Origin of the sequence: Bacillus manliponensis, from assembly GCF_000712595.1 — a bacterium.
GTDB classification, from domain to species: domain Bacteria; phylum Bacillota; class Bacilli; order Bacillales; family Bacillaceae_G; genus Bacillus_A; species Bacillus_A manliponensis.
In genome coordinates this window covers 57,503-172,845 of record NZ_JOTN01000009.1, presented here as the reverse complement: position 1 = coordinate 172,845, position 115,343 = coordinate 57,503, and the positions used below count along the sequence as shown (strand labels likewise).

Here is a 115,343-nt window from a genome sequence, read left to right as displayed (position 1 = left end):
CAGCAAGTCTTCCTGTAACACTTCTGGATTTTTACGTATCCACTCTTCAATATGTTGGCGTTCTTTTAAATCATTTTCAAAGAATGTTGTTTCTTGCACTTCTTCAAGTTCGTTGTTTGCTATGTTCAATTTGTACATGTTAATCTCCTTTATCAAAGTTGATTTCTAATCTTTTAACATCTCTCTCAGCTCACTCACAGTCTCAGCAAACTCATCAATCCTTACCGCATGCATCTCAATCGTTTTCTCTGTATCTACAACTTCCCATACAGGATGCTTTGCTTCACCTTCTTGCTTCGGATACAGTAAAAGACAGCGCTCAGCTTCTTTATATGCCGTCACATATGCGTACATTTGATAAATATCACTTTGCTGATAACGACTTTTCTCGTTAACTGTCGCACTTTTCCATTTCGTATCAACAATCACCTTATTATCAATCACAAAATCAGGCTTCAACAAAATGTTCTGCTGATTACTTTTTTTATTTCGTAACAACCTCTTCTCTGCATGCTGACTCATTACTTCCTTATGACCAACAGCTTCTCTTAGCGCTACTTCAATGTATTGTTCAAACAACATGTTCATCTTAAATAAGAAAGAAAATGAAGATGCATCACTTCCCTTACTATAGATTGCTGCTCGTTCAACAATTAACTTGGCAAATAGGACAACATCACGGAACCGTTCATTTTGACGATTCAGTGTAACGTTTTGCAAGTTCAACCTAGAGCAGTGAACAGAATCCACCCTATCTAAATATCCTAAGCAACGCTCAAGATAAAGCTTTAATGCATGTGTTTTCGTATAAGCCTTTACGATACATAGTGCACATTTTAATAATTGATTTAAAGAATTATTTTCTGTGTGCTCATCAAATGCACAATACGCTCTCGTTTGATGAAATGCATTTTCACGAATATGCTTACTAAACTCAAGCTTCCCTCTCATCACATATAAATTTCCCTCGTTGCGTTCATATGTCTTATAAAGTCCTCTTTGAAGTTCATACAATAAACGCTCAAGAAACGCAGCAACAAATGCCGTAAGTAGATCGCCTTTTTCTTTTCCATTTTGTACTTGATTATAAAATGAAACTGGAAGAAACCCTGTAATAGCAAGCATCTCTAATAAAGACTTTCGATCATCAACAGGGGAAAGTGTAATCTTCGGAACAATTTCATAACGCACGCCCGAACATTGAATCACACCAACGTAATTAATAAATCGAAGCCGCTTATACCGTAAATCTAATACTTGTTGGTTAGGATATTTCTCTTCAACATACCGCATAAGTTCTTCAAATTGTGCCGCTGTTACAGCATCTTCTGTAATCCAATCATACGATTCACGAATTGTGATAACTTTACTCATAAATCGCCATTAACTCCTGTGACGATAGTTTACGCTTCACGCGGTACAACGGCGGAATATGAAGAGATGGCTTTTGCTTAAACAGCTCACTCACATTCACTTCTTCTTTATAGACGATATACGAATCATCCTTTGACTTCCCAATACCACCTAAAACAAGTCCGATTTTCTCCCAATCATCATAAAAGTACTCTTGCAGAAGCGGAACTACTTTCGTTTGGAATATAGAAACAATTTCCTCATCCGTTTTTGCATTTATAAAATATGCATGTCCAATCGTATGATCTCTGTCATATAGCACTTCAATCCGTTTATTCATAACCGTTAGCATTTCACTAAGATCAATTTCTTCACCGACTGACTCAAGAAGATCTTCATTCGGCATCATCTCTTCAAACACAAAACGGCGGCGTAACGCTGTATCTAACAATGCAATCGAACGGTCTGCCGTATTCATCGTTCCAATTACATATACATTCGGAGGCAATGCAAACTTCTCTTTTGAATATGGCAGCTCAACAATTAATTCATTGTCATTTGTTAAACGCTTATCTTCTTCTAATAGCGTTAAAAGTTCACCGAAAACCTTAGATGTATTACCACGGTTCATTTCATCAATAATAACAACGTGTTTCTTTGCAGTTGTAAAATCAAACGAATCGTTTTCCATCAATACTTTTTGCACAACCGCTCTTCTCTCGTCTCCCGTCATTTCAATATTATCTTCTTCTGCTTCCTCTTCCATTTTCTCTAAAATCCAACTTAATACTGACCAATATCTCGTTTGATTGCACCCACCAATTGCTTCACGAACAAACGCTACGTTATGCTTCCAATCAATATCATTCTCTTGAACATAACGATACAAATTGAGTAAACGCTCCTTCGAAACAATAGAACTTGTTTTTACATCTTCACTTGTTACAACGATATTTCCTTGCGGTGAAACGTACGAAATAAAACTTTTCGTTCCTGTTTTGGACTCAAATTCAATATTGGACTTCAAACCATTTTCAACTAAGTAATCATACAGCTGCTCGAAGCGTACTTCACCAGAATAATTATGAGAAACATTTTGAATTCCTTCATACATCGCTTCAAGCGCTACCTTTTTTAAAATACCATCCGTTGGAACAAAGTTTCCTTTCCCATCAGATTTTAACCCTTCGATAAAATCTTCATAAGCATACGATTGATGAAACGTTACAAAATGAATGTTCCCTTCCCTCGTTAAACGTGAAAACTCCTGTTGTAGTGCTTCTCTTCCATCTGCTTTTAATTCTTCATATACTTTCTTATCGATAATCTCAAGAGCACGTTCCACAACATGATACGTTTTCCCTGTACCTGGTGGACCATAAAACACATAGTTTTTCGCCATTGTATCCAGCACTTCCTCATCTTTGGCGGAAATGTTCTTCATCTCTGCCTCCTGCATAAACACTAAGTTAATCGTACTCTTATTTTTCACTTCGTTCAGTGTACTGCGATAACCACCGTATCCAACAAATTCTCTCTCTCTAATATGAGTCCACTCAACTGGAAGAAGGTGTCCGTACTCTTCAGAAAATTGATAACCGTCCGATGCATCAGCGGTAACTCTCCCAACTGCACTCACTCGTAATACAGACCTTGTCTTTCCCTCAATTTTACGAGTAAACGTTGTCTTTAACGCGACAAGATCTCCTTCCTTCATCGAAAAGAATTGTTTCAATGCCTTTTGTCCCGCTGTTGAGTCTTCTTTTTCTTCGATGATATCGTCAATATTGTCTTCACCTAAGTAAGACGATAAATCCTTACATAAAAAACCAACGGCAATACAATTTTTTTGCAACAAATAATCTTGAATGGTCCCTTGATCTCCATATGTATGACCAACTAGCCAATAACTAATATTCTTATCAACCGCTTGTTCTCTCTCAGAAAACACATCCCAAATAAACCTTCCAATTTCTAGATTAGACCAATTCGGAAAACCATCTTGCTTCTTCAGCCTTTGCAGCACTTGGTGACTCAATTCGATTGCACGTTGCGGAACAAGTAGCTCATCTTTTACATGTAATTCCTTTCCAAGCTCAATCAAAATTTGCGGTGAATAAATATTAAAAAACTGCTCCGGCACATAAATATTTAAAATTTTTAACAACACCGTTTTAAACATAGGTAAATTTAACCCATCTATTTCAGAAATACGTCCCTCTTTTGCAAACCGAATCGCTTGAATAATCCCGTTCTTTAAACTCTCAAACTCCTCCTGCAACTGTTCACCCTTTAATACAACCTTTTGTTTCCCATAACCTTTACAATACTCACCTGTCTTCGCAAGATAAATTCCAAACTTAGCAGCATTTCCTCCGCCAATCCCTCCTAAAATCTTTTTCCTTTCCAGCCAGTAATTAAAACAATCTTTTGACCTCGTATTTGCATACTCTTCTATCGTTAAATCTTGTAAAGAATCAAATGGAAAGCGATCGAGAAATGCTTGCCTTCCTAATTCTTTCTCCTCAATTAATTGATCATCCATTCTATATTGAGAAGCTTTTTGAAGTAATGTTTGGAGTTTCATTGATTAAATCCCCCTTATTTATTTTTATAAGTTAATTATAAAATATGAAGAAAGAGAAAGTAGTAGAGAAGAGAGATTCTATTCGTTTCTTCTTACTTTTTATGATAGCAGGTAAATAGGTAATATTTGTGTAAGTTTTGGGAATTTGGTTGTTTTTTAAAATTAAAAACAAAAAATCACAGGTAGTTGGTACCTGTGATCGTGTTTTTAATATACGCCCCTTCCTTTTACACCATATTGTAAATTACCTAAAAAATAACTCTTATTCTACTTAATTGTATAAGAGTTATTCACCACACAATCACTTCCTGCTCAATCCGTTTTTTATGTGTAAGCATTTCTTGGATTAGTTCGTGCCATGAAGCATAGTCCTCTTTATCCAATAACTTTTTTAACTTTTCCTCATACTCTTTACCAAATTCTATCCCATATTGTACATACTTGCTGTAAGTTTTTACATCCATTATGAATGGCTATAACTGCGAAAAACAGCACCTACCAACTTGAAAATTTCCATCCTATGACTCAAGGAAAATGCTGAAGAAATTTAATATATTCTTCTACTATAGCTTTATTATTCATGATAAGATTTATAATCATCTATAACACTTTTCACTAACCTATCCATAGCAATAAATATTGTTAAGAAAATGAATACTACATAATCACTAAACAAATTTTGTACACCAAGTTCCATTAAAACTTTAAAATCATTAAAACTTTTCCATAAAGCTACCATTAGTAGTAAAAAATAAACAAGTATTCTTCTCATACTCTGTGATTGCTCGTCAAAATCTGTTAAATATACAAAGGTAACTAAAGAAACTGGTAAAATGATAAGAATCATGTAGTAAACCTGATATGGCATACTTTGAAAGGTAACTACCCCCACTAAAAGAGCATAAATTATCAATATATGAGTAAGCAAACTAATTGCAGTTCTACCAAATATAATTCCTAATCTATTTATAACATAGCTATCCTTATTAATTTTTACTGCCAACTTTTCTAGAACACTTTCATAATCCTCTATGCTATCTTTTAAATCCAATATAACTCTTGAAATTATCAAAATAAATATAGAATAAATAACAAATATACTAAAAATCAAACCTTGCTTTTGAGCAAAATCTAATAAAAAAAATACTATAAAGTTAGAACTGATGAATACTATTGTAATAATGCTAAATAAAATTTCACTTATAGTTAGTATTTTTTGCGCATTTCTTTTGGTTTTCTTAATTAATTTTCCCGAAATCCATTTTCCTATTTTTTCAAAAAAAGGATCAATAATTTTACTTATAAAAAGAACAGATAAAATAGATCCTAATATCAATATAAAAATATAAATAAAAAACAATTTCATATCTTGCATATTTTTTATTCCTTTCTATGTTCATTAAATATACCTAAATAAAATAGTATTAATATAAATAGAAGTTATAAATATTTGTAACAATACTCAACTAGTCAAAATCGCCTTCTAATTTTTTTAAATACGGTACCTAAATAACAAACAAAAAGCCCATCTCACTTCATATAAAAGCTAATTCACAACATTTACATGAAAATCAAGTATGAACTAATGTCATTTTAACATGGTTACATAATAGACAACTATTACCTGCTACCCAACTCCCCCAAAACCCCCTTAAACAACACCGAGGAATTCCGCATCACTAAGTCCAACGGCAACTTTTTCTCCGCTCCAATCACTACATTCCGCTCTTCATAATCAATTCGAACCGGAACATCTTGAATGTAATAGCTACTAATAGTTGAAGCTTCGTCTAAGTGTTCGTGATCGAGCTCGATTTTCACTTGTTTCGCGAATCTGCGCAGCGTTTTCCATAGTGTTCGTTCTTCTTTTGACTTCATAAATAGTTCTGGGAGCTCTTGTACTTCTTTTAGTAAAGACATGCTTGTCATTGTGTATGTTTGAATGCCATATCCTATTGGACGAATGATGTTGTTTCGTTTTTTCCACGATGATAGTTTGAAGTAAACCTGGTCATCGGTTTCACTATGTTTTTTGATCTCAACGTTGTTAATTTTTGCAACGTACTGAATCCCACCATTTTCACCGCGCCATTTTTTTGGTTCATATAATGCAATGTATTTTGCTTCTTGCCAGCCTTGCTTTAATGCTGCGACAGGAAGAGAATACGTTCTTTCATTTATATATGTTTTATATTCTTCTTCCGTTTTTGCTACACCAATGAGTACTTTTTCATCTAAGGACGATTCCCACTCTTCCTTTACACCCCGTGGAAGGATTCCTTCTTTTATAATTTCTTCTGGACTTTTCTCAATGAGATTTTCAAGAAATTGTTCGACTAATCTAGTTGCATTTGGCAAAAACGGAAAACCACCAATATTTACTTTTTCGATACTTTTATAGAACGGGTGATGTTCGTATTCTTCCTCTTGATTCCATGGGAATAATATGTATGCACCGTAAGCAGTTCGTTCGTATGGTCCATCTTGATTCACAACTAATGCATCTCGATAACGATGCATTGTGTTAATATCTTCTTCCATCGGTCCAGGTGTTTTGTACCTTCTATTATAAGAGGAGCCATCTTTCGCGAAATCGATCCGATATTTTGCATCGAAAATGTATTGGTACTTATAATCCGTACCCTTCTTTTCAATCGCAAGCATCGTATCTGGTTTTTGTGTAACTGTCGGTAAACTACCGCTTCGCTTTTGAAAGTATAGTTCAATGATTTCATCTGTTTCCGGATGTTTAAATGTTCGTTTTGCTGTTTTACTTTCATCAAGTGTGACATATAGTCCATCTTGGCGCACTTTTATAATATCTTGCTTCACCGTTACATACTTTTTCGATAAAATTTGACCAAGCTTTAAATACGTCCAATATTCATATAATCTTGCGACGTCTTTGACAGACATTTTGAAAACTTGTCCTCTGAGCGTAAGTCCCCTCGATAACATTAAAAAGATTTGATAGGCATCCCGATAACCTGTCGCCATTTGAATAACAAGAGAAAAGACAGCGCGATCTAATTTTCCAATCTCACTCCAAAATGGATCCCTCAGTTCATTTTTTATACTGTCTTTCATATTTTTCACATTGTGAACAAGCTCTTCTTCAGCTGAACCTTTTTGCATGGAGCAATGTAAATCATCAACTTTGTGTAATACCCGCTGCAACATCCATTTTACGAAACGATTTTCTAGCGTATTATAAGAGACTTCTTTATACGCTGTCATTCCTTTAGATGGAACCATGCCTTTTCCTGATTGCTGGAATAAATGAGGTCTTTTCCGTAAGTAGTTCATCCCAACAGAATCAAGGCGGCGAATTTTTTCGCCTTGTACAATCCGATGTTGTGTTATAAGCGCATGATGAGGCTGTCTTTTAATATGAGAAATAGCCTTCATAAACTTATTAAAAGAATCACTTAGTATACGATACAATTCACTTTTTGATGGATTAGAAGCATACATTGTTGATGCTCCTAAATACGTTCGTTTTAACATATGGAATGCTAGATTATAGATTTCATCGTTCACTTCTTCTAATAACGCACGATAATCATCTTTATAATCGAGCTTTGATGGAAAAATTTCTAGTGTAACTGTTACTAATGTTTCTTCCCCGTCACGAATCTCAAATGTTGTATACCCAACCTCATTTGGAAAAGAAAGATTCCCCATTACAATATTGAGGTGCCCCATGCTTACAGAGCCAACTGCCTTTCGAAGCAACGGATGTTCATGATAGAAATCTAGTTCTTTATTTGCTTTCGGAATAACAACGAGCTGATAGTTTCTATTCTCAAAGAAAATAGGAGGGTGTTCAGCCAGCTCATTTAGCTCTCCTGACCGGACATCATATATATGAATTGAATCTGTTCCTCCTGCAACGTGAAAGTACATCATTTCATCCGTAGGAATGGGTCGTTTTGCTTTCATACTTTCATATTTTGCATGATACGGATTTCCTTTTATAATAAGTGACAAATCCGCTGTCTCAATTTTAACGAGCTCTATCTCACCGTTAGATCCAGAAAGAGGTGAAACCATCGTATTCTAACCTCCTTAACATGTGAGACAACTTCTTCGTAGAACGTGCATACTTTGCGTCAAACACTTCTTCACCATCATACTCTCGTCCAGAGCATAACTCATACAACCCTTTCAATACCGCTTCCGTTCGTCCGTCACTTCCTGCGATTCGAGGTAAAACCTTTTGGTAAATTTGATAATCTAGCGCCTCTTCTGATTCTAGTAAACTGCCTTCTGTGCTATAAGCCATATAGAAACAAATTTCATCACGCACACGATATCCAACTTGCGCTCCAATTTGTTCAAGGATGTTATTAACTTTCGTTAAAATGTTAGAGACTTCTTTTACAAGTTCTTCATGCTCTTTAAAACATTCTTTTAAATGAAGAAACTTTGTCGTTAAAGAAGAATTAGAAGCATGTTTCGCCAGCTTCTCTTCTGATTCCATTAAGAAATCGAAAGAATTTAACTCCACTTGATTAAATTCAATCGTATTAGCACGATCTAATACTTTTTTACTTAACGGGTGCGTTGTTTCATCCATATTGATTGTTCCTACGATATATACATTATCCGGAATGGTAATGTGTTCTCCAACGATATCTTTTGGAAGAACCGCTAACGTTATAATCTTTCCGTCCTGCCATCTACGACTTTCAATCACACTTAAAAAATCACTGAAATAATACTCAACGCGTGCTAAATTCATTTCATCGAGCACAACAAAATAAGGCTTATTCGGTTCTACTTCCGCGGCCTTTAGCACATTTAATAATGATCGTTTTTGAAACTCACCTTGAATATTCACATAACCAAGTAAATCAGAGCTATCACTCCAATCAGGACGCACCGGAATTAGTGTAAATTGACCATTCTCTTCTGTTGCTCCTAAACTTTCTGCAAACCACTGCACAATCTTCGTTTTCCCTGTACCAGAAATACCTGATAGAATGACAAACGGCTTTGTTTTTAAAGATAGGAAGAAGTTAATTAAATCTTTTTTATCATAGTAAAACCCTTTACTTCGAATATAAGAAGACACATGCTTTACAATTTCTTGCTGCGTTATGTATACGTTCTCTTCCTCACGAACCACGTCAACATCAGTCCCTTTCTCTCTAAAGGCAATGTACTCTTCATAGTAACCTAGCATTTCTTTTAAATCGGCTACTAACTCGTCCTCACTTGGCATGTTATCAGCTTCGTATAAAATGTAAGCAGCCGTAGAGGTTGCATAATCCTTAGCATATTTATTTGTTCCTAAATAAATATCATCATCTGTTTTCACTTTGCTAGACATAGGAATACGCTCACGAATTTCCTCTTTTATCTTGTCCATCTCTTCTTTAGAAGTTTCGGTTACACCTTGTGCAAACGTTAAATATAACCGTTTCATATCCTCACTAAATAAATAAACGATATAATATCCCCTTTGCGTTGATATCGTAATATTCCTATTCATAATAGCGAGCCACGGTATCGCTGCCCAATTCCCTTTTCCAGCTGATCCTATTACAGCATATTGTTCTTCTTGTATGAAAGGTAAACGAAAAATCTCTTCTTTCATATCATTTCTAACAAATGTACTAATCTTATGTTTAGCAAACATTTCTTTTCTTGCGTTTAAATATTCCTTCATCACTACTAAAAAATTCTCACGTAAATTACTATGCATAAGTTCTCCTTTTCTCCCACCTGTTCTTACATTTCTTGCTTACCATTATTTCTTTATAACAAATACATCTATATAATCCAAACAGACTAATTTGTATCTATATCAATTATTCATTTCATTATCTTGCACAACTCGATGAACAAATTCTTAAGTATCTACTTTTGCAAGCAAAACCAATTACAATTACTGTTATTTTAACAAATTATTAATAGGAAAACATTGTTTACCTTCCATACAAAACACAACCACACCCTTAAAAAAGACAAAGTGAAACTTCACTCAGCAGGGGGGCTTCATCCCCACTGAGTGTTAGCCCGGCCAATCGGGCTTTTACATTCAAAAACGAAGACGGCTGTTCAAGCACTCGAGCCACAAGCTAATCCTTTCTGTAGCTCGAGTGCTTTAGGAGTCATAGCTAGATACGGACTGTAAATAGCGGGATAAACTAGACATACAAATAAGCCATCACTCCATAAAATGATGGCTTATACACTCTTATACAATAGAAAACATCAAATACACACCAACAACAAAGAAAACAGCAGCGGTCTTAATTAAAGTAATACCAAAAATCTCTTTATACGCTTCCCGATGCGTTAATCCTGTCACTGCAAGCAAAGTGATAACTGCCCCGTTATGTGGAAGAGTATCCATACCTCCTGCTGCCATTGCAATTACGCGATGCAGCACATCTAATGGAATATCAAAGTTCGCTGCTGCTTCAATATATTTGTCTGCCATTAAACCTAATGTAATACTCATTCCGCCCGATCCTGATCCCGTTAGCCCGCATAATATATTCGTCATGACCGCTCCGTTGATTAAAGGGTTTGAAAATGTCCCAGTCAAATAATTTTGGATCATAACAAAGCCAGGTAAAGCAGCGATAACGGCACCGAATCCATACTCAGCTGCAGTGTTCATCGCAGCTAAGATTGAACCACTTACACCCACGCTTGTAATAGATTGAAAATGGTCTTTTACCGCTTGGAAGTTTAATAATATAGCGGACAGTATACCGATAAGAAGTGCGATTTCCACTGACCAAATACCCACAACTTGTGCCATATCAATTGTTCCGTACTCCTTCAAACCGATGGACGCAAAATCAAATCCCTTTGTATACCAAACGGGGATAAATTCTGTAAAGACTTTATTCATCACCCCAACTAGTACGAGCGGTAGGAAAGCTATCCAGTAACTAGCTGGAATAGCATCACCTGAAATAATCGGCGTTGGTGCTGCTTGTGCACTAGTTGTAGCAGCCAGTTCAGACGCCGCATCACCTTTTCCGAAATACCCCTCCCCTTTAGCTGCCGCTTTCTTCCTACACCTTTCCAAATACAGCATACCGAATGTAAAAATAAATAACGCTCCAATAACCCCTAATGTGGGAGCTGCGTAAATATCTGTTTTAAAAAATGTAGTTGGAATAACATTTTGAATTTGAGGCGATCCAGGAAGCGCATCCATTGAAAACGTAAATGCACTGAATGCGATTGTCGCTGGAATGAGACGCTTCGGAATATTCGCTTCGCGAAATAATTGCGCTGCAAATGGATAAATCGCAAATACCGCAACAAATAAACTGACGCCACTGTATGTAAGAATCGCACCCATTAACACGATAGAAAGAATGGCTCTTTTCACACCTATGAAATGGATAATGATTTTCGCAATTTTTTCTGCGATTCCAGTGATTTCAACCACCTTACCAAATATCGCTCCAAGCAAAAACACAGGAAAATATAATTTTATAAATCCGACCATCTTCGCCATGAAAACATTAGAAAAGAAAGGTAAAACGTGCACTGGATCAGTCAAAAACACAGCCAGTAAAGCACATAATGGAGCGAATAAAATGACTGAGAATCCCCGGTAAGCTACAAATATAAGCAAGCCAAGCGACAACAACACAATCAATAAATCCATAACTGTAATCCCCCCTCAATTCTCTCAAATTTGTTTTAAGCTTATATATGTTGTTACGATGCCTACCAAAGGCAGACATCGTATTCTTTTTATTTATGCTGAAAAAGCGGTACTCTCTTTTCTATAAAAGCTTCCACTCCCTCTTTTACATCACTTGTTTGAAAGACATGCCCAAAATTTTCAGCCTCTATTTTTAGCCCTTCCTCAAGAGAATAAGATAATCCTTTATTGATAGATTGCTTCATCAACGATAAAGCAGGAAGGGAGAATCGAGCCATCTTCCCAGCTAGCTCCTTCGCTTTGTTCAGCGCTTCACCACGCGGAACAACATGATTTACCAAACCAACTCCTAGGGCTTCTTCAGCAGTGAGCGGTTCACCAGTAAACATCATTTCTTTTGCCCTCGCAGTTCCGATTAAGCGAGGCAAACGCTGCGTTCCTCCCGCACCTGGAAACAAACCTAGCGTCACTTCCGGAAGCCCGATTTTGGCATGGTCTTCTATAATCCGCAAATCACATGATAAAGCTAACTCACACCCGCCCCCAAGTGCTAATCCGTTAATTACAGCGATTACAGGCTTTGATAGTCTTTCTATTTTATTTAATGGGTTCTGAAGCCACAGTGATTTTTCTTCTGCATATTCACTCCCTTTCCCAATCCATTCCGGAAATGACTTGATGTCCCCTCCGGCAACGAAAGCTTTTTCCCCAGCGCCAGTTAGAAGTACAACAATGACTTCATTATCCCGTTCAATTTCATCAACCGCCGTCGTCAATTGTTCAATCACTGCATAGCTCAATACATTCACAGGAGGATTATCAATGATAATCGTCGCGATTCCTTTTTCTTTGGACCATGAAACAACTCGCTTATTTTCCAATACAATCCCTTCTTCCCAATATGTAATGAGGTGCTTTAACTCGTTCTTTTAATGACGTATCCGGCCTGCTCGCGATCCCAAGCAGTACCGATCCCTTCTTCCTGTAGCTTGAACTTCTGAATCCGTTCCGTCGCTGTTTTTGGGAAAGATTCACGAAACTGAACGTATCGCGGCACCATAAAGTAAGCCATGCGTTCTTGACACCAATCTATAATCTCTTCATGAGACAGCGTTTCCCCTTGCTTCAAAATCACATATAATTTAACATCCTCTTCCCCCACTTCTGACGGGACACCGATAGCTGCTGATTCAAGCACCTTCGGATGATTGTTCACGACCTTTTCAATTTCCCAAGAAGAGATGTTTTCCCCCCGTCTTCTAATACACTGTTTGATTCGATCGCAAAAATATAAGTAGCCTTCCTCGTCCTGATAACCGCGATCTCCTGTATGGAACCATCCTCCTTCCATCGCTTCCTCTGTTTTATCTGGCATTTTATAGTAACCTTCCATGAATGTTTGTCCTTGTAAAGCACGGATGAAAATCTCTCCGATTTCACCAGCCCGTACTTCAGTTCCTTCCTCATTCACAATCTTCGTTTCTACGTAGGAATAAGGTTTTCCGATAGAAGGTGGCTTATTAGCGTTCAATGGATTCGTTACACAAAACCCTGTCGTTTCCGTTAATCCGTAGCCTTCTACAATTCGGACGCCAAATCTCTCCTCAAACGGCTTCCAAAATTCCTTAGGCGTAGCGGCACAAGCTGTCACCCTTGCTGGATTTTCATAATCATTTTCCTTTTCCGGTTGCTTACAGAGAATCGGAATCATAGACCCTAAAGAATTGAAAATGGTTGCGCCATGACCTCGAATCTCATCCCAAAAACGCGAAGCACTAAACCGCTTTCCAAGAGCAATCGTCGCATTGGAAGAAATAGCACCGAGCACTGTATGAGCTTGAGCGTTAATATGAAATAACGGCAACGCTGTAAATAAAATATCTTGCGAATTCGCGCCAACTATATAAATGGCGAATGACTTTGCAGAATTGACATAAGCAGAATGACTTAACATGACCCCTTTCGGTAATCCAGTCGTTCCAGAGGTGTAAAGGATACTGTTGATAGAAGAGGAGGAAACAGATTCATTTGGAAGATAGTGATGATTTGTATTCAATACGTCTTTCAATCCAATTACCGGTCGTTCTTTGCCATCATCCATAATGATTACGCTTTCATTATTACTGTGGACAACAATTTTGATTTCCCTTTTTATAAACGGTAAACAAGAAGCAACTTGAGGAACAAATTCCTTATCAACAATCATCAACTTACAATCGGAGTGGGATAAAATATACTGCAGACCTTCTCCTTTTAAATGCACATTAAGAGGCACTGCGATTACTCCCATAAAAGATAAAGCAAACCATACATCCAGATATTCAGGGTTGTTATGAAGCATAATACAAACCTTGTCACCTTTTTGAATACCGAGTTCACAAAGTCCCGCTGCGGCCCTTGTAATCCGATGATAAAGCTCCTCATACGTAACTCTTTGTTCTTCAAATTGTAAATACACCTTATTAGGCGACTTTTCAATACTCTGCATAAGAAAATGTGGCAAACTCTGATTCTCAAGCACTAGATTCCATCCCCTTCCTATTACAATTCTTTTTATTTATATAGCAAGAACCGTGCCAAAAATCGACTCACTCTCCATTCCCTTATTCCTTCAGGGGCAAGCACCACTCTCCCTTACATAGCCACCTTCACATGTCGCATATATGCTACAAACGATAACAACCATGTCGCATATATAAGAAAACGTCGCAAAAACGCGACAAATAAAAAAGGGCCTATTCGCCCTTTATCCAATTCCGTACTTTTCTATTTTTCGATATAAGCTAGCCCGATGAATCCCCAAAAGTTCAGCTGCCTCTTTTATATTTCTAGCTGTTTTCTCCAAAGCTCTCGTAATCACCCGTTTCTCAGCGGATTCCACTTCCACCTGCAGTGAATAACTTATCTCGTTCTCCCCTTGATATCTCTCATGATATAACTCTTCTTCCAAATCTTTTTGCCGTAAATAAACAGGAAGGTGTTGCACGTGAATAACCGTTCCTTCCACAACATTCATCGCTCTCTCCAGCACATTCTCTAGCTCCCGAATATTCCCTGGCCAATCATGCTCCATAAATATGTCCCTCACTCGCTTATCCAATGAAAGAACGCTACTATCAAGCTCCTTATTCAATTTCCGAATTAAAAATTCCGTTAAATGTACGATATCTTCCTTACGTTCTCGCAGTGGAGGAATATCAATCCCAAACACATGTAGCCTATAATATAAATCCTCTCTAAATTCCCCTCTTTGCACCATTTCACGAAGGTTTCGATGCGTTGCCGCAATAAAACGGACATCAATCTTATGAGTTTTTGTGCCGCCGATTCTTTCAATTTCTTTCTCTTGCAGCACCCGAAGCAACTTCACCTGCATGTCCAAAGACATATCGCCGATCTCATCTAAAAACAACGTCCCATTATGAGCTAGCTCAATCTTTCCAGGCTTACCACCTTTTTTCGCTCCGGTAAAAGCACCCTCTTCATACCCGAACAATTCAGCTTCTAAAAGATCCCTCGGAATCGCAGCACAATTCAACCGAATAAACGCACCATCAGCACGCGGACTCGCATGATGAACCGCATTGGCAAAAAGCTCCTTCCCCGTTCCACTTTCTCCTCTTATCAAAACCGTAGACCGACTTTTTGAAACCTTCAAAGCCATCATTTTCACTTCTTCCATTTTCGCACTCTCACCTACAATACTTTGAAACGAAAATCTCCCTTCTTGCAGTCGCTTTAACTCAGTTTGATAGTATGATAACTTCGATTCCATTGTGCTAATCTGATCTGCTAAAACTTTAAACTGCTGGATATCATGAAACATGATTTTACCAATCGCACCAATAACCTTCCCTTTCTTCATAATAGGGATACGATTTGCAATAACATTCTGACTATTCACGCGCTGAATATGCCCAATTTCCACCTGTCCCGTCTTCACAACAATATGCATCCGCGTATTCTCAACAACCTCCGTACAATGCTTCCCAATCGCTTCTTTCGGATCATTAATCCCCAAAAATTGTGCATAAGCACCACTAAAAAAATTGATGATTCCTTGCTCATTCACCCCTATAATACATTCAGACAGTAAATTCAAAGCATTTTCATATCGGCTAATAGCACTTTCCAAAGACGATATGCTCTTCCCCTTATTTTCTAGAATGACAATCGATCCGTATTCTTTCCCACCTTGATATATAGGAGATTCATTCACAACGAATACTTGGTTACCAAATTTACACTCATACTTGTACAAATTATCATTTTGATTGACTACTAGCTGTTTACGATTAGGGATAATCGCCGATATGTGTTTACCCTTTATTTCATTTTCGTTTTTGTTTAGCATGCTATAAAATGATGGATTACTGAATGTAATGATTCCATCATGACTTGTAACCGCGATTCCATTATTCATTACCTGAAGAGCATGACTCGTTAACTGCAAAGTTCCTCCTTCATCCATATGCATTTGGAAGCCTCCTATCAAATCTTGCTCTTTCTCGCATGTCATATATATACCTTGTGAAGTACTTGAAACTTCTAAACTGTTAAAAGCGAATATAGAATTTTAAAGTTTAACTAGAACATTAAAAAGGTAGTGAATGAAAATATCCAATTTATAAAGGGGATTGTAACTACCCAGCCACTCTATAAAACAACACAAAAAAGTATTCTTTAAAGTGAGCGAGAGGGACTGGCGATGCATAGAAGCGGTCAGGGCTTTTTTTGCTTTTTGTTTACGTACTTTTTTCCACATCTTCAAGCATTATCCCTTCACACTGTGACTAGTAGGTTTATGTTTTCTAATAAGTCTGCTAGTTCTTCTACCTTATGCTCCTTACTTCTCCCTTCCAAATCTACACATTTGAGATAGACTACACTGAACTAGACAAAAAAATTAAGATCGTACCATTTTTGCTTTCACCACCAATTACAGATAATAAGTGGCCGATCTCCTCTTGATCCATCTCACCGTCCGCACCCATCATGTATAAAGTGAAACTTCACTCAGTGGGAGTTTTCTTCATCCCCCACTGAGTGTTAGTTGAACGAATCGGGCTTTTACGGGCTGTTAATGCGGGATAGTAAAGATGTAGCAAATGCAAAGTGAGGTGTCATATCTTTTCCTTTATCACCTTTAAACATATCAAACAAACCCATGGTGTTCTCCTCCTATATGTAAAATACAAAGTTTACTATCACACAAAATGACTGTTTGGAGTTAGTATAGTCATATAGATACAACTGAGTTAAACCCTTACAATGTTACCAATTCAAAAATGATATAATTAATAAACCCCAATATCCCAATCCAAAAAGGAGAAACAAAACCATGCCAACCCAAAACAAAACCCTACGAACATGCAGCAAAGGCCACGACTATTATAAAAGCAGCGATTGTCCAACCTGCCCTATATGTGAGAAAGAACGTAAACCGGAGAGCGGATTTCCTTCAAAACTTTCAGCACCCGCTAGAAGAGCTTTAGAACACGAAGGAATTACTACCTTGCAGCAACTATCAACATTTAGTGAAAAAGAGATTTTGAAGCTTCATGGAATTGGACCAGCTTCCCTTCCTGTGCTTAGAGCTTCTTTACATGAAAGTGGGTTATCGTTTAAAAGCTAAATAAAAAGTACTTCGTTACCAGCTAAGGTAATGAAGTACTTTCGTTCTCTAAATAATTAAAATTCATACGCCACACTACCCACAAACCGAAAGGCACAATCACGGTGAACAATCTCTTCTACCCGTCCATCATATCGGAGGTTATATACCAATATCACAGCATTTGTTTTTTCATCTAAAGTAGTTTCAAACAGCTTCTCAAATTGTGGAATGATATCCTCATCGTATGAGCAACCTTCTATTAAGTTTCGCAAACAACTCTGCTCCCTATCATGAGCAATTGCTTCTAAAAAATCTTCGTCGTAATCATACATAGCAATATGGAAGTCAGCTAAAAAAGGAGCAGGCAGACAATCTTCATCTGTGTAAATAAGTTCGGTGTACCGCTGCATCTTCATCTCATCTCGTATATGACCAATCCATAGTGAAACATAACCTTGTTTCTCCATGTTGCCCCTCCTACGTTTTATATGCTCGGAATATCAAATACAGTTCCTGGTGATTTATTTATTAAGATTGGCGGAACATTATTATACTTCTGTAATTTATATCGCTGTGTTTTTGTTAATGGTGGATCAAATGATATACACTGTGACTGAAATTGTAGATTCGTAATTTTATTGTACAATTGTAGTAAAAAGTCTCTCCATTCATGGCATGTAGAGTTTAAAACATCCTCTTCGTTTTGCAGCATGCTATATCCATCTCCATCATGAAACAGAAGCAACCCTGTCCCGAAGTCACATACTTTGTTTTCCATAATTACTGTTGGAATAGAAAGACCGTCATCCCAGTTATAGTTTGCGGCGAAAATATGAAGGGTTAATGGATTCGTAATAATACTTAATGTCCGAATGATTTCGTCCCGTTCCTCGTTGTAAAGTAAGCTTTCCAACAATTCCATATCTACACTTCTCATACAATATCACCCCTATATTTATCATTCCTTCATAGAAGCCTTAAATCATTTTTGATATATTGAAAGTATAACTAAAAAAGGAGAATTTTGGTGTGGATAAGAGAATAAAAACATTAAAATCTGTTGCGAATACAATGAATTTTATGAGTATCTTACTCATCACTTTACCTGTTTTATTCGATTCTAACGAAACAATTGCAGGCAAGATTTCTATTACAATTACGGTTACGATAAGTGCTTGCCTTATATTTTTTGCGACATATTTTATCTTGAAGAAAGCTATTGTAGGCAGGGGAAAGTAAAGCGAAACTTCACTCAGTGGGGGGGGCATCCCCAACTGAGTGTTAGTTGAACCAATCGGGCTTTTACGGGCTGTTTATCTCCCACCTAAACCTCTCTGAATCCTCTAATTTTTGAGGTGGGAGTCTTACAGCCCGTTAATGCGGGATAAATAAACAATGCCCCTCGATTACCGTCCTCAATCTCATTTCCTTTTAAATAGTAAAGAGAAGCAATATAAGGAAGAAGAAAATTCATATTGTGAAACAAACCAACGAGAATATAACAAGCTTTTCTTTGATTTGTTTTACTAGTTACTCAAGATTTTATACACTCCAACAATAAATCGGGGCACATTTGCATGCAAAATTAAACAACACCACATGACAAGTCTAACTACCGAACTGTCATGTGGTGCTCTCAAGTTATTGTATGTAAAGATTATTCCTACCTTAAAGATTTCCTTATTTTAAAATTCTATGTTTGAACTTTTTATTTTCGCTTGCGGATTAACCACCATACAAAAGCTATAAACAGCATAAGAAGCGGTATTCCCTGAATGAAGAAAAAACCTTTCCAAAAATCAAGTACCGTACTGTATGGAGAGTCTGTCGCCATCCCGCCTATAAATAAAGCCATTGGAATTGCGAGTATGTTTACCCCTACGCTAAGCATTATGAATGACAAGTTTTTCGCCTTGACTTTTGGTGATTCGGCCTTAATGAATGCGAATATCGCCGCACCAAATATAAGAAATAGAACTCCGTAAAATATAATATTCTCCATAATTATTCCCCTATTTAAATAACACAGGCCTCGCGATTCTTCTGAGTTGTAATGGACCTTCATGTAATTTGCATACCTTCTTACATAAGCTTACATGTTGTATCAAGTTAAAACTATTACTTTAATTAAATACGATTCCCTTAAACAAAGCTTCTACAATCTGAAATGCTCCTAGAAAATATGGTATAACCAGCCCGATTAGTACAATAAAAACAATCTCTAGATGTACATTTTCATCCATTTTCTCTCTATTTTTATTTCTCATACTTGTGCCAGCTGCAATTCCTAGCAGTGTGAAAAATCCACCTTTCAATAAGCCCCCACCATACAACATAAAGCCTTCTTTAAAAGAATCCGTAGAACCTCCCGAGAATACCAATCCAACTAATGCGTAGAAAAGGAAACAAGTTATTTCTATAAAATATAAAACTCCTATTATTGAATAGAGAGAGATAATGTGTGTCGTATACCCCTTTTTCTTCGCTTGCATTTGCATAAATTTTTATTCCTCCTTATACTCCATCAAACATTTATATTTATTTTTACATTTCCAAACAGAAATATCCATATTTTATTATTAAGACCTTTCACTTTACCGAGTTCTGCATAGTCGTCAAGTAGTTCATGTAATTTCTTTACTCTCATATTCAAAATAAATACTTCGGTCAGAATCGAACTCTCTTTTTTTCGCTTCAATGTCTTTTAATGTTTCGTCTACCTTTTTTAATCTTATAAACAAAAAGCTAGGAATATATCCCTTAACAATAGATTGAATTTTCAGATTAAAATTGAGAAATGTTAAATACTCCCTTCTGATACATTCACATCTTCAATCCTGCTTTATAATGATTAAAGATAGCATGTATATAAGATAGGGAGGATACTATGGACGTTTCAGTGAATGAGAGTCAACAAATCACAAAACTATTGGATGAATGGTATATCAAAATTCGTGCGCGGCATGTTACTAAGGCTAAGAATTTAAAAATTGAGATTGAGAAAACACTTCCTAACATTGAACAAGATCAATCTTTATTTTTATATTATTTACTTATTAATTTTAGGTATGAATACTTATTAGATAGTCTAAGTATTTCACAAGAAAGTTTTAGCAAAATTGATGCTATCGACGAACCAACAGATGAACTCTTATCGTACTACTATCACTTTTTCAAAGCCATTCATTCTAATATAACAGGTAGTCACACTTTAGCAAGAAAACATTACGAGAAAGCTGAATTATTGTTAGAGAACATGCAAGATGAAATTGAGAAAGCAGAATTCTATTATGAGTTTGCTATCTTCTACTGTCATACACAGAAACCTATCGACACAATACACTACCTACAAAAATCAAAAGAAATATTCTCAAGTCATGAAACCGAATATGAAGTCAAAATTGCTTTTTGTCACAACCTTTATGGATTAGCTTATACTCACTTAAAAGAATTCGAACTAGCTGAAGAGCACTATTTAACTGCGCTAGAACTATTTAAAAAAGAAGACGAGGAGTATTTTTCTTTAATCGTTCGTCATAACCTTGGATATATGTATGCAAGTCAGAATTTATCCAGTTTAGCTCTGCGTCATCTATCTGAAGTAACTCAGAAGATGCCAAATAACTATAAAGCTATGTTCATTCAAGCTAGGGAATACTCTAAATTAGGAGAGATACAGAGAGCTAATGAACTAATTGAAAAAGGAATACAAATTTGCAGGGAGTTAAATAATGAAGGTTATATACACCACTTCATTATTTTGAAACATATAAATAATAACTCTCCAACAAGTGAGCTTGAAGAAGTTGTGAATGCAGGATTTTTCTATTTTGAAAGAGAAGAACTTCATGAATATACTCACGAATACAATGAAATTTTAGCTTTGAAGTTTTACCAAGAAGATAACCATTCAAAAGCAAGCAAACATTTCTTCGTAAGTAGCCAAGCTAGAAAAAAACTTTTTGAAAGAGGGGCTTTAAAATGAAAAAATTAATCATCGGTTCACTAAGTCTATTAACTGCTTTCACATTAACTTTTGGTGCTTTCAGCGCGCAAGATATTCAAGGAAATTCTAATATTAAGCCGTTAACACATGGGCATACTGGATGATAAAAAGAGGCTGATAAACAGCCTCCTTTTTTATAAAATAATATGTTTCTATTTCAATTCATCCTATAAATCACCCAAGATAAATATGTAGCAAAGGAAGACCATAGAAAATAAGGAACAAGAAGATACGGTGCTATCTTAGATAATTTAGAAGATGACACGAGAAGAAGTAGTGTTGTAACAGCTACTAAGAAGCAATCTATTGTAGCTAACAGTAAATCTTTTTGTCCAAATTGAAAGTAACTAAATGCTTGGTTAAATATGTAGTTTAAAACAAGTAAACTCCAAAATAATACGGGCTGAAACTTGTATTTACTATAAATAATTGTAGCAGCTAGCGCAATTAATCCAAATAATACAAACCAAACAACTCCAATTGTCATACCGGAAGGGGTCCAGTCCGGCTTTTCTAACGAATTGTACCACATATAATCTACCGGAAATAAAATACTTGATACATAAAATAAAGCATATATGATTAAAAATACGATGACACTAACTCTGCTCATAGTCTTTCATTCTCTTTCCATTCTTCTACTTGTTTAAATGTTGGACTTATTAAAGTGCCAAATTGATCGTATTCATTTCTCCAACTTTTCTCATACCTTTCTCCTTCTTTATCTTGAATAATGCAAAGTGAGCTATCCTGTTTATCTTTCAATATTTTTATAATCATCGTAAATCGCTCCTTATTGTTTAAATATTCAGTCTTTTTATTCGATCTCATAATATAAGCCCTACCTCTCTTATATCAATACGACTCCGCGGTCGCGCCATTGTTTCGAAATCGACTCGACATCCTATAAGCTACCTTTTTCTTTTCCTCATTATAAATACCCCGTACAATGAAGCATAAACCTTCTTTTTTATTCGAAATATTCCTATTTGTTTCTTAACGAAGCAACCTTCTTATTCACATAATAATTAGTTACAAACGCTAGCAGTATAAGCGATACTAAAGAAATACTTAGCATATAAATTAAATTTAATATCATATCTGTTAGTGCTTGATCCATATAGTATCCCTCTCCTTTTTGGTAAGTGATAATTTTTCTCGTTAGTACATATATACCCGCTTCCTCGTGTGCTAAACAAAAAGTTAATATTAATTTTTTCTTTTTTATAGGTTTAAATGTATATAATGTGGGTATTGTTTATAGTGGTACTACTCCAATCAGTTCCCCCCACTGTTTGGTAGCCTTTTACAAACTGTAAGACTCACACCCTCTGTTATGAGGCGGGAGTCTTACAGCACGTTAATAGCGGGATATATATTAGGAAGGTTTTTATGAATACAATTCACTCTACTACAATTACTTATAGCAGATTACCTACATTAAAGGAAATTCATCATATGTATGCACTTATAACAACATTTCAGTCGAGTGTCTTTATAAGTAAAAGCGGGCTTATGACTTCTATTCAAAGTTTCGCAACTTTCGTTTCTTTTTTCTTAATGCTGAAAGAACGTGAGTGTGTATTATTTGTTTTTGAAGGACCTGATGCAAAACAGGCGTTGAAAACGATATTTATAAAATGAGAGATTGACAACTTTATATAAAGTGAAACTTCACTCAGTGGGGGCTTTTCCCATCCCCCACTGAGTGTTAGTTGAACGAATCGGGCATTTACGGGCTATTTATCTCCCACCTATACTTCTTCGCTTCCCTTAAGTTTTAATGTGGGAGTTTTACAGCCCGTTAGTGCGGGATAGAATAGTCACTTTTCTAAAAGAACAGTGACTATTTTTTCATTTCCCCCTTCCCCTTTCTTTACCGCACTCATGTAACATTCGTAGTTGTACTTCTTAACCATCGCCTAGTTGAATGTTTTGAAAAATGCTATAATACAACTTGTATTTTTATTGATACATATCGAAATGGGGGTTTTCATGAAACAGACAACAAGTATTCGTTATAAAATCATGGCTGGTTATTTAATGATTATTTTTTTCTTACTAATCTCCTTTATCCTATTAAATAGTCAAATTTCTTCTTTGCAAAAATCAAGAAATTATATTGTGGATCATGATTTTAAAGTTCATAGCCTTACAAATCGGCTTGAAGTTCAACTACTTACGATTGAGAGTAATGCGCAAGCTTTTATTGTTTCGGATAATCAACATTATTTAAACGCGATTGAAACTGCAGAAAAAGATTATGCGAAGTATTATAATAGTCTGTTGTTATTAATAAGCAACAACCCGTCTCAACAACAAAAGTTAAAACATATTAATACAACTTCAACAAATTGGATAAAAGAAACGATTTATCCAATGATTGAAAGTAAAAAAGTAAACGATGTGCAAAGTCCCAATGATTCAGAAATGAAATCGTTACAGACTAAGCTTACAGAGTTCCGTACTACTGAAGAACAGTTAACAAAAGAGAGGGCTGCTCAATTAGATAAGAAAAATGAGAGAATCACAACGATTTTGTATAGCTTACTCCTTTTACTAGCTTGTATATCAATCTTAACTTCTACTTTTATTTCGAATTCGATTATTAAAACGATTAAAGATGTAATTCAAGCAATTAAAGGTATGTCCTCTAAAGGGAAGGTTACTCAAAAGATACAGGTGAAAACAAATGACGAGATTAATCACTTAGCGGAAGCTACAAATGATTTATTAGAGGAGTTCCAAAATCGTGAATGGTTCCAAACGCAAATAGCGGAATTGATATTAATGTATCAAGGTATTTCTTCTATTGATACATTTGGTCAAAAAGTACTAGGTGGTCTCATCGAGAAAACGAAAGCTTCATTTGGTGCCTTTTATTTACGCGAAGAAACAGAAAATGGAATCTACTATATTAAGAAGGCTTCCTTTGCGGATCAAAATGCCGAAGTTGGAAAACAATCATTTAAGATTGGTGAAGGGCTCATTGGCCAGTGCGCTTTAGAGAAGAAAAACTTTATCCTAAATGAAATACCTGATGATTTCCGTCTTATTAGTTCTGGTTTAGTAGAGGTACGTCCAAAAAATCTATTCATTATCCCAATTTTATTCGAAGATGAAGTGATTGCGGTCATTGAATTAGCAAGTATTACCGAAATCTCTGACTTACATCAAGATTTAATTCAACAAATTCTTGATAACCTTGGCTTAACCATTCATAGCATCGTAGGGCGTATGCGAATTCAGACGCTTTTACATGAGTCACAAACAATGACGGAAGAGCTACAGGCGCAATCGGAAGAATTACAAACACAATCCGAAGAATTGCAAATGCAATCGGAAGAGTTAAAAACGATTAATGAACAATTAGAATCAAGAACAGAGGAAGCTGAACAAAAATCAATGGACTTACAACTTGCGAAAAATGAGTTAGAAGACCAAGCAAGGGCACTTCTTCGCAGCTCAAAATATAAATCCGAATTTTTAGCGAATATGTCTCATGAATTACGTACACCATTAAATAGCATTTTAATTTTATCTGAAATGTTAATGGACAATAATGACCGTAACCTTTCTAATGAAGAGGTTGAGTTAGCAAACGTTATTCATTCATCGGGCAAAGATTTACTATCATTAATTAATGACATATTAGATTTATCAAAAGTAGAAGCTGGTAAGCTTGATGTCATTTTTAACGAAATGAGCATAAGTGAACTTCCTATAAAAATGAGACGTACTTTTTCACCTGTAGCGGAACAAAAAAATTTACAATTCCACATTACGGAAGATTGTGGTACATCCGATATTTTCTATACAGATGAGAAACGCATCGAGCAAATTATGAAAAACTTACTATCTAATGCATTTAAATTCACAGAAGGTGGAGCTGTATCGCTATATATAAAGCGGATAGAAAATGATGAAGTACATGGTGACATGCGTGCCATTAGCACAGATTGGCTTATTATTTCAGTAACTGATACTGGTATTGGAATTGCGAAAGAGCAACATAAGCTTATTTTTGAAGCATTCCAACAAGCAGATGGTGCAACCATTCGTAAATATGGCGGAACTGGACTTGGATTATCTATTTGTAAAGAATTCGCGAAGTTATTAGGTGGATGGATCACTTTAGACAGTCAACTAGGAAAAGGAAGTACGTTCACAGTGTATATTCCTAACTTGCCAGATGGTCCTCAGCATCAATCGTTACCACAGTTAGAATCAGCAGCAACGATTGACCTTGTGAACGCACCTACTATTGATATCAATGCAACTCCTAATAATGTAGTAGAAGAGACGCCATTTGTTTCAGAAGACAATCATATATTTCAAGGAAAAACAATCTTAATTGTAGATGACGACCATAGAAATATATTCGCACTGCAAAATGCACTGCAAAACCAACAGACAAAAGTGATTACCGCTCAAAACGGTGTTGAATGTTTGGAGATACTAAAAGATAACCAAAGCATTGATCTCATTCTGATGGACATTATGATGCCAAATATGGACGGCTATGAAACGATGGAAATCATTCGTACTGATCTTGGGCTAAAGGAACTTCCGATTATCGCCTTAACAGCGAAAGCGATGCAACATGATAAAGAAAAGTGTCTCGCTTCAGGAGCTTCTGATTATATAAGTAAGCCGTTAAACTTACACCAGCTCTATTCTGTAATGCGTGTATGGTTATTAAAATAAGTGAGGTTTAAACATAGTGGACGATAAGTGTTATAGTTTAGAACTATCATTAGAAGAAAATAAAAACACCAATTTAGAAATTGAGTTACTACTTGAAGCAATCTTTAAGTTGTCAGGTTTTGATTTTCGTCAGTACGCTCGCACATCTATTTCTCGGCGAATCTATAATAGAATGAAACTATCAAAAACCCCTACCATTTCACGATTGCTTGAAAAAGTCATACATGAAGAAGGGTTTTTAGAACAATTACTAAATGACTTTTCAATCAATGTAACTGAAATGTTTCGTAACCCTAGCTTTTTTCATTCTTTACGCCAACATATACTACCAGAGTTAAAAAAGCACTCTGAAATTAGAATATGGCATGCGGGATGTTCTACTGGGGAAGAAGTGTTATCGATGGCCATTTTGCTAGAAGAAGCAGGGTTAAGGGATAAGGCGATTATATACGCAACAGATATGAATCTAGACGTATTACAACAAGCAAAACAAGGAAAATTGCCTTTAAACAAAATGCAAACATACACTAAAAATTATATACAGGCTGGTGGTACAAGGGCTTTTTCTGAATACTATACAACAGATTATCGTTATGCGTATTTCAATCAATCTCTTTTAAAGAACATTATATTTGCGCAGCATAACTTAGTAACCGATCAATCCTTTAACGAATTCCACCTCATTCTTTGCCGTAATGTATTAATTTATTTCACAACGCCTCTTCAAAACCAAGTGCATAAACTCTTTTATGAAAGTCTATGCGAAACAGGATTTTTAGGTTTAGGAAATAAAGAAACATTACAATTTGCGGATGTCATGCCTTATTATGAGCGATTTGTCTCTTCTGAACAAATATATCAAAAAATCAAGTAAAAAAAGCGTCTAGAACCCGAATTTGTTGGATTCTAGACGCTTTTATGTTATTTTCAATTGAATCATAATCACACTCATATCATCAGATTGATTGTTCTTTTGTTCTTCTGAATAAAAGTATTTCATTTCTCGTTCTACATCTGTCCAAACGTTTTTCGTAAAAGCATATAGCTTCTCTTCTGCCTCAAATTCATTAGGAGCGATCGCTTCAAGTACACCATCTGTAAATAATAAAATTTGAGCATCTCGTTCAAACGTAATAACAGATTTTTTTACATTGATTTCATCAAAAAAGCCAATTGCACAGCTGCCATTACTTAGCTCCACCATTTCTGTTCCATCGAGTAACATATACGCTGGTGGATGACCTGCATTCGCATATTGTACTGTTTTCTCTTTCGTATTTACAACTAAGTATATAGCTGTGAAATAGTAAGGAATATTATCATTCTCATTATGTAAAAGTCCCATGTAGCGGTTTAACTCTTTTATGACTAACTCCGGGTCAACAAGCGACTTAATCGTTTCACGTAACACCGATGAGATGAACATACATACGAGAGAAGCCGATATACCATGTCCCATCATATCTAGCAATATAATCCCATAGCGATCCTCATCAATTTTATGCCAATAATACATATCTCCTGCTAGTTTAAAAGACGGTAAATATGTTGCTTCTATTTGAATCTCTTTTTCTTTTATCGGACTGCTTAATAAATTTCGCTGCACTTGCGTGGCTAAATCTAGTTCATGACGTAGTTTTTCTTCTTGCTCTTTATGCCAATTTAATTCTGATTTCAACCGTAACGCGACACGTATACGCGCTAACAATTCAGTCTTATTAATTGGCTTTGTAATATAATCCATCGCTCCTAAATCAAGGGCTTCCGCCAATTTATTTGCATCTTCTAGTGCTGTAACAAATATAATCGGAATATCTTTCATCAGTTCGTCCTTTTGTAAACGTCTACAAACCTCAAGACCGTCCATTTCAGGCATCATAACGTCTAGTAAGATTAAATCGATTTCATTATATTTTGAAGCTCCTGTTTCTACATGTAAGCGTTCAAAGAGTTCAGCTGCCGAATGAAGTAATACAGTGTCATGATACCCTGATTGATTTAAGATTTTTTGAATCACAAATAAATTAACTGGATTATCATCCACAATTAGAATCGCCACAAATTCTTTCCCCTTTTATCGTTAGGATATGATGCAATTTCCATCTTTATCGTCTAAGTATTACATAGTTTTTTATAAAACAAAAGAACAAACCCTCTATGGTGAGAATTTGTTCTACCATGTAAAAAGCTTTGTATTTTTTCTATATTTACTAAGATCTAATTCTTCTATATACTACTTATTTTAAAAAATAGTTTTTTAATTTACTTAAAGCCCTTCGTTGCATGCGAGACACGTGCATTTGTGAAATACCTAATTTCTCTCCTGTTTCCTTTTGGCTTAAATTCTCTATGAATATGTAATGAATTACTTGTTTTTCCACGTCTGTTAGTAAATGAAACACCTTTTCTAATACTAAACGCTGTTCTGTCTTTTCATACCCTTGTTCATGTTCACCAACAACATCAATCCTCGTTATAGAACTTCCATCAGAAGATTCATTTACTACATCATCTAAAGAAGCTAATTGATAATTACTTTTCGCTTCCATAATTTCTAACACTTCTTCTTCTGATATATTTAAATGCTGTGCGATTTCAATGATTTTCGGCGAACGTTGCAACTCGTCTGTTAATTGTTCTATTGCCATCCTTATTTTCGCCCCTAAGTCTTTTATACGTCTTGGGACATGAACGCCCCACGTTTTATCACGTAAAAACTTCTTAATCTCTCCCACAATAGTCGGAATAGCAAAGGATTCAAAAGCATGTCCTAACGAAGAATTATAACGTCTAATCGCTCCTAACAGCCCAAGCATCCCAACTTGTACAATATCTTCGTGTAAAGGTCCACCTTTCGAATAACGATATGCAATGGAATGAACGAGGTTTTTATAATGGTTAACTAACGCTTCTTGCGCTGTCTCACATTGATGCAACTGAAAGTCATTAATGTGAGAGAATATTTCTTCTTTAGTAAGCTTCATAGGTTGAGATTGTATTTCCATCATTCTCACCCTGCTCTCGTTGGATATGTTTTGTCATAAAAACGACCATTCCGTGATTATGATTCATTTTCACTTCATCCATTAAAGTATTAATTAAATATATACCTAATCCGCCCTCTGGCAATCTCTCTACCTCTTCATTCATATCATATGGACCCATCTTATCTTTCAAACTTTCAAAATCAAAACTTACTCCATTATCAACAATCATGATCTCTAGGCGATTTGCATAAAGTCCAAACGCAATTGTAATCTCTCCAGTACTTTCTTTATACGCATGCTGCACAACATTTGTACAAGCTTCACTTACCGCAATTTTCATATCTTCTATATCATCATAAGAAAACCCCATACGGTTCGCTACACCCGCTACCGTTAAGCGAACAATCGCAACATAATCTGATTTTGCAGGGACTTTCATTTCTATGCAGTCAAAATTTTCCTTCATCATTCATCACTCTCTTTCTGCATGTTGATACTGTGCATTTAACTTTAAAATTTCTGTTAATCCTGTAATATCAAATAATCGCTTTAACCTTCTAGAAACACCGACAAATTCCAAATGACCATGGTTCTTCTTAACAGCTTTTAATAATGCAATAAAAACACCTAACCCTGTACTATCCATATATGTTACTTCTGTAAAATCTACTATTATATGAGCATTCTTTTCACTCGCTGTAACCATAAGCCTTTTCTTTAAATCCGCTGCTGTATGTGCATCAATCTCACCAGCAATCTTCACATTATATTTCAATTCATCTTGATGAATTTCTATAACTAAATCCATGATTTCCGCCTCCCTAATCAATAACTACTATTTTATTACCCCAAAAACAGTGTGTTAAACATAAAACTTTACATTTTTATTAAAAAATAACATCCCCTCTTTTTAGATGGAAGAGAGCAAATGAGTAAAGATTACTCTTTATTGTGTGTAGCAAGGATTTAAATATCAAAAGGTTAAACTTTTTCACATAATAACTATTACTAAAATTTTAAAACAAATGTTTAAATATATGAAAGATTGTGTAATAAAAATCTAGAAACAAATTTTACATATTGAGGAGGATCTATGTATGAACAGTCATTTATTCCAAATTGGAGATTCTGTACAATTCCCTTATCGTCACAACCCTTCTATGAAACTTGTCGGTTCTGTAGTGAGTATTTTAACAAATACTATCGTTGTTGATACATCCGATACCCTTGACCAATCTCATATAGAAGCGCGTCAACTCGTCAAGATAAATCAATGTAAAAGGTTACATACATCTTAGCTTTGAGAGATATCGCTATCAAGCTAAGATTATGCAAATATCATTTCATATGAGGTTTTCGCTGTTTTTTTGTAAAAGATAGAAATTTCACAATACATTTTGAGGTATTTACTTTTCATAGCTTGATGGCAATAGAATAAATATACAATGTAGCCGATTGCCTGCATGTGTAGGAAGCGGCTATTTTTTGTTTACTTCTTATATTTTTCCAAAAAACAGAAATATTTTATCTTCTAAAGAAGGAATTTCATTTTTTGCGTCTAATTATATTTAGGTTTGCAAAAAGAGAATGAAAACAGAATGCGTCTGTTTTAGCCCCTTTTTCGTTCATATAAATATGGAATAAAAAATGGAGGAAACTATGAAAACTTTCGTATATATGGTAAGACACGGAGATTCACCAAAAGATGGAAACGAAAGAACAAGAGGATTAACGGAAAAAGGAAAATTAGACGTTCAACGAATAACAGGTGAATTACAAGGTGAGGGAATTGACGTTGTTATCTCAAGTCCATACAATCGCTCCATTCTAACTGTTCAGCAGTTAGCAAAACAAATAGGACAAGAAGTTTTAGTATTTGAAAACTTAAAAGAGAGAATATTTATCCCTGAAGAAGAACGAATGTCGGATAAAGAATTACTCCCTTTGTTACAAAAGTCATTCTTACAACCTGATTTTTCTCTAACGGGAGGAGAGTCTAATATCACTTGTCAACAACGTGCTATAACAATCTTAAAAGAATTATTAAACACCTACCAAGGAAAAAAAATAGTATTAGGCACTCATGGAGCTGTTATGACCTTGATGATGGGATATTATGATAGTAAATATGATTTGAATTTTTTACTACATACATCAAAACCAGATATATACAGAATGGAATTCAGCGGGCAGGAATTGTTGGAAGTTAAAAAATTATGGGAAGTTTCGTAGACGGACTATATTCATCCACAGTTTCATTCAATGACATATAACTATAGACAACATGGTTACGGCAGTCCTTCCAATACGAGCGGTGATCGAAGTTAACTATGAACCAATCGCAATACAAATCAATAAAGAGTAAACTCATTTTACTTTATGTATTTTATGATGTACAAAGAAAAGGCAGCGAATTTCTAAAAAAGAACATCGCTGCCTTTCTTTTGGCTCATACAACTCTACTAAACTCACGCTCTTCTTACACTTCTAATTACAAAGGTCGTTACAATGATAAACACAATTGCACCTAACAATGCTGGGAAAATATAAATACCTCCCCACGCAGGACCCCAGCTTCCAAACAACATTCCGCCTATCCAAGAACCAATTAACCCTGCAATAACATTTCCAATGATTCCAGCCGGAAAGTCTTTTCCGGTAATCATTCCAGCTAAAGCACCAACAATTCCGCCAATTATACACATTACAATAAGCTCCATATGTATTCCCTCCAATTTATCCTATATAGGATTGAGCCTTAGATATGCAATCTAAGGCTCAATCCTCATCTTTATTTCCGCTTTTCCTTTTCTTCTTCCAATTTTTCTTTCATTTTTCCAACGCCTTCTTTTATCAATCCTTTCGCTTTCTCCAATTTCCCTTCCTTTTGCAATGTTTTATTATTCGTCAATTCTCCTACTTTTTCTTTCACTTCTCCCCTTTTCTGTTCTTTTAATCCTACCATTCTTTCTTTAAAACCTTTTTCACCGCTGTTCACTTTATCACTCCTTTAAAATGAATTAAATATTCAAAAACTAAGTGTTACACTCTTCTATCTTGTAACCAACCATGTACTCTTTCTCTATCTGTAATGAATAATAATATTTTTCCTTGATCTAACTTTTCCTCATATATACTTGCTTCGTCTTCTGAAAGTCCTATCTCCTCCATCTTACTTCTTAATTGATCGCCTGTACTTTTGAAGAGATTCATAATGGTTGTTCCCATTCCTTCCTCTCTTACTCCAATTGTATTAATATCCGCTTGATCTGCGATTTCATCTGTTCTACCTTTTTCATGTGTTAATACATATATATCTTCTTGCGCGACTCCTCTTACTTCTAAATTATTCACAGCAGCCAGCACTTCCTTTTCTAACATAAATTCATATACAGCAGGTTTCATATAGTTTGTCTTCATTTCTAATTTCCTCCTCTATAAATTTATTTGTTATAGTATATGTAATACACGGGATACCAGAAGATTAAACATATTTTTATGATTTTTTTCATTTTGTTGTGATTCTACTAGACTTCAATATGTACGTTTTCTTTTAGAATAGAAGTATAGAACATAAAAAAAGATCTCTACTAATATTAGTAGAGATCTTTTTTTATTCTATAGTTTATCCCGCATTAACGAGCTGACACTCAGTGGGGGATGGAGCCCCTCCACTGAGTGAAGTTAGTAGTATTACTCTGCTTACTCCTAAATTGGAACCTACATTTATATGACACTCCTCTCAACCGTTTTCACAACCGAATGAGATGCCATTATAAATATAACTGAGCTAACAATACTAACAATGCCATATGCTAATACATCTTCCAATTGTACATTTGGATTAAAGTAAAACAGGTGAGGCCATGGCATAAGTTCTCCCATTGTGATGAGTTCTGTTGCTACATACATAATAACAAGCATTAAAGACGTTTCAACATTTTTAAAATACACTGCTAAAAATAAGCTAATTGAAGAGAATATAAGTGTTTGACTCACAAGCAGTAAGCCTAGATTCATAGGATGTAACGCCTCAGATTTCACTCCTAGCACGGTAGATAAAATCGTAATGATGAGTAGAAAGATCGTTATTACCTTTATATAATTTTGTATGAGTTTCTTCGAATACAGCTTTATTAAAACCTCCTCTGCATGGTGATGATATAACTCGTAAACAAGAAAAGCTGTACACCATGCTGACAGTGGAATGATAAACGTTTGAATGACTACAAACTGCTGCAAAATATACGTTTCCTGTGGCAAGGTGATTAAGACAATTAGTACAGCAAAACATATCACGATTGGAATGTAAAAGTGTATCCCCATATTTCTAACTTCAAACTTAAATTGCTCCATGAATTTCCTCACTCTTTCCTTCGCTATGGATTAGTGATAAATAACCATCTAGTAAAGTTGGTTCTGACGGTTTTGCGTTAAAAGGTTTTGTTTTCGCTAACACTTTTACCCTTACATAATCGTGATCTTCTTCTTTCATATGAATTACTGTGTATATTTTAAGTACTTCAGCAAGCTTATCTCTATGTATTGTAAATTCCCACACGAATCCTTTAGCAAGTTGTGCAATATGAGATGGCGCTCCTTCTTGCAACACAATTCCATTTTGTAAAACACCAATCTTTGTACATAGAAATTCGACATCTTCCACAATATGCGAGGAGATAATAATTGTCTTGTTTTTAGACAGCTCTCGAAGTAAATTTCGAAACCGAATGCGTTCAGAAATATCTAATCCCGCTGTTGGTTCGTCTATAATAAGAATGCTAGGTTCTGTTAGAAACATTTGAGCAATTCCTACGCGTTTTCTCATTCCGCCCGATAAGTTCTTCACTTTTACATTTCTAACATGTTGTAAATTGACTTGCTGTAAGACAGTATCAACTCTGTCTCTTCGTATTTGTTTATCTTTTATCCCTTTCAAAACTGCAATATGATGTAAACATTCATCTACAGTGGATCTCGGATAAATTGTAAAATCTTGCGGTAAATATGCAATACTATCTTTAACATCATTTGTTGAAATATTATTTATATCGTCAATCGTAACCGACCCTTCGTTCACCGGAATTAAGCCAGCTAACGCTCTCATCAAGGTTGTCTTTCCAGCTCCATTTGGTCCAACAAGACCATAAACTCCTTCAATATGAAGAGATACATCCTGTAGTACTTTTTTATTTTTATAAAATTTGCTTATATGTTTCACAGCTATCATGATTATCCCTCCTTCGTATAAACATTTAATAAATTCTCTACAGCACCCCAATCTACATTTGGATCGTTTAATATATGACTCCATTTCAGTAAAAACTCTTCAACTACTTCAGCTGGAGCATTGGATACAAATACATGAGCATCTTCAATAATTTGTTTATGCTTTTCATTCTTTGTCTTTTGTGAAATTTCCTTAGTCCAATATTCTGCCTCTGAAACTGTTGAACTTGAAATTCCTAGCTTTTTATTGATATACGCACCTGCTAAAGAATTAAACAAAACAGGTACATCTTCGTTTTCATGAACAATTCGGTTATTTTTCCATAAAAGAGCCCCAATCATTTGATAAGAAATGAAAGGTTCTTTATATTTAAAAGTCTCTTCATTTTGAAGTTCATAAGGGTTAATTAAAATAATGAGTTGTTCTTTCTCTTGAAGCCACATCGTTTCTGATGCTAATGTATCGTTTGCTCCTACTGCAGGTATAAATAAAATATTTTGCGGAAGTAACTGAGAATCTTCCAATTGAAATACGTCTTTTATGGAAGAAAACGACGCTTCAATTTGCGCTAAATACGAGTCAACAGTTATCATGCTGTTTTCCCATGTAACCGGATATGTAATGTTATATCCCCCGATTTTCTTTGTTTTTAATTCTCCATACATGAAGGAAACACCAGCGTTCGTTACACCGATATATGTACCTTCTTCTACTTTTTTCAAGTTGGTCACGATATTTTTAGATCCATTAAACTTTAAAGTATATTGGATCAAATCATTCGGCTGAGCAGGTAATCGATGATTGGAATTATACATATATCTCATAGATGGATGCTCAGTTTTTAACGGGATCCATGCGAAATAATAAGGAAGATATGCAAAAGATTGATTGGCATCCATATATGGTGATGACGTACCACTATATTGAAGATAAACTTCCTTTGTTGGCATATGTAAATCTACATCTAAAAAATCACCATATTGCTTATAATTTATAGCATTTCCTTCTTCATCTTCTATACTTGTTACGCGAAAACCATGATAAAGTGAGAAGCTCTTTTTCCCTTTTTCATGTTCAGTAAATTGAATGTGCACGGATGCTTTCAGTTGTTTTTCAATAGCAAGATCAATTTCATATTTTTTAATTGTATAATCCATCTCGGCTCTTGGTTTCTCATATCGGTTTAACGCATAATAGTTAAGTTCATCTATGTTCCGCTTATGAAAATCAGTTGGATTAGGCTTTGAATCGAGGAAAAAGAACGGGATTGCACTAAAAAGCAAAGCCGTTACACTTAGTATGATGAGTAAGCTTTTCACATTGTTTCTTTTCAAAAGTAAAATAACAATAATGATTACAAGTATTGTAATCACCCAAATAACCTTATTCATTACGTCCTCTACTGTAAATGTAAAACCACTAAACGCATGGTAGGACATTTTGGGATCAGAAATACCTAAATGTATAAAGCCTGGTACATGTTCCATACCTAATAATTTATATAGCTGGTTACTAAAGTATATATTCAGCGGTGAAATGAGTAACCATATCCCAACGATAAAGGCTGGACTAAATTTTTTATGAACAGTTAGTCCAATTACAAACCCAATTAGTGAGCTAATGAAAGCTGGAAGAAACCAGTACATAAAGATAAACAGCATTGATTTCTTATAAAGGTCTGAGAAATGATACCCAGTGAATTGATAAACTGTATATATGACAAGTGTTGCAAACATACAAAACATAATGTTCATGATTACGATCAAGGAAATATTGCTTCCTATTTTAATGTAGAAGCCTTTTCGGATTGTTAAAAACAAATCTTTAGAAACATCGCTAGTTTCTATATGAATGGTGTGAAATCCGAAAAACATAAAGATTAACATATAACCTTGAATGAAAAAGGAAGATAACTGTAGCATATTACCCGGATTTGTAATTTCCGAACTTAAATAACTATAAACAATTACTCCTAAGTAAGAGAGTATTATGATTAGAGAGACGAGATAAAAAGGGTTTCTCATATTTAGCTTAAAAAAGAATACGATAGAATTTATATATTTGTTCATACGTTTAACTCCTTTTTAGAAAGATCCTCCCTTTTCTACAAAGGGAGGTCTCTTAAAGGTTTACTATTAATCTGTGATTCGTACAGCTCCAGAAAGCGACGTTGTATTATATTCTGTGTAAGCAGCAGCATAATAAGTAGATTTTGCTGGAGAGAAGTTTGTTTTCACTTCAGTTACAGGTCGAGCATAACTTGTATGAACTGTTGGATCAGGCAGAATCGCTACATATTTTTTCGCTTGTCCAATCAATTGGTATGGTCCTCCTCCACTATTTGTAACAGTCATTCGTGATGAGCCATCATGAATATTGATTGTATCGCCCTCAGCAGAATTTTTCCCTGTAGAAATATAAGCAGTTGAAGTTGCGGCTGAAGCCCCGGATGCTAAAATCCCTAAACTTAATGCCCCTACCATTACAGCTTTAAATGTATTTGTTTTTTTCAGATTCACAATATTAGTCATATTCCTTCCTCCTAAAAGTTTTTTTCGCATAGGCCTATAACGAATGATGAAAGGTTCTTTTAATTCCTTTCTTACTTTATAAAGAAATGTGAGTTTTAAAATTCACAACTTATTTGTAAAAAAATTCAAAATAAAAACCACTTGGTCATACCAAGTGGTTTCATCATAATTTAGCAAACAAAACACATAGCGCTTTGTACAATCGCTTTATTCCAGGCAAACGGTGCAGCTTGAGAGCAATCACATAATCTTTGATCACAATAGCAGTTCGGGTACGATACTTTTCTTTGCGTATAGCAGCAGTCATGTTTTTTACAACAATCATCTACACCGTTTACACCGCTAACGCTTGATGAACATGCAGCTGATCCACCGCAATCATCTCCGCACCAAATGTATCCACCAGGTAAACAGCCTTGATACCACTTCTTCTCAGCTCTTACTTCATTATTTAAAAGCATACCAGGGTAATAATTTTCATCAAACGGAAATTCTTCCTCTGATTTTTTATCTCCTTCAGCACCTAAAGCGATTGCCTCTTCTGATAATTGACTCTCAAATGATGAAACAAACGTATCATGTCTGGAGTTAAAATTCATCACTGTAAGTCCTTCGCCTTCTTCTCTTATATGAGAAAGTTCACCAATAAAGAAATCATTTGTTGTATCCTTATCTCCATTTACATAACGAACAATATAGCGAATGTTTACATTTTCACTTACTTTAAAATATAAAACTTTTGCCGAAATTACATCTTCATTTTTCACCATATCAAACTGAATTGCTTGAATGATTTCAAGCTTACTTTTATCAAAGGTAAAGTCATCATGATGCTGCATTTCACGAATTAAATTTTGAAACTTCACCTTTCCTTCAAAGTGTTCAACGAGTTCACTAATTTCTAATTGATCTAAATAATTTCCTACTAACATATAAGTAACCTCCTAGTTTTGTATTGTTGTCAGCTGACATTATATATAGAAGAACTAGCACGAAAAATAACAACTTATTGACATATTTTTAAATACATAACGCTCATCTCACCATTTTTATATAATGAAAGAAGAAATTTTTAAAAATTTTGTTTACCTTTTCTATATACATACGTCTTTACAGTAGGAGGTCTTAAATTGGATGAATATAACTTTGGCGAGAAATTGCACCAAAAATTAGAGCAAGTTAAGATTTATCTTCTACGAATGGGAGCCAGTGTACAAGATGCAGAGGATGTCATCCAAGATACAGCTTACAAATTTTTAGTTTATATCGACTCTGCAAACATCGAGAATGTAGAGAATTGGCTATTTCGAGTATCCGTTAACAGATACTATGATTTATGTCGAAAGCAGACGCGGCAACAAAACATTTTATTAAAATTTAATTATAAGGAATTATTTGAGGAGTTCACCCCAGAGAAAGCCGTCATTCAAAAAGAAGAAGAAGCCGATATACATGAAATACTCGATCGGCTTAACCCTAAATATGCACAATTACTTATTTTGAAGTATAGCGTTGGTTTAAAACTGTCTGAAATCGCTATTCTGTATGAAACAAACGCCGATTCTGTTAAGACAATCATTCAAAGAGCAAGAAAGCAATTTATGAGAGAATATAGGAGGTTTCAAAATGGGAAAAGATGATGATTTTTTCAAAAAGGACCTTGAATTTGAAGGTTTAGTAAAAAAAGCAAAAAGAAATTCCAACATTCGGGTCACTTTTATTTCTTTAATTGTCAGCTTACTCGTAATCATTTCCTTTTATTTCGTAGGTAATTCCATTATGCAAAAGATGATCGATAAAGAAATGCGTTCGGATGCTATGTGGTACAGTATTCACGGTGCAAATGTTGAGGTTCAAGCTACAGTTGTCAATCAATCACTACTCTCTGCAACTACAAAAACTGAATTTCATAAAACGGTAAGTGGCATCCCTGTTCCATGGGTTCCGAAAGAAAAGAAATATTCAATTTGGGGAACTTCCGAACTTATAACAGCTGTTGGTGCATCTGGAACTGGTGATGTCACGGCGAAACGTATACCGATGTATTACAACGGAAAACGAGCTACTGAGTTTATCCACCCTGGTGTTACATCTGTAACAGTTGATGATAAAAACTTAGTTGCTGAAATAGGTGATGACAAAGTAATTGAATTAGCCCTTTCATTTGATAAAGGTTATAACGTAAAAGAAGTACAATCTACTTTTCATGAACACCTCTCTTGGTACTGGGTTAATTCCTATAGTCAATCTAATATAAAAGACTTTAATGACGAAGCAAAAGAAACTGGTAAAGACTATACAATCTCAGGAGATGACGTAATAGGCTTTCATCATAACAATCAACAAGATGGAAACTGGGGGGCGGATTCTTTCACAGAAACACTTCGCAACCTTCAAGAGGAAAAATATTATCAAGATTTAACAGAAAACATTGTTACGAATATAACAAAAGGAAATAAAAAAGAACTTTCAGCTGAAAACCTTGAAATTATTGGTGTCGTCATAACAGGAACACCAGCTGAACTACAACAATATTTAGAATTACCAATGGTAAGAGCTACTTTTCTAGGGGCTACTGCTGATAAATATTAATAAAGTGAAACTTCACTCAGTGGAGGTTTTCTTCATCCCCCACTGAGTGTCAGCCCGTTAATGCGGGATAAAAATAACGAAGGAGAAATATAAAATGGAACTTTTTATTCTTTTTTTAACGATAATCGTTTTAAACGTAGCAGTAAATATGATTTCAGCACGTAATCGAAAGCGCTGGATTATTTCTGGCCTTATTGTGATGTTCCTATTTGCACCTATAGCAATGGGAATTACGATATACACAGTGGGTTTAACAACAGGCGATGGTATAAGCGGTGGTATAGTTGGCTTTGTATACGGGGCGCTAGTTTTTTTAAACGGTATTGCCTTTTTAATTAAAGGCTTTATGACACCTAAAATGAACGTAAATAACCGAACGACTTGACTTTTACTTCTCACACGAAAAAAAGAGTGTTGACTTTGAAATCAACACTCTTTTCACTTAAGGTGATACTCGGATTTGAACCGAGGATAAAGGTTTTGCAGACCTTTGCCTTAACCCCTTGGCTATATCACCGTATACTCAAACAGATGAGTGAAAACTTCACCACCTGCGAATTAAAGCAAAAGCTCTTCTAAAAGTTTCTCCTTGTCAAAACCTAGTATTTTCGATACTACTTGCCCATCTACTCTTTTTACTGTAAATGGTGTACCCGTCCCGCCTAAAGATTTAAATTCATTAAAGTTCTGCTCACTTTCTCTTATGTCTACCTCTTTGAAATAAATCCCCTTCGCAAGTAAGAATTCTTTTTGCCTTTCACAATAACTACACGATTTTGCTGAATACACGATTACTTCCATTGTACTACCTCCTATTTGTTAACTTATATGTTATAAAGAAAAAGAACTCACAAGAACTACAACCTTATACCACCCTTTTTTTATTTCTTTTATAAATTCGTTCCCTCATTTCCCAAAATCCTGGTGTTGCATCTATATCATATGTTTGAATGCAACTAACAAGTTTGCATTTTAACTCTTGAGCTAAGTCTTCCTTTTCCTTGTGTTCTGTTAAATGTAGAGATTTTTTTATTTTAGGTTCAAACAACTCAATGACTGTTTGGAGTGCTTGATTACTTTGCTTAGATTCTTTTACTAATTCATATAGAGCGGATCTCATAGATTTTCAATCCTTTCTTGTCTCTTTAATTACATCGGATAGTTGTATGATAACTGCTTCTAATTTATCTAATTTCTTCTCAAACCTCACAAATAAATACACTGTAATCGCGATCGGAAATCCAAAATTACCCATAATCATAATCCATTGTGGCAACTCAATAACAGTCACGCTTTCCCCCTCCTTTGCTCTCAATATATTTATAAATATTTTCGAGCCCCTTTTTATGCAGTTTTGAAATAGCCTGTTGTGATTTCCCTACATATTTACTAATCTCGGTATCTGTTAATCCATTCACATACGCTAAATTTAATACTTGCTTTTGTTTAGCTGATAATTCTGAAATTGCTGCATGCAAGAGAGGATTCACAATATAATCTTCTAAATGTACACTACCGAGTAATTCTTCTACTTTAACTTCTGCATTTTTATCTACAATAAGATCTTTAAAAGAAGAGTCCCTTTCATCTGCTAATGGCTGATCAACAGTAAGTGGATGCCTGATAGACATCTTCCTATATTTCTTATCGTAATTAATCGCATTAAAATAAATCGTATTTGAAATAAAGGCGGTAAATCGTATTTGAAAATAAAACTTCTTAAATTCTAAGTCCAGTTGTTCACGAGTATGTTTATTTTGGTTACATATTGCATCCAATAATAGAAGTTGGTTTTCTTCGTTCTCCAAAAATGATTTCACGATTGTATTATTAAGAAATTCTTCATTTTCTTTCATAAAGTCTTCTAAGCAACAATCTTCTTGTGTATTTCGACAGTTCAAAATCGTAATCACCTTCTCTACCTTCGAATAAGAACATCAGTTCTGTTTTATGTGTAAAAAAAAACGACTGCTTTATATAATGTTTTCAATAGCTCCGAGTTCCTTATAGTAGAAGGACTTCACATCCCATATTATACCACTTTTTTCGACAGTTTTTTACTTTCACTCACAAAAATCTTTAATCTTTTTCGATGTTTCCGCCGAATTCTTAATCAGCTCTATCATAAAAGTTCTTTCTTCTTCTGATGCATGTTCATCAAGACATTTCGTAAAAAAAGCTTGTGTCCTTCTGGCTTCACAAAAACATTTTAACAACATATCCCTATTTTTCCGTTCTAGAAGATCCGAATGCTTGTAGATGGAATGAACCGAACTATTCAAATTTAACATATTAATAGCTATACCACCTTCTAAATCAACCTTTGAAGTATGTTTCATCAAAACATTATAGATTTCTTCTTCTTCAATTTTTCTGGAAAACAAATATTCATATTCCTCAATCAATAACGCAATAGCACCTGTGACATGAGGTGTAGCCATTGAAGTACCGGATAATTCCGTGTAGCCATTTTCTATTGAAGTCGAATAAATATGAGCACCAGGAGCATACACATCTACAAATTCATGTGTATTTGAAAAATCCGCTAACTCATTCTCTTTATTTAAAGCCCCTACCGTAATGACTTCTTCATAAGCTCCCGGATAACGATACTCATTTGTAGCAATATTGCCATCTCCATCATTACCAGATGCAGCAACAACACATATATTATTTTTCACCACTCGTTGAATAGCATCATATAATTTCTGACTAGGATTCTTTAAACCAAGTGATAACGATATAACTCGCACTCTCTCCCCGTTCATCCCTCGCCAATTCACCGCATAGTTAATACTTTCTATTAAAGATTCAACAGAACCTGTTCCTCTCTTATTCAAAACCTTTAATATTAACAAGTTTGCTTTTGGAGCTACTCCAACTATACCTGAGTTATTCATAGAACTTGCAATAACACCAGCTACATGGGTGCCATGCCCATTTAAATCTTCATAAATTGACACATCTCCATCATGATCTTCGGTAAAGTTATATCCACCTATTATTCTTTCTTTTAAATCTGGATGATTCATTTCACACCCTGTATCTAATACTGCTACGACTACACCTTTTCCATAAAAACCTTGTCGCCACTTTTTTTGTGCCCCAACAAGTGCAATATTTGAAGGTACACTATCTGGTTCTTTAAAAGAACGAATATTATTTACAGGTAAAAGTGTAATTTCACTATTCATTTTCATTCCCCCTAAAACTTTGTTCTTATTACATAAAGAAATCTTGTAAAAAACTTTTACAACCTTTTATGACATAAAAAGAAAAAAACAAAGAATTTTTCTTTGGTTTCACTTTATTTTAGAAATCGTTCTCCCTTATTAACAACATTGATAAAGTGAAACTTCACTCAGTAGGGGGTTTCTCCATCCCCCTGCTGAGTGTTAGCCCTACCAATCGAGCTTTTACATTCAAAAGCGAAGACGACTGTTCAAGCACGACAAGCACAAGCTAAGCCTTGGCGTGGCGGAGTTTGTCATAGAAAGGATTAGCTTGTGGCTCGAGTACTTAGAAGTCGTAGCTATATGCGGGATAAAAAAAACTAGAAAATAGTATCATCTACTTTCTAGTTCTTTAATCAATTTGATTTTTATGCACCTACAGCTAACTTCTCTTGTTGCTCTTCATTCGCCAACTTAATAAGCACTTTCTCCACATGTGGCTGCATACAAACCACCTTTACAGACGTACCTTTCCGTTCTGCTTGTTCGGCAAAATTTAATAATGCCATTGCGCCGGAAGTGTCCATGTAGTTGACACCTTCTAATTGAAGTGTAATTGGCGATTCTGTTTGTTGAATCGAAGAAAAAATGCGATCTACTGATAGAAACGAAAGTGGTCCGCTAATGATGTATGTGTGATTATCGTCTTCTTTTATAGATACTTCTCGTTTTTTACATGTTGCGATATATAAAATGAAGGAAAGAAGAATACCAACCGCAACTGCAATCATCAAATCAAAATAAACGGTAATAACCATTGTAAGAATCATCACAAGTACATCACCCTTTGGCGTGACATGTACTTTTTTCATTGCGTCCCAGTCGAACATACCAATACCTGTTAAGATTAAAATACCTGATAGTACGGCAAGCGGAATGTATTGTACAACCGCACCAAGACCGACGACAAAAATTAGTAAAATAACGCTGTGTATACAAGCAGATAACGCTGTTTTCCCACCACTTCTTACATTAACGATTGATCGTACTGTTGCGCCCGCGCCAGCCAGTCCGCCAAATAAACCACTCACCATATTTCCTAACCCTTGTCCGATTAGTTCTTTATTACTTTTATGACGTGTTCCCGTTACGTTATCCATCACAACGGATGTTAATAGAGAGTCAATAGATCCAAGCAGAGCAATGCTAAGTGCTGGAAGAAGAAGTTCGACTACTGATATGTCGCTGAAAGCAGGAATTTGTATAGAAGGAATTGCCTCTGGGATTTTTCCGATTTTCTCAATCACCGAATTAAGCGAAAGTGTTCCGATAAACGGAAGCTGAATAGTAAGCCCTTGAATAAGCGGGGCAATAAGTGGCAGCGCAGCCGTTACCGTTACAAGTGCAACGAGGCTTGCTGGAATTGCTTTCATCCATCTTCCTGAAAGAAGCATGACAATAATTGTGAGTAACACAAGTAAGAAACTATTTTTCACTTGTTTCATTTCACCTAAAATGATGATGAGTGCGATTCCGTTCATAAAGCCGGATACAACAGAGTACGGGATATAGCGCACATATGAGCCAAGTTTACATATCCCAAATACAATTTGAAATACACCTGCCATCATAAAAGCAAGAAAACTTGCTTCTAATCCATATTCAGCAATAATCCCTGTCGCAATGACTGTAATTGGCCCAGTTGGACCCGTCACTTGTCCAGAAGTTCCGCCAAAAAGCGCTGCGAAAAACCCGCCAAAGATTGCACCATATAACCCAACTAGTGCACCTTCTGCCGTCCCAGTCGCCGCAATACCAAAGGCAATCGCGAGCGGCAACGCAACGATAGCCACTGTGAAACCGGCTAAACATTCTTTTGCTATTTTTTGAAGCATAAAAAAACCACCTTTACATGATGTCCATCTTTTATTGTAACAAGAAAAGACAATTTCAATCGGTTGTTTTGAGACAAACTTTTTACATTATCGTGTCGGAAGCGGATACGACGATGAAGATTCAATTAGAAAGCCCCAAACTTTTTAATAAGTTTGGGGCAGTTAATTTTAAGAGCCGCTTCCTACTGCTTCTTAGTAATAGGAATCCAGATTTCACTTTTCTCATCTTTACTAGCCAACATTTCAGGCCCTTCTGCAAGCTCATAGGAGGATGAAGGCAACCACTCCGAATAGATTCGTTGCCAATGTTCTTCAACGTGCTCCCAGTCCCCTTCTACTTCAAAAATGACCCACAATAGAGGTGGAACTTCTAATTTTGCATATTCCTTTACCTTTTCTTTCGTAGTGACAGCTCCTATATACTGCTCAAAAGTTGCCTTCCCATTTTCGTTTTCTGAGTAATTCGCTGATACATGTACAACACCACATGGTTCCTTAGTGGAAATGGACTCTAATTCCTTCATCGTAGTCTCACTAATAGCCGTAAACATATCTTCATAAGTAGGTGAAAGGATTTCATTCACTATCTCAACATTATATTTCACTCCAACAACTTGAAATGCTCCCTTCTCGACAATCCGATACTTCATTTCAACGCCTCCCTGAATCGTTAGTTGAAAGGCCATTCTTGGATATGCTTTCAAACTTTGTTCTAGCTTCCTTGCTACTGACGGCGTAACACCATGAAAATTTTGAAAAGCTCGCGAAAAAGAATCTGGAGAATGATAACCATATTTCATTGCGACGTCAATTACTTTGACATTTGGATCCTTTAGCTCTAACGCTGCCATCGTTAACCGGCGTCTACGAATATACTCAGATATCGTAATACCTGAAAGAAGAGAAAAAAGCCGCTTAAAATGATATTCAGAGGAAAACGCCCTCTTGGCCACTTCTTTCAAACTAATATGGTTATCTAAGTTTTCTTCGATATAGTTTAATGCCTCATTCATTCCTTTTAACATATCCATAAAATAAACTCCCTCTTCACTAACTTAACAGGTACAATTACATGAAACCCGACTTTTTGTGCTCAATTGTGTTGGTTATATAAAACCATTAATATTTTATACCTTTTTAGCCATATAGTGCACATACAATATAGTAATTACGATTCCAAATCATATATATATAAGAAAAAGTCTGGTCATCTGTCCTTTTTCATACAAACTTTTTACATTATTATGACGCCTAAAGCTTGATACACAAACCTTTTCCTCGCTATTCAAAATAAACCATCCGCGAAATACATAGTAAAACAGTCAACAACCATCTATAATTAAGTAGCAAGCCAAAAGAAGTGGAGTGATTATACATGCTAGCAAAAATGAAAAAAGTAAAGCTAGAGAAAGAAAATACAAATCCTACCTACCAAGTAAAATTGGAATGCCCAAAAGGAAAGGAATTGTACATTAAGTTCGATTATACACATTATAGCGGAACATTCATGCCTTTAGCAGTAAGTTATAATGGTCGTGATAAAGGTACTAAACTACTTTGGTACACAGAGGAAGTAGAAAATATGAATGTCCAAAAGTTCTTAACAATTATTGCTAGAAAAATAAATCGTCACTATGGCTTTGAGTTAAAACCTTTATAAATGATACTCATTCATAACGTATGATCACTTTATTTATATGCAAAAACCCTCCCGTATTCAATCGGAGGGTTTTATTTTATCATTACATCATGTATTTGCTTTACTTCTTTCTTAACCTCACAAAATCAACTTTCCATCCACTATCAATTCCTACCTTCATCCCTTTCAATATACTAGCCAAACAAATCACTTACTGAAAATTCTCCTGCAAATACATCTCTCCCTCTTCAAATGAAAGACTTCTTGTATCCACTTCCGCTGCATATCCTGTTTCAAAATCTACTTGATACGTTGTAAAATGCCATATTCCTTCTGCATTATTGTAAGCTGCCATCATAAATTTACCGTTATCTAATGCTTGGAATGCTGTTCCAAATACACCCATTCCTTCTTCACTATCCTTAATATGTACTTCCATAACTTTTCCTTTATAGATGTAGAATACTTTTCCACTGGAGAAGTTAGAGCTCTCACGTTGCAAAGCTACGAAAAAATCTGGAGACCCTTTACTTACAAACCCACTTTTTTGAGATACGTTAAACTGAAACTCTCCAATTTGCGCTTCTTGCAAATAAAGGGTAGGGCTATCCGCTTGTAGTGCGAGCTGATATGTACCGCTATAAAGTTGATCCCCTTCTGATGCACCAGCCCACGCTTCTTCTTGCACCATATATTCTTCATGCTTTGCAAATACATGTAATGTGTACGTGTCACCTTCTACCGTTTTCATTGGAAATATATAACGACTATCCACTTGCTGCTGAATTGGTGAACCTTGTATTTTTTTAGTAGGTTGCTCTTCTTTCGTCTCTACTTTTGCAACCTCTTCTGTTTTCTCTTGTTCCTCATTAACTACCTCTTCACTTTCTTGTACTTCAGTAGCCACTTCCTCATTCTTTGGTGCTTGATTTACTACTTCTTTTTCCTGCTCTACCGTACTTACACTCTCTTGTTCTTTCGGCATTGTATTTGCTGCTTTTTCACATCCGGCTAGTAATGTACAGCCAATAAGCCCTGTTACGAATAATTTTTTCATCATATCCCCCTAAATATTATGAATATATTTCCAAAAGGAATTATATCATTAAATCTATTTATATTATTAAAATACTTTAAAGTACAATAAAAAAAGGCTGTGAAATTCCTTCACAGCCTTTCCTCTATTCACCTTATAATCTATAAGAAGAAACGTTATTCCCTTTCCACTCATAGTAATCTAGTATTCCCATGTAAATCGCTTCTGCCGCGCGTTTGCGGTAGTATGGAGAATCTAAGATTTTTGCATCATCTTCTTGGTCAACAAATGCAAGTTCTGTTAGGACAGCTGGCATTGTTGTTTTGCGAATTACGTATAGGTGGTTTCCTACTTTTTCACCACGGTCACGCGTACCAAGTGCTGTAACAAGGCGTGCTTGAATTTTTTCAGCAAGTACTTTACTATCTTGAGGGCTTGGTGCTGCCATTCTTGGTTCTACTGATTGTGTAGTTGTTCCACTTGATGGAGCCGCACTTCTTACTGTCGCCGCTTTTGCTGATGGTTCATAGTAGAACGTTTCTGTTCCATGTCCACCTACACCTGAAGCATTTGCGTGAACACTTACGTAAATGTCCGCTTTGTTTTTCTCAGCAAATTCAACACGTTTTACTAATGAATCACTTGCATCAACACCTGGTCTCATATCTGTTTCACGTGTTAATAGTACGTTAAATGGTGTACGTTGTTCAAATAATTGACGAACTTGTAATGATACGTCAAGTACAATCTCTTTCTCTACTAAATCATTATGCACCTTCCCAGGATCTGGACCGCCGTGGCCAGGATCAATAACGATTGATTTTCCTTCTAAGAAGTTCACACCGTTTGGATGTGTTAAATCTAACCATTGGAATCCACTACCTGTACGAATGCGAATCCAATCCCCTTTTTCCTCAACGATCGTTACATATTGAGGTGAATATTTCCCTAGTCTTGCAGAGGAATGTGATGCATCTTTATATGTAATGAAATTTGTTCCCATATACATTTTCTTCTCTTCTAATAAAAGCCACTTATCGCCTAAATATGTCCCAATTTTAACCCAGCCATCTCTTTCTTCTTTCACAACGACATTTTGCGGTCCAAATTCCGCTGCGATACCTGAAGATAATGAAGCATCATTATAAACAAGGAATGAACGATCTATCGTAATCGTTTTATTATTTTCTTCTGGCTTGTTGTATGATTGATCCGTCTTTGCGATAAGCTGCGCTGCTTCTGCACGCGTAATCACTCGGTCCGGCTGCCAACCATTATCAGTACCAATCGAAATGTTAAGCGCTACTAAAATATTGGCATATTTCTCTCCCCAAGTACCTTTTAAATCTTCAAACTTTGTTGTTGGTGTCCCGTTCACAAAACTCTCTAAATGATATGCATTTACAAGGATTGCAGCTAATTCTGCACGCGTTACTTTTCCGCTTGGATCAAAAACCCCATTGCCTTTTCCTTGCATAATACCAGCTTTCTCAACTGCCGCAATATATGGCGTTCCCCAATGTGCTTGCGCATCTGTAAAAGATGGCTTTGCAGATTGATTCACTTCTATCCCCATTATTTTCGTCATCATCGTTGCAGCTTGTGCTCGGTCTAACGGATCATTTGCCCCAAATGTACCGTCTGGCATTCCGCTAATAACATTTTTTCCTACTAAATAATCTACTGCATCTACTGCCCAGTTTGGCACGTCTGTAAATTTCTTTGTTTCAGCAAAACTACTAGGCGTATACGCTACTAAACTAGCTGCTAAAACTCCTGCTGCGAGTACTCGATACTTCATAAAACTGTTCCCCTTCCAAAATTGTCCACGATGTAAAGTCAACTTGACCCATTAATATTCTATACCTTTCTATCAACATAGTACATATGCGGTATAGTAATTACTGACCGAAATCATACATATATATAAAGAAAAATGAAGAGATATGTAACACAACTCTTTTTCAAAATAAAAAAGCGCATTCCTTTCTAAGAGGAATGCGCTTTGTCAATCTATGCACTTAGCTCTGATAATACGTAAGCATAAAGAAGTGCTTCTGTATGCTGAATTGAACTTTCATGTGTACGTTCATACGCATGAGAAGCATCAATACCCGGGCCAACTAATCCGTGTTTTACGTCAGCACCTGCTCGAATAGCAGCCGATGCATCAGAACCATAGTACGGGTAAATATCTACTTTATATTCAATATCGTTAGCCTTCGCTAATTCTACTAAATGTTTACGTAATCCGTAGTGATATGGACCGCTCGAATCTTTTGCACAAATGGATACTGTATATTCATCTGATGCTTGTCCATCACCTAACGCACCCATATCTACTGCGATATATTCTACCGTTTCTTCTGGGATATTTGAGTTTCCGCCATAGCCAATTTCCTCATTATTTGAGATTAAGAAATGTGTCGTATACGGAAGCACAGTCTTTTCTACATGTAATCTCTTAATCAATTGTAATAAAATCGCAACGCTCGCCTTATCATCTAAATGGCGCGATTTAATGTAGCCACTTTCCGTCGTTTGCACGCGTGGATCAAATGATACGAAGTCACCTACTTCAATACCAAGCTTTCGCACTTCTTCCGCTGAAGATACACGCTCATCAATACGCACTTCAATATTGTTCTCATCACGCTTTGCTTCCCCGGCATCTTTATAAACATGGACAGACGTTTGATGCATTAAAATGGTACCCGTATAAATTTTCCCGCTCGCTGTTTCAATGTCACAGTATTCGCCCTCTACCGCATTCCAGCGAAATCCACCAATCATCGATAAACGAAGGCGTCCGTCACCTTTAATTTCTTTTACCATTGCGCCAAGCGTATCAACGTGCGCTGTTAATAAACGATGCTTCTCATCATTTGCACCTTTTAATGTAATAATTAAGCCACCTTTATTGTTACGCTTCGTCTCAACGCCCCAATCGTTCGCACACTCTTCAATACGCTTAATAATCTCCCCCGTGTTACCAGATGGACTTGGAATCGAAACGAGTTCTTTTATAATTCTAATTGTGTCTTGTACATGATATTCCATAACTTACACTTCCTTTATATATGTTAACAATATTCAGTATACTCTAATTTTGTCGAAATAAAATAAGAAATATCGTCTTTTTTACGACATTTCTTATTCTTCATTTACTTCTACTAAATAAATGCCTTTTTCAAACCCGCCTCGCTCGATTTCTTTCTCTTTTCGAATACGCTCAATTTCCTCTATTGAAATACCTTCTGCTGCCGCTAGTGCTTTAATGACCTCTAACGCATCAGCTAATGAATCTAGCGCATGCTCCCTATCTTGCATTGATGCAAACTCACGCATCTCTTCCATTCCGATTTTCGCTAACTCTTGTATGTACTCTGCTCTACCTAACTTTTTCGACGTATACGTTTTACCAGACATTAAAATCATTTCTGGTACGCGATCACGTACAACTTTATTATAAACTGACATACTATCACTCCGTTCTATACATGCTAATATAAAAAAGTGCTAACACTATTATACTAAAAAAATGTGCTAGCACTCTCATATTCACCGAAAGATTTTACTCACCTTTAAAAATTGGAAGACGCTTTTCTAAAAACGCAGCGATGCCCTCTTTATGGTCAGCTGTTTGACGCATCTCATATTGCCCGCGCTTTTCAAGCTGAAGCGTTTGCTCAAGCGCTGAGCGATTCGTTTCGCATAACACTTCCTTCGTCTTTACCATAGAAAGAATCGGTTTTTTCAGAAGGTTGTTCACCTTATGCTTCACCGCATCTTGGAAGTTCTCCTCAACAACTTCATCAATCATGCCAATTGCAAGCGCTTCTGATGCAGACAGTTTCTTCCCTTCCCAAATAATCTTCTTCGCTACATGCTCTCCTAAACGCTTTTGTAAGAAGAAATGGCCACCGCCATCTGGAATAAGGCCAATGCCAATAAAGTTCATCGCCACGACAGAAGATTGATCCGCTATTACATAATCTGCCGTTAATGCAATGCTCAGGCCTAGACCAGCTGTTGGACCGTGAATCGCACTAACCACAATTTTTGGCATCGTATACAGCGTTACGATAATATCTGAAATGGCATCCATAATCCCTTCAAACGCTGATTCATCACCTTTTGAAAGCATCGATTTAATATCGCCGCCCGCTGAGAAACCACGGCCATTTCCACATAGCACAACAATGTGCGCAGAGCTTTCAGCTACCTCTTTTAACTTCAGGGATAACTGCTTTAACGTATCCTCATCTAACGCATTTAACACTTCCGGACGATTCAACATAACCGTCGCAACTTTCCCTTCATATTGTACAATTACAGATTCTGCTTTACTTGATACTGTCATAACTCTCTCTCCTTCTCTCATCCGTTATACTTATATAATTACAGAAAAATCAGAAAAACCCTTCTTTTTTCGGATTTTTCTGTCAAATTTTATCGAAATCGTGAAAGTTATCAAAAATACTTTCTAACTTATCCCAATGGATGGAAACCAAAATATTCTCCTTTCTATACCTCTTTAACAGCCTGTTTGCATGTATTGATTGTTATTAGGTACAATGAAAGAAAGAGAGATTATTAGGTAGGGGTGGAAAACTCATGTCCAACCAACAATTAGTAAATTTACGTATCGACTTTGCATTTAAACAATTATTTGGTACAAGTGGAAACGAAGATATTCTAACTGCATTTTTAAATGCGATGTTACAAGATTCTCTAGCATCACCAATTGCTTCTCTCCAATTAGAAGATCCACATCTACATCGAGAGCATGAAGAAGATAAATTATCAATTTTAGATATTTCAGCTACATTAGACACAGGAACAAAAGTCAACGTAGAAATACAATTAAATAATAACCACGATATGATTAAACGAAGCTTATATTATTGGGGAAGATTATACACATCTCAATTACAAAAAGGGATGCCATATGGTGCGCTTCATAAAACGATTACGATTAATTTATTAAATTTTGCAATGTTCCCAGAATACGAAGCGTTTCATACGACAGGAATCTTATGGAACAAGCAACAACAAAAAAGTTTTTAGCGATGACATAGAAATTCACGTTGTAGAAATTCCTAAACTTATGCACCAATGGCGTAATGAAAAAGTAAACCCATGGGAAGATTCTTTTGTACGCTGGCTATTATTACTACCAGCAAATGAAGACGAACGACTTACTCAAACATTGGAGGATATTGCGATGAACCAAGATCCAATTTTACAAAAAGCGATGAATAAGTGGGAACGTATGAGTCAAGATTCAACTTTCCGCCAAGCCTATGAAGCAAGGGAAAGAGCTTTATTGGATGAGGCTGCAAAGTTCGCTCATGCAGAACAACAAGGAATGAAAAAAGGAAGAGAAGAAGGACTTCGAGAAGGTGTCCAACAAGGAAAGATACAAATGATTAAAGGAATGCATGAACTTGGAGTTCCGATTGAAACAATTGCCAAAGCAAGTAAACTAAGCATTGATGAAGTTGAACATATTTTAGATCAAAAATAATCGTTTATAAAAATTGGTAAAGAGTGAGTTCTATATTACATTGAACTCACCCTTTTTCATGTCCCCTTCATTCAATCAGCATTAAATATTAGAATACCTTAATGTACCGAGACTATTTATAATAGAAGAAACTCGGTTCATGTATGTTCTTCCAATCAACCGGGCAATGTATGTGTAAAAAGCAAGATAAGTACCTTCTTCCCGCATTTACCAATAGTTAAAAATAGTGTATCCTTATTTTGGACATGTAAGCAGAATAATACCTTATATGCAACTCTACAAATACATACGATGGAGGATATGATGTTTAACAAGTTAAAACGAACGGAAACACAATTTGCGTATTTCCTTTTACTATTCATTGCATTGCAGCCTGTTTTAGATTTACTGACATCTTTGTCCATTCAAATGCTAAATGTAAGCGCAACAGCGGGGATTGTCGTACGCTTAGCTGTCATGTTGCTTGCAACGATATATTTCTTCTTGCAGTGGCAAGATCGTAGTCTGAAGAAATGGATTGTATATACTTTGATACTTGGCGCTACGATTGCTGCTGGGCTTATCAATAACATGATAATTAAAGATCCCTTTTCTTTCACAGAAGAAGTAAAGTTCATTGCGAAAAGTGTTTATACAATCATGATGTTATTTGCTTATATCTTTGTTTTTAAAACGATACCGAACAAAGATGAAGCATATCATAAAATGCTGAAATACTTCTTATACGCATCTTTATTCATAAGTTTTGTTATGCTTATTTCTATCGTGACGGGGACAGATTATAAAAGTTATCCGCATTCAAAACTTGGCTCAAGAGGATGGTTCTTCTCTGGGAACGAACTAGGTGCTATTTTAGCAATCTCTTTCCCGGTTGTCGTCTTATACGGCATTCATAAAACAACATCTTTCAAGAAAGTATACTACTGGATTCCAACGATACTTGCGATGTATGCGAGCTTGATGATTGGTACAAAAGTTGGCTATGGCGCTGTTATTTTAACATTAGGCGTTGCCCTATTCTTCTCATTTATCGAATATATCATGAATCGAAAAAAGGAAGGAAAAGGTTACGTACAACTTGTAAATACTATCGTTTCACTCGTAATGTTCGGCGGACTCATCGCCCTTACACCTCTTACACCAATTGCGAAAAATATGGGTATTCACTTACAAATTTATGAATACAAAAAGAGTGTACGAGAAGAACAAGCGAAAAAAGATGGAAAGCCAATTGAAGAAGACCCTGAAGAAGAGGAAAAAATTGAAAACGGTGAGTTAACAAAAGGTGAAGTGAAAAGCTTAATCTATAGCGACCGTGATCGCTTCTTACAAGTACATAAACAATATTACGAAGAAGCACCAGTATCACAAAAGCTCCTTGGCATGGGCTATGCAAGTAACTATACGAAAACGCCAAAAATGGTTGAAATGGACTTTCATGATCTATTCTTCTCATACGGCGCAATCGGATTTTTCGTCTACTTACTACCATTCCTATACTTTGCCATCCGCCTGTTGATTCGCGTATTTACAAACTTCACAGCAATCTTAAATGCAAAGTACATGCTACTCGCTAGCTCACTTGCCCTTGCATTTGGCATCGGCCTAACAGCAGGTCACGTCTTAACAGCACCGGCTGTAAGTATATTCTTTGTTGTTGTACTTGCTTATTTAATTGTTGATTTAAAGGCGGAATAATATTATAAACTAACCATTTCCAGCAGGGACATTTTCGGTCTTTGCTGGAAATTCATTTTTATTCATATACTTCATGGAGAAGTGAGGAGAGCTCTTTGGTATTTAGTAGTTCAGTTTTTTTATTTATCTTTTTACCACTCGTATTATTTTTCTATTTCATTGTACCAGCAAAGCTTCGTAACTTCGTTTTGCTCGTATTTAGTTTAGTATTTTACGCATGGGGCGAACCACGATTTGTTGTTTTAATGCTCTTTTCTATCGTTTTAAACTATATATTCGGTTTGCTTGTGCACCATTACGAAACACAGAAAAATATGAAACGCACGTTTTTAATTATGGCGATTGTCGGAAACATTTTACTGCTCGCCTACTTTAAATACATTACGTTTTTCACCGACATTATAAACGACTTACTGCAGCTTTCTATTCATATAGAACCAGTTCCGTTACCAATTGGAATTTCCTTTTATACATTCCAAGCTATGTCTTATGTTATTGATATATACCGAAAAGATGGAGAAGTTCAAAAGAATCCACTTAACCTCGCGTTATATATCTCAATCTTCCCGCAGCTCATTGCCGGGCCGATTGTGCGCTATAACATCGTAGCCGAGCAAATGAAAAAGCGCATTCATTCATTTGAACGCGTCGCAGAAGGAATTCAAATTTTTATTATTGGACTTGCGAAAAAAATATTAATCGCAAACCAAGCAGGAATGGTAGCAGATAAAATCTTTGCCTTACCACCATCTGAAATTAGCGTTACGACCGCTTGGATTGGTATTCTCGCATACACACTGCAAATCTACTTTGATTTCTCAGGGTATTCAGATATGGCAATTGGACTTGGGAAAATATTTGGTTTTGACTTCCCGAAAAACTTTAACTATCCATACATCTCAAAATCTATTTCAGAATTTTGGAGAAGATGGCACATTACACTTGGCTCTTGGTTCCGCGATTACGTGTACATTCCGCTTGGAGGAAATCGCGTTTCAAAACTAGCTAACTATCGTAACTTATTTATCGTTTGGGGATTAACAGGACTTTGGCACGGCGCCAGCTGGACATTTATTACATGGGGACTATATTACGGATTCATTATCGCCATTGAAAAAGCAGGACTGGAACGCTTTATTCATAAACTATGGTCGCCACTTCAGCACGTATATGTGCTCCTTATCGTCATGGTCGGCTGGGTATTTTTCCGAGCTGATAACTTTACGTATTCCTTCCATTACTTACAGGCGATGTTTGGGATACAAGCAAATGGATTAACAGATACAAACACAATGCTTTACGTACACGAACATTGGATGATATTTGTGATTGCTATCTTTGCAGCAACACCAATTATGGCAAACGTTACAAAGAAAATGAAACATACAGCGGCTATACAAATCGCACGCCCTATTGTGTTACTAACACTATTTACGATTTCAATTATGTATCTTGTAAATGCAACGTATAATCCGTTTATTTATTTCAGGTTTTAATTTGCGTAGAAAGGAATGCAACAGATGAAGAAACTTGGAAATGCAGTCCTAGCCCTTGGATTTTTCGCCATTATTTTTTCCGTCGGGATTGTATCATGGCTCCAAACAGACCGAACGTTCTCTCCGTTTGAAAATCGTTCGCTGGCTCAAAAACCAGAAATAACAAAAGAAACGATCGCAGACGGGACCTTTTTTAAAGAATTTGAAACATATACAAACGATCAATTGTTTGGACGAGATATGTTCATTAAAAACTATACGTTAGCGCAAATGAATATGAATAAATCAATCGTTAACGACATCATTTTAACAGAAGATCAGTGGCTCTTAAAAAACCCAGCGTGGGAAACAAAATATGACGAAATCGATCAATCACTGCTTGAGATGGAAAAACTTGCGAAGTTTGCAGAAGAAAAGGATATTGAACTATACTTTGCATCACCGCCATCAAAGTCAAATATATTATCATTTAAACTCCCACCTTTCATTACGTCATACGGGAAAGAAAATGCACAATACTTTTCAGAAAGACTACCTGAAAACGTAACGCAAATGTTTGTAACGAAAGAATTTGAAAAAACATATACGAAGCAAGAACGAGAAGAGCTTATGTTTCGAACAGATCATCATTGGAATATGGACGGTGCCTTTAAAAGCTACCAATATTTCATGAATACAATCAATAAACACTCTTCTATATATAATGGAAAAGAAATTGAAGAAGAAGACTTCACTCGCACATGCGCAAGCGACAAAAAGTTAATTGGAAGTTTCAACAACCAATTGTACCAACTCGTTGATCCAAGCGATGAAAAGCTCTGTTACTACACACCAAAAGGCGGTTTCCCCTTCACAAAAGTAACCGCAACTAACGTATCAGGCACAACGTATCACAAGCTTGATGACATATACGGATTCGACAAACAAAAAAGCGAAGTCACATACGCAGGCTACTACACAGGAGACTATCCTGAAATCGTCTTTGAAAACGACAATGCTGACAATGACATACATGCCTTAATCTTAAAAGACTCATTCACAAATGCGATCACACCGCACCTTGCATTACCATTTAAACAAACATCACTTCTCGACATGCGCCATTACTATGAGAAATCAGTGTATCAATACATTAAAGATCATGATATTAATATGGTAATTGTAATGTATAATGATTCGAATTTGAGCGGTGAGGCTTATCGGTTTGAATAAATAACATGAAAAAGCTAGTTTTACTATGATTGTAAACTAGCTTTTTCTTCTATCTTCTAGCACTTCATGTAAGAAGCAATTCCACTCTCGATCTTCTAAATAAAAGAAATCAAGATAACTCGTTTTAACATTTTGACTCATTACTTTTCGCCTTCCATAGCCGTTATGTTCCTTTGAATATCTATACTGTAAATTTGTAATCAGTTGATGAAAACTCCAATTCGGATGCCTTTCCCAGATGGTTTTTAGTAAAAGTAATGTTGATTTCATTTAATTATAAAATTCAAATAATAAATGGATGAGAAATAAGAAATTTCAGTTTTCAAACTAAACAAGGCTCTTAAACTAAATTTCATAATAAGTAAAAAGCCTTACTGAAAAGATATCAGTAAGGCTTTTTACTATCTATAAATATCTGAATGAGAATAGTCAACTAAAAAGTTAAATTATTTTGCAACAGATACTTTTACTTTTGCTTTATGAGCATTTCCTTGAACGTCTCTAAGATCAACTGTAGTTGCAGATTTTGTTTCAACAGCGATTTCTTTAGTTAAGTCAAGTGTAGTTGCAGATTGTGGTTTAACTTCTGCTACTGGAGCTGTTGTTGTTAATGTGAATACATCACCAGCTTTTGCATCAGCAAGTGTTAATTTAACTCCATCAACAACGAATGTTCCATTTCCAGAAGCATCTAAGTCAGTAACTTTACCAGAAGCATCTTTAACTTCTAGCTTACCAGCATTATCTTCTACAGTATAGTTGTAAGTAGCATCTTTAGAAGCTTTTTTAGCATCCTCTACAGTAACTTTAGCTGCTTCTGCTCCACCTTTAGTTGCTGTAGCATCCTTAGCCGGAGTTCCAGCAACATCAGTTCCTTTAGCAACTGTGATTCTTACTTTGTTAGCAAAACCAGAAACTGCATTTGCTTTTAATTCATTATCAGCAAGTGTTAATTCATTTGAACCTTCTAAAACTTTGAACTCGTCACCAACAAGAGCATCGATAGCAGAAAGTTTAATGTTTTCACTGTAAGTTAACTCAATTGTTTTGTTATCTAAAACTTTAGCACTTTGTAGTACTGGCTTGAAGTTATCTACAACTGAAACTGTACCTGTGTAAGATTTCACTACCTCACCAGAAACTGCTTGAACGTTAGTAACTGTAAACACTGCAGCTGCATCTGTTTTTTCAACTGATTCTTCAGCTGGTAGAGTAATTGTTGCAACTGTTTGAGCTGGGTTAAGTACAATAGTTGTTCCAGCTGGAAGTGGTTTTCCTGCAAGAGAATAGTTGTTTAAATCTGTTGCAGAGTTTGCAACTGCTCCACCTTTAACAGCTTTATCAAAATCAACTGTAATTACATTTCCTGTAGCTGTAGCTGTTTTTAATTCGAAAGTAGAAGCTCCTGCACCGAAATCAATTGTATAGTTAAATGCATCTGATTTATTTGGAGTTTCTGCTTGGTCTGTTACAAGATCTTTTGCAAATGAGAATGCAAACTTACCAGATAATTTAGCAGGTGTAGTCGCTTTATAAACTACCTTTTTATCACCAGCTTTTACTGGTTGAACAGTTAATCCACCAAGGAATGAAGCAACAGCAACACCGTTTTCGTTAACAATTGATGGTACAGCAGGTGTTCCAGCTGCTAATCCCTCACTGAAGTTAACTTCAATTTCTTTTACCTTGCCATCGTTATCTTTAACTACATTATATCCAGTTGCTACTGGTTTTGCAGTATCTTTTACAAGAGCAACTGCTTGAGTTGTAGCTGTTAATTTGTTTCCTAATTTATCTTTCACTGTATTTGGTAATACAACAGTGAATGTTCTGTTGGCTTTATCTTTATAAATGTTTGCTTCTGTAACTGGAATTACGAATTGAGTATCGTTTGTATCTGCTACTACTGTTGGAGTTCCAGTTTCTACATTAGCTAATGCTTCATTTTTTACAGCACCATTTCCTAATGCTGAAATTACAGAAGCAGTATCCATTGATTTGTTAAATGTAACAAGAATTTCTTTGTCACCTTTTGCTGTAAGAGTCGCTGTTGGTAAAGCCGTATCAACACTTACAGTGAAAGTTGCAGACGTAGAAACAGTTTTATTTCCAGCCATATCAGTTAGGTTAACTAACTCGATTGTGTGAGTTTTACCTGTTTCTAAAGATAAACCTGTAATTTCTGCAGTATCTGTATTATTAAAGTTTGCAGTTACATAAGAACCATTAACTTTTACTAAACCACTTTGAATTGGCTCAGTAGCTTTAACTGTTAAGCTCTTTGCTACAGATCCATTAGTTTTCGCTTCAACACTAGCTACTGTTGGAGCAACTTCATCTTTGTATGAGAATACTTGTACAAATTTCTCAGTCTTTTTAGATTTATCAGCTGCAGTAGCGATAGGATCTACAGTAAGAACACCGTTTGTAACTTGTACTTGGTTAGCATTAGCAAAAGTTAAAACTGCAGTCTTTTTATCTGTACCTAATTTAACTTTTGTTGGGTTTGTGCTGTTAACAGCATAGTTAGCTACTTTTTCAGCTTCAGTAGTATCTACTTCTACAGTAAATTTAACTTCAACTTGAGTAGCATTAATTGCTTTCACAGACTCAACTTTAGGTTGCTTAACCTCTGGTGTTGGAGCTTTGTAGTTCATTGCATTGTAAATGAACTGAGCAGCTTGCTCACGAGTTACAACGCCATGTGGGTTGAAGTTTTTGCCGTCACCTTTAACGATTTCTAGGCTAGCAAGAGTTTCGATAGCTGCAGTACCCCAAGTTAAATCTTTGATATCATCAAAAGATTTTTTGTTGTTTTCGTCAGCTTTGAAACCGTATGCGTTCACAAGAATTTGAGCCATCTCTACGCGAGTTAACTCTTTATCTGGACCGAAGTTTCCGCCACCGATACCGCTCATGATCTTGTTAGCTTCAGCAGCAGCGATGAATTTTTTGTACATGTTGTTTTCAGCTACATCTGTGAAAGATGGTTTTGCGTTGTCATCAACTTTGATTTCTTTCGCTTTTACCATGAAAGTAGCAACTTGTGCACGAGTTACATTTTCACCTAAACCAAATGTACCGTCACCTTTACCAGAGATGATACCTTTTGCAGCCATTGCATTGATTGCTTCTGTATACCACTGACCTGCAGGTACATCAGAGAATTTTTTTTCTTCAGCAGAAGCTGCTACTGGAGCTACTACGCCTGCTACCATTGCAGCAGTCATTGTGCCCGCGATTAACTTGTTGTAAGACTTGTTTTTTGCCATGTTATTTATTTCCTCCTTGAGAAATATAATACTAGTTTCGAAAATATGTATTTGAGAAACTAGGTAAATACGTAAAAATAAATTAAATTTGGTAATAAATAGTTATAATAGAATTTAAATACTTAATATGTAAGAAATAACTGTATTACCAATTCAATGAATCATGTACATAATACGCCATTTTTTCCTTTTTTTAAAGAAGTTTTTTTCGCAAAATTCGACAAAAAAGAAAGGTTACGCCAAAACGTATCCATCATCACATATTATGTAACGCCTGTTGCTATCAAAATCCATGAAAAAGTCCATGAAAACGTATAACAACAATGGTTCTGAATATACTTGATACCAAATATACAAATATCATTATAGCACATGATTTAAATAAATAAACCACTTTTTTATATTCTAATATATTTATATTTCGACATAATTCGACACAATATGTCGCTTATCCTCTTGAAAAAGTTTTATTTTTGTCGAAAGAAAACTAAAAAACGAGTAGATTTTTGTAAAAATCTACTCGTTTCTCTCTTAATGTGCTACATATTCGACATTTCCTTTCAAAATATATCCAATTGTTGCTGCTGGATCGTCAGAAATGACTTGTAACCACGTTTGCCCACCAATTGTTTCTTCTCCTACTACTGTTACAACAGCGTCAGGGCGAACTGTATATAGTTTTGTTCCATTTGGATTTTTCTTTACATCTGTTTGCGTTAATACTTTTGCTAGTTTGTAAGAATTATATTCTTTACCACCTAACGCTGTATCTACGCGTAGCATATGTCCTGCTATCTTTTGTCCCCAGTATGGATCAGATGCATATTTTACGTTTAGACCAAATGCTTTATTTCCTGTGTAAGCTGCATTATAGCGCCAATGTTTCGGATTTAAATATCCTTCATTCATATATACTTTCGCTGCATCTTCTATACATGCTTCTTTACTATCATATTTTTTTGCATCTTCATGTGGATTTGCGTCCGTTGCATTTAAACCAAATAGATTGTTCTTTTCTCTTGCAAGTGTACTTTCACCATATTGGCTCTCATGCATCGCTAATGAGAATAAGAATAAAGCATTTACGTTATATTTACTTTCTACTTCTTTGAATGTTTTTCCAAGTCCAATTAATGGTGAATTTGGTCTTACCTGTTTCAGATAGTTGTCTAAGTCTTCTCCTGTATACTCTGTTTTCGTACGTAGTGAGATATAGTTGAAGTATTGATAGAAGCTTTGCTCACCAAATGTTTTTCCATCAACGCTGTACACAAATTGACCTGGTTTTAAGAAGGACGGTGCTTTTCCGTAGCGGTAACCTGTGTAATCAGGCTTACTTGCATAATGGTTATAGTATCTATGATATAAGTAACCATCTTGTGCATTTACATAATAAGAAGAAAGTTTCATCACTTCCGCTGGGAATAATGTAATCTCGTCTTTCTTTACGTATCCTTCTGTGTTAGAAAGCTGTACTTTTACAGCGTTCCCTTCTATACTGACTACTTTTAATTCCGTACCGTAGCTTATATAATTTGTTACTGTTTTTAAATCATTTCGATATAAATTAATTGCGTTACCAGCTGTTTTCTTCGCTACTGCATAACCGTCTTGAATCCATACGTACTCATCTTTATGCTTCACAGCTTTTACACCACCTGCCTGTGCTGCCGCAACCGCTTCTTCATATGTACTGTAGCGACCTTTCTCTTGTTCTTTCCCGTTTGCATCTACATGTGTCACCACATATAATTTTTCTACTTCCGGCGGTTTCGGTTTTGCACCGTTATTATCAATCACTTGCAACATACCACTTAAAAAAGCTGAAGCTGTTCCGCGCGTTGCAGTTACTTTTGGCAAGAAGTTGTTTTTGTCGTCACCTTTCACAATACCGGCACTTGTAACAACTTGAACATGTTCTTTATACGTGATTGCATCTTTATCTACAAATGTTAATGGCTGTAATGGTATATTAATATTTTTATAAGCAAGCGCATTGCTAATCATAATTGCCATTTCTTCTCTCGTAATCTTATCTTCTGGTGCAAAAATGTCATTTCCACGACCAGATAAAATCTTTGCTCCTGCTGCACGGCTTACTCCGTCATATAACATATGTGTCTTTGGTACATCTGTAAACTGAGAATCTGCTTGCGGTAACTGTAAAGATTTCGCTACTAATGTCGCAAATTCAGCTCGCGTTACTGCGCGGTCTGGTGAATATATACCATTTCCTTCCCCAGACATAATCCCTCTTTCAATTAGTATACGCATTTGCGGTTCAAACATATGACCTGTTATATCATCGTTTGCTGCATATGCTGACATTGGTGTTAATAATAAAGACCCCGTTAACGCTAACGCGGTAACTCCTTTAGAAAACTTTTTCATTCTCATCGTTCTCCCTTACACATTTTTCTATTTATCTATCTCTCTATTGTAAAACATATAATAATTATATTTATATATACTAATTATATACAAAAACAAACTCGAATCAATTCATCATTTTACAAAAAACAGGTAGATTTCTATAAAATCTACCTGTTTCCTATTAATGCGCTACGTATTCAACTTTTTCTTTTGCAATATATCCAACTGTGACAGATGGATTATCGGACATCACTTGCAGCCAAGCTTGTCCACCAATCATTTCTTCTCCTACTACTGTTACAATCATTTCTGGCTGAACAGTATATAACTTCTCATCTGTTTGATTTGGATTTTTCTTTACTTCTGCATCTTGTAATACTTTCGCTAATTTATACGTATTATGGTCATTTCCCTTTAAAAATGTCTCAAAGCGATACATGTGACCTGCTACTTTTTGTCCCCAGTACGGGTCTGATGCATATTTTACATTTAAACCAAATGTTTTATTACCAAGGTATGCCCCGTTATATAAGTGATAAGCTGGATTTAAATACATTTCATTCATATATACTTTTGCCATATCTTCAATACAAGCTTTTTTACTATCATATTTCTTCGCATCTTCATTTGGATTTGCATCTGTCGCATTTAAACCAAATAAATTATTTTTTTCACGCGCTAACTCACTTCTTCCAGAATCACTTTCGTGAATGGCAGCTGCATATAAGAAAAGAGCATTTACATTATATTTGCTTTCCATTTCTTTAAATGTCTTACCTAAACCAATTAACGGTGAATCTGGCGTACGCCACTGCACATAGCGGTCTAATTCTTCCGCCGTGTACTCTGTTTTTGTACGTAAAGACATGTAATTATAATATTGATAGAAACTTTGTTCACCAAACGTTTTTCCATCGATGCTATATACATTTTGACCAGCTGTTAAAAATGAAGGTGCCTTACCATATCGATAAGGTACTGCATATCCTGGTTCTTTCGCATAATAATCATAGTATCTATGATATAAATAACCATCCGATGCATTTACATAGTAATAAGATTTCTTCGTTAATTCAGCTGGAAGTAACATAACTTCTTCTTTCTTTACATAACCTTCCGTATTTGCAAGCTGTACTTTTACATAGTTTCCTTCTATGCCTAATACTTTCAATTCTGTACTGTAAGTAACATACGTGATTGTCTGCTTCAGGTCACTACCATATAATCTAATTTCTTTTGCTGGTGTTTTCTTTGCAATTGCATAACCATCTTGCACCCACACATATTCATCTTTATGCTTCACAGCTTTGATGCCGTTTGCCTGAGCGGCTACAACAGCCTCTTCATATGTACTGTACCAGCTTTTCTTTTCTTCTTTCCCATCTTCTGTTACATGCATGACAATATAAGCGTCTTTCGTGTCACCATTATTTTCAATGACTTGTAACATTCCGCTTAAAAAGGCCGCTGCTGTTCCGCGCGTTGCAGTTACTTTTGGCAAGAAGTTGTTTTTATCGTCACCTTTAACAATACCAGCACTTGCCACAACTTGAACGTGTTCTTTATACGTAATCGCATCTTTATCCACAAATGTTAACGGCTGTAATGGTATATTAATATTTTTATAAGTAAGCGCATTGCTAATCATAATTGCCATTTCTTCTCTCGTAATCTTATCTTCTGGTGCAAATACGCCGTTTCCACGTCCGGATAAAATCTTCGCACCCGCTGCACGGCTTACTCCGTCATATAACATATGTGTTTTTGGCACATCCGTAAACTGGGAATCTGCTTGTGGCAACTGTAAAGATTTCGCTACTAATGTCGCAAACTCTGCTCGTGTTACTTCGCGGTCTGGTGAGTATATACCATTTCCTTCCCCAGACATAATCCCTCTATCAATTAATACACGCATTTGCGGTTCAAACATATGACCTGTTATATCATCATTTGCTGCAAACGCTGACATTGGTGTTAATAATAAAGATCCCGTTAACGCTAACGCGGTAACTCCTTTGGAAAACTTCTTCATTCTCATACTCCCCCCATAGATTCATAGCTTTATACTCATTATATCTTACACATATTTCTAATTTAAGACAAAAGTGTAAAAAATAATTAACATTTTCGTAGAATGATGATATCTTTTGCCACTTTGTGCAAAACAAAAATCTTCTGCTATAATTAGAAGGTTGTATATAAGAGGAATTTTTAGCACATTTTTATGCTATATCGTGCTTCTAATAGGAAGAAAGGAGTCACTACATTGGGGAAAATAACCATTATGGTGCCTGCATATAACGAACAAGAGGTACTTCACACACTATATGATCGACTACAAAGCGTTATTGACCGTATCCCTTCTTATGAATTTGAAATTTTATTTATAAATGATGGTAGTACAGATGCAACGCTTTATCACATTAAAGAGCTACGAAAGAAAGATGACCGTATTTCGTATGTGAATTTGTCTCGTAACTTTGGGAAAGAAATCGCAATGATTGCTGGATTTGACTACGTAACGGGAGATGCCGTCATTATTCTTGATGCTGATTTACAAGACCCTCCAGAACTCATTCCAGAAATGATTATGCACTGGGAGCAAGGTTATGATGACGTTTATGCAAAGCGTAAAAATCGCGCTGGTGAAACGTGGCTGAAGAAATGGACAGCTCGCACATTTTATCGTATGTTACAAAAAATTACTCGCATTCCAATTCAAGAAAATACAGGTGATTTTCGTCTACTTGATAGACGTTGTGTTGAAGCGTTAAAGCAATTACGAGAAACGCAGCGCTATACGAAAGGCATGTTCAGTTGGATTGGCTACAATAAGAAGGAAATTTTATTTGACCGCGATGCAAGGGCAGCCGGTGAAACGAAATGGAATTATCTCAAATTATTTGATTTAGCCATTGAAGGGATTACATCGTTCACAACAGCGCCGCTACGCTTATCGGCTTTATTTGGCTCTATGATTTCTTTATTCGCCTTCATTTATATGATGATTATCATTATAAAGACGCTATTATTTGGTGAAGAAGTTGGAGGCTATCCTTCTTTAATGACTGTTATTTTATTCCTTGGAGGCATTCAATTACTTTCACTTGGAATTATCGGTGAGTACTTAGGAAAAGTGTTTAATGAAACAAAACGCCGTCCCCTTTATTTTGTTGATGAATACAACAATGAAAAAGCACAAAATCACACGCAGTCCCATGAACGAGAATATAGTCACACAAGGGGATAACAGATGAAAAATACGAAAGAGCTAATCTCCTATCTTGTTTTTGGAGTTTTAACAACCGCTATTAACATTGTAAGTTATGCTTTTCTTACAAAAATCGTCCATATGGATTACTTAATTGCAAATACAATTGCGTGGGTGTTATCCATTGTGTTTGCATTTGTTACAAACAAATTGTACGTATTTAACCAAAGAGAAACGAAAAGTATATTGAAAGAGTTTTTCTCCTTCTTATTCTTCCGCTCTTTGTCTTACGTACTTGATATTTTAATCATGGTTGCTCTTGTTGAATTATTACGAGCGGATGACTTGTTTGCAAAAGTAGTGACGAACATATTTGTCATTCTTTTCAACTATGTTGCAAGCAAATACATTATCTTTAAACGACAAAATGGATAATACGATATTTATAAGACGGAGGAAAAGCAGTGAATAAATTATATACGTTTGCATCGCAAGCACTTTACATATTAACACTCTTATTTTTTGCGATCACGTTATTTTACGCATGGCAATCTGCACTTAACACCGAAGGATATTCAACCTTTATTCTACTTGGTTTCATCCCAGCTATACTTGCGACTATATTCGTGAGCCGATGGATGAATCGTCGTTTCACAAATAAGCAAAATATGATAATCATCATTTTACTTGCATTTGGAGTACGGCTCGCTTGGATTTTAACGATACAAACAACTCCGATTCAAGATTTTGAAAGAATGTATCTTGGGGCACTCGATATCGCTCGTGGAACCTATGAATTTATTACAATCCCATACTTTACAACTTGGGTATATCAACTAGGCTTTACAACGTATCAAGCGGGTGTCATTTCCTTATTTGGAGAAGGTACGTTCATGATTAAGTTTTTGAACGTTCTCTATTGTACAGGGATTACCTTCTTCATCTATAGTATTGGTTCAAAGTTATTTAATGAATGGAGCGGGAGAATCGCGGCTCTTATGTTTGCGATTTATGTACCAAACATCGTAATGACATCTGTGCTTACAAACCAGCACTTAGCGACATTTTTATTTTACGCTGCTTTCGCATTGTTTGTAGCAAAAGGTCTTTCCCATTCGTACGCATGGATTTTCGTCGGTATACTACTATCACTCGGAAATATTATGAGACCACTCGGCAGCGTCATCTTACTCGCTCTTATCATTTTTGCAATCATTGCTTATATGCTTGGCAAGAAGCAAGTAAAGAAAAAGACGATATTTGCAAAATTAGTTGGGATTATCGGCGTCTTTTATATTGTAAATTATGTCTTTAGCTATTCACTTATTGCAGCGGGCATTACACAATACCCACTTTCTAACCGCGATCCGTATTGGAAATTTGTTCTTGGTTTTAACCATGAAACGACTGGTGGCTTCTCTGTTCCTGATTATGAACTTGTCAACCAATATGAAGTTGGTGAAGAACGTTTCGCTGTGGAAAAAGAACTCATCGCTGAGCGAACTGAAGATAAGAAACAACTACTTATTTTATTGAAAGACAAGCTGAAATTAATGTGGGGCGATTATGATGCTTCTATTTACTGGGGATTTGAAGGGTATGATGTACCAAAAGTAAAAGATGCATTTTGGATTGTTGAAAAGATCATGTATCTTTCTATTATATTGTTCGCAGTCATCGCGCTACTCGCACTCATAAAAGAACGGAAAAATGAATACCTGCTCTTTTTCCTATTATTAATTCTTGGGTATGTCGCTGTTCATCTATTAATCGAAATACAAACAAGGTATCGCTACTTTATTATGCCGACCTTCATTATTCTGCAAGGTTACGGAATTTATCTCATTGCACAATTAGGTAAAAAGAAAGCAAAATCATAAAGTAAAACTTCACTCAGCCCGTTAATGCGGGATAAAAAAAGAACAACCTACTTCTTCTGTAGGTTGTTCTTTTTCAAATCCTCAATAATCTCTTCCGACGCTTTTGATATTTGCAAACGTAGTTCATCAACGCGGTGCTCAAGTGCACGCTCAACTTGTTCTTTTTGCTGCAATTGTTTCTTCGCCATATTGTATAGCGTCTCTGAAGTCCAATCGCCATCAACACTTCCAATCATCGGCTGATTCACTTGTTGCAAGAAGGAATCGATTTTTGGATCGTACGAAATGCCGATCATTGGCGTATTTGCAACAGCCGTTAATATAAGCGCGTGCAAACGCATACCAACTAAAAGCGAGCACTGTGATAAAATCGCTATTTTTTCATCAAGGTCCATTTGATATGGAAGCATATGCGCTTCTTCTCCCATTAAATTAATGACATCACGCGATGCACTTTGGTCAAATGGACCGTGCATTGGGACAAATAAAATATGGTACCCTTCTCGCTTTAGCTTTTTTAACGTTTCCGCTAACTTTTTCATATAGTCTTCTTTTGCATCCCAGTAACGCACACTAACAGCAACAACTCTCCCGTTAATCGCCTGCTTTTTTAACCAATTGGACGTTACTTCCTGCTTACAAGCTAACACTGGATCTGGCACGAGGACAATGTCCTTTTTCATTCCCATATTTTTTAAATATAAAAACGAATCTTCATCACGAACAGATACGTATGCTGCTTTTGATAAATGCCATTTCACAAGCATTCGGTTAAACGTTCTCGTAATTGGCCCAATTCCTTGAGCGTAAATATAATATGGCTTCTTTAATAAGCGGGCGATGCGCATCACTGCAGTGTAGTATAAAATACTTTTTATACTCGTTTTATCTTGCAGCAAGCTACCGCCTCCGCTAATAAGCCCATCGCTTTCTTTAATCGCTTTATAAATTTCTTTTATATTCCAACGGTTTACTGCTTCTACACCGTACATTTTCCTTGTATAATCAGGGTCATTTGAAAGTACAACAAGCTCAAGAGTTGGATCCTCTTCATGCAATGCTTTAATGATTGATTGCAAAATCGCTTCGTCCCCAACGTTATAAAAACCATAATATCCTGATAAAACTAACCGCACTCTTGATCTCCTCCAACATTTCGCAATCAACTCTTTTATACGCAAGCAAACTACTACCAATTCTACATTTTACAGGTTTCCTACTAAAAAGAAAACCTTTACCCTTTGACATCACATTCTATTTTGCTTACAAGAGCTTAATTCACTGCGCAAGGGCATCCTCGCTCATGCCTCTCTCACAGATTTCGGATACATTACGAATCCAGAGTTATTTCTTTATTTCGCCCATTTACGAAGAAACGGAATTTGTTTCATATCTTCTTTTGCAATCCACTGTAATTTCAAAACAAATGGGATATATAATATAGAAGCTATTATACAAGCAAAGCCGCTATATAGTAGCGCGATGATACGAGAACTCGTGACGTCTAGTAACATCGTCCCTCCATATATCATACATCCAATAACAGTTGAGACAACAACAATACATATAAATTCTTTTATTTTCACAGCATACGGGACACATTTTCGAATATATTGCTGATTCACCATACTAATTAGTAAATAAATAAGCAATGTGCTGTATGCTGCACCTTCTATACCAAATTTCTTCACAAGTACGATATTTAAACATACTTTTAAAGCACTCGCAAATACAACAATCCACGCTGCTACTGCCGAACGATTAATGCCCTGTAAAATCCCTACCGATAATAGCATATAGGATGTAAAATACGAACTTCCAATAATGATCGCTAACATCCCGCTCCCTTTTGTATCTGTAAATAGTGCAACATTAAGGGGCACTGTTAATGCAACGAGCCATATTGTAATTGGAATCGTAATAACATTTGCAAGCTTATTTGTACGCTCGACCATTTGTGAAGCAATTGTTATTTCTTTCTTCGCTAAAGCAGCTGCTAATGCTGGAATAAGCGGAAAAATAATTGCGCTCGCAAATACAACAACTAATTGTGTAAATGCAAATCCACGGCTATAAATTCCGAATTGTTCTTGCATCACATTCGCTGCTTCATCTAGTGCGTGCGGAACCGTTACAGAGTCAATTAAATTCAATAGCGGCATCGCTAATGCACCAATTGCAATTGGAATGGATATCTTCAATATACGCTTCGCATTTTTCTGAAAGTCAGCAAATGTATAAGAAGCTGTCTTATAGCGGTATGGACTCTTTCGATATATCCATTGTAAATAAATAAGAGAGCTTATGACTCCAACAAACGAACCAATCATCGCTCCACCAGCTATCACATCATTACTTTGCTGAGATTGTACGAGTACATACGCAGCTGTAAGCATAATACATACGCGAACGAACTGCTCAATCACTTGCGAAATTCCCGTTGGTATCATATCGCCAAATCCTTGGAAATACCCGCGATATACTGCCATGTATGGTACAAATAGTAAAGCAAACGACGTAACAAGAAGTGCAAGTCTCGTATCCTCTCCGCCAAGCATTATCGCAATGAAGTTAGAACCTAGCGCAATAACGAAAAATCCGCATACTCCAAACAAAATGCCAAGTATGGAAGCGGATGTAAATAATTTTGCAATTCCATCTCGGTCATTTTTCGTATGTAACTCAGCCGTTAACTTTGACATCGCAAGCGGAATACCTGCCACAGACAACGTTAACGCTAACATATACACCGGAAACACAAGGCGAAAAATACCAAGCACTTCATCACCTGCAATATTTTGCAGTGGAATTTGAAAGAAACTACCTAACAGCTTTGATAAAAAGGTCGTAATCGTTAAAATTGCTGCACCTTTTACTAACTTGTTATTCATTCTCTTCTTCTCTTTCTTATATCACTTATCACTACACTCTTTCGTGAGCCTAACATCGCATGTCAAAAGCACTGAATGTTACCAGTCTTTCTTTTCTTTTTTGAAAAAGAAAAGATTTTCTCATTTATACCATGCAATTTTTATATATTATTTAAACAGGAACATATTTCGTCCCATTCAAATATCATATCAAATTTCTTATACGTTTGGTACTCTTTCCGTCGTTTCTTTATAAACTAAAACACTCTTTTCTATCATTCGGCTTACATTCTCTTCATTATTTTATAAAAACATCCGCCCTAAAGAGGGTCACGATTTTATATAAAAATCAACACTCCTAAATCTTAAAATACATATATTTGTATATACACTTTTTATTTCTTACTTCCTCTTTTTTCCGAATAAACATATGCTATAATGAAGCTATTGTCAGTAAGAGGAGTGTAAGATAGTATGCTGAAATCGTTTCGCAAAATATTAGGAGATCCCCAAAAACGTAAGCTAAAAAAATATGAGCAGCTTGTCATTCAAATAAATGAATTAGAACCAACAATGGAAGCATTATCAGATGAACAATTGCGTCAAAAGACTACAACGTTCCAAGATATGTTACAAAACGGAAAAACGGTTCACGATATAAAGATCGAAGCTTTCGCTGTCGTTCGTGAAGCAGCAAAACGCGTGTTAGGCTTACGTCACTATGACGTGCAGCTTATTGGTGGACTTGTTTTACTAGAAGGTAATATTGCAGAAATGCCAACTGGTGAAGGGAAAACACTCGTTTCTTCATTACCAACATATGTACGTGCCCTTGAAGGAAAAGGCGTTCACGTTATTACAGTGAACGACTATTTAGCAAAGCGTGATAAAGAATTAATTGGACAAGTTCATGAGTTTCTTGGATTAACAGTTGGATTAAACGTTCCAATGATTAGCCCAGAAGAAAAGAAAAATGCATATGAAGCTCATATTACATACGGTATTGGAACAGAATTTGGCTTTGATTATTTACGTGATAATATGGAAGCTTCGCAATCTGCTAAAGTTCAACGCCCATACCACTTTGCAATCATTGATGAAATTGATAGCGTACTCATTGATGAAGCGAAAACACCGCTTATTATTGCTGGTAAGAAATCGAGCAGTTCTCAGCTTCATAGTTTATGTGCAAAATTCATTACTTCATTTAAAGAAGAAGCTCATTACATATACGATGCAGAGACAAAATCTTCAAACTTTACCGATGATGGGATTACGAAGATTGAAACGATGTTTGATATTGATAACTTATATGATTTAGAACATCAAACATTATATCATTATATGATTCAAGCACTGCGAGCTCATGTAGCGTTCCAGTTAGATGTAGATTATATCGTAAAAGATAATAAAATTATGCTCGTTGATATTTTCACAGGTCGCGTTATGGAAGGCCGTTCGTTAAGCGATGGCTTACATCAAGCACTTGAAGCAAAAGAAGGTATTGAAGTTACAGAAGAGAACCAGACGCAAGCGTCGATTACAATTCAAAACTTCTTCCGTATGTACCCTGCCCTATCCGGTATGACAGGTACAGCAAAAACAGAAGAAAAGGAATTTAATCAAGTATACGGAATGCAGGTTGTACCAATTCCAACAAACCGCCCTGTTATTCGTGATGATATGAAAGACCTTGTCTTCATGACAGCTGATGCAAAATATAAAGCAGTGCGCGCTGAAGTACAAAAACGTCACAAAACAGGTCAGCCTGTATTAATTGGAACAACATCTATTTTACAATCAGAAAAAGCTGCAAAGTATTTAGATGAAGCCGGGCTGTCCTATCAACTACTTAACGCAAAAAGCGTAGAACAAGAAGTTGAACTTATTTCGTTAGCTGGTCAAAAAGGACAAATTACAATCGCAACAAATATGGCTGGACGCGGTACAGACATTTTGCTTGGCGAAGGTGTTCATGAAATTGGTGGATTACACGTAATTGGAACAGAGCGTCATGAATCACGACGCGTTGATAATCAGTTAAAAGGACGCGCTGGTCGCCAAGGTGATCCAGGAAGCTCCCAATTCTTCATTTCATTAGAAGATGAAATGTTCCAGCGCTTTGCAGAAGAAGAAGTAGAGAAATTAATGAAATCTATTCAAGCAGATGAAACAGGCCTTATTACAACGGCAAAAATTCATGATTTCGTAAACCGTACGCAATTAATTTGCGAAGGCGGTCATTTCTCTATGCGCGAATTCCATTTAAAACTAGACGATGTCATTAACGATCAGCGTAACGTCATTTATACATTGCGAGATAAACTGTTACAAGAAGACACAAATATGATTGAGATCATTATCCCAATGGTTGAACATACAATTGAACATATCGCAAAGAAATATGTTCAAGAAGGTATGCTTCCTGAAGAATGGGATTTTGCCGCAATGCAAAAGGAATTACAAGCTGTTCTTCAAGTTGAAACATTGCCAGTTCTATCTGCAAATAACATCCACTCTCTAGAGGATGTGCAACCTGTATTAAAAGAAGCAATTGCATCTTATATTGAAAAAATTCGCCTACTAGAAGAGAATGCAGAACTTCAGCTCGTGCTACGCCAAATGGGTCTGCATTATATCGATCAAAACTGGTTACAACATTTAGAAGCGATGAACCATTTAAAAGAAGGTATCGGCTTACGTCAATACCAACAAGAAGACCCTACTCGTATTTACCAAAAAGAAGGGCTTGATATTTTCCGCTATACATATGGGAAATTCGAAAAAGATATGTGTCTCTTCATTACGAGATACGTAACTGTACCACAAAACGTATAATGAGGTGACCTATCATGCTATCATTTTTAAAAAAAGCAACAAAAAAAGGAAAAGATACAGCTGTTTCTGGCGCTGAATTATTTGGTCAAGACAGTGCAGCAGAACAAACAAAAGAAGTAAAGTTGTCCCTTCATTTTCATCCTAGATGGGGACAAGTAGATATTGAACAAAAATATATTTATCAGTTTTTACATAAAGAGTTACCAAGTTTACAAGAAAACCAAATCTCTTTATCTGGTATTGAAACGAAAATAGAAGATGGTACATATTACGTAACAGCGTTTTTAAGAAATAGCATTCAAAAAGAAATCGCGTTTGAAAAAACGACGTTACTTCTATTAAATAAAGATGGTGAAGTATGTGCTCGTAAAACATTTGACCTTTCTGAACTTGGTAATATTCCAGCAAACGTAAACATGCCGTGGACGTTTGTATTTGAAGAGAATACAACAACAGGTGCAACGCTTTCAGAAACAGACTGGCAGCTTGCTTTTGAGTTAAAAACAGAGCATAAGCTAGATTTACATCCTACTTGGGAAGCTCAGCTATCAGAAGAGAAAAAAGCGGCTTTAGAAAAGATTATTAATGACTTACCTCCTTTAAAAGAAGAGGAAATTAACTTCACGGGCCTACAAGCTATGAAGCAAGCAGACGGAAACTTACACGTTACCATTTTAATTCGTAACGGTAGTACACAAAATGTGAAACTAGAACAACTTCCGCTTCACGTCATTGATGCTTCTGGAGACACAATCGCCCAAGGTGCCTTCACATTAGCTGACTTTGAAGTAAAAGCAAATACAACAAAACCGTGGTCATTCATGTTCCCAGCTTCGTTCGTTACGAAAGAAGCAATTGATTTATCTACTTGGAAAGTTGTAATTCCACAAAACTAAAAGAAAGAGCTTTTGTACCGTCTGAAGACAGTGCAAAAGCTCTTTTTTATAGCCTTTCTTATTTCAGATTCAGCGATTCTTCTTTTTTATATAACAAAAGAGTTGTTTCAAAAGTACTTAGGCACTTTTGAAACAACTCCTTTCTATAAAAATACGAAAAAAGAGACAGTTAATATACTATCTCTCGTCATATGTAAATATTTATTTCACCTGAATACGATCAATATGATACTGTGCTTCTAACTTACAAAATGAATCTGCATGATGTACATTTTGCCCTTGTAATTGTTGCAATTGTTCTGCTGTTGGTTTCTCTGCGATAATTTCATGGATTTTTTCATTTACTTTTACCGCTAATGCTTGATGGAAATCTGGATGTTGTTTTAGCTCATCATCTACTTTCTGAATCCATGTCGACTTTGTGTATATGTATTGCTTCCACTGTTCAACAAACTGCTGCATGTCAAACTTCTCTTCATTCCATTCAATCTCTGCCATATACTCCGCAAAGGAAACAACGATCGAACGCGTAATTCCAACTTTTACACCATGTGGTAATTGTTTGTACATCAACTTCTCCCTCCAGCTTACAGCTGCTTCCTTCATACAGAAAGAAACAATGAATTCGTATATCTATACATAGTAGCTTACTACTAGTCTAAAAATTTACTATAAAGTTTAACATAATGATTGTCAACTTTTCACCTTTAATATTAATATAGTAATTAAACAATTAAAAAAGAAACGATTTACATATTTTGAAACATAATACTAATATATAACAATTTTATAATTGAAATCAAATAAAGCGAAACTTCACTCAGTGGGGTTTTCTCCATCCCCACTAATTGTTAGCCCGACCAATCGGGCTTTTATCACAACAACTTTGGCAATACATATGACTATGTTATAATGAACAAATGAACTTTTAACAAACAGAACTTGGAGGCATTATGCTAACTTTTGAAGAAAAATTAACGATTATTGAATCTTTCCCGCAATTAGAACGAAAAGACGTTTCATTAAAGCGCGTCAACTTCCACTTTGAAGAGAGTCGCTTAGATAAGAAGAACGTTGTATATCATTTACATCCAAATGGAAACGGCTTCGTATACGTTGGCAACACGGATGGCTATAACGCAGACAATAAAGGTATGGTAAACGTTCGTGAGTTCTCAGCAGACGAACTACGCACTGTTATCGAAAAATCAATTGCCTTTCTATCTGAAGAAGAAAAAACTGCTGAACCTGGCTTAGAGGAAGAATGGCAGAACGCAGATGGTCACATTTTAACACTTATCGAAGAAGATGAAGATATGTGGAATGTGTACGCTGGTTCTCTTTTAGATGGTACGTTTAACTCTTACGGTGAAGCTGCATCTTACCTTGATGAAGAAGGATTTTCGAAAAAATAAAAGCATAGCCTCGGCTATGCTTTCTTTCTTATTTCTTTACAGATTTCAACGATTTACGTAACACAAACTTTTGCAGCTTTCCGCTTGCATTACGAGGCAACTCATCAGCGAAAATGTAATGACGTGGACGTTTGTAGTCAGCTAATTCATCACTTTCTTTACAATATCTTTCTAACTCTTCCGCTGTTAACTCTTTATCTTTTTTTACAACAACAGCAACAACGCGCTCACCCCAAAGCTCATCTGGTTCTCCAAGTACCGCAACGTCTAAAATACCATCGTGACTATGGAGAAAATCTTCAACTTCACGCGGATAAATGTTCACGCCCCCGCTAATTACCATATCATCAACGCGGTCCGCTACATATAAATAGCCATCTCGGTCTAAATAACCAAGGTCACCAGAGTGATACCATCCTTTATACATCGACTTCGCATTTGCATCTTCTCGGTTATGATAACCAGCCATCATACATGGACCACGTAAAATAATTTCACCAACTTCATAAGCTGGTAATACATCATCCGGTTCTGCTGGCCCATCTTCACTTGGCTTTACGATCCGAATTTCATGGCTAAAGCATAATGTTCCAGCTGAACCCGCTTTTGTTAGCTGATCTTTCTCGACTAAAAAGGCAACAACTGGCCCCATTTCTGTCATCCCATAAATTTGGACAAGGTCGATATAAAGGCGCTCTTTACACTCTTTCACAAGTGCTGGTGCCATCGCTGCGCCCCCGTAAATACCGATACTCATCGACTTTAGATCATACTTTGATAAGTCTTCTTGCAACATCATATTCCACATCGTTGGTGCTGCAAAAAATGTCGTAATTTTTTCTTCTTGAATTGTTTGCAGTACTTCTTTCGTATCAAAATGATGCAGAATGACATTTTTCGCCCCAGCTTGTACGCGCGGAAGAATACCAGCATTTAACTCTCCGCAGTGATATAAAGGAGCTACCGCAAGCCCAACGCTATCGCGGTCATATTTTAAATAATATGTACAAATCATACTGTGCTCAGCCATGTCACGGTGACGGTGTAATACGCCCTTTGGATGCCCAGTCGTACCACTCGTATACAGCATGGAGCAATAGTCCATTTCATCGATTTCGATTTCAATTTTTTCATCGGAAGCAGCATTTACTTTTTCATGGTAAGAAGTCGCATAGGAAGGTACATCATCTTCAATATATAGAAAGGATACGTGCGGGAAATCTCGCTCAATTGTAGAAATTGCTGACACAACAGCTTTTTCAAATACAACAACTTTCGAAGAAGCATCTTGTACTATGTAGGAAACTTCCTTTGCTTTTAAACGGAAGTTAATCGGATTAAAAATTGCTCCGATTTTCATACAAGCGAAGTAAACGTTTACAAATTCATGTGAATTGTATAAGTAAACTGATACACAATCGCCTTTACGAACCCCCTCTTCTCGAAGCATATTCGCTGTTTTATTTATTTCTTTATCCCATTCTTCATATGTCCAGCGAATGTTTTTTAACGGTTCAACTAATGCCTCTTTCTTGGGATACTTTTGAACAGCCAAATCAAAAATCCTACCAATCGTCATATACATACAGATTTCATCCCCCTTTTAACTTTCATAAATGTATCATTTCGTCTATAAATAGACATATCCTCTACATTTTTACCTTCTTTTTTTGATGATTCTCGACATTGTTTTACAGCGGGATGTCATTTTGGCCGGATTATTTCAATTTTGACTGAATTCTATTTAGTTTTGGCTGAATTCCCTTTCATTCTGACCGAATTCTCTCCAGTTTTGGCTGAATTACCAATCATTTTGGCCAAATCATCACCTCTCAAACTAAAAAAGAAGCTACCCATAAAGGGTAACTTCTTATACAAATAATTCTTCTAAAATCTTTAGCTTGTCTTCTGTATATTTCACGAAACCGTCGTTGTACGATTTTGGATCTTTTGGATTCGCAAAGTGAGTGATCGCACCTGTCTGTGGGTGAACGAACTTACTTGACGCACCGCATCCTAAACCGATGATAGATTGTACTTCTTCCATAATGACAATGTTGTAAATACTTTCTTGTCCTTGCATTGCGTAACCAACGTTTTCTAGGTTACCTAAAATGTTCTTTTGGCGGTACAGATAATATGGAAGATAATCATGCTTCTTCGTCCACTCTTCTGCTTCATGCATCATCGCCGTAATTTCTTCGCGGCCTGCTACTTTATATTTACGCTTATTTTGCGTCATTTCAGAAGCGCGTTTAAATGATAATGTGTGAACTGTTAATGATTCTGGCATTAACTTTTCTGTTTCTGCTAACGTGTGCTTAAAGATATCTAACCCTTCACCAGGAAGACCGATAATTAAGTCCATGTTAATGTTATTCATACCCATTTCACGTGCTAAGTGGTACTTTTCAATTGTTTCTTCTACTGTATGGTGGCGTCCGATTGCTTTTAATGTTTCTTGATGGTATGACTGCGGGTTAATACTAATGCGGTCAATGTTCCATTTGTTTAACACATCAAGCTTCGCTGGTGTAATTGTATCTGGGCGCCCTGCTTCAACCGTTACTTCGCGCACTTTCGTTACATCAGGGAACGTTTCATACATTTGTTCATATAACATATCCATCTCTTCAGCTGTAATACTTGTTGGTGTACCACCGCCGTAGTAGATTGTTGTTACTTTAATACCTTTTTCTTTTAGGAATTTACCAATTTCACGAATTTCATAATGTAACCCACCTAAGAATGAATCAACAGAACCTTGGCGGCCGTTAATTGCATAAGCTGGGAACGTACAATATGCACATTTCGTTGGGCAGAATGGAATTCCAATATAAATACTTACTTCCTCTTTTAAGCGGTATAAGTCCGGTACAACCGCTAATTGGCAGTCAACGATACGCTGCAATAATTCAATTTTCTCTTCATGAATTAAATAGCTTTCGCGCAGTTCTTTATGTGCGTCTTCTTTTGACATACCGTTTTGCAGCATTTTATGAAGAAGTTTTGTTGGACGCACTCCTGTTAAAATGCCCCACTTTTGTTCAATACCCGTAAGCTGCTGAAGTACAGAAAGATATACATAAGAAACAACGTGTTTCACTTGCTTCATGCGCTCTTTCTCAACTGTAAATGCTGATAAATCTTTCGAAAACGTTTCTTCATACGTCTTTCCTGTCGATACATCTGTTAAACGAGCAGACGCTGTTACGTTTCCTTCTATTTGTATCTCAACAATTAGATTGGCATCTTTTTGCTCAAACTCTACCGTACTTTCCTCAAAAAATAAGCCGCTAATATTTTGAAGCGGACGTAAAAATCGATCATCTTGTAATGTCTTAATTGAAATTAACAACAATTATCACCTTTTCATTTTCAAACTCCTTTTAGTTTACTTGAAGGGTGTTCGTTGGTCAATACGGAAACACTTCCCGCAATTACACAAAAAAACCTCAAGATATACACTTGAGGTTTTCACTTAAAAATGATTTTTCAAATATTTAATTGGAAATTGCTTACGGAAATGTTCCTTAATCACATATTCTACCCCGCGCTCTATATTCGAGCGTGTCACCCAGTCTGCCGCTTGTTTCACCTCGTCTGGAGCATTCCCCATTGCAACGCCCAGCCCGGCATATTCAATTATTTGTGCATCCTCTAAGCTATCGCCAATTGCGACCATTTCTTTTAAATCAATTCCAAGATGCTCTCCTAATAGCTGCAATCCTCGTAATTTCGAAACGTTAGCTGGTAGTATATCAATTTTTTCACGGCTACATTCTACAATATTTATATCTTCGAATGCTTTTCGTAATGTTGTAACTGCTCGTTCCTTTTCACTTTTACTTGCAAACATTACGTCAATTTTCGGTGCAGCAATAGGTCGGTCCCGAAGCGCATCTCCTAATGAATCAACAAATTGAACAGGATAAAAAAGTGGATCTGCATTTGATAACACTGTTCGGGCAATTAAATTTGGTGTATTTTGCTGACGGTTTCCAATCGAAAAACGTTCATGCGCAATACGAATATTACATTCAAAATGCTCTAATATTTGCACAATATTATACGTATTTTCCTCTGACAGCTTCTTTTGAATTAACGGTTTATCTAATGAAGATGAAACGAAAGCACCACCATGCGTCACTAATATTGCATCTAACTTTAGCGTCTTAGCAATTTTATGAGCAGACTGGAAATTTCTATTTGTAAACAAGGTAACATAGACGCCTTTTCTTTTCACAAATCCAACGGCTTCGCGTGTACCTTTTAACAGCTTCCCATTTTCTACAAGCAACGTACCGTCTATGTTAAGAGCTAGCAAACGTGTAATCATGTTGTACAACCTCCTCTTAACTGCTGTCTTTCTATCACTAATTTATGAAACAACATCGCTACTTAGAACAAGTTAGAGTAAGAACGAAAAAAGACGCTCCTTTTTCTATAAAGGAACGTCTTCCATATTAAGACTGCATATATGTGCTGTATAGCTCTTCAAGCGGCTTCATGATGATTTTGTTTAAATCGCCAATTAGTAGATTTAAACGTTGCTCACCTTGCATTAACGCTGTGATCTTTTCGTTTTGTTGAATTTTCTCTAGCATGCTTTGTGCTCTTACGTTGTCTTCCTCCGCTAACGCTTCACCTTGCATCATTTTTTGTTGGAATTCCATTTGCATTGCGCGGAACTCTTCAAATAATTGCTTCGTTTCTGGCTCGCTTTGTACCGCTGCGTAGTTCTCTTTTAACGCTTGGAACTCAGGGTTTTCTGCGATTGCTTTTTGTAATTCATATGCTACATCATGCATGTTCTTTGTCATTGTAAATTCCTCCTTCAATATAACAGAGTATATGTACCTCTCTGCATTACAACAAAGTATGTTAATCATATAAATCCACTTGACCTCGCATACAAGGAATAAGACGAAAAAAGGTAATAACCGCTACTACACACGGCTGGGACCTCTCTTCAAACCTAAAAGAAGAGATTTTCTCGTGAACTTATACACATACTTCTTACACTCTTCCTACAATATCAAACTATGCATAAGATGTGAAGAAATTTCACTTTCTTTTCCATTATTTACGAAATAACAAGTAGTAATAACCCTTGGACAATTCCAATTAACCCACCCAATAACGCACCTAAATACGTAATCATCTTTAATTCACTTTTCGTAATTGATAATACGAGATCTTCTAATCGTTCTGTTGAAAATGTCTCAACTTCTTTTTCTACCATATCTGCTAATTGAATGCGTTTAAATAGTTGTTCCACATTGTTAGATATCCAGCTTAGACCTTTTTTCACCGCATTTGGAATGAGTTGATTTACTATGTTTTCACGGATTGGCTCACACAGTTCTTCTACTGATTTATTAAAGAAAGATGCTACCGTTTCTTCTACTTTTACAGCGGATGTAATTGAAGTAACTACTTTTTCTTTCGAAAGAAACGTTTCAATTTCCTCTACTTTACGTACCTTTAGTTTTTCCCACTCTTTTCGCATCACATCTGTAAGCAACTGGTTTGTTCCGTCTTGTTTTAAAAACTTAATAACCTCTGGTTGCAAGCGATCAACTAAGCTTACATTCCCTAAAAACATCCCCACCATATTTAATAACGCGCCTCGGGAAGCAAAAAATTCATCAATCATTTTCGCAAGTCTTTGTTTTCCTTCTACACTTTCAAAAAACTGTACTGCTCTTTCAACAAAGAATGAAGAAACATTTGGGATATGCTCTTCTATTTTTTCATGTACAGATACCGGAAGAACATCTTCCCACGTTTGTGTGCTATACGTTTCAAATAAGGACGCTATCTTTTCTGAAAGTACATGTTCAATTCTTTTTACCGTTTGTTCTTCTAAGTGCTCTAACTTCAATTGCTCTAACACTTCTCTTAAACTTTCTTCTTTTGTTAGGAGCTTATGCACTTCTGTCTGCACCCATTCTGTAATCTCACGCTGAAATTTTTCATCCGTTAACTTCTTTTCGATTCCTTGTGGTGTTAATAAATGATCAACAACCATTTTTCCAAGTTGCACTGCTAATTCATCGCGGCGCTTCGGAATCAATCCAGGTGTGAACGGAACACGGTATTTTCCAATATATTTTGCTTGGTGCGGACGGAAGAGCATTTTAATCGCTAAATGGTTCGTTCCCCCTCCAATTAACGCCCCAAGCCCTGTCGTTGCTAATAAACTGAGCCATATATTCATAAGTATCAACCTTTCATTTCTCCAAGTATATGTATGTTTTATTATATATCCTACATGGCCAGCCAGCAAATCACATAGTCATATGACTACTTCTTCGAAAGTATAATGAGATGTAGTGGTTTATCCCACATGAACAGGTTGAAAATACACTGTATACCAGTATACACATACATGGTTACAAAAGGAGGATCTCGAACATTGAAAGACCTCATTTTCACACTCGAAATTGATGAACAAAACGAAACAGCTCTCTCTTTACCTTACATATTTTCTAACATCGTTCCACTACACTCTATTTATTTTGGCACAAAGTCTGTAAGCTGCAAGGACATCAACATCAACTACACAACAACATCACACATTCGTATTGGCACATCACTTGCTAAAGAACTTCATTTACCTTTCGCCGCACAGATGCATGTTTTTATAAAAGAAAACAATATTATACTTGGTCCACTTATCGGCATTTTCACCGCTGGCTTTACAGATTCAACGGAAAATCCGATAGGAGGCCGCTCGACTATATTCGCAGACTTTATTGCACCATCTGGAGACGCTCACCCTTTTATTTTTCTATTTGGTGGGCAACACATTAACTGGGAAGAAAAAACGATACATGGCTATTTTTATCATGAGAATGAATGGAAACAGTTTGACGTTCCTTTTCCAAATGTCATTTATGATCGACTTCCAAACCGAAAAGCTGAACTTTATCGTCCTATTATGCAAATTAAGAAACGGCTACAAACAGAATTTTCAATTCCACTATTTAACCCAGGTTTTTTTAACAAATGGAACATATACCGCGTACTTATATTAGATAAAATCGCTGCAACATTATTACCAGAAACAGAGCGCTTCCAAAACTTTGACCAAATAGAAGGATTTCTCTCCCGTCATGATAACGTATATATGAAACCTATTCACGGAAGCTTTGGAAACGGTATTCATCAAATTCATTATTCACGTAAAGATAATATGTATTATTGCCGCTATCGCGATGAAAACACAAATAAATTACGAAAATATCGTTCGCTAGAAGTATTAATAAATCACTTATTACAAGGTTATGATTTAAATACATTCCTCGTTCAGCAAGGTATTCCTTTACTTCGTATTAACGATCAAGCTGTCGATTTTCGAATTCATACAAATAAAAACCGGGCAGGAGTTTGGACAGTAAGTACGATGGTCGCGAAACTAGGTGGAAAAGGAAGCGTTACAACGCATGTAAGAAGTGGTGGCGAAATTAAATTACTTCATGAAATCTTTGAAGACGAACAAATATGTAGACGGGTAACAAATATGTTAGCAAATGCAGCATTATATATTAGTGGGCTCATCGATAAACATGTACAGGGCCACATTGGGGAAATTGGCTTTGATCTCGGCCTTGATAAAAACGGACACATTTGGCTATTTGAAGCAAATTCAAAGCCAGGAAGAACTGTATTCCAAAATGAGAAATTACAAAGCAGTAACGCGCTAACGAAACAACTATTTTGTGAGTATGCGATTTATTTAACAGAACGCTTTTCAAGCCCGATAAAGTGAAACTTCAATCAGTGGGGTTTTCTCCATCCCCACTGATTGTTAGCCCGACCAATCGGGCATTTACGGGCTGTTTGTCTCCCACCTAACCTTCTTCGCTTCTCTCAAGTTTTGAGGTAGAGTCTTACAGCCCGCAAATAGCAGGATAAAATGAAACTAGAAAAATCCGTCTCACATAATCGAGACGGATTTTTTATATAAGAGCAATCGCTACTTCTGTTTGCTGCCCGCACGCCCCGCAGTACATGACATGCATACAATACCGCTGTGAGTTATTCACGGTAAGTCCATCAACAGCTGTTAACAACTCTTGATCCATATAAGCACTATAATCATCAATATAATCAACAACTTTTCCGTAGTCTTGCAGTGTATTCATGCAGTTTGCACATGTATGTTGTTCCTGTTGCAATCCATTACAAAATGGACATATAGCCATATATACTCCCCCCAAATCGATTTCAGTCGTTTTCACATATAGTATGTGAAACGAAAACATTACTATGTAAACAGCAAAATACAAATTCAAGATTTTTTTACATAAATTACAAAATCCTATTTTCGTATATCTTTTTCACCATCAACCATACTATAAGTACATTCACCTTAACCGATGGATTAGCGCCAAACGGGGCGATAATCTGGTTCAAATCCAGCTAATCCAACCAAAAAATTTTCTAACCTATAAGGAGGATATATTCCTATGGCAAACCAAAGTTCTTACAATCAATTAGTAGTACCTGGCGCAACAGCTGCAATCGATCAAATGAAGTATGAAATCGCTCAAGAATTCGGCGTACAATTAGGTGCTGATTCTACATCTCGTGCTAACGGCTCTGTAGGTGGAGAAATTACAAAACGTTTAGTAGCAATGGCTGAGCAAAGCCTTGGCGGATTCCAAAAATAAATAATATATGGCAAAAAGGTCTCAAGCATCGCTTGAGACCTTTCTTAATGAAACATTTGTAAAAATCGCTTCGTTCGCTCTTCTGTTGGATTTGTAAGAACTTCATCTGGCGTACCTTGTTCGACAATTACGCCTCCATCCATAAAGATGACGCGATCCGCAATTTGATGTGCAAAGCGCATTTCGTGTGTAACGATAACCATCGTCATGCCCTCTTTTGCAAGTTCTTTCATAACACCTAATACTTCTTGCACAAGTTCCGGATCTAGCGCTGAAGTTGGTTCATCAAATAAAATCACTTCCGGCTCCATCGCAAGCGCACGGGCAATTCCAACGCGCTGTTGCTGTCCACCTGAAAGCTGAAACGGATATAGGTCTTTTTTATCGCTCAAACCAACTTTTGTTAAAAAGTACTCCGCTTTTTTCTTCGCTTCGTCTTTATTCATCCTTTTTACCGTGACAAGCCCTTCCATCACATTTTGAACAGCTGTAAAATGCGGGAATAAGTTATGATGTTGAAACACCATTCCTGTTTGTTTACGAAGATTAATAATATCTTGCTTCGTTACTTTTTTCGCAAAGTCGAGCTCTTTCTCTCCAATACGAATCGTGCCACCATTTGGTGTTTCAAGTACATTTAAACAACGTAAAAAAGTCGTTTTACCAGATCCAGAAGGACCGATTACAACAACAACTTCACCTTTTTGTACCGTTGCATCAATTTGCTTCAGAACGGTATTCTCACCGAAGCTCTTTTGTAAATTTTGAACTGAAATCATAATTATAAAAACTCCTTTTTGAAAAGGATTATTTTAACGTATAACGTGACGTACGTTTTTCTAGCATATCTTGACCGATAGATAAGACGAAGCAAATCGCCCAATAAATAAGCCCGGCTTCAAAATACACGATTAAAAATTCATAGTTCGATGCCGCAATCTCCTGTGCTTTTCGGAACATTTCCGTTACTAAAATTAATGAAGCGAGTGACGTATCTTTCACTAAACTAATAAATGTATTCGAAAGCGGTGGAATCGAAACACGGGTCGCTTGTGGTAAAATGACGCGTTTTAACGCTTGAGGATATGTCATCCCAATCGTATACGCTGCTTCCCACTGTCCTTTCGGAATCGATAAAATGGATGCGCGAATAATTTCCGATGCGTATGCACCTACATTTAATGAAAACCCAATTACAGCTGCTGGATACGGGTCAATGTTAATCTCAAGCGTGGGCAACCCATAAAAGATGATAAATAGTTGTACAAGTAGCGGTGTACCGCGAATAATAGATACATAGACGCGAGCAATCCATTGTAAAATACGATTATTTGAAATACGAGCTAACGCTGTAAGTGTCGCTAATATCATCCCAATCGTAAATGAAATAAGCGTTAATGGAATTGTAGAAAGCAGAGCTTCCTTCAATAGTGGCATGAAGGAAGTCTGCATAATGTCCATCCAAACAGATAATCTATCTGGTGTAACGATTGTACTACTTAGATACATTGTCACCGAACCATTTTTCTACAATTTTGTCGTACGTGCCATCTTTTTTCATTTCATCTAACGCTTTATTTACTTCTTTCACTAATGAATCGCTACCTTTACGGAACATAAGTCCACTTTTAGATGCCTCTTCTGCTGTTGCTGCCACTTTAATATTTGCATCTTTCTTTGTTTGTAAGTAGTTCAGTACTGATAAATGGTCATTAATTGTGAAATCAACGCGGCCGGATCCCAGCAGTTCTACTGCTTGGCTAAAGCCTTCTACACCAACAATTTCTGCTCCATTTTCTTTTGCCATATCGCTATAGTTACTCGTTAATGATTGCGCTGCTTTTAATCCTTTTACATCTTCAAAAGAAGCTGGCTTCTCTTTATCTTTTGGAATAACAAGTGCTGCTGAAGACGTAATATATGGATCTGAGAAATCATATTTCTTTTGACGATCTTCACGAATACCAACTTGGTTCGCAATCATATCAAAACGCTTCGCGTCAAGACCAGCAAATAAGCTATCCCACTGTGTTTCTTTAAATGTAACCTTCACACCCATACGTTTTGCAACTTCTTCTGCTATTTCAACATCAAAACCAGTTAATTTGTTGCTTTCGTCGTGGAATGTAAATGGTGGGTATGTACCTTCTGTTCCAACTACAATCTCACCACGATCTTTTATACTTTGCAGAGCATCTTTGCTTGCTCCGTCTTTTTCTTCTTTATTCCCACCACAACCTGCTGTAATTCCGATCGCAAGTGTAGCTACTGCAAAAATAGAAAATAACTTCTTCATAATGACCCTCCAAGTATTCTGATAGGAATTAAATGATTAATATTGATTATAGATAATGTTCTCTCATTTTTCAATGAAAATGTTCGACATTATTGTTTCCTATTTTATGAAAATAAACCGAATAGATTTTCATAATATAAACAAAAAATAAGTAACGTTTTAAAATATAGCACTTATCTAAAAAAAGGGAAAGAAAAAAGCTGTTCCAAGTAAGAGACTACTTGGAACAGCTTTTCATACTACTACGCACTTTCACTTCCCGCAATTTGCGTTTTATACATATTGTAATAACGGCCCTTCTTTGCCATTAACTCTTCATGTGAACCCTTTTCAAAAATTCGACCACGGTCTAGTACGATAATTTGATCTGCACTTTTAATCGTAGAAAGGCGATGAGCAATGATAAATGTCGTTCTTCCTTTTTTTACGATTTCTAATGCCTTTTGAATCATCGCTTCTGTTTCTGTATCAATGTTTGATGTTGCTTCGTCTAAAATTAAAATTGCTGGATCAAATGCAAGGGCACGCGCAAAAGAAATGAGCTGTCTTTCCCCAGATGAAAAAGTACTCCCTTTTTCTGTTACCATTTCTTCTATATTATCCGCAAAGCGTTCCGCCCCAACATCGTAAAGTGCCTTCTTAATGCGCTCAATTGAAATCTCTTCTTTTTCTAAACTTACATTAGAAGCAATCGTTCCTGTAAATAAGAATGGATCTTGCAATACAATTCCCATATGTTCACGAAGCGCTTGCTTTGAAATATCTTTTATGTCATAACCGTCAATGGTGATTTTCCCTTTTTGAAACTCGTAAAACTGGAATAGCACATTTAAAACAGAGCTCTTTCCTGAACCAGTATGACCAACAAGTGCAACTGTTTCTCCTTGTTTCGCCTCAAATGAAATATTCTTTAACACTTCATCTTTACCGTTATAAGAAAATGAAACATCGTCGAACTTTATATTTCCGCGAAGACGAGGAATATGCTCCTCCTCTACCGCTTCTCCCTTTTCATCTAACAACTCAAATACACGTTCACTCGCAACCCTTGCTTGTTCTAAGTTCGCAAGTTGATTCACCATTTGCGTGATTGGTGAAAATAAGCGGTTCAAATAATCAATAAACGCATATAGCACACCGAGCGACACAATTCCTGTAGCGCTTAATGATGCACCGCCAAAATACCAAATAACAGCCGTGAACGCAATATTGCGAAGTACGCCAACTAAATTGTGTGACGTCGCCGCATTTAACGTTAAAATTTTCGTTTGATATTTATAGTAATCTGCGTTTAACTCTTCAAACTCGTCTTTCGTCGCACGCTCTTGACGAAACGCTTGAATGATTGTCATCCCGTTTATCGATTCATTCACCATTCCGTTAATATCCGATAAACGGGAACGCATTTTATGATTGTAAGCCGATGCATACTTTCGGTAAAAGAGCGCCCATACATACAAAATTGGAACAATAACTAAACAAATAAGAGCGAGCTTTATATCTAGTAAAAATAATGCGACGAAAATACCAATAATATAGATAAAACTCGCAACAAACGTCGAAAGCACCGTTACATAAAACTCTCGAATTGCCTCCGTATCATTTGTTACACGCGAAACGACCTTACCTGCTGGTAAATGATCAAAGTAGTGCACGGGTAATGTTTGAATATGGGCAAACACTTCTTCACGCATAATTTGAATAATTTTATTCGCCGACTTCTGCAAATAAAACTGCTTTCCATATGAGAAAATGGAAACGATAATGAGTAGTGCAAAATAACCACCACCAAGCCACAAGAGCCGTTTTACTTCCGGTTCATAAAACGAAAAAACCTCTTCTTTCGTTAATTTTGTCGCTTTATATACTTGCGTTGCTTCCCCATTTCTCACCGTTATCACATTTCCTTTAACGGATTGCTCTCCTCCCGCAATTACTTTACTTGGGATAAAGTAATATTGAAATCCAATTTGCAGGACGCGCACTTCTTTTCCTTTCATTTCTCCTTCTTGAAAACGATCTGTACGTTTATACCATTTTCCATTATATAAAACAGCGTCCTCACCTTTTACCGTTTCATGCCACGGCTTTTCAATACCAACGATGTGCTCATCAATCATCTGTTTTGCAACAAACGGACCAGCAAGCTCAGCCGCAACGAAAATTAATAACATAATAAGCGCTGCGATGATGGTCTTCTTCACCTTCATCGCATATTGAAACAATCGTTTTCCAACGCTCATATTTTCACCTCACCTTCTGTTTTTCCTCCTTGTTGTCTTTCAAATTGTTCTTTATACCAGCCTTCTTTTTCAAGAAGCATTTCATGTGTACCTGCTTCGATAACCTCTCCTTCATCCATCACAAGAATCCAATCTGCATGTTCAACCGCTGACAAACGATGCGCGGTAATAATTGTCGTCTTATCGCTTCGTTCCTCTTTAATACTTTCAATAATTGCAGCTTCTGTACGAGCATCAACAGCTGATAACGAATCATCTAGTATGAGCACTTCTGGATTTTGAATAACTGCACGAGCAATCGAAATCCTTTGCTTTTGTCCACCAGATAACGACACACCTTTTTCTCCAACAAGTGTTTCTAATCCATCTGATAAAAACTCTAAATCATGTTTGAATGCAGCAATTTCAATTGCCTTTTCCAATTCTTCTTCCGTTGCCTCTCGGTTACCGAACAAAATATTTTCCTTCGCTGTTTTTGAAAATAAAATATGCTCCTGTGGTACATAACCAATCCAGCTTAATATTTTATCAACAGGAAGATTTTGAATCGGTACATTGGAGATTGTAATTTCTCCCGATCCAACTGGGTATTGACGAAGCAGCTGACGAACAAGCGTCGTCTTCCCGCTTCCTGTCTTCCCAACGATTCCAAGTGTTTCGCCGCGCTGTAATGAAAACGATACGTCCTTTAAATTTGGCTCCGAAGAAGATGGATACGAGAACGACACATCGTCGAAATCAATATAATCAAGATCATCTACCCGTCTTGGTTTTCTTGCATCTTTTACATCTGGTTCATATGCTAACGTTTCATTCACACGATCAAGCGACGCGTTTCCGCGCTGCATCACGTTAATGAGTTCTCCAATCGCAAACATCGGCCAAATCATCATACCGAGGTAAACGTTAAACGAAACAAGTTCCCCAAGCGTGACCGTATTTTTAAAAACAAGAAATGCCCCGTATACAAGGCCAATTAAATAACTAAGACCAACAAGCATTTTCACTGTTGGTTGAAACAGCGCATCAATCGTGGCAACTTTCATGTTTTTCATATACACATCTGTTGCAAGCGTATTAAAGCGCTGCTCATCCGCCTTTTCCTGCACATAAGCTCGAATCACTCGCACACCACTTACCGATTCAAGTACTTTATCATTCATATCACCAAATGCATCTTGTGCTGTCGTAAAGCGTTCATGTAACCTCTTACCGTAAATACTCATCGCATACGCCATAATTGGCAGTGGCAGCAATGCTGCAAACGTTAACTTCCAGCTAATTGAAAATCCCATCATCAAGACGATGGTAAGCATATATAAGCTAGAATCAACGAGTGTTAAAATACCAAAACCAGCTGTCATCGAAATCGCTTTTAAGTCATTTGTCGCCCTTGCCATTAAATCGCCTGTTCTGTTCCGGTGATAAAAGGTTGGCGTCATTTTTAATAAATGTCCCATAAATTTCGTACGCATCGTTTTTTCTAGTACGAACGCACCACCAAATAACTGATATTGCCATATATATGTGAGTACATAACCAACCACCGTTACGCCAAGTAAGATCCATATATAATCAATAATTCCTCCATTCGTTAACTCTCCCGCCTTTATATCATCAATTGCGAGTCCGATAACTTTTGGCGGAATAATTTCAATGATATTCACAATTAATAAACAACCAATTGCTATACTGTACCTTTTCCAATGTTCTTTAAAAAACCATACTAATTTCTGTAATACAGAAAACAATTTCATCTCTCCCTTCGTTACATAAATGGGGACATTCGCTTATTATCCACTATCAAAGCCCTCTGCTTGTAATTCGATTCTTTTATACTTTTTCATATTCTTTCCTCCTCTGCTTTTCTTTCTATATCGCTACCATGTAACACATGGAAACAACCAAAAAGACAAAAAAACGCATACCGTCGCTTTGACGATATGCGAAAAACGCATAAAAGCAGACGCCACGACACACGCAACGTCTGCTTTTTCTTTCAACAAAAAGAAAACTCAGTTCTCGTATAGGTTGCGTGATGATATATGTTTGTTTTCGTTACGAACTAGGACAAATTCAACCATGTTAACCATTACAATCATCACACTAACCTCCTTTGTTATTTTTTCCATTTTTAATTTTATAACTTTACTTACTTTTCTGTCAATTGTTTTTTTCTTACTTGTATAAAACGGGCAAGTAACACAAAAAATGAATATGATATTGAAAAGTTTCTAACACAAATCCCATACATTTTTAGCCATATGAGATAAATTTTATGTGAAAAATATTTAAGAAATCGTTTTCATAAACATTTCATTTGAAAAAAAATTTGAAACCCCCTACAATCACCATATACTCACTCTTACATCGTTGTAACTAGGAGGATTTATTATGACAACAAGTACTACGTATAAATTTTATATAAACGGAGAATGGAAAGAAAGTTCATCTGGACAAACAATTGAAATTTCTTCTCCTTATTTACATGAAACAATTGGAGAAATACAAGCAATTACACAAGGTGAAGTAGATGAAGCAATTCAATCTGCACAATTAGCACAAAAAGATTGGGCTGAAGCTTCTCTTCAAGATCGTGCGAAATATTTATATAAATGGGCTGATGAGCTTGTAAATATGCAAGATGAAATTGCTGACATCATCATGAAAGAAGTTGGAAAAGGCTACAAAGATGCGCAAAAAGAAGTTGTGCGTACTGCAGACTTAATTCGTTACACAGTTGACGAAGCGCTTCATATGCATGGCGAAAGCATGATGGGCGACAGCTTCCCTGGCGGTTCGAAATCAAAGCTTGCAATTATTCAACGCGCTCCGCTTGGCGTTGTACTAGCAATTGCACCATTTAACTATCCTGTAAACTTAGCGGCAGCAAAACTTGCACCAGCACTTATTATGGGAAATGCCGTTATCTTTAAACCAGCAACACAAGGAGCAATTAGCGGTATTAAAATGGTAGAAGCACTTCATAAAGCAGGTCTTCCAAAAGGACTTGTTAACGTAGCAACAGGACGCGGTTCTGTTATCGGTGACTACTTAGTTGAGCATGCTGGCATCAATATGGTATCGTTCACAGGTGGTACAAATACAGGTACACATTTAGCGAAAAAAGCGACAATGATCCCACTTGTACTAGAGCTTGGCGGTAAAGACCCTGGTATCGTTCGCGAAGATGCAGACTTACAAGAAGCTGCGAAGCACATTATTAGCGGTGCGTTCTCATACTCTGGTCAGCGCTGCACAGCAATTAAACGCGTTCTTGTCCATGAAAATGTAGCGGACGAGCTTGTTGGTTTACTAAAAGATGAAATCGCAAAATTATCTGTTGGCTCTCCTGAAGACAACAGCACAATCGTACCGTTAATTGACGATAGCTCTGCTGACTTCGTTCAAGGATTAGTAGACGATGCAGTAGAAAAAGGCGCAACAGCTGTTATCGGTAACAAACGCGAACGCAACTTAATTTACCCAACGCTGATTGACCATGTAACAGAAGAAATGAAAGTTGCTTGGGAAGAACCATTTGGTCCAATTCTTCCAGTCATCCGCGTCTCTTCTGACGAAGAAGCAATTGAAATTGCGAATAAATCAGAGTTTGGTTTACAAGCAAGTGTGTTCACAAAAGATATCAATAAAGCATTTGCAATCGCAAACAAAATTGACACAGGTTCTGTCCAAATTAACGGACGTACAGAACGCGGCCCAGACCACTTCCCGTTCATCGGTGTGAAAGGTTCTGGTATGGGTGCACAAGGTATTCGTCGTAGCCTTGAGTCCATGACGCGTGAAAAAGTAACAGTATTAAACTTAATGTAATTTGAAGAAGCAGATTCTAAAGGACTTTGTCTTTTAGAGTCTGCTTTTTTTATGTTCCTCTAGCTCCTCTTCATTTGTAATAATGATTGCTTTCCTTTCATATTTTTGCACGAGCTCTGTAATGACTTTCCGATTTTTCTTTTCATGTAAATGTGTCCACCGTATCATGCTTACTAGCATAGAAAAGGATGGTTTATAATGCGACTTTTCTATTTTGAAACATTGGAAAATCCATCTTTTGATCACTCTATATAACCGAACGGAATACGAAGGGTCTAAAAAAATAATAACGTCTGCTTTCTCTAATGCGGGAGTAACCCACGATTGATAATGGGCACCTTCAATAACCCAACTTTCTTTCATCATAAGGCTTTGTAAATAATCATCCCTCTCAGCCTCTATTCGCCTTATATCTCCTGCTTCTGACCTGATCCACACGACATTATCTAACTCAATATGAGGGATATTTTTTCTTTCACATAACTTTTTTGCTAAAGTCGTTTTTCCACTTCCAACAGCTCCAATAATATGGACTTTATTCACAGTAGAAAGTTGCATCATTTCCCCCCGCATTTAAAATAACAGAATTTTCAGTATGATAATTATATACCAGAGTACGAATCCGTTACCAAATTATTTATATTCTATTATAAAGTTTAATTGATACAAAAGAACATTTGTTCTATAATAAAAATTAACAATATATGGAGGTGCACAAAATGAGACCTACTTTAACAAAAAAAATTAACTTGAATGACTTTAAAGAATACTACTGGCTAAAAGAAGAACTACAAACCTTTTGCCGCGAAAATGGATTAAGTGCCTCAGGTTCAAAATTAGAAATTACGGCGCGCATTGAAGTCTTTCTCACAACTGGAGAAATTCAAAAGCCAACTCGCACGCGAAAAATAGCTGTAAAGAAGACAGAAAAACTTACTCTCGATACTGTCATTACCGAAAATCACCGCTGCACTCAAGAAGTACGCGCCTTTTTCAAAACAGTCATTCCAAAATTTCATTTTTCTACTTATATTCAAAACTACTTCAAAGACAATGTCGGAAAAACATATCGTGATGTTATAGAGGCTTGGCATGAAGAAGAAAAACGAAAGAAAGATCCAAAGTATAAAAAAGAACTTGCCCCGCAGTTTGAATATAACCAGTTCATTCGTGATTTTTTCAGCGATCCACACAACAAAGGAAAGAGCCGTGAAGACGCCATTTCGTGTTGGAATGAAACGAAAGCACAACCGGGCAGTAATAAGTACGTAAGAGAATAATCACTTTCGAAATTATCGAAATTCATATATTTCCATTGACGAATAAAAATTCATTTGTTACCCTTACCTATATTAACTTTATATTTCAAATCCTCATTCGTATCTCGATGAGGTAGAGGTTGCATCCATTAATAGTATCGTTCAGGAGATGTTGTGGCATTGATGAATGAACGAGAAAGGAATGGTTGCCGAAGTGAGACATGCCCACTGCATTGTCTTGCTGGGTCTGTACTGAATAAGTGCAGAACTGTCACAAGTAGCAATACTTGTGGAGAGCTATCAAGAGATATGTCCGTGGGTTTCTTATGAGATTGAGAAGCGCGTGAACATCGTTACGTGCTTTTTTTGTTTTATACGGAACTTAAGACATACATATCTCCTTGCTTCGCTTGGTTATACTAACTTTGGAGGTATTTTCTATGCAACAGAAAAAATGGGGCTTTTGGGTCCTAACAGCGTTTGTCGTCGGCAACATGGTCGGCGCTGGTATTTTCATGGTACCAAGTACACTCGCTCAAACAGCAAGTCCACTTGGTGTAACACTAGCTTGGTTAACAACAGGCTTTGGTGTATTAATGTTAGCTTTAGTTTTCGGTAATTTAGCAATTCGTCGCCCTGATTTAACAACTGGGCCACAAAGTCATGCATACGCATTGTTTTCATCTGAGAAAAAGAAAACAATGGCTGGTTTTAGCATGGTTTGGGGTTACTGGGTTGCAAACTGGGCAAGTAACGTCGCAATTATTACATCATTTGCTGGATATTTATCAATCTTTTTCCCAATTATGAAAGATACACGTCTTCTCTTCTCCATTGGAGGATTTGACGTTGAACTTGGAAAGCTTGTTACATTCTCTATTTGTACTTTCTTACTATGGAGTACACATCTTATTTTAGCGAACGGTGTGAGTGGTGCTGGAAGATTAAACTTCTTCGCAACAATCGCAAAAGTAACAGGATTTCTTCTCTTTATCGTTGTTGCACTATTTGCATTCCAAGCTTCAAAACTTGGACAATGGTATACACCAATTATTGATGCAAACGGTACATCACATGGGCTATTATCACAAATAAACTTAGCTGCCCTAACAACATTATGGGCGTTTATAGGAATTGAATCAGCGGTGTTATTATCAAACCGTGCTGTTTCTCCAAAAATCGTAAAACGCGCAACAATTACAGGACTTTTACTAACAGTAGCTATTTATTTAGGTATTACTATTTTAACGATGGGTGTTCTTCACCTAGATGTATTACAAGCATCTGATCGTCCACTAGCGGATGCATTAGAAGCAGTAATGGGAAGCAGCGGTGGTAAACTGATGGCACTGCTTGCGTTAACATCTTTATTCGGTTCGATTCTTGGCTGGATTTTATTAAGCTCTGAAGTACCGTACCAAGCTGCAAAAGAAGGATTCTTCCCTTCCTTCTTCACAAAAACAAATAAAAAAGGCAGTCCAATTTACTCACTGCGCTTAACAAACATTATGTCACAAGTATTCCTATTCTCAACATTATCAGGAACAATTGCTGAAGCATACACGTTTGTTATTACAGTATCAACGCTTGCGTACTTAATTCCGTACCTCGTTTCCCCAATATTCCAGTTAAAACTCGTGACAACTGGTGAAACATACGAAAACGAAAAAGGCGCTCGCATCATGGACGGTATCATCGCTGTCGTTGCCCTTGTGTATGCATTATGGGTAATTAAAACAGGTGCTGCTGATTTAAAAACATTCTTCCTTGGAATCGGATTGTTTGTAGTAGGCTTTGCCTTCTACCCACTTATGCGTCTTGATAAAAAGCGCACAGAAGAAAAAAATAAAGCCGAGAAAATTGCGTAAATGTGTTCTTAGTTATGAAAGCCCCCGGAGCGAATTGCTTCGGGGGCTTTTCTCGTTTCATTTAAGATGAATCGCTGAATCCAACATGTAAACCGCTGAATTAAATTCAATATCGCTGAATCCCATCAAACTGCTATTTACATCCGTTAAAACTCCACATAAAACGGCTGCTTTTCTTCATCTAGACAATACAAGATTCTCTCTTTGAAATTTTTCCACGTTACCATTTGCAATGCTACCTCAACTGGAAAGAACCCAACTTCCAAACTTTCCGGAGACGTTGTTAATTTCCCACCCGTTACTTTTCCTAGAAACAGCGTATTACAAATCGAGCTTTTTACATTTTGAAATACACCGCAAAACTTAATGATTTCAATATCAATGCCCGTTTCTTCTTTCGTTTCTCTTATCGCAGCTTCTCTTAATGATTCTCCTTCTTCCACTTGTCCACCTGGCATTTCCCAGCCTCGTTTTGGACCTTTTAGCAATAAGATTTCTCCCTTTTCATTCAGCGTGATTGTTGATGCGGAAAGAATGTGTTTTGGTGGTGAAAAGACACTCTGTTCTTTTGATATCATATCATTTCTCCTTTATCCCGCCTGCTCTACCTTCTCCTTCAAACGAGCAGACATACTGATTGCCTTTTTAAATAAGAAAATACTACTCACTCCAATGAAAAAGTACAATGCACCCATTCCTAGTGAAGGAATAAATGATCCAACCATAATACCTAGTGCGCCAAGCATTTTAGCCAATTGAAACACCATACTGTTAATTGCCATATAAGAACTTCTTGCATCATCTCGCACCATGTCTGCCATAATTGATTGACGAACTGGAACGTACATCATTTCTCCAATTGTTTGAAATAGTCCTGCTAATAGTAAAATCCATAACGTATTGCTAAAACCAAGTATCGTATAACCGATTGTGTAGATGAATAACCCTTTATAAAACACTTTTTGATCATCAAAGCGGCTCAGCAGCTTTACCATAAGAGCGGAACATAACACAATTAATACTGTGTTCTCCGTGGAAATCCAGCTCATCATTCGAATGCCTGTTAGATCAAATGTCCATCCGTTTGAAAATGCAAATTGAATCGTTTCAAATTCTTTTTGCAAACGAACACCAATATAATTGCTAAGCTGAAACTCAAGTGATAGTGTACATACACTAGCGATACAAAAAATAATAAACGCTTTATCTTTCATAACAACTTTATAATTGTCCGCCATTTCCCTTAGTACATTTTTCTTTTCTAGTTGCTTCTTCGCAACATACACTTCTTCCATATATGCAGTAATTAAATAGAGCGTTAAAATCGATATCACTGTTAATAACATAAATAGCTGAAAGCGATATTCTTCAAATAATAATCCACCAAAGATCGCTCCAATCGCAATCGATAAGTTAATAGCCCAGTAGTTAATGCTGTACATCATCTTTCTATTTTCCGGTGTGCTCACATCGATTAACATTGCTTCTGTCGCTGGGTTCATGATTCCCGCGCCAAGGCTATGGATAAGCATAAAGAAAAACGTAAGCCACGGTGAATCAATATACTCTGAGTTTGCAACTCCCATACAAGCAATCGCAACAACTTGAACAACTTGTCCTGCCACCATTACTTTTTTACGTCCTAATCTGTCGGCAATATAACCGCCGTATAATCCGATAATAAGCGACGCCATTACGTTTATGAGTAGAAGAATACCCGCAAGCATACTTCCTAATTTCACTGAAAAATAAATGGCCATAAACGGAAAAATCATCGTTCCAACTGTACGTGTTAAAAATGAAGTGATAATCCTAATCTTTATATTTCGATGCATTTCCCAAAATCCCATTGTTCTCTCCCCCTTATGTCTATCCATTTTACTTTGAAAAAAAGGAAGAAAAAGGTTAAAATATTTTGAATAGTTTCCCCTTTTACAATATAAGGAGTGAGAACACGATGAAAATTATGGAGCACTATATTCGGCTAAGACTTTCTTTCCAAGACGAGCAACACATTCAAAAAAGCTTACAAGAACTTGCTGACGTTTTATTTTGCAGTACAAAAAACGTTAAGCTCTTACTCCGAAAAATGAGCAATGAACAATTAATTGCATGGATACCAGGAAGGGGCCGTGGAAATAAAACAGAAATTACTTTTCTTCACAACTTTTCAAGTTGCATAGAAGACTATGCAAAAAAGCTACTAGAAAACGATAAACTACAAGATGTATTTGTCTTATTAAAAGAACCCCTTCCAGCTGCGCTCCACCATAAAATAGAAGACATGCTACATCAGCATTTTGGCTATGGCACGACAAATGAGATGTATGACGTACTAAAAATACCAAGAGGAAGAAAATTACTTCCCTTAGATCCAGCGTTTGTTGGCATTGCAACAGAGAGTCACCTCATCAGCCAAATTGTCGATACGTTAGTGATTTATAATGAAGAAACAGATACAATCGAACCGCATTTAGCACATAGCTGGGAAGTAAGCGAAGATCAAACGAGATGGACATTTTATTTACGAAAAGGTGTCCGTTTTCATCACGGAACTATGTTATCTTCAAAGGATGTTGTTTTCTCTTTTGAGCGATTGCAACAAGTAAATTCACCTTATCGTTGGTTAACAGATCATATTACTCATATTGAAATGCCATCACCATTACAAGTGACGTTTCACTTACGAAAACCAAATTTATTTTTCCTTCATTTCGTAAGCTCTGTGCAACTTTCGGTTTTACCGCACGATGTCACTGTGGAAGATTACCGTTATATTGGAACGGGTCCATTTAAAATCAAAACTTTTAATGAAGACAATTTAACATTAGAAGCTTTTCCAGACTATTTTAAAGAAAGAGCCTTATTAGATGAAATTCAATTTTGGTTTGTACCAGATGCGGTAAAAGCAGGAGCACATTATGAAGTCCCAAATATCACTGACGAAGAAGAAAGAGAAGTACAAATTGAAGAAGTCGGCTGTATATATGCGGCCTTTAACTTCAACAAGGATGGACCACATCATGATATATTTTTCCGAAAAGCATGGAGAGAGATTTTAGATGCAAAAGCATATATTGACGAACTTGGTGGCATGCGAACCATTCCTTCATATAGCTTCTTTCCAAATAGAAGCCGCACGAAATACGAAGAGCGCTCTTTATATAAAGCAAAAGAACATTTACAAAAAAGTTGTTATAATGGTGAAACAATTCACATTTACTTCTTTGAATTTAAAACAGGTCACGAAGATGCATTATGGATGCAAAACAAGTGTGAACAATTAGGAATAAAAATAGAGTTACACCCTTTTCCGGTTACTGATTACCTCGATGATTCTATTGAAAAGCAAGCTGATATGATCTTAATGGGGGAAATTTTTGATAGTAATATCGAAATGGCTTTTTTAAATGTATTTCAAAATAAAACGTGCTTCATTGAACGATTTATGAGTGATGATTATAAAGCGAAAGTGTATGATATGCTACAAACGTTCTTAACAGAGCCAAACAAAGAAACACGCTACGATATCATGTATGAAATAGAGGAATATTTACAAAAAGAGCACGTCATTCACTTCCTTCATCATCTACAAAAGAAGAAAAGCTATCCAGTCTCTTTGCAAAATGTGACGATTGATTCGTTTGGTTGGACTGATTTTGCGAAGCTTTGGATTCGGCCTTAGTAAGCAACTGCCTCACAATTCGAAGTTTCGAATATGTAACAAGTTTTATGATGACTACATAAAAGACTCAATGATTTTCATGTCGAATTCAGCGATTCTTAAAAAAGGAGTTGTTCCCAAAGTAACTATACCTTTGAAACAACTCCTTCTTTTCATACAGAACGTAAAGAAAACCTTTTACCTGCTCCAATATAATTCAATAATGGGATATCTTCCTCAATAATATAGCCAATAACATTCACTTTATCATGTTTCGGTAAATCTACTTTCGTAATTTGTACTTCACCTGCATATCTTCCATATAACTGATTATCAATTGTAACTGCACCTGCTCTCCGATTCATCGTATTCATCGGCTGAAGATGAGATTTCTCTATGAATTGATATTCTCTCGATTCAACTGAACGAACGACATCACGAGCAGGATCAAGCCGATTTGTATGGACTCTTTCAATCTTCGATAAAATAACTTGATCTTGTATAATCGGTTTATAGCGAAGCGGAATCATTCCTTCTTCCACTTTTCCTAGTTCTTGTATTGTGTTCTCTATAACACTTACATCACCAATCAATACTTTATCAACAAAGCAATCTTGTACAAGTTCTAAATATGATTGAAGCGGGCGATTGTTACGATGTTTCTCTAATGTTGGAAGCCCCTCATAAAGAGGCCCTCTCTTTTCACCGTCGCCTGAAATAAATGCCATCGTTTTTATACCACATTTTTGCAAATATTCATTTTGTTGTTGTAAAAATGACTTGGCAAGCCCTGTTTCCGGCCGTGGGTAAAAATTATGCCATGCTTCAATATGATTAACCTCAATTTTTTCATGTAATAACGCTTGCCAAAACGCTTCTGTGATTGTACTTGCATTTAGAGCAATCTTCATTTTATGAGATAGATTTGCAATTTTCTTTGGAGAAATGCCATAATCTACGCGAAGACCTGTTATTCCCCACTGTAACAATACTTCCACATTTTCATATGTTACATCTAAATGGTGTAACGACTTTGGGGAGATATCGACCATAAGCTCCATCTCATACTTACGTGCTTGCTGACCAAGTATTTGTAGTAACTCTTTATATGTCGACGGATCATCTTCCGGGATATGTAACGATGTAAAAATAGACGAAAAACCATGAGCTTTTGCTGTTTTAATCCACATTTCTTGTTGTTTCACTTTATCTTTTGCCAAATATATTGAAATGCCTATCATTCTATCATCTCCTTATATATAAAAAGGAGAAAGGTAACCCTCCCTCCTATATATTTTCACATATTTCTTCTTTAAAGCCGAAGAAATATGTGAAAATAAAACCAAATGTATAAGCAACAACAAGCCCCATAAAATAAAGCAAATATTTATTATCTGCAATTAACGGTATTAATGATAATCCTGATACACCAATCCCTAATGAAGCCGTTTGCATAACCGCCTGAAATGCACCGCCAAAAGCTGCTCCTAAACATGCAGTAAGAAATGGTCTTCCAAGTGGTAATGTTACCCCGTATAAGAGCGGTTCACCAATCCCTAAAAATCCAACTGGAAGTGCTCCTTTAATAATATTACGAAGGCGCTTATTCTTTGTCTTTGTATAAATCGCAATCGCTGCTCCAACTTGCCCCGCACCTGCCATTGCTAAAATTGTTAATAGTGGTGTTACTTGCGTTTGATTAATCATTTCCATATGAATTGGTGTTAATCCATGATGTAGACCAGCCATAACAAGTGGCAAGAACGTTCCAGCTAATACTGCACCTGCTACGGCACCACCAACATCTAGCACTGCATGAATTCCATTTGTAATTGCATCTGAAAGGAAACCAGCACCAGGTTGAATCGCTAAAATTGTTACTAAACTCACAACTAATACTGTAATTAATGGCGTTACAATAATATCAACTGCATTTGGTACTGCTTTTCGAACTTGTCTTTCCACAACTACCATGAGCCATGCAGCAAAGATAACTGCAAATAACCCACCACGCCCAGGGACAAGTGCTTCTCCAAATAACTTTATATTTGCTAGCGCTGGGTTAAAGATCAACATCCCGGCAATTGCTCCAAGTACAGGCGTACCTCCAAATTCTTTTGCTGTATTCCAGCCTACTAAAATACCTAAAAAGGTAAATATGCCGCCACCAATCAACAATAAAATTTGCAACCATACTGCCTCTGGGTTTGCTCCTGCATTCTTTGCAAAGTTTGCAATCCCATTTATAATCCCTGATGCAACAAGTCCCGGAATAAGTGGAATAAAGATGCTTCCTATTTTTCGCAAAAAGTTTTTAAAAGGTGTACTATTTTTCTTCTTTATTTCTCGCTTTTTATCCTGTCCAAGGTCCTCTAAATGACTCTCAGCTACTTCTCCAATTTGTAACCCTGTCAGTTTCTCCATTTCTTTCGCAACTTTATTCACAATTCCTGGTCCAACTACAACTTGTAACGTTTCATCTTCAATAACACCCATCACACCATCAACTTGCTTTAACTCTTCTATCTTTACTTCGTTTTCATCATGCATAGTCAGACGAAGACGCGTCATACAATGTGCAATACTACGAATGTTATTTATGCCCCCGAGTTTCTCAGTGATCTCTTTTGCCATTTGTATCTCTTTCTTCATAGCAGTTCCCCCTCCCCATTTTTTAGCTTTTATTCACTCTGTTCCCCTTATTTGCTCTGCAATGCTTGTTTTACAAAACCGTTTGCACCATTCAATTGCTCTAATGCTTCTTCATATTCGCATTGCAACAATATCATAATAATCGCTACTTTCACGTTACGATGCGCTCTGTCATAATACGATTCAGCTACGTCATGCTGTACACCTGTTGCCTCCATAATAATGCGTTTCGAGCGCTCGACTAACTTTTTATTTGTTGATTGAACATCAACCATTAAGTTCTTATACACCTTTCCAATTCCAATCATAGACGCTGTTGAAATCATATTTAACACTAACTTTTGAGCTGTTCCTGCTTTTAATCGTGTTGAGCCTGTTAAAACTTCTGCACCTGTTTCAACTTCCACACTTACATGGGCAAACTGACTCACTTTCGCATTCTTGTTACACGAAATACTCCCAGTACTTGCTCCAACGCTACTTGCATACTTTAATCCACCAATTACATACGGAGTTCTGCCACTTGCAGCAATTCCAATGACTGTATCATTTTCATTTACCCCTATTTTCTTTAAATCCTCTACTCCAAGTTCTTCGCTATCTTCGGCACCTTCCACAGCCTTGGTAAACGCTTTCATTTCACCTGCTATTAAACCTTGAACCATTTCTGGATTTGTACCAAAAGTAGGTGGACATTCAACAGCATCTAAAATCCCTAAACGGCCACTTGTCCCAGCTCCAATATATATAAGCCTTCCACCTTTTTGAAAAGAAGTAACTACAGACTGTACAAGCTTTTCGATTTGTACAATTTCCTTTGCAACTGCTGCTGCAACCGTAAAATCCTCTTCGTTCATCGTCTGTAAAATCTCTCGTATACTCATCTCGTCTAAATGCATCGTTTTGTTGTTTCTCTTCTCTGTCGATAAATGTTCTAGCACAGTATCACCTTCTTTACTATGATGTTACACCCTCATTATAACTCTATGAAATTTAAAATCAATTATTTATATTTATTTTATGAAATTAAATTTCAATTTATGACAAAAAAATGAGAATTTACTCATCTTTTCATTAGCATTTAGATTTACTTTAATTTTCGTAATCTGCTTGCCTCTTCACGTGTTTCAGTAAAATTCTCAAGTACTTGATGACCAATTTTATTAAAAGTTATAACATAAAGCGCATCAATGATATTTAATTGTGTCATTCTTGAAGCAATACTTGCAATGCGATGATCTTGCTCCACATCTGGCATGCATAATGTAATATCTGATTCTTTATATAGCGGAGATGACTGGTCTAATTTTGTAATTGCAATGACAGTAATCCCTTTCTTCTTTGCATATCGAACTATTTCCAATATATCTTTTGTTCGTCCAGAAGTAGAGATTGCAATAAATACATCCCCCTCTTCTAAATTTGCAACGAGTGGAAGCATCATGTGAAAGTCCGAAAGCATCATCGCTGTATAACCAAGGCGCGTAAATTTATATGCCCCATCCATAGCTGGTGCTGCCGATCCTCCTACACCGTAGAACAATATTTTTTTCGCCTTCAAAATAAAACTAACCGCTCTCTCTAATTCCTTCTTATCGATTGTTGTAACACTTGCTTCAATAGCTGCTTTATTCACATATGTAACTTTATTGAATAAATCAAAAGGTGTATCTGCTGCATTTGTAACAGAGAAATCGTTAATATTATAATCAGCAATTGTTAAATCTCGTACAAGTGCCAACTTAAATGCTTTAAAACTCCCGATACCGATTGTTTTACAAAACCGTACAACACTTGCTTCACTCACTCCTGCGTTCTTTGATACTTCCTTTGTTGTTAAGTTCGGTACCATTTCAGCGTTTTCCAGAATATATAACGCCACTTTTTTTTCTGTTTGCGAAAATTCCTCTATATTATTTTGTATTTTGGACAATATGGTAAGCCTCTTCAATCTGCTTTCTTCCTCTCTAATATGAACCCTCTTTCATTTTATTGTAGTCAATTTTCTTCTTATGTGACAATGAGAAAATGATATTTTAGTTATTCTATACGCTATATAAGTGTAAAAGGAGTTCAAATTGAACTCCTTTTACACAAAATACTTCTTCAACAGCGGCGGCGTTACAATTGTCGTTAAAATAACAACAATGACAATTGCTGTAAAGTTGTCAGGCGCAAGCATATTTGTCGCGAGACCATCCGCTGCGATAATTAAGGCCACTTCTCCCCTTGAAACCATACCAGCTCCAATACTAACGGAAGAGCGGAAGTCAAATCCTGTCAACCTCGCTCCAAGCCCCGATCCAATAAGCTTCGTCAATATCGCAATGATTGTTAAAATTACGATGAACCAAATTTGATCCCCAATTCCGTTAAACGTAATTTCCATTCCGATACTTACAAAGAAAATCGGTACAAAAATTGCATATGCAATCGGCTCAATTTTATGTTCGACAGAATGTTTATACTCCGTTTGTGAAATCGCAATTCCAGCTGCAAAAGCACCGATAATGCCCGCTATTCCCATTAGCTCTCCAAAATAAGCAAAGGTGAAGCAAATAATGAGCGCTGCGCTAATAAGTGACTCAGATACACGAAGCGGGACAAGTAACTTCATGATAAGCGGGACACCTTTCCAACCAACTAATATAATGGCTACAAAGAAAATGATTTTTTTCGCAATGACAAGCGTTACATTAATATCTTGTCCACCAAGAAAGCTTGTTACAAAAGCAAGTAAAATGACGACGATAATATCATCAAATACAGCTGCACCTAAAATCGTTGTACTTTCTCTCGTATTCATCTTTCCAAGATCGCGAAGTGTTTGAACGGAAATACTAACAGATGTTGCACAAAGAAGTAATCCTAAAAAGATGGCATGCGCCTGATTCATTCCAAATGCAAGGCCTGAGATATATCCACCGAGAAACGGAAAAATAATACCGCCAATCGCTACTGCAAACGACGAAGTAAGATTTCGATTTAACTCCTCTAAATCCGTTTCAAGCCCTGCCATAAACATAAGAAGTAATACCCCAATTTGGCTCAGCTCATCAATCAACTCTGAGCTCTCAATAATTCCAAAGACGGCAGGCCCCATAATAATACCGATAATTAATTTACCTAATACGGATGGTTGACCGAGCCGTACACTAATATCTCCAGCTAACTTCGTACAAAGTAATATCATCACAAATTGAAAATAAAATAACATCGCATCTTCTCCTACTTCAAAATACATCGATTTCTACCAATAGCTTTTGCTCAAATGCTTCGTTTTAACGTTTACATTTTTATCCATCATCTTAGAAAAATCGCATATAAAAGTAGGAAATTCAGCAAAATAAAAAAGCTCACCGATACAGTAAGCTTTTCTATTGCTACATATTTACTTATTTTCTTCCTTTTTCTTCTTACGTATTGCCAGTCCTTCAAATAAGAAGTTAATGGAAAGCGCTCCTGCACCTGCCAGTACAAATGTTACTAAGAAAAGAATCCAAAAGCTTTGATCTTTTAAATAATAATACCCAAATAAAAGGACGATACCGATCCATACGTATTCAAGAATATTTTTAATCGTTTTTTGTTTCAATTTATTCGCTCCCTTATCGTTTCTCCTATCCGTATTATAACATATCGCCTATTCGGCAAAAATAAATAGGCTTTTGTACAAAACAGGATAACCTCTTTATGACGTTTCGCATAAGATAAGGTAGATTTCATAAAAAATGAAAAACATTATTTACTAAGGAGGGGGAATGAATTTGTCAAATAGAAAACGAATAGGTTGTTTTGCCCCTCTTGGGATGAACTGTTATCCACCATCCCCCCCTCTCTTTCCTCCACCAAAACCTATTGAAACAGAACTCATTACAAATGAATTTTGTGGGAACTTTCTTGTGACAGATCAACCACTTCCTTCGCGAGAAACGCTAGAATTATGGCAGCGTGATGAAACAAGTCTTATTACAGGAACAGTCTCGATCTATAATAGTTCCAATAGTACACATCCTGTCTCCATTCAAATTATTGACAAAATCGCGCATCAGTTCATCGTATTTCCTGGTAATACAACTTCATTTACAGGAAATGCACTACAATCCATATCTATTATCGATATTCCCAATGATTCTCCTCTTTATATTGAAGGAAAATATTGCTGCCAATTCACATATTGCCGTAAAAAAATGAATTGTATGTAACAACATGTTCATAAATTCATAAAAAAGATAGTATACCCACAGGGTATACTATCTTTTTTATGAAATCGGGTAACGCAACGTAATACAAAATTCTCCTTGATGCTCACCCACTCCAGCTGTTGTAATTTCAATGTCTGTAAACCGGCGTACTGTAAATGCCGCGCTACTTCCCGGTGAAATCGTAAGCGTTTCAACAGGTGTTGTACCAACTAAGAACTCAACTGTAATATCACCTACACCGACATCATACTTTACATACCCTGAAGCAACAATCTCCTGCGTAACGTTATTCGTGTATACAACAACCGCACCTGTACCATCAATTGACCAATCTAAACATACTTTATCTTGTACAATCGTTTTATTTGAACAACAAGAAAGCCCTGAATAATTCGAACCCATTTCCCCTCTCTCCTCTCTTTATGAAACCGGATAGCGCGATGTGATACAAAATTCTCCTTGATATACGCCTGGAGTTGCTAAAGGCAAAATTACTTGAATCGTATTAAACTGACGATACGTAAATCCTAAGCTTGATCCTGGGCTTAATGTTTGTGTATCGATGATAGTAGCAGTAGAGTCTAACACTTGTACTGTTATATCAGTTGGACCAACGTCGTATTTAATAAATCCTGTGCCAACTACAGTTTGATTAATGTTATTTGTATAAAGGATAACCGTTACATCTGCCGCCACAACTGTACCAGACCAAGGACTACATACTTTATCTTGTACAAACGTCTTATCCGGACAACAACTAAGTACTGTCGAAGTACATTCACATGACATAGTTCTTCCCCCTTTTTTGCAAAGCTTGTTCTGTATATGTGTATGATATAACGACTATTTTGTTTGTACCGTTGTCCTATTTTGAAAGGGTGACAAAAAAAATCCTGTATCAAAGATGATTGAACACCTATCGATACAGGATTTTTTTTACTTTTCCTTAATACATTTTGAAACATCATTGGTTTATACTTATCAAAAGCTTGTATTAACTCTTCTCCAAAGATTTTAATCGTTTCTTCCCAAGGGTGCCCTAAATATCCCCATTTAAAGTCTTTATGAAGGAAGAAATAGTAATCTCCATTCGGAAAAGGAGGGACTAACCACTCATCAAATTCATCTTTCGGAAAATCAAGAAATGGATTCACCCAGTAACAATCATGTTGCCAATTTAATGCATAAAAATACTCATCTTTTCCCGCAAGCTCTTTAAAAACAATTAAAGAATTATTCTCTAAATCACAGTAAAGTTCCTTCAATTCCTCTAACTCCCCAGACCAATCTAAATAAGGAGATACGTCATATATAACAAAAGGACTTGGGACTTCAAATGAAGGAAACGCAGATGTACTTGGAGTGAACTGGAACACAGTATATATTGTATTCCATATCGTTTCATATTCTTGTTCAGATAGCTCAATCCAGTTTTTCACTTCTTGCACCTCTTTATGTAAATGAAGGCAGTAAGAATATACTACCTTCATTGTAACTTGTTTTTTACTTGTAAACTCTTCTATTCTACTAACAATCCATGCTTACTTTGCAAATGAACCGGTGCCATTTTAATAATGCGCTGTAAAATAAACAAAATAACCGCAACATCATCTACTAAGCCAAGCAGTAAGAAAAAGTCAGGAATTAAATCAAACGGGAACATGACATATCCACATAAGAATAAAATAGATAATCCCTTTTTCTTTAACTCCACATCGCTTGATGTAAAGAAGTCATATAGAAATGGGATAAACTTTCGAACTTTAAAAATTAAGCGCATTCTGCCCCATAATTTTCGCATGCTCATTCTCCTCTCTATCTTTATGCATACAAAAAGGACCTTTACTAGAGATGGTAAAGATCCTTAAAAAGGTAGAAAGGGGCCTTTACCGCATCTGGTAAAGGTCTCACTAACAACAAACTGTTGCCAATAAAGCCGAGGGGTTGTCCCTGTAATGACGACTTTATTGTTAAAGTTACTCCCCTTTATGTGCACAATTTATAAAGTCATCTTAAAATGTTTGTCATGAAATGTCAATTCCTTTATATTACCAAATTAATAGAATTAATAGTTTCTTTTTCAGATTAAGAGAGGAGTTGTAACTGGAGAGAATGCTCATCAGGATCATAAAGGAATAATGCTGTTTCTCTTTCTACATACCCCACTTTATAATAATCAAGTTTCTTCTTAACTTTTTCAATTTCAGCGCTGGAAAGCTTTACTTTTATGTCTCTTTTTTTTCTCATTTTATTCACAACACAGCAAAGGCGCACTTGTCCAACATCATACCAAACGCCTGGTACATGTAGCTGCGGGCGCTGTTTACTTGGCTGAAATCCTAAAATTCCTTCGTAAAAATACAATGTTTCCTTTAAATTGCTTATATGCAAATTAATTTCCTCCACGCCGCTCATCTCCCTTTCTTTCTTATTAGTTTTTCTATATGAGTCATAAAGAACGATTATGTTCGAATACAATACATTGTGCCGTTATTTTATCCCGCTTAAGGGAGGTTATGAATAGTGGATAAATATGTGAAATCTTATACGCCATTTCACGGCCCAAATGATCCTTGCTCGCCAATCGGAAAGAAATATTATTTCACTCCGCCTCATTTATATATCGGATTTCAACCACCAAACTTACCACAATTTTCACCGAAAGAAGCGCTTCAAAAGGGGACACTATGGCCGGCTTTTTATGATTATTACGAAAATCCGTATAAGAAAGGGCGGTGAAGTATCCCGTGACCGCGCAGTTACCGAAAGAATTTTATGACTTAATCGAAGAATTGCAACAGCTTGATTTCGTTTTAGTAGAACTCACCCTCTATTTAGATACTCACCCTGATGATGTTGCTTCTATTAAACAATTCAATGATTTCTCGTATAAACGCCGCTTACTAAAGCAAAAAATTGAAGAAAAGTACGGCCCTCTGCAGCAATATGGAAACAGTTATTCAAACGCTCCGTGGGAATGGAGTAAAGGTCCTTGGCCATGGCAAATTTAAAGGAGACGACATATGTGGATTTATGAGAAGAAATTGCAATACCCTGTAAAAGTCAGCACGTGTAATCCAACGCTGGCAAAATATTTAGTGGAACAATACGGCGGGGCCGATGGTGAATTAGCTGCAGCACTCCGCTATTTAAATCAGCGCTATACCATTCCTGATAAAGTCGTTGGCCTTCTAACTGACATCGGAACGGAAGAATTTGCCCATCTTGAAATGATTGCGACGATGATTTACAAATTAACGAAAGACGCCTCGCCCGAACAAATGAAAGAAGCTGGACTTGATGCGCACTACGCTGCTCATGATAGTGCTCTTTTCTATCACAACTCTTCTGGCGCACCATTCACCGCTACATACATACAAGCAAAAGGAGATCCAATTGCAGATTTATATGAAGATATTGCTGCTGAAGAAAAAGCACGCGCAACCTATCAGTGGATTATTGATCTCTCTGATGACCCCGATTTAAACGATGGCTTACGCTTCTTGCGAGAGCGAGAAATTATTCATTCGCAACGGTTCCGCGAAGCTGTTGAAATTTTAAAGGACGAACGTGACCGCAAAATTTATTTTTAACATACGTATGCACATATGGAGTTACCCATATGTGCATACGTATTATTGATACGTTTGTATAAATAATGGGCCTTCTCCTCCCCACTCTCCATAACATACTTCACTTAATTTCACCTTTTGTCTTTTTAGTTCCTTCTGTAACCATACTTCATTTAAACCACTTTCCTGTAAATTATGTACGATAATCTGCCCATCACTAATAAGAAGCCTCGGCAGGAATGTTGGCTTCCCTTTTATATTCAAATCTTCCCTCGTTGGCGTTTCTACATTTTCTTGCTTCATCACACTCACTGAACCATCATTTTCTAATACAGCAAACTTTACCTCTTGCAGTGAAAACACATTTTTAGCGCGAAGAAGTTGCTGAAATTGATCTACATCTAAATGATTTTTCTTCATCTCTTTCCAATTTAACTTCCCGTTTGCTACTAAAATAGATGGCTTTCCTTCTAAAACAATCCTTGCTTTCCGCCACTTTTGTGTACATATTTCCGTTACGAAAATAAAAGTTCCCCATGCAACCAATGCAAATGCAACTCTTCCTAAATGTGTCTCCTCATCATACACCGCATCCCCTAATAAATTTCCTAACACAAGTGCAGAAATAAAATCAAACGGTGTAATTTGACTAATTTGCGTTTTACCTAAAATTTTCACAAGAACAAATAACATGATATAGCCAAAAAACAATTCAATAAAAATTTCAACATAATCCATAAGCTGAAATCACCTTTCTTTATTTCCTCACATTACCATTAGTATCCCAACCTCTTTCAAATACATGCAGATAGCATAATTATTAAAGTTAGCGTATTATTCTATATTTTTTTAAAAATTTCTAGTTGATTTCTAATCATCAGACCTTTAAAATAAAAACAGTTACTCGACATATTATCTGAATTTTCGACAAAAAGTTAACTAGAGAGGATTTTTTCATATATGCGCACAACTTTAAAGCCATCGCAAATTTTATCGATTAGCTTACTGTTATTTGCCATTTTCTTTGGCGCCGGCAACATGATTTTCCCGCCTCTTCTTGGACTCTCTTCTGGAGAGAACATGTGGGTTTCAATTTCCGGTTTCGTCGTAACAGACGTTGGCTTATCATTACTAGCAATCGTAGCGGTTGCACTAGCTGGAGGAAACTTTACAAACCTTGCAAACCGCGTTCATCCAAAGTTCGCAGCAATACTAACAATGATTATTTATCTTTCAATCGGACCACTTTTCGTTATTCCACGAACAGGATCGGTTTCGTATGAAATCGGAATTGCACCACTCTTCCAAGAGCAGTGGTATTTAATGCCATTATTTACATTTCTCTTCTTTACACTCGTATATTTCTTATCGTTAAACCCATCCAAATTAGTTGATCACATTGGGAAAATTTTAACACCAATTTTACTTGGAATTATTGCAATTATGGCAACGAAAGCGATTATGTCGCCAGCGACGTACATGGCTCCAGTAGGTGATTACGAGAGCATTCCATTTTTCAAAGGATTCCTAGAAGGCTTTTTAACGTTAGATGCGATTGGTGCACTCGTTTTATCTGTACTTGTTGTAGATGCAATTCGTCAAAATGGAGTTACAGAAAAGAAAGCGATGGCAAAATATACAATTATATGTGGAAGTATTGCCGCGTTATTTTTAACAATCGTTTATTTCTTACTTGGTTATATTGGTGCATCAAATGGCCACCTCGGTCAATTTGAAAATGGTGGACAACTTCTTGCAACAGTTATGTATCAATTCTTCGGAACAAACGGAAACATTTTATTAAGTATCGCGATTATTGCTGCTTGTTTAACAACAGCGATTGGTGTTGTAAGTGCCTTCGCGAACTACTTCTCAAGCATATTAACAAACGTTTCATACAAAACGCTTGTGTTCGCCGTTTGTGCGTTTAGCTTTATCGTTTCAAACTTAGGACTGAGCTTATTAATTACAATCACATTACCTGTATTAATCATTCTATATCCAATTGTGATTATTTTAATTTTCGTCTCGTTTATCGACACAGTTCAAAAACAAAAGCCATCTGTATACGTTGGCGCAATGGTTGCTGCCTTTATCGTAAGTACGATTCATGCTTTTGATAACTTAAACATGATGCCATCTGCAATTACTTCAATTGCAAGTACTATCCCATTTTACGATTTAGGAATTGGTTGGATTGTTCCTGCCATCATCGGCGGATTTGTCGGTTACTTTATTCCACAAACACGCGTAGAAGGAGAAACTTCTACGAAATAGCAAAAAGCACTCGTTTCGTTTTGAACGAGTGCTTTTTTATCTCTTACACATCAAACTTCACAACATAGTTTTGTAAATTTGTATTATAAAAGGCCTCTGAATACTCAATAAGATTTCCATGATCATCGTACGAATAGCGTAACCTTTTCAAAAGATGTTCTTCTTTTACCTGTAGTTTTTCACAAATATAAGATGGTGGTACTTCTACTGCAAACTCATCTTGGAAATGAGAAAATTGAACGCCTTGCTTTGCTAACAGTTCGTATAGTGACGCTTCATACGTTTCGGAAATGAGAGGAAGCGTATATTGATCCGAAATATAATGTGAAAAATAAATGTAAGGCTCCTCATTTAAATAGTACATTCTAGAAATTTTATAACAACTTTTCCCGATAATACGAGGAACATGACAGTCCCCTGTAACGTGTATTTTCTCTACTTTCACATCACCTTTACGAACTGTATGCCCTTCTTTCATTAATACTTGCGTAAAGCTTTGTCCTTTTGACAACTTCGTAAATTGCTTATTGTTAATCACCTTTGTTCCTTTTCCACTATGCTTTTCCACATATCCTTCTTTCACTAACTGACTAACTGCATTACGAATTGTGATCTTACTTACTTCGAATTCCTTTTCAAGTTGTGGCTCTGGTGGCAAATTTTCTCCTAACGAATACGTTTTGTCTAAAATACGTGTACGTAAAATCTCCACTATTTGTAGATAAATTGGTCCTTTTCGTCTCGATAGTTTCATGAACTCTACCTTTCTATCACTGAGGATACGCCCTTTACTATTTTTTGTATTTCAGCTATTTGTGCAATTGGAGAGTCACCGTATGTCGTATGTGCATACACACTTGCAGCAGTAGCAAAGTTAACGATTTCTTGCCGCTTCATACATGATAGAACACCGTGCAATACCCCTGTTGCAAACGCGTCACCGCTACCAATTCGTTCATAGACAAGAAAGCCGTGTTCTCCCGAATATGTAACTTCGCCATTTGCAACGATGTACCCTTTCAGTTTGCGCTCCCCTATATGTTCTTCCTTACGAATTGTTCCTGCCATTACATGTATATTATATACTTTTGCAACTTTTGGAAGTAAGTCTTCAATTTGTCTTTCTCGAGTTGTTTCAGTTGTTTTCATTCCTAATATATACATCGCATCTTTTTCCGACATAAAACAAATATCAGCTAACTGTAACATCATTTCATACCACGGCTTCGCTTGCTCGTAGCTCTCCCATAATTTTGGACGGTAGTTACAATCAAAACAGACTTGAATCCCTCTATTTTTCGCCTCCGTCGCTAGTCTCACAACCGTTTCTCGTAAATTTTCCGTGAGCGCTAAGCTAATACCACAGAAATGAATAACATCTGTATCTTCTAAAAAAGTATCATACTCATATTCCAGGGTAGAAGATAACGCAAATACACTTTCTTTCCGGTTTGTATACGTTACTTGAGACGGACGAATCCCAAAACCTTTTTCTAAAAAATACATTCCTATGTACTCTCCGCCTCGTATGACAAAGTCTGTATTTATTCCAAGGGAGCGTAGCTGTGCTAGCGCTGCATCACCAATACTATTTGCTGGTAATTTAGATACTAGTTTTGTCTTGTATCCAAATTGTGAGAGACCGCTTAACACATTCACACCTGTTCCTGAAAATAAATATTTCAATGTATTTTCTTGATGTAGCTTTTTATATTCTGGAACTTCTAATCGCATCATCACTTCTCCAAATGCTGCGATTGTTTTATCCATAGCTTTCTACCATATCTTTTGTAATTGCTAATAAAGTTCTCACATCCTCCACATTCGTTTCACCAGTTTCTTTATTTACAATCGAAGAGTATACATGTGGAATTATTTTCTGTACCCCTGCTTGCAAGGCAACTTTTAAAATTTCTCCGTAATTCATTAAATCAATTCCACCGGTAGGCTCTAAATACAGTTCCTCTTTTGCACACGCTTCTGCAACGATTTTAAATTCCTCGATATGTGCAAGGCCCTTCATTGGAAAATACTTAATTGAGCTCCCACCCATATCTTTAATCATTGTAATTGCCGTTTCTATAGGAATGATACCCGCCTTCCTTTGACTACTTAACGGCCCAGTTGATATTTTTACATAGCCTACTTTCCCAGATGGTGATACAAGACAATTCACTAATGTTTCATCGTTCTCAAGCAGAGCTCTCGTATGTCCAACTCCTGTAAATACTTGATTCACATGCTTTGGTTTATAATGACGACAAATATTTGCGACCATTTTCCATTGATTCGGGTCTCCCGCACCTAAACCGACAGATACTGCATTCTCAATTGCTAGTTCATAATTCCGTAAATCAGCAACAGCTTCTGCTACCGTTTCATAGTTTTTAGACAATACACCAACTAACACATACCCCTCAGCTGCTTCATAGATTGCTTTTGCATTTTCTACACTGTTTGCAAGAACATTGATACATACACGATTTTTATAAAATTTAGCTTGTAACATCAATGCGTCATCCCCCTACTATTTGTTGTAGTTTCGAAACTATGATTTCCATGTCTCCGCTACGCAACGGGCGCGGATCAATCTCAAAATAACCAACGTTTGCATAATAATCTCGTGTATAAATCGCGATCTCTCCCGCTTTCAACTTCTCGACCACTTGCAGGGCCGTTTGCTTTGTTTGTAACGAATCAATTTGTACACGCCCTCTATAGATTGGCCTCCCCCCTTCATCTTGTACAATTGACACTCTTACTCCATCTATTTCATTTAATACACGTAGCGCTGCGACACACTTTTGTTGGTCTTCTGCCGTATCCTCATCCTCTTTATAATTTTCAAGAGCTTGTAACAGCCCAAAGATTGCTTCTTTTCCAATCTTCATCGCCCTTCCGATTCCCTTCATATGCGGATACAGATAGGAAACATACTGTTCTTTTCCGGCTACTATACCTGATGTTGGCCCTTCTAACGCTTTGGAACCACTATAAATGACTAAATCAGCTACTTTCGCATATTTCGTTACATTCTCTTCTGCAGCAGCATCAATAATAAGGGGAATATGATGCGCCTCACATATTTCCTTTACTTGCTGGGCTG

At 36.4% G+C, this 115,343-nt stretch carries 108 protein-coding genes, 1 tRNA gene, 4 pseudogenes and 1 riboswitch (2 of these 114 running past the window's edge); of the genes and pseudogenes, 34 read left to right on the top strand and 79 right to left on the bottom strand.

Features of this window, described 5'->3' with window-relative positions; translation table 11 throughout:
- The 12 genes and pseudogenes from BAMA_RS23505 to BAMA_RS25630 form a co-directional block, all read right to left on the bottom strand.
- Positions 1 to 138: the 5' portion of an MmcB family DNA repair protein gene (locus BAMA_RS23505; RefSeq protein WP_051758940.1), read on the bottom strand. 948 nt of this gene lie to the left of the window's left edge; only the first 138 of its 1,086 coding nucleotides appear in the window; it begins with the start codon at positions 136 to 138; its stop codon lies beyond the left edge, outside the window.
- 27 nt (positions 139 to 165) lie between these two features.
- Entirely contained in the window at positions 166 to 1,374 is a 1,209-nt protein-coding gene (locus BAMA_RS12665) for an McrC family protein (protein WP_034639547.1), read from the bottom strand.
- A complete protein-coding gene (locus BAMA_RS12660; RefSeq protein WP_034639546.1) occupies positions 1,367 to 3,940 on the bottom strand; it encodes an McrB family protein in 2,574 nt (857 codons plus the stop codon). Before BAMA_RS12660 ends, BAMA_RS12665 begins: the two co-directional genes overlap by 8 nt.
- Before the next feature lie 290 nt (positions 3,941 to 4,230).
- On the bottom strand, positions 4,231 to 4,404 hold the full coding sequence (locus tag BAMA_RS25635; protein WP_084157982.1) for a Wadjet anti-phage system protein JetD domain-containing protein: 174 nt from the start codon (positions 4,402 to 4,404) through the stop codon (positions 4,231 to 4,233).
- A 110-nt stretch (positions 4,405 to 4,514) separates the two neighbouring features.
- On the bottom strand, positions 4,515 to 5,315 hold the full coding sequence (locus BAMA_RS12655) for a hypothetical protein (protein WP_034639579.1): 801 nt from the start codon (positions 5,313 to 5,315) through the stop codon (positions 4,515 to 4,517).
- A gap of 245 nt (positions 5,316 to 5,560) precedes the next feature.
- Positions 5,561 to 7,993, bottom strand: a complete 2,433-nt coding sequence (locus BAMA_RS12650) for a restriction endonuclease-like protein (RefSeq protein WP_034639544.1) — start codon at positions 7,991 to 7,993, stop codon at positions 5,561 to 5,563.
- A pseudogene (locus BAMA_RS12645) lies at positions 7,968 to 9,680 on the bottom strand (MrcB family domain-containing protein); the annotation flags it as partial. The pseudogene BAMA_RS12645 and the gene BAMA_RS12650, both read right to left, overlap by 26 nt.
- Before the next feature lie 465 nt (positions 9,681 to 10,145).
- Positions 10,146 to 11,582, bottom strand: a complete 1,437-nt coding sequence (locus BAMA_RS12640) for a GntP family permease (protein ID WP_034639543.1) — start codon at positions 11,580 to 11,582, stop codon at positions 10,146 to 10,148.
- A gap of 89 nt (positions 11,583 to 11,671) precedes the next feature.
- The gene (locus BAMA_RS12635) at positions 11,672 to 12,463 is read right to left on the bottom strand and encodes an enoyl-CoA hydratase (RefSeq protein ID WP_034639541.1); all 792 of its coding nucleotides are present in this window, start codon (positions 12,461 to 12,463) and stop codon (positions 11,672 to 11,674) included.
- Positions 12,464 to 12,498: 35 nt separating this feature from the next.
- Positions 12,499 to 14,103, bottom strand: a complete 1,605-nt coding sequence (locus BAMA_RS12630; protein ID WP_034639540.1) for an ATP-dependent acyl-CoA ligase — start codon at positions 14,101 to 14,103, stop codon at positions 12,499 to 12,501.
- A 225-nt stretch (positions 14,104 to 14,328) separates the two neighbouring features.
- Positions 14,329 to 16,059 (bottom strand): sigma-54-dependent Fis family transcriptional regulator, encoded by a 1,731-nt coding sequence (locus BAMA_RS12625; RefSeq protein WP_034639539.1) that lies wholly within the window; start codon positions 16,057 to 16,059, stop codon positions 14,329 to 14,331.
- Between the two features lie 252 nt (positions 16,060 to 16,311).
- A pseudogene (locus tag BAMA_RS25630) lies at positions 16,312 to 16,445 on the bottom strand (nucleoside triphosphate pyrophosphohydrolase family protein); the annotation flags it as partial.
- A 478-nt stretch (positions 16,446 to 16,923) separates the two neighbouring features.
- Here BAMA_RS25630 and BAMA_RS12620 point away from each other — a divergent pair.
- Positions 16,924 to 17,217: an RNA polymerase alpha subunit C-terminal domain-containing protein gene (locus BAMA_RS12620; RefSeq protein WP_034639538.1), complete on the top strand. Its 294-nt coding sequence runs from the start codon at positions 16,924 to 16,926 to the stop codon at positions 17,215 to 17,217.
- Positions 17,218 to 17,273: 56 nt separating this feature from the next.
- On the opposite strand, the gene BAMA_RS12615 is transcribed toward BAMA_RS12620, so the two are convergent.
- Both BAMA_RS12615 and BAMA_RS12610 read right to left on the bottom strand, forming a co-directional pair.
- On the bottom strand, positions 17,274 to 17,666 hold the full coding sequence (locus BAMA_RS12615) for an immunity 22 family protein (protein WP_034639537.1): 393 nt from the start codon (positions 17,664 to 17,666) through the stop codon (positions 17,274 to 17,276).
- A 17-nt stretch (positions 17,667 to 17,683) separates the two neighbouring features.
- Positions 17,684 to 18,136, bottom strand: a complete 453-nt coding sequence (locus tag BAMA_RS12610) for a DUF4274 domain-containing protein (protein ID WP_034639536.1) — start codon at positions 18,134 to 18,136, stop codon at positions 17,684 to 17,686.
- 92 nt (positions 18,137 to 18,228) lie between these two features.
- On the opposite strand from BAMA_RS12610, the gene BAMA_RS12605 reads away from it, so the two are divergent.
- Positions 18,229 to 18,438 carry a hypothetical protein gene (locus BAMA_RS12605; protein WP_034639535.1) on the top strand — a complete coding sequence of 70 codons (210 nt, stop codon included), beginning with the start codon at positions 18,229 to 18,231 and terminating at the stop codon, positions 18,436 to 18,438.
- Between the two features lie 469 nt (positions 18,439 to 18,907).
- Here the strand turns inward: BAMA_RS12605 and BAMA_RS12600 are convergent, their stop codons facing one another.
- Positions 18,908 to 19,201: a hypothetical protein gene (locus BAMA_RS12600; RefSeq protein WP_034639533.1), complete on the bottom strand. Its 294-nt coding sequence runs from the start codon at positions 19,199 to 19,201 to the stop codon at positions 18,908 to 18,910.
- A 121-nt stretch (positions 19,202 to 19,322) separates the two neighbouring features.
- On the bottom strand, positions 19,323 to 19,697 hold the full coding sequence (locus BAMA_RS12595) for a hypothetical protein (protein WP_034639532.1): 375 nt from the start codon (positions 19,695 to 19,697) through the stop codon (positions 19,323 to 19,325).
- Positions 19,698 to 20,086: 389 nt separating this feature from the next.
- On the opposite strand from BAMA_RS12595, the gene BAMA_RS12590 reads away from it, so the two are divergent.
- Positions 20,087 to 21,184: a Rap family tetratricopeptide repeat protein gene (locus BAMA_RS12590; RefSeq protein ID WP_034639531.1), complete on the top strand. Its 1,098-nt coding sequence runs from the start codon at positions 20,087 to 20,089 to the stop codon at positions 21,182 to 21,184.
- On the top strand, positions 21,181 to 21,309 hold the full coding sequence (locus BAMA_RS25400; RefSeq protein WP_265182725.1) for a hypothetical protein: 129 nt from the start codon (positions 21,181 to 21,183) through the stop codon (positions 21,307 to 21,309). Before BAMA_RS12590 ends, BAMA_RS25400 begins: the two co-directional genes overlap by 4 nt.
- Positions 21,310 to 21,362: 53 nt before the next feature.
- Here the strand turns inward: BAMA_RS25400 and BAMA_RS12585 are convergent, their stop codons facing one another.
- Together BAMA_RS12585 and BAMA_RS24530 are read right to left on the bottom strand one after the other, a co-directional pair.
- Positions 21,363 to 21,818 (bottom strand): TspO/MBR family protein, encoded by a 456-nt coding sequence (locus BAMA_RS12585; protein WP_034639530.1) that lies wholly within the window; start codon positions 21,816 to 21,818, stop codon positions 21,363 to 21,365.
- Complete coding sequence (locus tag BAMA_RS24530) at positions 21,815 to 22,036, bottom strand: DUF4028 family protein (protein WP_235184451.1); 222 nt, start codon at positions 22,034 to 22,036, stop codon at positions 21,815 to 21,817. Before BAMA_RS24530 ends, BAMA_RS12585 begins: the two co-directional genes overlap by 4 nt.
- Before the next feature lie 561 nt (positions 22,037 to 22,597).
- Between BAMA_RS24530 and BAMA_RS12580 the strand changes: the two genes are divergently transcribed.
- The 3 genes from BAMA_RS12580 to BAMA_RS12570 all read left to right on the top strand — a co-directional run bounded on the left by BAMA_RS12580 (position 22,598) and on the right by BAMA_RS12570 (position 26,786).
- Positions 22,598 to 22,849, top strand: a complete 252-nt coding sequence (locus BAMA_RS12580; RefSeq protein WP_034639528.1) for a hypothetical protein — start codon at positions 22,598 to 22,600, stop codon at positions 22,847 to 22,849.
- Positions 22,850 to 23,200: 351 nt separating this feature from the next.
- Complete coding sequence (locus tag BAMA_RS12575; RefSeq protein ID WP_034639527.1) at positions 23,201 to 25,912, top strand: ATP-binding protein; 2,712 nt, start codon at positions 23,201 to 23,203, stop codon at positions 25,910 to 25,912.
- A gap of 16 nt (positions 25,913 to 25,928) precedes the next feature.
- Positions 25,929 to 26,786 carry a CheR family methyltransferase gene (locus tag BAMA_RS12570; protein ID WP_034639526.1) on the top strand — a complete coding sequence of 286 codons (858 nt, stop codon included), beginning with the start codon at positions 25,929 to 25,931 and terminating at the stop codon, positions 26,784 to 26,786.
- Positions 26,787 to 26,828: 42 nt separating this feature from the next.
- On the opposite strand, the gene BAMA_RS12565 is transcribed toward BAMA_RS12570, so the two are convergent.
- The 4 genes from BAMA_RS12565 to BAMA_RS12550 all read right to left on the bottom strand — a co-directional run bounded on the left by BAMA_RS12565 (position 26,829) and on the right by BAMA_RS12550 (position 29,710).
- Positions 26,829 to 27,971: a fused response regulator/phosphatase gene (locus BAMA_RS12565; RefSeq protein ID WP_034639525.1), complete on the bottom strand. Its 1,143-nt coding sequence runs from the start codon at positions 27,969 to 27,971 to the stop codon at positions 26,829 to 26,831.
- Positions 27,972 to 28,149: 178 nt separating this feature from the next.
- Complete coding sequence (gene sigB / locus BAMA_RS12560; protein WP_084157980.1) at positions 28,150 to 28,920, bottom strand: RNA polymerase sigma factor SigB; 771 nt, start codon at positions 28,918 to 28,920, stop codon at positions 28,150 to 28,152.
- Entirely contained in the window at positions 28,883 to 29,365 is a 483-nt protein-coding gene (rsbW, locus tag BAMA_RS12555) for an anti-sigma B factor RsbW (RefSeq protein ID WP_034639577.1), read from the bottom strand. The genes sigB and rsbW overlap by 38 nt, the downstream gene beginning before the upstream one ends.
- Positions 29,366 to 29,371: 6 nt before the next feature.
- On the bottom strand, positions 29,372 to 29,710 hold the full coding sequence (locus BAMA_RS12550) for an STAS domain-containing protein (RefSeq protein ID WP_034639575.1): 339 nt from the start codon (positions 29,708 to 29,710) through the stop codon (positions 29,372 to 29,374).
- Positions 29,711 to 29,996: 286 nt separating this feature from the next.
- On the opposite strand from BAMA_RS12550, the gene BAMA_RS12545 reads away from it, so the two are divergent.
- Together BAMA_RS12545 and BAMA_RS12540 are read left to right on the top strand one after the other, a co-directional pair.
- Positions 29,997 to 30,197, top strand: a complete 201-nt coding sequence (locus tag BAMA_RS12545; RefSeq protein ID WP_034639522.1) for a hypothetical protein — start codon at positions 29,997 to 29,999, stop codon at positions 30,195 to 30,197.
- Between the two features lie 361 nt (positions 30,198 to 30,558).
- Positions 30,559 to 31,131: a histidine phosphatase family protein gene (locus BAMA_RS12540; RefSeq protein ID WP_034639521.1), complete on the top strand. Its 573-nt coding sequence runs from the start codon at positions 30,559 to 30,561 to the stop codon at positions 31,129 to 31,131.
- A 236-nt stretch (positions 31,132 to 31,367) separates the two neighbouring features.
- Here the strand turns inward: BAMA_RS12540 and BAMA_RS12535 are convergent, their stop codons facing one another.
- The 8 genes from BAMA_RS12535 to BAMA_RS23500 all read right to left on the bottom strand — a co-directional run bounded on the left by BAMA_RS12535 (position 31,368) and on the right by BAMA_RS23500 (position 37,592).
- A complete protein-coding gene (locus BAMA_RS12535; RefSeq protein ID WP_034639520.1) occupies positions 31,368 to 31,619 on the bottom strand; it encodes a GlsB/YeaQ/YmgE family stress response membrane protein in 252 nt (83 codons plus the stop codon).
- Positions 31,620 to 31,690: 71 nt separating this feature from the next.
- Positions 31,691 to 31,897 carry a CsbD family protein gene (locus tag BAMA_RS12530; protein WP_034639519.1) on the bottom strand — a complete coding sequence of 69 codons (207 nt, stop codon included), beginning with the start codon at positions 31,895 to 31,897 and terminating at the stop codon, positions 31,691 to 31,693.
- A 44-nt stretch (positions 31,898 to 31,941) separates the two neighbouring features.
- Positions 31,942 to 32,319: a YflT domain-containing protein gene (locus BAMA_RS12525; RefSeq protein ID WP_034639518.1), complete on the bottom strand. Its 378-nt coding sequence runs from the start codon at positions 32,317 to 32,319 to the stop codon at positions 31,942 to 31,944.
- Between the two features lie 306 nt (positions 32,320 to 32,625).
- A complete protein-coding gene (locus BAMA_RS12520) occupies positions 32,626 to 33,255 on the bottom strand; it encodes a hypothetical protein (protein ID WP_034639517.1) in 630 nt (209 codons plus the stop codon).
- Positions 33,242 to 34,129: an ATP-binding cassette domain-containing protein gene (locus BAMA_RS12515; protein WP_034639516.1), complete on the bottom strand. Its 888-nt coding sequence runs from the start codon at positions 34,127 to 34,129 to the stop codon at positions 33,242 to 33,244. Before BAMA_RS12515 ends, BAMA_RS12520 begins: the two co-directional genes overlap by 14 nt.
- A 2-nt stretch (positions 34,130 to 34,131) precedes the next feature.
- Positions 34,132 to 36,198 (bottom strand): ABC transporter permease, encoded by a 2,067-nt coding sequence (locus BAMA_RS12510; RefSeq protein ID WP_034639513.1) that lies wholly within the window; start codon positions 36,196 to 36,198, stop codon positions 34,132 to 34,134.
- 66 nt (positions 36,199 to 36,264) lie between these two features.
- Positions 36,265 to 36,660 carry a hypothetical protein gene (locus tag BAMA_RS12505; protein WP_034639511.1) on the bottom strand — a complete coding sequence of 132 codons (396 nt, stop codon included), beginning with the start codon at positions 36,658 to 36,660 and terminating at the stop codon, positions 36,265 to 36,267.
- A 170-nt stretch (positions 36,661 to 36,830) separates the two neighbouring features.
- Entirely contained in the window at positions 36,831 to 37,592 is a 762-nt protein-coding gene (locus tag BAMA_RS23500; RefSeq protein WP_051758939.1) for a phospholipase A2 family protein, read from the bottom strand.
- Positions 37,593 to 37,790: 198 nt separating this feature from the next.
- Between BAMA_RS23500 and BAMA_RS12495 the strand changes: the two genes are divergently transcribed.
- The 3 genes from BAMA_RS12495 to BAMA_RS12485 all read left to right on the top strand — a co-directional run bounded on the left by BAMA_RS12495 (position 37,791) and on the right by BAMA_RS12485 (position 39,637).
- Positions 37,791 to 38,300: an RNA polymerase sigma factor gene (locus tag BAMA_RS12495; RefSeq protein WP_034639510.1), complete on the top strand. Its 510-nt coding sequence runs from the start codon at positions 37,791 to 37,793 to the stop codon at positions 38,298 to 38,300.
- Complete coding sequence (locus BAMA_RS12490; protein ID WP_034639507.1) at positions 38,287 to 39,252, top strand: anti sigma factor C-terminal domain-containing protein; 966 nt, start codon at positions 38,287 to 38,289, stop codon at positions 39,250 to 39,252. The genes BAMA_RS12495 and BAMA_RS12490 overlap by 14 nt, the downstream gene beginning before the upstream one ends.
- Positions 39,253 to 39,346: 94 nt before the next feature.
- Entirely contained in the window at positions 39,347 to 39,637 is a 291-nt protein-coding gene (locus BAMA_RS12485; protein ID WP_034639505.1) for a hypothetical protein, read from the top strand.
- A gap of 60 nt (positions 39,638 to 39,697) precedes the next feature.
- On the opposite strand, the gene BAMA_RS12480 is transcribed toward BAMA_RS12485, so the two are convergent.
- The 8 genes from BAMA_RS12480 to BAMA_RS12450 all read right to left on the bottom strand — a co-directional run bounded on the left by BAMA_RS12480 (position 39,698) and on the right by BAMA_RS12450 (position 45,351).
- Positions 39,698 to 39,769: transfer RNA gene (locus tag BAMA_RS12480), tRNA-Cys, on the bottom strand.
- Positions 39,770 to 39,810: 41 nt separating this feature from the next.
- The gene (locus BAMA_RS12475) at positions 39,811 to 40,053 is read right to left on the bottom strand and encodes a glutaredoxin family protein (protein WP_034639503.1); all 243 of its coding nucleotides are present in this window, start codon (positions 40,051 to 40,053) and stop codon (positions 39,811 to 39,813) included.
- Positions 40,054 to 40,117: 64 nt separating this feature from the next.
- The gene (locus tag BAMA_RS12470) at positions 40,118 to 40,372 is read right to left on the bottom strand and encodes a helix-turn-helix domain-containing protein (RefSeq protein WP_034639501.1); all 255 of its coding nucleotides are present in this window, start codon (positions 40,370 to 40,372) and stop codon (positions 40,118 to 40,120) included.
- Positions 40,373 to 40,378: 6 nt separating this feature from the next.
- Positions 40,379 to 40,513: a YvrJ family protein gene (locus BAMA_RS24025; protein WP_084157986.1), complete on the bottom strand. Its 135-nt coding sequence runs from the start codon at positions 40,511 to 40,513 to the stop codon at positions 40,379 to 40,381.
- Between the two features lie 16 nt (positions 40,514 to 40,529).
- Positions 40,530 to 41,153 carry a sigma-70 family RNA polymerase sigma factor gene (locus BAMA_RS12465; RefSeq protein ID WP_034639499.1) on the bottom strand — a complete coding sequence of 208 codons (624 nt, stop codon included), beginning with the start codon at positions 41,151 to 41,153 and terminating at the stop codon, positions 40,530 to 40,532.
- A gap of 162 nt (positions 41,154 to 41,315) precedes the next feature.
- A complete protein-coding gene (locus BAMA_RS12460; protein WP_051758938.1) occupies positions 41,316 to 42,446 on the bottom strand; it encodes a S8 family peptidase in 1,131 nt (376 codons plus the stop codon).
- A gap of 407 nt (positions 42,447 to 42,853) precedes the next feature.
- Complete coding sequence (locus BAMA_RS12455) at positions 42,854 to 44,320, bottom strand: SulP family inorganic anion transporter (RefSeq protein WP_034639498.1); 1,467 nt, start codon at positions 44,318 to 44,320, stop codon at positions 42,854 to 42,856.
- A gap of 182 nt (positions 44,321 to 44,502) precedes the next feature.
- Positions 44,503 to 45,351: an AraC family transcriptional regulator gene (locus BAMA_RS12450; RefSeq protein ID WP_034639496.1), complete on the bottom strand. Its 849-nt coding sequence runs from the start codon at positions 45,349 to 45,351 to the stop codon at positions 44,503 to 44,505.
- 344 nt (positions 45,352 to 45,695) lie between these two features.
- Here BAMA_RS12450 and BAMA_RS12445 point away from each other — a divergent pair, with 344 nt between their 5' ends.
- Positions 45,696 to 45,980 (top strand): hypothetical protein, encoded by a 285-nt coding sequence (locus BAMA_RS12445; RefSeq protein ID WP_034639493.1) that lies wholly within the window; start codon positions 45,696 to 45,698, stop codon positions 45,978 to 45,980.
- Between the two features lie 190 nt (positions 45,981 to 46,170).
- On the opposite strand, the gene BAMA_RS23495 is transcribed toward BAMA_RS12445, so the two are convergent.
- The 5 genes from BAMA_RS23495 to BAMA_RS12420 all read right to left on the bottom strand — a co-directional run bounded on the left by BAMA_RS23495 (position 46,171) and on the right by BAMA_RS12420 (position 51,358).
- The gene (locus BAMA_RS23495; RefSeq protein WP_235184449.1) at positions 46,171 to 47,019 is read right to left on the bottom strand and encodes a hypothetical protein; all 849 of its coding nucleotides are present in this window, start codon (positions 47,017 to 47,019) and stop codon (positions 46,171 to 46,173) included.
- A 130-nt stretch (positions 47,020 to 47,149) separates the two neighbouring features.
- The gene (locus BAMA_RS12435) at positions 47,150 to 48,796 is read right to left on the bottom strand and encodes an N-acetylmuramoyl-L-alanine amidase (RefSeq protein ID WP_034639491.1); all 1,647 of its coding nucleotides are present in this window, start codon (positions 48,794 to 48,796) and stop codon (positions 47,150 to 47,152) included.
- Positions 48,797 to 49,008: 212 nt separating this feature from the next.
- Positions 49,009 to 50,055, bottom strand: a complete 1,047-nt coding sequence (locus tag BAMA_RS12430) for a M42 family metallopeptidase (RefSeq protein ID WP_034639489.1) — start codon at positions 50,053 to 50,055, stop codon at positions 49,009 to 49,011.
- A gap of 93 nt (positions 50,056 to 50,148) precedes the next feature.
- Positions 50,149 to 50,475, bottom strand: coding sequence for a nucleoside triphosphate pyrophosphohydrolase (locus tag BAMA_RS12425; protein WP_034639487.1), 327 nt, complete (start codon positions 50,473 to 50,475; stop codon positions 50,149 to 50,151).
- 94 nt (positions 50,476 to 50,569) lie between these two features.
- Positions 50,570 to 51,358 (bottom strand): enoyl-CoA hydratase, encoded by a 789-nt coding sequence (locus BAMA_RS12420; protein WP_034639485.1) that lies wholly within the window; start codon positions 51,356 to 51,358, stop codon positions 50,570 to 50,572.
- A 254-nt stretch (positions 51,359 to 51,612) separates the two neighbouring features.
- On the opposite strand from BAMA_RS12420, the pseudogene BAMA_RS12415 reads away from it, so the two are divergent.
- From BAMA_RS12415 to BAMA_RS12400, 4 genes and pseudogenes are all read left to right on the top strand, one after another.
- Positions 51,613 to 52,525 (top strand): annotated as a pseudogene (locus tag BAMA_RS12415) (Rpn family recombination-promoting nuclease/putative transposase).
- A 303-nt stretch (positions 52,526 to 52,828) separates the two neighbouring features.
- Positions 52,829 to 54,223, top strand: coding sequence for an O-antigen ligase family protein (locus BAMA_RS12410; protein ID WP_034639483.1), 1,395 nt, complete (start codon positions 52,829 to 52,831; stop codon positions 54,221 to 54,223).
- Between the two features lie 95 nt (positions 54,224 to 54,318).
- The gene (locus BAMA_RS12405) at positions 54,319 to 55,719 is read left to right on the top strand and encodes an MBOAT family O-acyltransferase (protein WP_034639480.1); all 1,401 of its coding nucleotides are present in this window, start codon (positions 54,319 to 54,321) and stop codon (positions 55,717 to 55,719) included.
- Between the two features lie 24 nt (positions 55,720 to 55,743).
- Positions 55,744 to 56,931, top strand: a complete 1,188-nt coding sequence (locus tag BAMA_RS12400; RefSeq protein ID WP_034639478.1) for a DHHW family protein — start codon at positions 55,744 to 55,746, stop codon at positions 56,929 to 56,931.
- Between the two features lie 446 nt (positions 56,932 to 57,377).
- Here BAMA_RS12400 and BAMA_RS12395 read toward each other — a convergent pair whose 3' ends face one another.
- The 3 genes from BAMA_RS12395 to BAMA_RS12385 form a co-directional block, all read right to left on the bottom strand.
- On the bottom strand, positions 57,378 to 60,203 hold the full coding sequence (locus BAMA_RS12395) for an S-layer homology domain-containing protein (RefSeq protein WP_034639476.1): 2,826 nt from the start codon (positions 60,201 to 60,203) through the stop codon (positions 57,378 to 57,380).
- Positions 60,204 to 60,734: 531 nt separating this feature from the next.
- On the bottom strand, positions 60,735 to 62,594 hold the full coding sequence (locus BAMA_RS12390) for an S-layer homology domain-containing protein (RefSeq protein ID WP_034639474.1): 1,860 nt from the start codon (positions 62,592 to 62,594) through the stop codon (positions 60,735 to 60,737).
- 163 nt (positions 62,595 to 62,757) lie between these two features.
- Entirely contained in the window at positions 62,758 to 64,608 is a 1,851-nt protein-coding gene (locus BAMA_RS12385; RefSeq protein WP_034639472.1) for an S-layer homology domain-containing protein, read from the bottom strand.
- A gap of 234 nt (positions 64,609 to 64,842) precedes the next feature.
- On the opposite strand from BAMA_RS12385, the gene BAMA_RS12380 reads away from it, so the two are divergent.
- The 3 genes from BAMA_RS12380 to BAMA_RS12370 are packed head-to-tail and all read left to right on the top strand — an operon-like array spanning position 64,843 to position 67,667.
- Positions 64,843 to 65,826, top strand: coding sequence for a glycosyltransferase family 2 protein (locus BAMA_RS12380; RefSeq protein ID WP_051758937.1), 984 nt, complete (start codon positions 64,843 to 64,845; stop codon positions 65,824 to 65,826).
- 3 nt (positions 65,827 to 65,829) lie between these two features.
- On the top strand, positions 65,830 to 66,222 hold the full coding sequence (locus BAMA_RS12375) for a GtrA family protein (protein ID WP_034639469.1): 393 nt from the start codon (positions 65,830 to 65,832) through the stop codon (positions 66,220 to 66,222).
- 29 nt (positions 66,223 to 66,251) lie between these two features.
- On the top strand, positions 66,252 to 67,667 hold the full coding sequence (locus BAMA_RS12370) for a glycosyltransferase family 39 protein (protein WP_034639466.1): 1,416 nt from the start codon (positions 66,252 to 66,254) through the stop codon (positions 67,665 to 67,667).
- Between the two features lie 47 nt (positions 67,668 to 67,714).
- Here the strand turns inward: BAMA_RS12370 and csaB are convergent, their stop codons facing one another.
- Complete coding sequence (csaB, locus tag BAMA_RS12365; protein WP_034639464.1) at positions 67,715 to 68,803, bottom strand: polysaccharide pyruvyl transferase CsaB; 1,089 nt, start codon at positions 68,801 to 68,803, stop codon at positions 67,715 to 67,717.
- 216 nt (positions 68,804 to 69,019) lie between these two features.
- The gene (locus BAMA_RS12360; RefSeq protein WP_034639461.1) at positions 69,020 to 70,558 is read right to left on the bottom strand and encodes a putative polysaccharide biosynthesis protein; all 1,539 of its coding nucleotides are present in this window, start codon (positions 70,556 to 70,558) and stop codon (positions 69,020 to 69,022) included.
- A 453-nt stretch (positions 70,559 to 71,011) separates the two neighbouring features.
- On the opposite strand from BAMA_RS12360, the gene secA2 reads away from it, so the two are divergent.
- Complete coding sequence (gene secA2 / locus BAMA_RS12355) at positions 71,012 to 73,375, top strand: accessory Sec system translocase SecA2 (RefSeq protein ID WP_034639457.1); 2,364 nt, start codon at positions 71,012 to 71,014, stop codon at positions 73,373 to 73,375.
- 14 nt (positions 73,376 to 73,389) lie between these two features.
- Positions 73,390 to 74,271 (top strand): accessory Sec system S-layer assembly protein, encoded by an 882-nt coding sequence (locus BAMA_RS12350; RefSeq protein ID WP_034639454.1) that lies wholly within the window; start codon positions 73,390 to 73,392, stop codon positions 74,269 to 74,271.
- 201 nt (positions 74,272 to 74,472) lie between these two features.
- Here the strand turns inward: BAMA_RS12350 and BAMA_RS12345 are convergent, their stop codons facing one another.
- Positions 74,473 to 74,841: a hypothetical protein gene (locus BAMA_RS12345; protein WP_034639452.1), complete on the bottom strand. Its 369-nt coding sequence runs from the start codon at positions 74,839 to 74,841 to the stop codon at positions 74,473 to 74,475.
- A gap of 383 nt (positions 74,842 to 75,224) precedes the next feature.
- On the opposite strand from BAMA_RS12345, the gene BAMA_RS12340 reads away from it, so the two are divergent.
- The gene (locus BAMA_RS12340) at positions 75,225 to 75,686 is read left to right on the top strand and encodes a hypothetical protein (protein ID WP_034639450.1); all 462 of its coding nucleotides are present in this window, start codon (positions 75,225 to 75,227) and stop codon (positions 75,684 to 75,686) included.
- 28 nt (positions 75,687 to 75,714) lie between these two features.
- Here BAMA_RS12340 and BAMA_RS12335 read toward each other — a convergent pair whose 3' ends face one another.
- The 5 genes from BAMA_RS12335 to BAMA_RS12315 all read right to left on the bottom strand — a co-directional run bounded on the left by BAMA_RS12335 (position 75,715) and on the right by BAMA_RS12315 (position 81,918).
- Positions 75,715 to 77,271, bottom strand: coding sequence for a fatty acid--CoA ligase (locus BAMA_RS12335; protein ID WP_034639447.1), 1,557 nt, complete (start codon positions 77,269 to 77,271; stop codon positions 75,715 to 75,717).
- Between the two features lie 285 nt (positions 77,272 to 77,556).
- Complete coding sequence (locus BAMA_RS12330) at positions 77,557 to 79,047, bottom strand: coproporphyrinogen III oxidase (RefSeq protein WP_034639445.1); 1,491 nt, start codon at positions 79,045 to 79,047, stop codon at positions 77,557 to 77,559.
- A gap of 120 nt (positions 79,048 to 79,167) precedes the next feature.
- Entirely contained in the window at positions 79,168 to 80,025 is an 858-nt protein-coding gene (locus BAMA_RS12325; protein ID WP_034639442.1) for a Cof-type HAD-IIB family hydrolase, read from the bottom strand.
- Between the two features lie 127 nt (positions 80,026 to 80,152).
- Positions 80,153 to 80,509 (bottom strand): YlbF/YmcA family competence regulator, encoded by a 357-nt coding sequence (locus tag BAMA_RS12320; RefSeq protein WP_034639440.1) that lies wholly within the window; start codon positions 80,507 to 80,509, stop codon positions 80,153 to 80,155.
- Positions 80,510 to 80,772: 263 nt separating this feature from the next.
- The gene (locus BAMA_RS12315) at positions 80,773 to 81,918 is read right to left on the bottom strand and encodes a DUF445 domain-containing protein (RefSeq protein ID WP_034639436.1); all 1,146 of its coding nucleotides are present in this window, start codon (positions 81,916 to 81,918) and stop codon (positions 80,773 to 80,775) included.
- Between the two features lie 189 nt (positions 81,919 to 82,107).
- Between BAMA_RS12315 and BAMA_RS12310 the strand changes: the two genes are divergently transcribed.
- Positions 82,108 to 83,463: a YheC/YheD family endospore coat-associated protein gene (locus tag BAMA_RS12310; protein ID WP_034639434.1), complete on the top strand. Its 1,356-nt coding sequence runs from the start codon at positions 82,108 to 82,110 to the stop codon at positions 83,461 to 83,463.
- 190 nt (positions 83,464 to 83,653) lie between these two features.
- Here BAMA_RS12310 and BAMA_RS12305 read toward each other — a convergent pair whose 3' ends face one another.
- On the bottom strand, positions 83,654 to 83,899 hold the full coding sequence (locus BAMA_RS12305; protein WP_034639432.1) for a hypothetical protein: 246 nt from the start codon (positions 83,897 to 83,899) through the stop codon (positions 83,654 to 83,656).
- A gap of 264 nt (positions 83,900 to 84,163) precedes the next feature.
- Here BAMA_RS12305 and sasP point away from each other — a divergent pair, with 264 nt between their 5' ends.
- Positions 84,164 to 84,367: a small acid-soluble spore protein, SasP family gene (gene sasP, locus BAMA_RS12300; RefSeq protein ID WP_034639430.1), complete on the top strand. Its 204-nt coding sequence runs from the start codon at positions 84,164 to 84,166 to the stop codon at positions 84,365 to 84,367.
- A 44-nt stretch (positions 84,368 to 84,411) separates the two neighbouring features.
- On the opposite strand, the gene BAMA_RS12295 is transcribed toward sasP, so the two are convergent.
- The 5 genes from BAMA_RS12295 to BAMA_RS12275 all read right to left on the bottom strand — a co-directional run bounded on the left by BAMA_RS12295 (position 84,412) and on the right by BAMA_RS12275 (position 90,657).
- On the bottom strand, positions 84,412 to 85,146 hold the full coding sequence (locus BAMA_RS12295; RefSeq protein ID WP_034639424.1) for an amino acid ABC transporter ATP-binding protein: 735 nt from the start codon (positions 85,144 to 85,146) through the stop codon (positions 84,412 to 84,414).
- 28 nt (positions 85,147 to 85,174) lie between these two features.
- Positions 85,175 to 85,876 carry an amino acid ABC transporter permease gene (locus BAMA_RS12290; protein ID WP_034639419.1) on the bottom strand — a complete coding sequence of 234 codons (702 nt, stop codon included), beginning with the start codon at positions 85,874 to 85,876 and terminating at the stop codon, positions 85,175 to 85,177.
- Positions 85,863 to 86,663: an amino acid ABC transporter substrate-binding protein gene (locus BAMA_RS12285; RefSeq protein WP_034639416.1), complete on the bottom strand. Its 801-nt coding sequence runs from the start codon at positions 86,661 to 86,663 to the stop codon at positions 85,863 to 85,865. Before BAMA_RS12285 ends, BAMA_RS12290 begins: the two co-directional genes overlap by 14 nt.
- A 242-nt stretch (positions 86,664 to 86,905) precedes the next feature.
- The gene (locus BAMA_RS12280; protein ID WP_034639414.1) at positions 86,906 to 88,906 is read right to left on the bottom strand and encodes an ABC transporter ATP-binding protein; all 2,001 of its coding nucleotides are present in this window, start codon (positions 88,904 to 88,906) and stop codon (positions 86,906 to 86,908) included.
- Positions 88,903 to 90,657, bottom strand: coding sequence for an ABC transporter ATP-binding protein (locus BAMA_RS12275; RefSeq protein ID WP_034639412.1), 1,755 nt, complete (start codon positions 90,655 to 90,657; stop codon positions 88,903 to 88,905). The genes BAMA_RS12280 and BAMA_RS12275 overlap by 4 nt, the downstream gene beginning before the upstream one ends.
- A gap of 643 nt (positions 90,658 to 91,300) precedes the next feature.
- On the opposite strand from BAMA_RS12275, the gene BAMA_RS12270 reads away from it, so the two are divergent.
- Complete coding sequence (locus BAMA_RS12270; protein WP_034639411.1) at positions 91,301 to 92,740, top strand: NADP-dependent glyceraldehyde-3-phosphate dehydrogenase; 1,440 nt, start codon at positions 91,301 to 91,303, stop codon at positions 92,738 to 92,740.
- A gap of 33 nt (positions 92,741 to 92,773) precedes the next feature.
- Here BAMA_RS12270 and BAMA_RS12265 read toward each other — a convergent pair whose 3' ends face one another.
- The gene (locus BAMA_RS12265; protein WP_034639408.1) at positions 92,774 to 93,298 is read right to left on the bottom strand and encodes a P-loop NTPase family protein; all 525 of its coding nucleotides are present in this window, start codon (positions 93,296 to 93,298) and stop codon (positions 92,774 to 92,776) included.
- Positions 93,299 to 93,459: 161 nt separating this feature from the next.
- On the opposite strand from BAMA_RS12265, the gene BAMA_RS12260 reads away from it, so the two are divergent.
- Both BAMA_RS12260 and BAMA_RS12255 read left to right on the top strand, forming a co-directional pair.
- The gene (locus BAMA_RS12260) at positions 93,460 to 94,020 is read left to right on the top strand and encodes a DUF6434 domain-containing protein (RefSeq protein ID WP_034639405.1); all 561 of its coding nucleotides are present in this window, start codon (positions 93,460 to 93,462) and stop codon (positions 94,018 to 94,020) included.
- Positions 94,021 to 94,125: 105 nt separating this feature from the next.
- A riboswitch (Lysine riboswitch) is annotated at positions 94,126 to 94,307 on the top strand.
- 132 nt (positions 94,308 to 94,439) lie between these two features.
- On the top strand, positions 94,440 to 95,867 hold the full coding sequence (locus tag BAMA_RS12255) for an amino acid permease (protein ID WP_034639402.1): 1,428 nt from the start codon (positions 94,440 to 94,442) through the stop codon (positions 95,865 to 95,867).
- 146 nt (positions 95,868 to 96,013) lie between these two features.
- On the opposite strand, the gene BAMA_RS12250 is transcribed toward BAMA_RS12255, so the two are convergent.
- Positions 96,014 to 96,445, bottom strand: a complete 432-nt coding sequence (locus tag BAMA_RS12250) for an NUDIX hydrolase (RefSeq protein WP_034639400.1) — start codon at positions 96,443 to 96,445, stop codon at positions 96,014 to 96,016.
- A gap of 12 nt (positions 96,446 to 96,457) precedes the next feature.
- Entirely contained in the window at positions 96,458 to 97,717 is a 1,260-nt protein-coding gene (locus tag BAMA_RS12245; protein WP_034639399.1) for an MDR family MFS transporter, read from the bottom strand.
- Positions 97,718 to 97,824: 107 nt separating this feature from the next.
- Between BAMA_RS12245 and BAMA_RS12240 the strand changes: the two genes are divergently transcribed.
- Positions 97,825 to 99,552: an SgrR family transcriptional regulator gene (locus BAMA_RS12240; RefSeq protein ID WP_034639397.1), complete on the top strand. Its 1,728-nt coding sequence runs from the start codon at positions 97,825 to 97,827 to the stop codon at positions 99,550 to 99,552.
- A gap of 152 nt (positions 99,553 to 99,704) precedes the next feature.
- On the opposite strand, the gene BAMA_RS12235 is transcribed toward BAMA_RS12240, so the two are convergent.
- The 6 genes from BAMA_RS12235 to BAMA_RS12210 form a co-directional block, all read right to left on the bottom strand.
- Positions 99,705 to 100,772 carry a DUF871 domain-containing protein gene (locus BAMA_RS12235; RefSeq protein ID WP_034639395.1) on the bottom strand — a complete coding sequence of 356 codons (1,068 nt, stop codon included), beginning with the start codon at positions 100,770 to 100,772 and terminating at the stop codon, positions 99,705 to 99,707.
- A gap of 46 nt (positions 100,773 to 100,818) precedes the next feature.
- Entirely contained in the window at positions 100,819 to 102,183 is a 1,365-nt protein-coding gene (locus tag BAMA_RS12230) for a PTS transporter subunit EIIC (protein ID WP_034639393.1), read from the bottom strand.
- A 47-nt stretch (positions 102,184 to 102,230) separates the two neighbouring features.
- Positions 102,231 to 103,124 (bottom strand): N-acetylmuramic acid 6-phosphate etherase, encoded by an 894-nt coding sequence (gene murQ / locus BAMA_RS12225; protein ID WP_034639392.1) that lies wholly within the window; start codon positions 103,122 to 103,124, stop codon positions 102,231 to 102,233.
- Between the two features lie 146 nt (positions 103,125 to 103,270).
- Positions 103,271 to 104,134 carry a MurR/RpiR family transcriptional regulator gene (locus tag BAMA_RS12220; protein ID WP_034639390.1) on the bottom strand — a complete coding sequence of 288 codons (864 nt, stop codon included), beginning with the start codon at positions 104,132 to 104,134 and terminating at the stop codon, positions 103,271 to 103,273.
- 138 nt (positions 104,135 to 104,272) lie between these two features.
- Complete coding sequence (locus tag BAMA_RS12215; RefSeq protein WP_084157985.1) at positions 104,273 to 105,400, bottom strand: cation:proton antiporter; 1,128 nt, start codon at positions 105,398 to 105,400, stop codon at positions 104,273 to 104,275.
- A gap of 174 nt (positions 105,401 to 105,574) precedes the next feature.
- Positions 105,575 to 105,778 carry a hypothetical protein gene (locus BAMA_RS12210; protein WP_034639383.1) on the bottom strand — a complete coding sequence of 68 codons (204 nt, stop codon included), beginning with the start codon at positions 105,776 to 105,778 and terminating at the stop codon, positions 105,575 to 105,577.
- 172 nt (positions 105,779 to 105,950) lie between these two features.
- On the opposite strand from BAMA_RS12210, the gene BAMA_RS12205 reads away from it, so the two are divergent.
- Positions 105,951 to 106,388 (top strand): DUF3992 domain-containing protein, encoded by a 438-nt coding sequence (locus tag BAMA_RS12205; RefSeq protein ID WP_034639567.1) that lies wholly within the window; start codon positions 105,951 to 105,953, stop codon positions 106,386 to 106,388.
- 57 nt (positions 106,389 to 106,445) lie between these two features.
- Here BAMA_RS12205 and BAMA_RS12200 read toward each other — a convergent pair whose 3' ends face one another.
- From BAMA_RS12200 to BAMA_RS12180, 5 genes and pseudogenes are all read right to left on the bottom strand, one after another.
- Entirely contained in the window at positions 106,446 to 106,790 is a 345-nt protein-coding gene (locus BAMA_RS12200) for a DUF3992 domain-containing protein (protein WP_034639380.1), read from the bottom strand.
- Between the two features lie 18 nt (positions 106,791 to 106,808).
- On the bottom strand, positions 106,809 to 107,177 hold the full coding sequence (locus BAMA_RS12195; protein ID WP_034639377.1) for a DUF3992 domain-containing protein: 369 nt from the start codon (positions 107,175 to 107,177) through the stop codon (positions 106,809 to 106,811).
- A 152-nt stretch (positions 107,178 to 107,329) separates the two neighbouring features.
- Positions 107,330 to 107,827, bottom strand: a pseudogene (locus BAMA_RS12190) (DUF2716 domain-containing protein); the annotation flags it as partial.
- Positions 107,828 to 107,907: 80 nt separating this feature from the next.
- Complete coding sequence (locus BAMA_RS12185; RefSeq protein WP_034639374.1) at positions 107,908 to 108,189, bottom strand: YkvA family protein; 282 nt, start codon at positions 108,187 to 108,189, stop codon at positions 107,908 to 107,910.
- 284 nt (positions 108,190 to 108,473) lie between these two features.
- Positions 108,474 to 108,794 carry a VOC family protein gene (locus BAMA_RS12180; RefSeq protein ID WP_415782896.1) on the bottom strand — a complete coding sequence of 107 codons (321 nt, stop codon included), beginning with the start codon at positions 108,792 to 108,794 and terminating at the stop codon, positions 108,474 to 108,476.
- A gap of 117 nt (positions 108,795 to 108,911) precedes the next feature.
- Between BAMA_RS12180 and BAMA_RS12175 the strand changes: the two genes are divergently transcribed.
- The 3 genes from BAMA_RS12175 to BAMA_RS12165 are packed head-to-tail and all read left to right on the top strand — an operon-like array spanning position 108,912 to position 109,981.
- Positions 108,912 to 109,127 (top strand): spore coat associated protein CotJA, encoded by a 216-nt coding sequence (locus BAMA_RS12175; RefSeq protein ID WP_034639371.1) that lies wholly within the window; start codon positions 108,912 to 108,914, stop codon positions 109,125 to 109,127.
- 8 nt (positions 109,128 to 109,135) lie between these two features.
- Positions 109,136 to 109,399: a spore coat protein CotJB gene (locus BAMA_RS12170; protein ID WP_034639369.1), complete on the top strand. Its 264-nt coding sequence runs from the start codon at positions 109,136 to 109,138 to the stop codon at positions 109,397 to 109,399.
- Positions 109,400 to 109,411: 12 nt separating this feature from the next.
- On the top strand, positions 109,412 to 109,981 hold the full coding sequence (locus BAMA_RS12165; RefSeq protein WP_034639367.1) for a manganese catalase family protein: 570 nt from the start codon (positions 109,412 to 109,414) through the stop codon (positions 109,979 to 109,981).
- A gap of 42 nt (positions 109,982 to 110,023) precedes the next feature.
- Here BAMA_RS12165 and BAMA_RS12160 read toward each other — a convergent pair whose 3' ends face one another.
- Entirely contained in the window at positions 110,024 to 110,698 is a 675-nt protein-coding gene (locus BAMA_RS12160; protein ID WP_034639364.1) for a DUF421 domain-containing protein, read from the bottom strand.
- Between the two features lie 222 nt (positions 110,699 to 110,920).
- Here BAMA_RS12160 and brnQ2 point away from each other — a divergent pair, with 222 nt between their 5' ends.
- Positions 110,921 to 112,237: a branched-chain amino acid transport system II carrier protein BrnQ2 gene (gene brnQ2, locus BAMA_RS12155; RefSeq protein WP_034639361.1), complete on the top strand. Its 1,317-nt coding sequence runs from the start codon at positions 110,921 to 110,923 to the stop codon at positions 112,235 to 112,237.
- A gap of 43 nt (positions 112,238 to 112,280) precedes the next feature.
- Here brnQ2 and BAMA_RS12150 read toward each other — a convergent pair whose 3' ends face one another.
- The 4 genes in view from BAMA_RS12150 to BAMA_RS12135 are tightly spaced (at most 7 nt apart) and all read right to left on the bottom strand, a layout consistent with a single transcriptional unit that may run on beyond the window.
- The gene (locus BAMA_RS12150) at positions 112,281 to 112,991 is read right to left on the bottom strand and encodes a GntR family transcriptional regulator (protein ID WP_034639359.1); all 711 of its coding nucleotides are present in this window, start codon (positions 112,989 to 112,991) and stop codon (positions 112,281 to 112,283) included.
- Between the two features lie 5 nt (positions 112,992 to 112,996).
- Entirely contained in the window at positions 112,997 to 114,007 is a 1,011-nt protein-coding gene (locus tag BAMA_RS12145) for a sugar kinase (protein WP_034639357.1), read from the bottom strand.
- Positions 114,000 to 114,746, bottom strand: a complete 747-nt coding sequence (gene dagF, locus BAMA_RS12140; protein WP_034639355.1) for a 2-dehydro-3-deoxy-phosphogluconate aldolase — start codon at positions 114,744 to 114,746, stop codon at positions 114,000 to 114,002. The genes BAMA_RS12145 and dagF overlap by 8 nt, the downstream gene beginning before the upstream one ends.
- Before the next feature lie 7 nt (positions 114,747 to 114,753).
- Positions 114,754 to 115,343 carry the 3' portion of a DgaE family pyridoxal phosphate-dependent ammonia lyase gene (locus BAMA_RS12135; RefSeq protein WP_034639354.1) on the bottom strand. 505 nt of this gene lie beyond the right edge of the window, so the window shows 590 of its 1,095 coding nt (coding positions 506-1,095); its start codon lies beyond the right edge, outside the window; its stop codon occupies positions 114,754 to 114,756.

Coding starts and splice junctions, on each gene's coding strand:
- BAMA_RS12665 (WP_034639547.1), bottom strand. CDS start 1,374: ATGAGTAAAGTTATCACAATTCGTGAATCGTATGATTGGATTACAGAA.
- BAMA_RS12660 (WP_034639546.1), bottom strand. CDS start 3,940: ATGAAACTCCAAACATTACTTCAAAAAGCTTCTCAATATAGAATGGAT.
- BAMA_RS25635 (WP_084157982.1), bottom strand. CDS start 4,404: ATGGATGTAAAAACTTACAGCAAGTATGTACAATATGGGATAGAATTT.
- BAMA_RS12655 (WP_034639579.1), bottom strand. CDS start 5,315: ATGCAAGATATGAAATTGTTTTTTATTTATATTTTTATATTGATATTA.
- BAMA_RS12650 (WP_034639544.1), bottom strand. CDS start 7,993: ATGGTTTCACCTCTTTCTGGATCTAACGGTGAGATAGAGCTCGTTAAA.
- BAMA_RS12640 (WP_034639543.1), bottom strand. CDS start 11,582: ATGGATTTATTGATTGTGTTGTTGTCGCTTGGCTTGCTTATATTTGTA.
- BAMA_RS12625 (WP_034639539.1), bottom strand. CDS start 16,059: ATGCATATGGATGAAGGAGGAACTTTGCAGTTAACGAGTCATGCTCTT.
- BAMA_RS12620 (WP_034639538.1), top strand. CDS start 16,924: ATGCCAACCCAAAACAAAACCCTACGAACATGCAGCAAAGGCCACGAC.
- BAMA_RS12615 (WP_034639537.1), bottom strand. CDS start 17,666: ATGGAGAAACAAGGTTATGTTTCACTATGGATTGGTCATATACGAGAT.
- BAMA_RS12610 (WP_034639536.1), bottom strand. CDS start 18,136: ATGAGAAGTGTAGATATGGAATTGTTGGAAAGCTTACTTTACAACGAG.
- BAMA_RS12600 (WP_034639533.1), bottom strand. CDS start 19,201: ATGGAGAATATTATATTTTACGGAGTTCTATTTCTTATATTTGGTGCG.
- BAMA_RS12595 (WP_034639532.1), bottom strand. CDS start 19,697: ATGCAAATGCAAGCGAAGAAAAAGGGGTATACGACACACATTATCTCT.
- BAMA_RS12590 (WP_034639531.1), top strand. CDS start 20,087: ATGGACGTTTCAGTGAATGAGAGTCAACAAATCACAAAACTATTGGAT.
- BAMA_RS25400 (WP_265182725.1), top strand. CDS start 21,181: ATGAAAAAATTAATCATCGGTTCACTAAGTCTATTAACTGCTTTCACA.
- BAMA_RS12585 (WP_034639530.1), bottom strand. CDS start 21,818: ATGAGCAGAGTTAGTGTCATCGTATTTTTAATCATATATGCTTTATTT.
- BAMA_RS24530 (WP_235184451.1), bottom strand. CDS start 22,036: ATGAGATCGAATAAAAAGACTGAATATTTAAACAATAAGGAGCGATTT.
- BAMA_RS12580 (WP_034639528.1), top strand. CDS start 22,598: ATGAATACAATTCACTCTACTACAATTACTTATAGCAGATTACCTACA.
- BAMA_RS12575 (WP_034639527.1), top strand. CDS start 23,201: ATGAAACAGACAACAAGTATTCGTTATAAAATCATGGCTGGTTATTTA.
- sigB (WP_084157980.1), bottom strand. CDS start 28,920: ATGATGGAAATACAATCTCAACCTATGAAGCTTACTAAAGAAGAAATA.
- rsbW (WP_034639577.1), bottom strand. CDS start 29,365: ATGAAGGAAAATTTTGACTGCATAGAAATGAAAGTCCCTGCAAAATCA.
- BAMA_RS12545 (WP_034639522.1), top strand. CDS start 29,997: ATGAACAGTCATTTATTCCAAATTGGAGATTCTGTACAATTCCCTTAT.
- BAMA_RS12540 (WP_034639521.1), top strand. CDS start 30,559: ATGAAAACTTTCGTATATATGGTAAGACACGGAGATTCACCAAAAGAT.
- BAMA_RS12535 (WP_034639520.1), bottom strand. CDS start 31,619: ATGGAGCTTATTGTAATGTGTATAATTGGCGGAATTGTTGGTGCTTTA.
- BAMA_RS12525 (WP_034639518.1), bottom strand. CDS start 32,319: ATGAAGACAAACTATATGAAACCTGCTGTATATGAATTTATGTTAGAA.
- BAMA_RS12520 (WP_034639517.1), bottom strand. CDS start 33,255: ATGGAGCAATTTAAGTTTGAAGTTAGAAATATGGGGATACACTTTTAC.
- BAMA_RS12515 (WP_034639516.1), bottom strand. CDS start 34,129: ATGATAGCTGTGAAACATATAAGCAAATTTTATAAAAATAAAAAAGTA.
- BAMA_RS12510 (WP_034639513.1), bottom strand. CDS start 36,198: ATGAACAAATATATAAATTCTATCGTATTCTTTTTTAAGCTAAATATG.
- BAMA_RS12505 (WP_034639511.1), bottom strand. CDS start 36,660: ATGACTAATATTGTGAATCTGAAAAAAACAAATACATTTAAAGCTGTA.
- BAMA_RS23500 (WP_051758939.1), bottom strand. CDS start 37,592: ATGTTAGTAGGAAATTATTTAGATCAATTAGAAATTAGTGAACTCGTT.
- BAMA_RS12490 (WP_034639507.1), top strand. CDS start 38,287: ATGGGAAAAGATGATGATTTTTTCAAAAAGGACCTTGAATTTGAAGGT.
- BAMA_RS12485 (WP_034639505.1), top strand. CDS start 39,347: ATGGAACTTTTTATTCTTTTTTTAACGATAATCGTTTTAAACGTAGCA.
- BAMA_RS12475 (WP_034639503.1), bottom strand. CDS start 40,053: ATGGAAGTAATCGTGTATTCAGCAAAATCGTGTAGTTATTGTGAAAGG.
- BAMA_RS12470 (WP_034639501.1), bottom strand. CDS start 40,372: ATGAGATCCGCTCTATATGAATTAGTAAAAGAATCTAAGCAAAGTAAT.
- BAMA_RS24025 (WP_084157986.1), bottom strand. CDS start 40,513: ATGATTATGGGTAATTTTGGATTTCCGATCGCGATTACAGTGTATTTA.
- BAMA_RS12460 (WP_051758938.1), bottom strand. CDS start 42,446: ATGAATAGTGAAATTACACTTTTACCTGTAAATAATATTCGTTCTTTT.
- BAMA_RS12455 (WP_034639498.1), bottom strand. CDS start 44,320: ATGCTTCAAAAAATAGCAAAAGAATGTTTAGCCGGTTTCACAGTGGCT.
- BAMA_RS12450 (WP_034639496.1), bottom strand. CDS start 45,351: ATGGATATGTTAAAAGGAATGAATGAGGCATTAAACTATATCGAAGAA.
- BAMA_RS12445 (WP_034639493.1), top strand. CDS start 45,696: ATGCTAGCAAAAATGAAAAAAGTAAAGCTAGAGAAAGAAAATACAAAT.
- BAMA_RS23495 (WP_235184449.1), bottom strand. CDS start 47,019: ATGATGAAAAAATTATTCGTAACAGGGCTTATTGGCTGTACATTACTA.
- BAMA_RS12435 (WP_034639491.1), bottom strand. CDS start 48,796: ATGAAGTATCGAGTACTCGCAGCAGGAGTTTTAGCAGCTAGTTTAGTA.
- BAMA_RS12430 (WP_034639489.1), bottom strand. CDS start 50,055: ATGGAATATCATGTACAAGACACAATTAGAATTATAAAAGAACTCGTT.
- BAMA_RS12425 (WP_034639487.1), bottom strand. CDS start 50,475: ATGTCAGTTTATAATAAAGTTGTACGTGATCGCGTACCAGAAATGATT.
- BAMA_RS12420 (WP_034639485.1), bottom strand. CDS start 51,358: ATGACAGTATCAAGTAAAGCAGAATCTGTAATTGTACAATATGAAGGG.
- BAMA_RS12410 (WP_034639483.1), top strand. CDS start 52,829: ATGTTTAACAAGTTAAAACGAACGGAAACACAATTTGCGTATTTCCTT.
- BAMA_RS12400 (WP_034639478.1), top strand. CDS start 55,744: ATGAAGAAACTTGGAAATGCAGTCCTAGCCCTTGGATTTTTCGCCATT.
- BAMA_RS12395 (WP_034639476.1), bottom strand. CDS start 60,203: ATGGCAAAAAACAAGTCTTACAACAAGTTAATCGCGGGCACAATGACT.
- BAMA_RS12390 (WP_034639474.1), bottom strand. CDS start 62,594: ATGAAAAAGTTTTCTAAAGGAGTTACCGCGTTAGCGTTAACGGGGTCT.
- BAMA_RS12385 (WP_034639472.1), bottom strand. CDS start 64,608: ATGAAGAAGTTTTCCAAAGGAGTTACCGCGTTAGCGTTAACGGGATCT.
- BAMA_RS12375 (WP_034639469.1), top strand. CDS start 65,830: ATGAAAAATACGAAAGAGCTAATCTCCTATCTTGTTTTTGGAGTTTTA.
- BAMA_RS12360 (WP_034639461.1), bottom strand. CDS start 70,558: ATGAATAACAAGTTAGTAAAAGGTGCAGCAATTTTAACGATTACGACC.
- secA2 (WP_034639457.1), top strand. CDS start 71,012: ATGCTGAAATCGTTTCGCAAAATATTAGGAGATCCCCAAAAACGTAAG.
- BAMA_RS12350 (WP_034639454.1), top strand. CDS start 73,390: ATGCTATCATTTTTAAAAAAAGCAACAAAAAAAGGAAAAGATACAGCT.
- BAMA_RS12345 (WP_034639452.1), bottom strand. CDS start 74,841: ATGTACAAACAATTACCACATGGTGTAAAAGTTGGAATTACGCGTTCG.
- BAMA_RS12340 (WP_034639450.1), top strand. CDS start 75,225: ATGCTAACTTTTGAAGAAAAATTAACGATTATTGAATCTTTCCCGCAA.
- BAMA_RS12335 (WP_034639447.1), bottom strand. CDS start 77,271: ATGTATATGACGATTGGTAGGATTTTTGATTTGGCTGTTCAAAAGTAT.
- BAMA_RS12325 (WP_034639442.1), bottom strand. CDS start 80,025: ATGATTACACGTTTGCTAGCTCTTAACATAGACGGTACGTTGCTTGTA.
- BAMA_RS12320 (WP_034639440.1), bottom strand. CDS start 80,509: ATGACAAAGAACATGCATGATGTAGCATATGAATTACAAAAAGCAATC.
- BAMA_RS12305 (WP_034639432.1), bottom strand. CDS start 83,899: ATGGCTATATGTCCATTTTGTAATGGATTGCAACAGGAACAACATACA.
- sasP (WP_034639430.1), top strand. CDS start 84,164: ATGGCAAACCAAAGTTCTTACAATCAATTAGTAGTACCTGGCGCAACA.
- BAMA_RS12295 (WP_034639424.1), bottom strand. CDS start 85,146: ATGATTTCAGTTCAAAATTTACAAAAGAGCTTCGGTGAGAATACCGTT.
- BAMA_RS12290 (WP_034639419.1), bottom strand. CDS start 85,876: ATGTATCTAAGTAGTACAATCGTTACACCAGATAGATTATCTGTTTGG.
- BAMA_RS12285 (WP_034639416.1), bottom strand. CDS start 86,663: ATGAAGAAGTTATTTTCTATTTTTGCAGTAGCTACACTTGCGATCGGA.
- BAMA_RS12280 (WP_034639414.1), bottom strand. CDS start 88,906: ATGAGCGTTGGAAAACGATTGTTTCAATATGCGATGAAGGTGAAGAAG.
- BAMA_RS12270 (WP_034639411.1), top strand. CDS start 91,301: ATGACAACAAGTACTACGTATAAATTTTATATAAACGGAGAATGGAAA.
- BAMA_RS12265 (WP_034639408.1), bottom strand. CDS start 93,298: ATGCAACTTTCTACTGTGAATAAAGTCCATATTATTGGAGCTGTTGGA.
- BAMA_RS12260 (WP_034639405.1), top strand. CDS start 93,460: ATGAGACCTACTTTAACAAAAAAAATTAACTTGAATGACTTTAAAGAA.
- BAMA_RS12255 (WP_034639402.1), top strand. CDS start 94,440: ATGCAACAGAAAAAATGGGGCTTTTGGGTCCTAACAGCGTTTGTCGTC.
- BAMA_RS12250 (WP_034639400.1), bottom strand. CDS start 96,445: ATGATATCAAAAGAACAGAGTGTCTTTTCACCACCAAAACACATTCTT.
- BAMA_RS12245 (WP_034639399.1), bottom strand. CDS start 97,717: ATGGGATTTTGGGAAATGCATCGAAATATAAAGATTAGGATTATCACT.
- BAMA_RS12240 (WP_034639397.1), top strand. CDS start 97,825: ATGAAAATTATGGAGCACTATATTCGGCTAAGACTTTCTTTCCAAGAC.
- BAMA_RS12235 (WP_034639395.1), bottom strand. CDS start 100,772: ATGATAGGCATTTCAATATATTTGGCAAAAGATAAAGTGAAACAACAA.
- BAMA_RS12230 (WP_034639393.1), bottom strand. CDS start 102,183: ATGAAGAAAGAGATACAAATGGCAAAAGAGATCACTGAGAAACTCGGG.
- BAMA_RS12215 (WP_084157985.1), bottom strand. CDS start 105,400: ATGTTATTTTATTTTCAATTTGTGATGATATTACTTTGTACGAAGTTA.
- BAMA_RS12200 (WP_034639380.1), bottom strand. CDS start 106,790: ATGGGTTCGAATTATTCAGGGCTTTCTTGTTGTTCAAATAAAACGATT.
- BAMA_RS12195 (WP_034639377.1), bottom strand. CDS start 107,177: ATGTCATGTGAATGTACTTCGACAGTACTTAGTTGTTGTCCGGATAAG.
- BAMA_RS12185 (WP_034639374.1), bottom strand. CDS start 108,189: ATGCGAAAATTATGGGGCAGAATGCGCTTAATTTTTAAAGTTCGAAAG.
- BAMA_RS12165 (WP_034639367.1), top strand. CDS start 109,412: ATGTGGATTTATGAGAAGAAATTGCAATACCCTGTAAAAGTCAGCACG.
- BAMA_RS12160 (WP_034639364.1), bottom strand. CDS start 110,698: ATGGATTATGTTGAAATTTTTATTGAATTGTTTTTTGGCTATATCATG.
- brnQ2 (WP_034639361.1), top strand. CDS start 110,921: ATGCGCACAACTTTAAAGCCATCGCAAATTTTATCGATTAGCTTACTG.
- BAMA_RS12150 (WP_034639359.1), bottom strand. CDS start 112,991: ATGAAACTATCGAGACGAAAAGGACCAATTTATCTACAAATAGTGGAG.
- BAMA_RS12145 (WP_034639357.1), bottom strand. CDS start 114,007: ATGGATAAAACAATCGCAGCATTTGGAGAAGTGATGATGCGATTAGAA.
- dagF (WP_034639355.1), bottom strand. CDS start 114,746: ATGTTACAAGCTAAATTTTATAAAAATCGTGTATGTATCAATGTTCTT.